The organism is Streptomyces sp. NPDC012827 (assembly GCF_042900905.1).
Lineage (GTDB): Bacteria > Actinomycetota > Actinomycetes > Streptomycetales > Streptomycetaceae > Streptomyces > Streptomyces gulbargensis.
In genome coordinates, this window is the sequence record NZ_JBIBBY010000013.1 from 57141 (window position 1) to 167387 (window position 110247).

The following is a 110247-nucleotide window of genomic DNA, read 5'->3' on the forward strand; positions in this document are numbered from 1 at the left end:
TCGACAGCCCTGCGGCCGCCACCTGTCGCCGCATTCTGGTGGAGATGATCGAGCTTCCCACGGAACAGGCGCTCGCCGAGGCCGATGCCGTACTGCACCGCCTGGCGGAGGCGCGGCTCGCCGTCCCCGTTCTCCTGCACGGCGAGGACGCGTGCGCCTGGCCCGTTCTGGACCACGCCCTCGCCCTCCGCCTGGACACCCGCATCGGACTGGAGGACACGCTCACCGACCCGAACGGCCACACGGCGGAGGACAACGCCGCCCTGGTGCGCCACGCCGTCGCACGCCTCGCCCGGCGGACACGCGCTCTCTGACGCCTCGGCGCCGGGCCGGACCGACCCCCGTCACGCGGCCGGAAGTACGCGGGAACCGCTCGCGGTACGACGCCCCGGCCTCCGGCCGGCTCCGTTCCGGCCATGGCCGCCCGGGCCGCTTGCCCCTCAGGGCAGACGAATGCTGAGGTCGTGCCGAGCACGAAGGGGGAATCATGACAGCGGTGTTCTTTCGGTTACTCGGCGGCATCGAGGTTCTGAGGGACGGCCGGGCGGTCGACGTGGGCCACACGCGGCAACGCTGCGTCCTGGCCGCCCTGCTCGTCGACGCCGGACGCCCCGTGACGGCGGACCAGCTGATCGACCGCGTCTGGGCGGACCACCCGCCCCGACGCGCCAAGGACGCCCTCTACAGCTATCTCTCCCGGCTCCGCCGTGCACTGGACCCCCTGCCGGAGACGGACATGGAGCGGCGCAGCGACGGCTACCTGCTCCGGGCCCGGCCCGGGACGATCGACCTCCACCGCTTCCGCGCCCTGGTGTCCCGCGCCCGGGACGCCATCGACGACGAACAGGCCTTGAGCCTGTACGAGCAGGCCCTCGGCCTGTGGCACGGAGAGCCTTTCGGCAGCGTCGACGGCCCCTGGTTCCACCGACTGCGCGACGCCCTGTGCCAGGAGCGGCTGGCGGCCGAGCTGGACCGCAACGACTGCGCCCTGCGCTGCGGCCGGCACACCGCTCTGACGGCCGAGCTGAGCGCCCGCGTCGAGGAACACCCCTTGGACGAACGGCTCGCCGGCCAGCTGATGCGCGCCCTGCACCACTCCGGCCGGCCCGCCGAGGCACTGGCACAGTACCGCCGCATCCACCGCGCCCTGGCGAAGGAGCTGGGCATCGCTCCCGGCGAACCCCTGCGCGCCTTGCACCAGCGTCTGCTGGCGTCCTCCGCGGAGGCGGACGGAGCCGGGCGCGGCGGCGCGGACGGCGGCGGCCCGCACCCGGCCGTGAGCGGACCCGTGGACGGCCTCTCCCCCGGCCGGCCGCCGAGGCGGGTGCCACGCCAACTGCCGCCCACCGTCCCGCACCTGGTCGGACGTACCGCCGAACTCGCCTTCCTGGACCAGTGGCACGCCGCTCCCGCAGCACCCGGCACCGCACCGCTCGCCACTCTCAGCGGTCCGGCAGGCGTCGGCAAGACCACCCTGGCCCTCCACTGGGCCCATCGGGTCAAGGACAGCTTCCCCGACGGGCAGCTCCACATCGATCTGCGCGGCTTCTCCCCGGACGCCTCGCCCCTGCCTCCCACCGAAGCCGTCCACCGTTTCCTGGAGGCCCTCGGGGCGCGCCCCGGCTCCATCCCGGCCGATCCCACGGCCCGCTCCGCCCTCTTCCGTACCCTCGTCGACGGCAGACGCCTGCTCCTCGTCCTGGACAACGCCCGCGACACCGACCAGGTGCGCCCGCTCCTTCCGGGCACCCCGGGCTGTCCGGTGCTGGTCACCAGCCGGCGTCGGCTCACGGGCCTCGTCGTCCACCACGAGGCGCGCCCTCTCGCGCTGGACGTCCTCAGCCCCCAGGCGGCCGGGGAGCTGCTCACCGCCCGTCTCGGGCCGGACCGCGCCCTCGCCGAGCCACGGGCCCTGGCCGAACTCGCCGAGCACTGCGGCCGCCTGCCGCTCGCGCTCGGCATCGCCGCCGCCCGCACCACCACCAGCGCCGGTCTGCCGCTGGGCGCGCTGGTGGCGGAACTGTCGGACGCGCGCCGCAGGCTGACGGCGCTGTCCACGGGCGACGGCCGGGACACCGATCTGGCGTCGGTGTTCTCGTGGTCCTACCGCGCGCTGACCGCCCCCGCCGCCCGCCTCTTCCGGCTGCTGGCCGATCACCCGGGTCCCGACACCACCGCCGCGGCCGCCGCCGCGTCGGTGGACCTGCCCACCGACCGGACCGACGCCCTGCTGGCCGAGCTCGTCGACGCCCACCTGGTGCAGCGCCGCCCGGCCGGCCGCTTCCAGTTGCACGACCTGGTCCGCGACTACGCGGCCGACCTGCTGGACGCCGACGAACCGGTGCCGGCCCGACGCGCGGCCCGTCGCCGGTTGTTCGACCACTACCTGCACTCGGCGCTCGCCGCCGATCTGCTGCTGGACGAGCACCGCGATCCCGTTCCCGTGGAGGCCCCCGCCGCCGGCGCCCGCCCGTGCGCGTTCACCGGTCCCGAAGACGCCCAGGCGTGGTTCACCGCCGAACGCGCCGTCCTGGTCTCGGCCGTGGCCGCAGCCGGCGACCACGGCCCGCCCGGACACACCTGGCGGCTCGCGTGGGCCCTCGCCCCGCACCTCCAGCGCGCGGGCGCCTGGACGGAATGGGTGGGGGTCCAGCGCACCGCCCTCGCCGCCGCGGCCCGCGCCACGGACGCGGCCGGGCGCGCCCACGCCACCCACGGCCTCGGGCTGGCCTGCGCCTGGGCCGGGCGGCACGACGAGGCCCACGACCACCTCATGGCCGCCCTCACCGCGTACACGGGCCTCGGCGATACGCGCGGTCAGGCCCACACCCACCGCACGCTGGCCTGGCTCGCCCTGCGGCAGGATCAGCCCGAGACCGCCCGCCACCACGCCGTCCGCACCCTGCGCTGCTACACCCGGGCCGGATTCCTCCCCGGTCAGGCCAGCGCGCTCAACGTGATCGGCTGGTGCCAGGCCCTGCTCGGCCGACACCGCCAGGCGCTCTCCGCCTGCGGGCGGGCCCTGCGCCTGTTCGAGCGGGTCGGCAACGCTGTCGGGCAGGCGCACAGCTGGGACAGTCTCGCCCACGCCCAACTGGGCCTCGGCCGGCACCGGGAGGCGATCGGCTGTTACGGCGAGGCGCTGCGTCTCTTCCGCGCGCTGGGGGACCGCTACAACACGGCGGCGTCGCTGACGGGACTCGGGGACGGTCACCAGGCCGTCGGGGACCTGCCCGCGGCGCGGACGGCGTACGGCGAGGCCGTGGAGATCCTCGACGAGCTGGACCACCCGGAGGCGGAGGAGGCGCGCGAGCGGCTCCGCTCGGTGGATTCCAGAAACGCGCAAGGTTCACCGAAGACCGGCCGGTCAGGATGACGGCACCTTCCCACCAGGAAGGCCGGCATTTCACGCACCCCTCCCCGGCGGAAGCAGACCGCCGGGGCACGGACGTACGACCAACGGAGGAACGATGAAGCTTCTGCGCGGCAACACCGGCGCCAAGGCCACCGTCCTGGCGGCCGCCACCCTGTTCTCCGCCTTCGCGGCGGCCGGCACCGCCCAGGCCGAAGCGACCGTGCAGGCGGCAGCCGGCACCTGCTACCACAAGAGCGACGCCTACACCGCGAAGTCCACGACCGTCGACACCATCAGGATCGAACTGCGGTACAGCCCCTCCATCCGCTGTTCGTGGGGCCGTATCACCAACGCCGACCCCGGTGACAAGGTGTGGGTGGACCGCTCGTACGACGGTGGCAGGACCTGGGAGGGCCCGCTGAACGTGACGACCGTCCAGACCGGGTCCGACACGTACACCGACGCCCGCTACAACGGGGGCAATCTGATGCGCGCCTGCGCCAAGAACGACTCCACCGGCAACGTCCGGTGCACCGGCTGGTGGTAGCAGGCCCCTGCTGACGGCCTGGACTCCCGGTGGACAGGGGCGAGCGGGACGGCTCGTGTCCGCCGGGAGTGTCCGTCTCTCTCGGCGGAACAGGCCCTGCGTCCCCCCGAAGCTCACCCCGCTCCGACCGGGGCAGTGGTTCTGTTTGTACGGGCGGCGTCAACCCGAGCGGCGCCGACGGCTCATTCCCCACAGCCCCACGCCGGCGATGACCAGGACGGCGGCAGCGCCGGCTCCGGCGAACATCGGCGCGTTCGAACGTGTGTCGCTCGCTGCGGTGGGGGCCGGCTCCGGCTTCGGGCCGGGCGGCGGGGCGACCTTCGGCGTCCGGGCCGGCGTCGTGGGCGAGGCGGCCCGCCCGTGGTCGACGGGACGTATGAACTTCGGCATCTCGCCGCGGTCCGGTGGCCCCGGGTCGCCCAGACCCCGGTTGATGTGCGCGCCGGGGCGGATCACGCCGTGACCCAGGTAGGTGCTGACCGTGCCGGGCTCCCAGTCGTCGCCGCGGCCCGCCGAGTCGTACATGACGCGCAAGACCTGGGACGCGGTCCAGTCCGGGTGCAGGGAGCGGATGAGGGCGGCGGAGGCCGCGGCGAGGGCGCTGGCGGCGTAGGCGCCGCCACCGGGGCAGTAGCGCCGGAAGGAGGCGTCGCACCAGCGGGGGATGTCCGCCCCCGGTGCGGCGATGTTCACGTCGTCACCGTGCTGGGAGAAGTCGGCGACCACACCGTCCGGGGTGGTCGACGCGACGCTGACGACCTCGTGGAAGCGCGCCGGAGCGAGCGGCTTGTTGCCCTTCTTGGCGTTGTCACCGCTGCCCGCGAAGACGAGCACGTCCTTGGCGAGGGCGTCCCGCAGGGCGTAGCGCTGCCCGGTCATGCCGGCGCCGATGACGTACTCACTGCCGATGGAGATGGTGATGATCTCCGCTTCACGTTCCAGGGCCATCCTGATGGCCTGGTCGAGGTGGTCGTAGATGCTCGGCAGTTCGTCGTGCCTCAGCATCGGCACGCGAATGGGGATGATCTTGGCCCCGGGGGCGAGGCCCTGGAGGCCGCCGCCCTTCCCCGTCCCCGCGATCAGCTCGGCGGTCGTCGTTCCCTGGCCGCTTCGGTCGCTGGTGTCGGGCCCGCCGCCTTCGGGGATGGACGCGTCCCGACCGGGCAGTACCTGGCCCCGGAGGGAGGGCGTCGAGGGGTTCACGCCGGAGTCGATGACGGCGATCCTGACCCCTTCCCCCGTCGTTCTCTTCCAGATCTTGTCGACGTGCATGCGGTCGAGGTACCACTGCCGGTCCCGGACTCCGTCCGCGTGCGCCGGCGAAGCCTGACCGACCAGTCCGATCGCCGCTGTCAGCGCGGCGGCCAGGGCGCGCCCGCACACGCCGTGACGCCGGGCGACGACGGTCGGCCGTCGCCCTCTCGTTCCGCGGCGGGGTTTCAGGATGGATGCCATGCACCCGATTGGATCATGACGGGTTGCGCTCGACGCCGTCGACCGTGACGGGTACTCCGGCACGCGCATCCGGTGCGGCAGGCAGGTGCGGGTGGGCCGCGGGCACGTCCCTCGAACGAAGAACCCGGCGGGCGGCTGTCTGATCTGCTCGGTTCGGGGTACTCGCGGTCAGGCGAGGGGTCCCTGCACGACCCGTCGTCACGGAGCAGTGAGCAGTACGGAGCGGGAGGTGATCATCTTGTCGACCATGCAGCAGCCGCCCCCGATCGGCCCCGGCCGCAGCAGCCCTCACGGTGCCGACGAACCGGTGAGTGAGCTGGTGCAGCGGGCCTCGCATCAGCTCACGGAGCTGGTGCGCGGCGAGCTGAGGCTGGCGCAGGCGGAGATGAAGGAGAAGGGCAAGCGCTACGGCAAGGGCGGTGGACTCTTCGGCGGCGCCGGGGTGGTCGGCTTCCTGATGCTGCAGGCGCTGGTCGCCACCGCCATCGCCGGGCTCGCGGTCGTGCTCCCGGTATGGGCCGCGGCGTTGATCGTCACGGCGGTGCTCGGCGTGATCGCCGCGGTGATGGCCCTGAGCGGCAAGAAGCAGGTCGACCGGGCAGCACCTCCCCGGCCGGAGCAGACCGTCGAAAGCGTGAAGGCCGATGTGGCCGAGATCAAGGAGAGTGCACAGCGATGAGCAAGCCGCCCCACGACAAGCGGACCACGCCCAGCCCGGACGAACTGCGCGAGCAGGTCGAGGGGACCCGTCAGGAGCTCGGCGAGACGGTCGAGGCGCTGGCGGCCAAGGCCGACGTCAAGGCCCGCGCCCAGGAGAAGGCGGCCGAGGTCAAGCAGCAGGCCGCCGAGGTCAGGCAGCAGGCCGCCGACAAGGCCGGTGAGTTCAAGGCCAAGGTCGCCGAGACCGCGGCCCAGGTGCAGGACAAGATCCCCGATCCGGTACTGGAGAAGGCCGCCTCGGCCGCCGAGCAGGCCCGGGCCAAGGCGGGCCAGGCCACTCACCTGATCCAGGAGAAGACACCCGAGCCGGTGCGGGAGAAGGTGGCCCAGGGGACCGAGATGGCACGGAGCAACCGCACCCTGCTGCTGGCGGCGGCCGGGGTCGCCGGCCTGGTGTGGCTGGCGTGCCGCCGTAAGAGGTGAGGGACGTCAGTCCTTCCCGCTCCGCAGGGCAGCCCGGACCGTCACGCGGTGCGCGGCCTGCGGTCACGGTCGCATCCCGCGGCGAGCAGGGCTGACCCCTCGGCCCCCGGGTCGCCCGCGCGCGGAGCAGGCTCGCGCGCTGTTTGAGTCTGCACGGAAGGGAGCCCGCCCCGGTCACCCCGGGGTGGGCTCCCTTGCGTGGCCGACCGTCCGCCGATCCCGTCGGGTGAGGCACCTCTCCGCCGACCGGACGACTCTGCCGTCCGTCCTGGAACGGGAACGCCGAGCACGGTCGCTTCATGACGGGACGGACGCCGATTTTCAGTACCGCGAGGGAGCAGATCTGGGGCGAGCCCGACGGCGCGGCAGCAGGGTCCAAGCAGTTGCGATCGGCCGGCCCGAGACAAGGAAGGGCCCGCTCCGGAACTCCGGAGCGGGCCCTTCCCCGTGCGGTGAGCCGAGCGGCCCCTTCGGCTCAGTCCGTGGACAGTGCTTCGAGGAGGTCGCCGACCTTGGGCTCCGGCAGGGCGCGGGCGACATCGGCCTGGGCGACCATGCCGACGAGCCGGTGGCCGTCGATCACCGGGAGCCGGCGCACCTTGTGCGAGGTCATCGTCCGGAGGATCTCGTCGGCGTCGTCGTCCGCGCCGATGGTCACCGCCTCCCCCTGGGCGAGCTCACCGGCCTTGACCTGCGCCGGGTCCTTGCCCGCACCCAGCACCTTCACGACGATGTCACGGTCGGTGAGCATGCCCTTCAGCTTGTCGTCGGTGCCGCAGATCGGCAGCGCACCGACGCCGAGCTGGGTCATCTTCTTCGCGGCTTCGAGGACCGTCTCCTCGGCGCCGATGCACTCGGCACCCTCGGTCATGATCTCGCGGGCGGTCGTCATCTCGCTGTCTTCCCGTCTGTTGCCGTTGGTTCCGTGTCTTCCGGCGCCCCTCGTGCGCACGAGGGGCGCCAGGGTTCACGCGTGCCCGGTACGACGGTCTTGTAACGTCTTCGCGCCGTCCTCACCCCCGTGCAGTACGGGCCCGGCGCGGGGTGACGTGGCAGGGGGCGCGAGCCCTTCCGCGACTCCCGCGGGTCCGGTCCTCCTGACGGATGATCCGACGGCGCGGCCGTCCCTGCGGTGGGTGGGGCAGCGGCTCGGTGCGGGGACTGGCTGCACGGGGGCCGCCGCGCTCCTGCCACAGGTGGCGGGCGTCAGCGGGCAGTCGCCGCCCCTACGGTCACCCGCTTGATGCCGACCAGGACGCGGTAGCGCTCACGGGCCGCGAAGTCGGCCATGCTCCACACGGCGGGTGTGCCGACCTCGGAGCAGAGGTGCAGCACCTTGTCGTCGTCCGCCCACACGCCGACGTGCGCACCGTACGCGTCGTCGGACGTGCTGAAGAGCAACAGGTCGAGCGGGGCGGGAACCGAGACGCGGACAGTGCTGCCGGTGTCCGCCCACAGGTCGCTGGAACGGAGAGGCGGCGGAACCATTCCGTAATGCCGGAGCACCTCGTAGGCGAAGAGTTGGCAGTTGGCGCCATGGGCGAGGCCTGGTCGGCGAGCCACCGCGGCCGACCCCGGGAATCGGGATCCGTCGTACCGCACGGTCCGGAAGCCGGCGGGCAGCCGGGCGAGGATCGGTTCCATGCGGCCATGATGACCGGTGGGCAGGCGAGGCGGTGAAGTGCCTCCTGGAAGAGGATCGTGGCGCGGGCCCCGACGCCGCCCCGGTGCGCGCAAGATGGTTGAGGCTTGGCCCCTGCACGCCTCCGCCGATTGCCCCCGGCCGCCGGTGGCGCCCCGCACTCCCCCGGCACGGTGCTCACCGGGCAGAGGCTCCTGGTCCGGGCCTCGGCGGGACGGCGGGCGTGGCCGGTAGATTCTCGCACCGTGGTCGACGACTGGCGTACGGATCGGATCGGAAGCGCCCTGCGAGGCGAAAACCCCACGGTCCTGCGACGTTTGAGCGCGGGATTCGCCGTGATCGGCGACGTGCAGTTCCTCCCGGGGTACTCGGTGCTCCTGGTGGATGATCCCGCCGTGGAAAGACTGTCGGACCTGTCCAAGGACAAGCGGCTGGCCTTCCTCTCCGACATGGACCGGCTCGGGGAGGCGGTCGAGCGGGCATGCCGTCGGAGGGATGCGTCCTTCCGGCGGGTGAACCTCGAGATCCTGGGGAACACGGACGGTTTCCTGCACGCGCACGTCTGGCCCCGGTTCGGGTGGGAGCCGGCCGAGTCGGTGCGGAAGCCGGTCTGGCTGTATCCCCGTGACAGGTGGACCGACGGACAGTACGCGCTCGGTCCGCGGCACGACCCCCTGCGCACGGCGATCGGGGAGGAGCTGGACCGGCTGCGCACGGCGGACCGCTGAGACGCCCAGGCGACGCCGGACGGCGGTCCCTCGAGGCAGGGATCCGCCGCCGAATGCCGGACGCCGGTGTCGTCAGCCGTGGTCGGAGGCGCCTTCCACGAGGTGGTCGACGTGGCGCCGGAGGATGCGACGCGCCGCCGCCGGTGCGTGGTGGCCGGCCAGGACGTGGACGGTGAGGCCGTCGGCGAGGGCCAGGAGGCTGTGCGCTTCGGTGTCGGGGTCGAGGCTCCGGGCGAACTCTCCGGACTCCTGGCCGTAGCGTACGAGCCACGTGACGAGGGCGTGCAGTTCGGCATAGGTGTCGTGCAGGACGGCGGCCAGTCGCTCGCCGGCGGGGGCGTGGGCGACGAAGGCCAGCCAGACGTGGGCCTGGTCCCTCGACACCTCGTCCAGCAGGGCGAGTTCGGTCAGGGTGTGGGTGAGCAGGGTCGACGCCGCCTGAGGGGTGGAGGTGGCGGCGATGCGCTCGTCGGCGCGTGCGCGGACCCGCTGGGAGATGTGCTCCAGGGCGAAGAGCAGCATGTCCTCCTTGGTGCGGAAGCACCGTTGGACGGCGCCCATGGACACGCCGGCCTCGGCGGCGACGTCGCGGAGGCTCGCGGCCTCCATGCCCGAGCGCGCGATCAGGGTGCAGACCGCCTCGGCGATCCGTCGGCGTCGGTCCTCGTAGTCGACCTGTTTGGGCACGCCCGCTCCTCCCACTGTTCTGATGCACTTGCATCATATCCTTCTCGGCGGCACGATGTGATGCGACCGCATCGAAACGATGCGTGAATACGGGAAAGGACATCTCCTCATGACGAAGCAACTCAAGAAGCCGCGCGGCGGCTCAGGGCAGGGGCTGCTCTGGCTGTTCGGTGCCCTCCTCGTCGTCCAGGGGTTCGGCTCGGCCGTCACGGAAGCCGGGTGGGACACGAGCTTCGGGATCGCGGGCCTCATGCGCGCGGCCGACATGCCGGTGTGGACGACTCTCCTGGTCGGGCTCGCCGGTGTCGTCCTGCTCGGCGTCGCGGCACGCCGTCACCACGCCAGGAAGCGGTTCGAGCGCCGGCCGTGACATCTCCCTCCCGGCCGATCCGGTGCGGGCCCGGGTACCGGCCGGCGTGGCCGCCTCGTCGCCCTCCGGGCTCACTCCCCCGTGGTACGGGCGGGGAGAAAACGGGTCGCCGACTGCGCCCGGGGGTACCAGCACCGGCATGATCCTGTCGGTGGAGATCCTGCCCGAGTCGACCCTGCGCGAGGTGATCGGCCTGCTGGTCAGGCTGATCGAGTCCGCGGGCGCGCTCATCATCTTCGTCGGCGCCGTTTGGGCGTTCGCGCAGTTCGTCGCGGCCGGTGTGCGCGGGCGCGGCAAGGTGGCGGGGTTCAATCGGATCAGGCTGAGCCTGGGGCGCTTCCTCGTCCTGGGCCTGGAGTTCCAGCTCGCCGGCGACGTGCTGCGCACGGCGGTCGCCCCGAGCTTCGCCGAGATCGGCCAGCTGGCAGCCGTCGCGGCGATCCGGACCGCGCTGAACTACTTCCTCGGCCGGGAGATCGCCCAGGAACGGGCCGAGCTCGAACGGGACGGGACCGCGTCCTCCCCCCCCGCCAAGGGCCTCCCGACGTGAACGCGTGGCTGGAGGCGGCGGCCGTGCTGGTCACCGCGCTCGGCCTCGTCGCCGCGGCCGCGGCCTGGCGCCTCACGCGCACCGTACGAGGCGGACTGGCCGTCCTGCTGGACTTCCTGACCGCCGCCGGTCTGCTCCGCCTGGCCGGCGAACCGTCCTGGGACAGCATCACCCTGGCAGCGGCGGTGATCGCGCTGCGCAAACTCCTCGGCGCCTCCCTCCGCGCGTCGGGACGGCACGGAACGGGCACCGGTCCGGCGGGCTGCCCCGGCGCACCAGTGGTGTGCAACCGGCGGTCCCTCCCGCTGTCGACACGCCGTCGATCGGCCCGAGTGCCCCCGCCCAGCAACCGGCCGGCCCCGTGATGCCCACGCGAGGCACCCGAGCCGGAATCGGCGGAACCTCCGACCCCGGCGACCTCGCCATCGGCATCGGCCTTGCCCTGGCCACCGGTGCCGCTGCTACGAGCTGCTACCTCGTCGGACGGCGGCTGCGCCGTCGGGCCGACTGAAGCACCGGGCCCGGTCCGTCAGCCCCCTTCCGTCGGAGTGAAGTCGTCGCCGGGGCCGGACGGCCCCGGAGGCGGCCGAGCGGCGGCTTCGGGCGCGGGCGATCGGGATGCCACGGCCCTGGGGCGCGCGTTGCGCATGACGCGTGAGGACCTGGCGCACGGTCGGCCGGAGCTGTGTCACAGGCGCGTGACGGCGGTGTCCTGGCAGTGAGACGGCGCGAACCGGCGGGCGGGAGCGGCCGTCTTGTGGAGCGTCGACGCGGCGGCCCCGTACGTGGCAGCCGCGCATCCGTGCCGTGGAAGGGACACTGTCATGAACCGCCGTCTGCGTACCGCGCTCACCGTCACCGCCGCGCTCGGCGTCGGGCTTCTGGCGACAGCGTGCGAAAGCGGTGAGCGGTCGTCCGCCGCTGGGCCCTCCTCGCCGTCGTCCGGGCGGCCCAGCCCGACGGTCAGCAGCGGCGGCGGCGACGCGGGCGCGGAGGCGGACGGGGCACGCGGTGGTCCCGGCTCCACGGCCTCTTCCGGCGTCAGGACGTCGGAGAGCCGACCGTCGAAGTCACCCGGTACGCAGGCCGAGCCCACCCGCGCCGGCACGGAAACCGGCAGCGTCGGAGACAAGAGCGGTTACGGGCAGGTCTGCGGCACCAACGACATCGCGTGGAGCGTGAGCACGGAGTCCCAGGCCGGTGGGTACTTCCTGGTCAAGGCCAAGGCCAAGCCCGGCATCACCTGTGTCCTGCGAGCCGCGCTGCCGGTCGTGGCGTTCGGTTCGGACGGAACGGCCGCCAAGCCCGCGGAGCAGTCCGTGGGCCGGGCGATCACGCTGCGGGACGGGGTGGCGGCGTACGCCGGCGTGAACCCGAAGACGACCGCCGGCGAAGGCGGCAAGGAGCTGGACAGCCTGATCGTCTCGGTCTCCGACAGCGACCCCCATCCGGTGTCTCTGCGGGTCGGCTCGTTCGTCGTCGACAAGCCGGTGGTCACCAACTGGCACACCTCCGCCGCCGACGCCGTTCCGTTGTCGGGCTGAGCTCGCCCCGCCCTGCGGGCGCCGGTGTGCTCGTCCGGCGAGGGGATGCGGGGGAAGTCACGGCATGACGGGCGGGAAGCGACAAAAATTGAGCCCGTCCGGCAGGTGAGGTTCGCGTTTTTCGGGGCAGACGGTGCTCTGCATCGAGGAAACGGCCGCCCCGCGAGCGGTGCCATGACGAGCGTTTGCGCGGGGACGGGCCCCGGGCCGGAACGGAGGGCGCCACGCCCATGATCATCAGCCATCAGCAGCTCGGAACCGTACTGGGACTCACCCTTCCGCACGAGCTGGACATCAGCACGCGCGCGGCGGCCGCGGCCCAGGTCGAGCGCCTTCTGCTCACGTACCGGCCGCACGTCCGGTCCGTCCTGCTGACCCCGCCCGCCACGGCGCACACTCCGGCGACGCTGAGCGTGCTGGCCCGGGTGCGGCACCTGTGCGAGGCCCATGGGCTGCTCCTCACCGTGGCCGAACCGGCGGAGACCACCCCGCAGCCCCTGTCCGTCGCCGCCTGACGGACGCCGGCACCAGGACGACACGGAACAAGAAGACCGTCGGCCGGCCGCCGCGCAGCTCGTCCCCGAACGGGACCGGCGCGCGGCGGCCGGCGTCGGCGTGGCCCGGCGGACCGGGTGGCAGGGCTGCACGCGCTGCCCGGCCCGCTTGCCGTGCGGGTGCCGCCGCAGGGCCGGACGCCGCTGTCCTGCCTGCTCGGCCCCGCGCTCCACGGGGTGTCCCGGACGCCTCAGCCGCTCACTGTTCCGGTCGGTGAAGGGCCGACCGCGCGGCCGCGTGGAACTGCACGTACTCGATGGTCGCGCCGCCAGGGTGCCGCACGGTCATGTTGCGGCCGGTGGGGACCTCGTTCGGCCCGTCGACGATCTTTCCGCCGTGTTCCGCGGTGAGCCGCAGGACCTGGTCGAGGGACTCGACGACTGTCGTGGCGTGGGTCCCGCGATAGGGGGCGAGGGCCTCGTCCGAACCCGCGAGCAGCAGGTATCCGCCGACGCTCGCGAGGTCCAGGTCGCGGTAGGTGAACCGGAGCCGTGGCTGCTCTCCGGTGAGCTCGACGAAGGTGGGCAGTGCCGCGTCCAGATCGTCGACGTAGACGCGGGCGAGAACGGTCAGCACGGGCACGGACATCCCCAACTCATTTCGATTTTGCCGAATTATCGAATCGATCCGCATACTACGAGGTGACACAGGGACGCGGAGAGGAGACAGGAGAGTTGGCCGACGACGCAGATCTCGACCTGGCGGTGGTGCTCCACGCGCTGGGCGATCCGGTCCGGTTGGCGCTGGTCCGCCGGATGGCCGAGGACGGTGAGAGCGCGTGCAGCCCGGACGGTGTGGACGTGCCCCGGTCGACGCTCTCGAACCATTGGCGGATCCTGCGTGAAGCCGGCCTCACCCGAACCCGGCGGGTGGGCAAGGCTCGTTGGATGGCTCTGCGCCGCGCCGAACTCGACGCCCGGTTCCCCGGGCTGCTCGCCGCCGTACTGACGGGACGCGGGTGAGCACCGGAACGGGCTGACGCCCTGCGGGAACCGCGGCCCGCCCCTGCCCGGAAGACCCGCGACCCGGTGGTGTTCCCCCGTGCGGCCGTGGATGCGGTACGAGGCGGGGGGCGCGGCCCCGGTGGGCCGGCGACGCGGGTGCGCCATGCCGTGAGCGGCGGGCTGGAGAGAGGCCGTGGCAAGGTCTCGCCCGGCCCTTCGGCGGCGGGACCCCGCCCGTGGCCGGCCGCGAGGGCGGCGGTGCGCAATGCCTCCGGGCGCGGGCCGGGCGGGGCGGGCCGCGCCGCGTCGAACGACCGCATCTCCTCGGGTGACTCCGCAGCCGGGAGGAACGCCCGGTGCGCCGGGCGACGCGGGTCCTGGGCGGGTGCGGAGCGGCGGCCGCCGCGCGCGTGAGGCTGCTCGCCGGGGTGCGCGCGGCGGCGGTGGTGACGCGTGCGGTCTAGCGGAGGTGCTGCTTGACCGCTTCGTAGACCGCCTGGTCGCTGAGCACGTCGCTGTGGCCGAGGCAGGCGGTGGTGTGGTTGACCGCGCCGGTGACGGCGACGCTGTCCTTGGGGCTGATGATCATGTCGCAGGGTGAGCGCCAGGTGGCGTAGCGGGGCGAACCAGGGGTCTCGTCACCGGCGTTGAGGGCGTTGAGGAAGACGGATCCCGGTCGCATCTCGACGCAGGGGGCGCCGCCGCACCAGCGCGCGGTCTCGGTTCCGTGGTTGGGGCCGGCCAGGGAGACCCAGGCGTCGACCTTGGCGGTGCCGCCGAGCTTCTTGAGGTAGTGGCGGGAGGAGAGGCCGCCCATCGAGTGGGTGACGACGTCGACCTTGGAGGCGCCGGTGGCGGCCAGGACGCGGTCGATCTCGTCGGCGAGCCGCTCGGCGGTCGTGACGTTGGACTGCGTGGCGTCGTACGTCCACTGGTCGAGGTGCCCGGCCGGCCAGCCGTCCGAGCGGAAGCGTCCGGCCATGGTCCGCCAGGTCGAACCGTCGGAGTTCCAGCCGTGGACGAAGACGACGGGGTCGGGGGCGAGGGCCTTGTTCCCGTGGTCCGCCGCGGACGCGGGGGCGACGGGGAGGACGAGGGGGACGAGGGCGAGGAGGAGCGTGGGCATGCTCCGGGAAAGGTTCCTGATCACGATCGGTTTGTAGCGTCCCGGACCCGGGAGCGGCAGGTCCCGACGCGCGGACTCACCCGGCCGGACGCGGTGTTTCACCGCAGAAACGTGACGGCCCGCAGGGCGCGCGCTCCGGGCGGACACATGCGGAGGCGCTCACGCCCGCGCCCGGCGGGCCCGCGCGCTCGTCCCGCGCGCCGGGGCCTCCCCCTCCCGCCGGGGACGCGGCCCATCCGGTACGACTATTGGCGTGCCCCTGACAGGGGAGCTTGCCGGTGCGGCGCCCCGGAGAACTCTGGGACGAGGAGGCCGACTTCCGCACCGGTACGGGCCTTCGCGCTCCACCACCGGTACCGGCACGACCTCCACGCCGCCGCGGCCGCCCCCGTTCCGCCCGGAAGCCACCGGTGGGCACGGCGCCTCTGCCGCACCCGCACCCGCCCCCGGCACGCACGGCCCTCCGCCGGGCGGACGCGGCGGCATGTCACCGCACCGTCGAATCGAGGAGCACGCCATGAGCACACCTCCCTCCGCCCCGCGCCGGGTCGCCCTGGTGAACGGGAGCTTCGAGCAGCCCGCCGTCAACGGCGTCGAGTTCCTGCCGGACGCCTCGCAGACCCAGGCGGCCAAGAAGGTCCCGGGCTGGCTCACCACCGCCTCCGACCACATGATCGAGCTGTGGAGCAACGGAACCCACGGCGTGCCGTCGGCCGAGGGGGCGCAGTTCGCCGAGCTGAACGCCAACGAGGTCTCCACGCTCTACCAGGACCTGCCGACCACGCCCGGCACCAAGCTGTACTGGCGGCTGTACCACCGCGGCCGTCAGGGGCAGGACACCATGGCGCTGGACATCGGCGTGCCGGGCTCCGCGGCCGAACAGCGCACCTTCACCGACGGCAACACCTCCTGGGGTTACTACACCGGCACCTACACCGTCCCCGACGGTCAGACGGTGACCCGGTTCGCCTTCCGCTCCGTGTCCGCGGCCGGCGGCAACCGCAGCGTCGGCAACTTCCTGGACGGCGTCTTCTTCGGCACCGCTCCCCACGTGGAACTCACCAAGACGGCGATCCCCGCGGGGCCGCTGGAGGTCGGTGACGTCGTCACGTACCGCATCACGGCCAGGAACGAGGGCGGCGGCGCGGCCGAGGCCCTGGTGCTGACCGACCGCGTCCCGGAGGGCACGACCTACGTTCCCGGTTCCCTGCGCATCGTGGACGGACCGAACGCCGGGCCGAAGACCGACCGGAAGGGGGACGACCAGGCTTCCTACGACGCCGCGGCCGACCAGGTCGTCTTCCACCTCGGGGACGGTGCGACCGGCTCCCAGCCCGGCAGCCTCCCCAACACCGGTGTCCTGCCGGGCGGTACGACGGTGGAGTACCGGGTCACCATCGACCGGGCCAGCGGCGGCAAGCAGCTCCGCAACACCGCCACCGCCACCTACGAGAACCGGCTCGGCGACACCCCGGAGCCGCTGACGGCGACGTCCGGCGAGGCGGTCACCGAGGTGCGGCCTGCGGCCGATCTGACGGTGACGAAGGCGGCCGACGCCACCACCGTGACCGTCGGTCAGACCGTCACCTACCGCGTCACCGTCCGCAACGCCGGCCCGAACGGGGCCACCGGGGTCACGGTCACCGACCGGCTCCCGGAGGGCCTCGTGTTCCTCTCGGCCACCGGCTCCCCCGGCACGTACGACCCGGCCGGCGGACGCTGGACCCTGGGCGGGCTGGCCGAGGGCGGCTCCGCGACCCTCGTTCTGCGGGCCAAGGCGACCAGGGCCGGATCCTTCACCAACACCGCCACCGTCACCGGCGAGGACACCGACCCCGACCCTCACGACAACAGCGACAGCGTCACCGTCTGCGTCCGGTCGGCGCCCCCCTGCTGCGGCCCCTGCGCATCCGGGGCGTGAGCGGGAACCGTGACGCGCGCGGACGGCCGGGACCGGCGTGGCCCTCCCGGCCGTCCGGGACACCGCCCCGGTGACCTCGGTGCCACCGGGACCGCGCGACACGGGAGGGGAGTCGCGCCGTGCCGTAAGGTCCCCTTGTCCAGGGGGTCTTGCGGTACGGCCGCGCGCCACGGACACCTTCGCATCCGCAGCAGAAAGCCGAGTATGAGACACCTCTCGACACCCCTCAGGGCCCTTGCCGCCTCGGCGTGCGCCCTCGCCCTGCTCGCCCTGCCCGGCCCGGCGGCACAGGCGGCCCCGGAGCCGGCCGTGTACGGCGAACTGGCGCGGAACGGCACGTTCACCGCGAGCAGCGAGCACTGGTGGGCCGGTCCCGGCGCGTCGGTGGGCTCCGTCGGCGGCGCGCTGCGGGCCACGGTCGAACCGGCCCCGGGGGACCAGATCGGGCAGTCCTACCGTACGGTCGTGGGCCAGAGCGGCATCACCCTGCGCCGGGGGGCGCGCTACACGCTCTCCTTCGAGGCCCGCGCGTCCACGCCCGCGCGGATCAGGTCGACGGTCCAGCTGGGCGTCTCCCCGTATCCGGAGACCCTGGGGAACACCCTCGATCTGACCACGGCCCCGCAGCGGTTCAGCTGGACGTTCACCTCCTCGCTCGCCTCGGACGACGGTCACATCGACTTCCAGGTCGGCGGTCAGCCGGTCCGTACCGACATCACCGTCGACAACGTCTCCCTGACGACGTCGACAGCCCGCGAGGGCTTCTTCACCGACCCCCACTCGACCGCGCGCGCCTGGGTGGACGCCCACCCCGCCGACCAGCGCGCCGGCACCATCCGGACGCGGATCGCGGACCGGACGACGGTGAAGTGGTTCGGCGGCTGGAACACCGACGTGCGGGCGGACGTCGACCGGTACGTCGGCGCGGCGGCGGCCGCCGGACAGCTGCCCACCCTGGTCGCGTACAACATTCCCGGGCGGGACTGCGGCGGGGCCTCCGGCGGCGGCGCGGAGGACGCCCGCGCCTACAAGGAGTGGATGGACCGCTTCATCGCGGGCATCGCCCGGCGGCCGGCGATCGTCGTCCTGGAGCCGGACGCGGTGGCGCAGGCCGATGTGGAGCAGAACTGCCTCACGGCGGAACGGCGGGAGGCCCGCTTCGACATGCTGTGGTACGCCAACCAGCACCTCGACGCGCAGGGCCCGCACGTCCGGACGTACCTCGACGCGGGCAACGCGACGTGGACGCTGGGCACGGGGCGGGCCGACGACCCGGCGGACGGCGGCATCGGCCTGAGCGACATGGCCGACATGCTGGGGCGCTCCGGGATCTTCCTGGCCGACGGGGTGGCGGTGAACGTGTCCCACTACCACTCCACGGACGTGTCGAACGACTACGGCCGCCGCCTCGCCGCGCGCGTCAAGGAGCGGCTGGGCACCGACACGACCTGGGTCGTGGACACCTCCCGCAACGGGAACGGCGCCTACACCGTGCCCGGGGACGAGAGCAGCGGTCTCGTCGGGTTCTGCAACCCGCCGCTGCGCCGGCTGGGACCGGCCTCCCAGGTGGGTGAGGGCGGCGCCGCCTACTACCTGTGGATCAAGAACCCGGGCGACTCCGACGGCCGGCACGCGGACGACGCGCGCTGCCCGGCGGACGGTCCGCAGTACGCGGCCGGTTCCTTCTCCCCGGAGTTCGCCCTGCGGCTCGTCGAGGGCGGCTGAGGCGGCGGCTCCCGGGCCGTACCGTGCCGCCGCGCACGGGGCACCGGCCCTGCCCGGGGACGTGTCGGCGTACCGTCCCCGGGTAGGCGGGCGGGAAGGTCCGCCGACGGAGGAGGGCAGGTGTTCGACGGCTTCGAGCTGACGCACTGCGAGGGGGACGGCGCCCGCCTGCGGGTACGGCACGGCGGTACGGGGCCGCCGGTGCTGCTCCTCCACGGGCATCCGCGCACCCACGTCACCTGGCACCGGGTCGCCCCGCTGCTCGTGGCGGCCGGTCACACCGTGGTCTGCCCCGATCTGCGGGGCTACGGCGAGTCGGAGAAGCCTCCGACGGACGAGCGGCACCGGCCGTACTCCAAGCGCGCCATGGCCGCGGACTGCCTGGCGGTCATGCGGCGTCTCGGGCACGAGCGGTTCGCCGTCGTCGGGCACGACCGGGGCGCCTACGTGGCCACCCGTCTCGCCCTGGACCACCCGCGGGCCGTCGTCGCCCTCAGCGTGCTGGACGCCGTGCCCGTCGGGGAGGCCCTGCGGCGCTGCGACGCGGTGTTCGCCGCCCGCTGGTGGCACTGGTTCTTCCTCGGGCAGACCGCCAAGCCCGCCGAGCGCGTGATCAACGCCGATCCGGACGCCTGGTACAAGGGCAGCGCCGAGGAGATGGGCGCGGAGGCGTACGAGGACTACCGGCGGGCGATCCACGACCCGGCGACGGTCCACGCGATGTGCGAGGACTACCGTGCGGGTCTCGGGGTGGACCGGGAGCACGACGACGCCGACCGCGAACGCGGGCGGCGCATCGGCTGCCCGGTGCAGGTGCTGTGGGCCACCCGCGACGACATGACCGACCTCTACGGTGACGTGCCGGCCGTATGGCGGCCGTGGGTGGAGGGCCGGCTCGAGGGCGGGGCCGTCGATTCGGGCCATCACATGGCCGAGGAGGCGCCGGACCAGCTCGCCCGGGCCCTGCTCGCGTTCTGGCGGAAGACGTAGGTCCGGTCCGCGGGTCCGCTCGGGCCCGGCCGCGGACGCAGGCCCGTCCCCGGTCCCGGGAGGGACGGGGACGGGCCGGGTGTCGGCCGGGCCTCGCGGTGGAGACCCGGCCGTACGGAAGGGGCCGGACGGTTCAGGAGCCGTACCAGGCGTTGTGGACGGTCAGCGCCGACCTGTTGCCCTGCCGGTCGGTGACCTGGGCCCGGAGCGAGAGCCCCTTGCCCTTCTCCGGGGTCCGCACCACCACCGTGCCGTGGTCGACCTTGACGGTGCGCCAGGTCCTGCCGTCGTCCTCGCTCACGGAGACGGCGAGCGAGGCCAGGTTCTTCCCGGCCGCCGCTCCCTGGACGGTCACCGGCAGCAGGACCGGCGTCCGTGCCGGGAGGCGGGAGGCGAGGTCGACGGGGGCGGCGAAGCGGACCGTCGACACCGGAAGGGCGGTCGTGGCCGCGACCTGCCCGGACCGGAAGGTGAAGTCGGTCTCGACGCGGGTGGTCGCGGCGGCGACGTCGGCCGGCCGGGTCGCCGTGGTGACCAGCCGGTACTCGGCGTCGGCGGCGTCGACCGCGAAGGGCCGCGTGCCGCTCAGCGGGTCGTCGTTCCGGCCCGCCTCGACCCCGTCGCGGTAGAGCGTCGTCGTGGCCGCGATGCCCGTGGTGAGGCCCGCATGGCCCTGGCCGTCGGCGAACAGCGGCACGGATCCGACGATGTGCTGCTCGCCCGTCACCGGGTCGGGGGCGGTGCGGAAGACGCCCGCCCCGTCGCCCAGGAGCGGCCCGAAGACGCCGGTGTTGAAGGTTTCGCGGTACGTCCGGCCGGCTTCGTACCGCTTCGGGCGGGTCATCTCGTAGCTGCCCTCGAAGGCCGGGTAGCCCCACTCGTCGGGCTGTCCGAGCTGGTTGAACTTGGTCAGCCACGTGACGCCGTCGGCCGTGGAGACGTGGAAGGTGCGGGTGCCGGGGGCCGGTTGCGGCGCCGCGAAGCCGTTGCCCTCCGGCGCGCCCGGCAGGTGCGGGAACGGCGACGCGAGGGCGGTCTTGCCGGGGGCGGAGGCGCCGAGGCCGACGCGGAGGGTGGCCAGTTCGTCCGCCCGTACGTGCCGGGTGTAGCCGGTCGCGACGGTGTTCACCGGGCCGCCGAAGACCACCGCGTACTGGCTGGCGGGGTCCTTGAGGAAGTGCGCGTCCCAGGTCTGCAGGAGGGTGCCGTCGGTGACGGGCGGGCCGGCGTGGGCGGTGCGGAAGCCGGTGAAGCCCCGCAGGACCCAGCCGTTGCCGACGCGGCCGATGTCGGTGGCGCGTTCGTAGTACGTGCCGCCGTAGTCCGCCCGGTCGAGGCCGGGCACGGTGAGGTCGACCGGCCGGGTGGTGCGCGCGTCGGCGGTGACGGTGGTGTCGGCGGAGATGTCCAGCTTCGGCCGGGCGATCCAGTCGGTGCCCCGGGTGTAGTCCGAGGGGTCCTCGTAGACGGCCGTGTTGAGCGTGTACGAGCCCTTGGGCACGCGGATGGTGCGCGTTCCGGGCTCGTTGTCGACGCGGGCCTCGAAGCCGGCGGCGGGACCGGCGACGCCGGTCAGGGTGGTGGAGAAGTTCTCGGCGTCGGCGCCGTCGCGGCCGACGGCCCTGAGCGTGAGGTCGTACGACTCCGCCTCGCGGGTGGCGACCGCGGCCGTGCGGACGGTCACGCCGCCGGGGGCGGTCGCGGTGAGGGCGGCGGAGTAGGTGCCGTCGGTCTCGCCGATCCGGGTGTCGGCGGCGAGGTCGACCGCGGCCGTCCCGCCGGCGGGCACGGTCACCTTCGGGGCGGGCAGGGTGAAGAACCCGGCGGGGGCGGGTTTGCCCGCGGGGTCCAGGGCCGACACCGCGAGGTCGAGGGTGACGTCGGTGGTGCCGAGGTTGCGGTAGGTGACCTTGCGGGTGAGCGGCCGGTCGTCGGTGTGGGGCCAGGGCGCCGTGCCGAAGTTCAGCGAGACCGGTTCGGCGATCACGCTCTGGGCCAGCGCCTTGTCGGCCCTGATGCGGCCGGAGCCCTGCTGGAAGGCGGTGTGGCCGCCGTCCTCGGCGGTCGCGGTCAGGGCGCCCTTCAGTTCGGCCGCCGTCCAGTCCGGGTGCCGCTGCTTCAGGAGCGCGGCAGCGCCCGCGACGTGCGGAGTGGCCATGGAGGTGCCGTCGAGCCGCAGGTATCCGGGGGCGGGGTGGGGGGTGCCGGGGCGGGTGTCGAGAGTGCTGCCGGGGGCGGCGGCCGCGGCGACGGCGACGCCCGGCGCGGTCACGTCCGGCTTGACCGCGCCGTCGCCGACGCGCGGGCCGGTGCTGGAGAAGGGGGCGATGCGGTCCTCGTGGTCGACGGCCCCGACGGTCAGCGCGGCGTCCGCGCTCCCGGGTGAGCCGATGGTCGAGGGGCCGGCCTCACCCTCGTTGCCGGCCGCGACGACGAAGAGGATGCCCTTCTCGGCGGAGAGGCGGTCGACGGTCGCCTCCAGCGGGTCGGTGCCCGGGCTGTCGGGGCCGCCCAGGCTGAGGTTGACCACGTCGGCGCCTTCGGCGGCCGCCCATTCCATGCCGGCGAGGACGGCGGAGTCGTCGCCGTGGCCGTCGTCGTCGAGGACCTTCCCGCTGATCAGCTCGGCACCGGGGGCGACGCCCTTGAACCGGCCGCCGGACTTCGCGCCGGTGCCGGCGGCGATCGACGCGACGTGGGTGCCGTGGCCGACGCGGTCGGCGGTGTCGGGAGAGGCGGAGAAGTTCTTCTCGGCGACGACCCGGGTGCTCAGGTCGTCGTGGGTCCTGTCGACCCCGGTGTCGAGGACGGCGATCCGGACGCCCGTGCCGGTGTACCCGGACTCCCAGGCCCGGTCGGCGCCGATCTGCCGGGTGCCGCGGTCCAGGCTCGCCGTGCGCACGCCGTCGAGCCAGACGGCGGCGATGCCGGGGGCGGCGGCGCGGGCGCCGGTCCGCTCGCGGGCGGTCAGTGCCTCCCAGATACGGGGCTCGTCCCCCGGGGCGGTCTGTACGGCTTCGGCGCCGAGGGTCGGGAAGGTGCGGCGCGTCCGTGTCTCGCCGGCCGCGCGCACCTCGGCGCGCGCGGCGCCCGCGGCCGCCCCTTCGTACCGCACGATGAGTTTGAGGCCGTCGCGGTGGCCGGCCCGCAGCCGCGGGTCGGTGAGCACGGTGAGATCGAAGAGGCGCTGGTCGAGGCGGCCGGTGGCGATCAGGTGCCGCGCGTCGGCGGGGACCACCAGGGTGCGGTCGCCGGTGCGCTGCACCTGGACGGGTATGCGCTCGCGGCCCTCGGCGGGCTCGAAGCGCACCATGCGGCCCCGGGCGTCCACCACCAGGTGGTCGCCCGTGACGAGCGGGATCCGCTGGTGGCCGCCGGCCCGGGTGGTGTCCGGTCGCGCGGCCGCCAGGGGCGCGGTGATCGCCGCCGCGGGGCCGGTCGTGCCTGCCAGCAGGGCCAGGCCGGTGACCGCCGCGACGGCGCAGGCGCGGGTTCTCTTCACATGTGCGCGCAAGTCTCCCCCAGGGAGCTCGGGATGAGGTCGGGTGGTGTGTCCGGCCCGGGGTGCGGGGGCACCCGGCGACCGGTCAGCGCAGTATGCGAGGCGCCCGACGGCCGCCCCGCGCCGACGAGTTGCGGAATGACGCTTTCCGGCCATGCGCGGGGTGGCGTGTGCGAGGGCGCCATGACGGCACTGTGACGAGGCCGTGACCGCGGTGCGATGCTTGCGCGACAGCGGTACGCGGCGGCCTGGCCGGACAGCGTCCCGGGGCGGGCGCGGCGGGCCTGTCGCGGTCCGGTGAGGCTCCGGCCGGGGCGCTCGCCTCCACTTGGCCGTATCCGCACCCCTGGTCGGGGCCGCCGGCCGGTGCGCCGCGCGGGATCTCGGCCGGATGGAGCAGCGGGAGGGCGGGCCCGGCCCGGGCGGCGGATGCTGGGGCGGACCCTCATCCCCGGGTGTGCGTTCCCCCGGTGTCCCGTCGAGAAGGAGTCTTTCGTGCCGGCACGTATCGGAACCCGTCCGCGCTCCCGCGCTCTCGCGCGCCTGACCGGCGCCGCGCTCGCCGCCGCCGCGCTGCTCGGCGGTCTCGTCCCGGCCGCGCGGGCCGGTGGTACGCCTCCGTCGGGAGAGGCCCTGGACAAGCGGCTGGAGGAACTGGTCCGGACGGCGGGCGGACCGCCCGGGGCGATCGCGCTGATGCGCGTGGGGGACCGGACGGTGGTGCACCGGGCGGGCGTCGCCGACATCAGCAGCGGCAGGCCGCCCCGGACGGGGGATCACATGCGGATCGCCAGTGTCGCCAAGGCGTACAGCGGGGCCGTCGCCCTGCGCCTGGTGGACCGGAAGCGGCTGAGCCTGGACGACACGATCGGTGAGCGGCTGCCCGCGCTGCCGGCCGCCTGGCACGCGGTGACGCTGCGCCAGCTCCTCCAGCACACGAGCGGGCTGCCCGACTTCTCGGCCGCGCCCGACTTCGTCGAGATCGTGGTCGCCGACCCCCGGCACCGCTTCGACTCGCGCCGGCTGCTCGACTTCGTCGCCGACCGGGGGCTGGAGTTCCGGCCCGGATCCCGGTACGCGTACTCGAACTCGGACAACATCGCCGTCGCCCTGATGGCGGAGGCGGCGACCGGCGAGCCGTACGAGCGGCTCCTGGAGGAGCTGGTGTACCGGCCTCTCGGTCTGCGGAACACGAGCCTGCCGCGAAGCCCGCGGATGCCGAGGCCGTATCTGCACGGCTACGACGTCACGCCGCCCGCGCCTCCCGAGGACGTCAGCGAGCTCCTGAGCCCCACCGGGGTCTGGGCCTCCGGTGGCATCGTGGCCACGCCGGAGGATCTGAGCACGTTCATCCGGGCGTGGGCGGGCGACCACGGGTACCTGTCGGAGGAGACCCGGCTCCGCCAGCGGCAGTTCCTTCCCGGCGCGGCCTCGGAGCCCGCCGGGCCCGGCGCCAACGCGGGCGGCCTGGCCGTCTTCCGGTACACGACGCGATGCGGCACGGTCTACGGCCACACCGGCAACTTTCCCGGCTACACCCAGCTGGCCGTGGCGACGGCGGACGGCGAACGGTCCCTCACCTTCTCGCTCACCACGCAGATCAACAAGACCGTCGCCCCGGACCTGTTGGCGAAGGTACGGGCCGTGCAGGAGGACTTCGTCTGCGCCCTGCTGCGGAACTGACGCGCCGTCGGACGGCCGGACCGCGTCCGCCGGGCAGGATGCCGGTGTCCGGCCGCCGGCCCCGGGGCTCCCCTGTGCGCCGGGAGACGGCCGAGGGCGCCTTGAGCGCGGCGCCGCCCGGGCGGATCTCCGTCATGCGGGGATCCGCCCGGACGGCCGTGCGGTCAGGCGGCGGTGTCGAAGGTGTAGTGGCGGGTGTGGTCCAGCATGTCGGCCGGGGTCACGTCGTTCCAGGGGCGCATGGTGTCCCGGAGGTCGACGACGTTCGGGGTGCCCGCGGCGGGCAGGTAGGGGGATCCGGGGTGGCGGGCCTGCCAGTCGGCCCACAGCTTGTCGATGAACGCGTGGTGCAGCCAGAACACGGGGTCGTTGGGGGACACGCCGGTGGCCATCTGGCCGCCGACCCACACGTGGACGCGGTTGTGCAGGTTCACGCCGCGCCAGCCTTCGAGGTGGTTGCGGAAGCCGTCCGAGGAGCTGTTCCAGGGGGCCGCGTCGTACGTCTCCATGGCGAGGACCGAGTCGACCTCCGCGCGGGTGGGCAGCTGGCGGCCCCCGGCGCCGAGGTCGCGGCGCAGGTAGTCGCGGCCGTCGACGCGGACGTTGACGGTCCACCGGTTGCCGGACCGGGCGAAGGGCCCGTCGGTGACCTGGCCGTCGCGGGCGCGGCCGGTGCCGCCGAGGAAGTCGGGCGCCCAGAGCGAGGAGCGGGCGGTGCGGTCGGCCGTCCAGTCCCAGTAGGGCAGGGTGACGGTGGCGTCGACGGACTGCAGCGCCCGCTCGAACTCCAGGAGGAAGCGCCGGTGCCAGGGCAGGAACGAGGGCGAGCGGTGGCCGACCCGGTCGCCGTTGTCGGTGTCGCTCATGATGAAGGCGTTGTGGGTGGTCACGAAGGTGTCGTAGCGGCCGGTGCGCTTGAGTTCGAGCAGCGCGTCGACGAAGCGCCGCTTCTCGTCGGCGGTGAGGGTGGCCTGGTTCTTGCGTACGGTCATGGTGTGCGGGCTCCGGATCTGATCAGGCGAGGGTGAGGGGAACGAGCGGGGCGCCCTGGAGTTCGCGGACCGCCGCGCGGGCGACCGCCTTGGGCGTGGCGAGCGGCTCGTAGTGGTTGATCACGCTGATCCAGGTGCCGTCGGCGTTCCGCATGACGTGCAGTTCCTCGCCGTCGATCGTGACGGAGTAGCCCTCGGTGTGATGTCCCCCGTGGTGACCGCCGCCGTGTGTGGCGGCGCCCTTGATGCGTCGCCCGAGGTACACCTCGTCGAAGGCCGCCGGGGCGGGGCCCGCGGCGGCGGAGGCGGCGGCCGGGGCGGGGCGGGATGGCCCGGTGGGCGCGGTGGTGGCGCCGGCGCTGGTGGCGGGCCCGGTGAGGGCGAGGCCCGCGGCGCCGACGGCGGCGCCCAGGGCTGTGCGGCGGGTGATGCTGGACATGGAGAACCCCCTGTTGGTCTGCGCGCCAGGGGATCGGTCATATGCCCCCGGCAGGGCTCATCAGTACCCGGGGGCGTCCGCGTCCGGTTAATCGCGGCGGGCGGGTTGGCCGCGATACGGACAACCTGCCGTGAAAGGTGCAGGATTGAACGAAGTTGATCTTGCTGTCCACGGCGGCATCGGGCCGCCGTGGAGAAGTTTTTGCGGAGAACGTGTTCGATATGTGAACGATCTTTCGCGTACGGGCCTGCGGTGTGGCGGGGTTCACGCCGCCAGACTGTCCGGAACGTGAGGGTGACCGCGTGGGCCGCGGGGCACGGGCCGCAGGTCCGGACCTCTGTTCAGGCGCCGGGAAGGAAGAGGCAGAACAGGTGGCCGTGCGGGTCACGGAGGACTCTCACGTCCTTCTGCGGCTGGTGCTCCTCCACCGTGGCCCCGAGAGCGCACGCCCGCTCGGTCTCGCCTTCCAGGTCGTCGACCTGGATGTCCAGGTGCGCCTGCATCTGCTGGCTGCCGGGCGTCTGCGGCCAGACCGGTGGCACGTGATCGGTCTCCAGCTGGAAGCTGAGGCCGGGGCGTTCGCCGTCCGGTGACCGCAGGCGGACCCACGCCGCCTCCCGCTCGACCTCCTCCCAGCCGAGGAGGGCGCGGTAGAAGTCGGCCAGCGCGGGCGGATCGGGGGTGCCGAGGACAAAGGCGGCGAGCATCGTCGTCATGGGTCGGCGCCTGCCCCTGTCCCGCGCGCCCCACACGTCCCGGCGCCGCGACGCTCCGCCGGCACCCGCCCCGAGCGGCGCGAGGCGGGCCCCTCCGGCCGTTCCGCACGGCCGTCGGGAGGACCGGGACATCGCTCGCCGGGATCGGGGCAGGCGCAGAGGCATGCTGGGATTCGAGACGTTCACCCTTCCCGCCGTGCGCGCGCGGACGCCGGAGCGACGCACCGGCGACCCCCGGCGGGTGGGAGGAAGGCACAGGCGTTCCGGACGGCGCTGGGGGAGGTGGCACCGCCGGATCGTCGCCTACCGGGACGTCCACCTGCTGCCCTCCCCCGCCCCCGGAGGGCACGGCGAGGAGTGCCTGCTGCTGGTCCACGTGCGCCGGGTGGTCGGGCGGGTGACCTATCGGGCGTGTGCGCGGTGCGCCGAGGGGGTGATCACCGAGGTGGTGCTCGACCCGCCGTTCCGCGACTGCGGCCTGGGCACGAGGGCCCTGTCGCACCTGCGCGCCCGCTATCCGGGTGTCACCTGGCGTACCACGATCAACCGGCGCCTCACCCGTGACCTGCTGCGGCGGATGCGGGTTCCGCGGGCCGCCGCGGGAGGGGCCTGCCCCCACCTGCCCGTCGCCGGGGCCGCCCGTGCCGGGGCGTGAGGGCGGCCGGGCGATGACGGTGGGACGACGCCGCGAGGGCGCGCGGACGGGCTCCATGGAGTGGGTCGGAACGGTCGGCACGAGATGCCGGGATGCGGCGCGCGGCCGGCGGGAGGTGCTGCTGCGGGCGGTCCGCCGGCCCGGCCCGGAGCGGGACGCGCTGCTGTTGCAGGCCAAGGGCGCGGCGGCCGCGGCGACGGCCTGGTGGCTGGCGTCCTGGCTGCTGCCGTCCACGGTCACGGCTTTCGCCGCCTTCACGGCCCTGCTGGCGCTCCAGTCCACGGTGTACCGGTCGCTGCTGGACTCGGCGCAGTATCTCGGTGCCATGGCCCTGGGGACGGGGGTGGCGGCCGCGTTCGGCAGCACCGCCGGTGTCCACGCCTGGAGCGTGGCCGTCCTCGCGTTCGTCGCCCTGACGGGGGCACGGCTGAACCTGCTGGGCCGGCAGAGCACCCAGGTCCCCGTGGTGGCGCTGTTCGCGTTCGCGGGCGGCGGTGGCGAGATCGACTACATCGGGCACCTGGTGGCGGCCGCGTCGATCGGGGTCTGCTGCGGCCTGGCGGCCCATGTCGCCATCGCCCCCTCACCCCACACCGACACCGCCGAGGAGATGACGGGCGACCTGGCGGCCCGGGCTCAGGACCTCCTGCGGACCCTGGCGTGCGCGGCGGCGGGCGAAGGTGCCGACGAGGCCTCCCCGAAGGAGGGGGAACGCCGGTGCGAGGAGCTGGCCCGTGAGGCGGTGCGGGTGCGCGCGACCGTGGACAAGGAGCAGGAGAACACCCGGCTCAACCCGCGCCGGCCCTGGAGCAGCGCGGAGGACACCCTGCAGCGGTGCCAGGACACGATCAGCATGATCGAACGGGTCGGCACGCATCTGCGTTCCGTCTCCCGGGCCCTCTCCCACGCCCGGCGCGCCGCGGCGACCGAGGAGGTCCTGGCCTCCTACGCGGAGCTGCTGCGCTGCGCCGCCGCCGGGCTGGGCTGCCTCCGTCTCCCGCGGGGACCGGTGGACACCGGCCGGCTCGACGACTGCCTGGAGCAAGCGGCGCGTCACTACGACGACGTCGCCGCGTCGGTGCGCCAGGGCCGCCTGGACACCCCGGGCGAGTGGCCCGTCTTCGGAACGGCCCTCACCGAGGCCGAACGGATTCTGGACGAGATGCGGCACGTCCGCGCCCGCGCGGACCACGCGTGCCGGCCGGCCTCCTGAGGTACCGCCCCGGCCCCTGCCCGCGGTTCGGCGGCGAGCGCCGGCGGCCGACATTGTCCTGACAGGTGCATGACTTCACCCGGGCTTGGGTCTACCGTCGGAGTTCCCAGGGAGGAGTTCCCAACTACGGCCGTAGGCGGCCCGGTTGGGTTCCCCGCTCCTCCCCGCTCCCCCGGCCCCGACCCCCGGCGCCGGGTCCCCCACGGGTGAAGGGACAACGATGCAGCTCTCCACATGGGTGAAGGCCGGCACCACCGCCGCGGTGACCGTCCTCGCCGCCGCGACCGCCACCACGCCGGCGAGCGCCCTGGCGGACACAGGTCCGTCCGGCGCGAGGTCCTCGGCGGTCGTGACACTTCGTTACGACGACAGCCGGGCCGGCAGCTGGGAGGCGGCGATCGCGGCCGGTGTCGCCTCCTGGAACGCCAACGTCGACAACGTACGACTGGTGGAGGCCGCGCCCGGCACGCGGGCCGAGATCGTCATCGTGGCCACCACCGGCTGGCCGCAGGCCACCCTCGGCCCGGTCCGCCCCGGTGGACAGGTCCGCGTCGAACTCGGCAGCCAGGCGGTCCTCCAGGGGTACGACAAGACCCGCATCGCCGCCCACGAGCTCGGGCACAGCCTGGGTCTGCCCGACACCAAGCCCGGGCCGTGCTCCCAGCTGATGTCGGGCTCGAGCGCCGGCACGAGCTGCCGGAACGCGGTACCCGACGCCACCGAGCAGGCACGGGTGGAGTCCCTCTACGCCTACGGCTCGGCCCGGTTCGTCCCGGCGGACGGGCGGACGCTGGTGGACGCCCCGTAACCGACACCGTCCAGGGCGGGCCCGCCACGTCACGTGGTGGGCCCGCCGCACGGGAGCGTCCGCGCACGGCGCAGGCCGATGCGCCGCGCACTCCGCCGACGGCCCGTCACCGCGTCGTTCGTGAGGACCGGGACGCGTCCGGTCCCGAAGACGGGTGCCGTCAGGTCCCGCGCGCACGTTGCGTCCGCCGATTGCAGGGCAGACGAACGCAGACGAACTCGGACACGACGACGGCCGAAGGAGAGACGATGCCGCAGGACCCCTCGGTGAGAGCTGTCGGATGGGCACGATCACTGCCGATCAGCAGCGGAGTGAAGACGGCACGGGACTGGACGCGCGACCACCTGGCCGCGCTCGGCTGGCAGCGCACGTCACCGGACACGGTCGACGCGGTCGTCCTGGCGGTGTCGGAAATGGTCACCAACGCCCATGTGCACGCCCACAGCAACGCCCAGCTCATCCTCACCTGGGACGAGAAGTGCCTGCACGTGACGGTGCACGACGCCTCGACGCAGCTTCCGCAGCAGCGCAAGGCGAGCGAGGGGGCCCTCGGCGGGCGGGGACTGCTCCTCATCGACGCCCTCGCGGACGAGTGGGAGACCCGGCGCTGCCCGCGCGGCAAGGACGTCACCGCCTGTTTCCAGCCACCGGCGCCCCTGCGGCAGGGCGAGGAGTGAGGCGGACCCCGACGCGTACCCGCCCCCGGCGGCCCCAACCTCAAATCAACCTCTGAACGTCCCCCCGACAAGATTCGAACGTCGCGTGCGGGGCCATCACGTCAGGGACCGAAGGAGGGGACATGGGGGAACTGATGAAGGAAACCGGCGGACGGCCACGGGGGGCGGCGGCCGTGGCGCCGCCCGGGACGGACCGGGGGGAGGCCGCCGCGGAGAGGATTCGCGAGGGGCGGCGGCCCGGCGCCTCGCTCCGGAAGGGCGGGAGCCGGTCCGGGGGAGGTGAGCGCGGATGACCGCGTTCGCCGTACTGGTGACCGTGGCCGTACCGGTCGCGGTGGCCGCGCTCGTCGTCCGGCTCCGCGCGGTCCGCGCCGACCGGGGCGGCGCGGTGCACGACCTGGCCGAGGCCGCGTTCCTCAACGGCGGCCCGCCGCGCGTCGTGGACAGCGTCCTCGCCCAGCTCCACGACGACGGGCGGATCGGCGTCGGCGGCCCCGGCCTGGTCGTCGTGCTCCGCCCGGACCTGGCCCCGCGCGATCCGGTCGAGCGGGCCGTCATGCACCAGCTGGCCGCCGCGCCGAGCGGCGCCCTGCACGACCTGCGGCTGGCCGTGATGCGCGACCCGGCCGTCCAGGAGATCGGCGACGGCCTGGCGGCACGCGGCCTGCTCGTCGACCCGGAGCGGCGGCGGGCGGACGGCCGCCTCTGCGGGGCTCTCGGCCTCGCGCTGCTCGGCCTGTTCGCCCTGTCGGTCATTCTGTCCATGACCGTCGACCCGGGCCGCGGCGAGGCGCCGGTCGCCTTCACGGCGGTGCCCGTGCTGTTCCTGGGGGCGCTCGCCACGCTGGTGTGCGCCGGGTACAACCGGAACCGGGTCACCCGGGGCGGGGTGCGGGCCACCACCGCCTACCACGGCGACCACGTGTACGACCCGGACGCCGGACACCAGGTCGCGCTGCGGGGGCTGCGCGCGCTCCCCAACGACGAACTGCGGACCCAGCTCATCGACGCCGCCCGGGTGTACGGCCCCCGGCGCACACAGCGGCCGTTCCCGGCGGCGTCGCGCACCTCCTCCGGCTCGGACGGGGCGGCTGCGCTGGCGGTGATCCACTGGTGCGCGGGCACGCCGGGGGGCGGCCCGTGCGGCAGCTCCCCCGGTCATTCCGGCGGAGGATCAGGGGGGTCGGACGGGGGCACCGGGTCGGGCTGTTCGGCGAGCGCCTGTTCCTCGGGCGCCGTGAGCTGCGCGAGTTCCTCCGGGGGCGGCTCGTCCGGCTGGAGCGGATCGAGCTGCGGAGGCTCCTCCGCCGGTTCGAGCTGCGGGGGCTCCTCGGGCGGGTCGAGCTGCGGGGGCTCCTCCGGCGGGTCGAGCTGCGGCGGGGGTTCCAGCGGCTGACCCCGAGCCGTGCCCGGCACTGCCGGTCCGTGCCGCCTGCTTCACCCGCGAGCCGCCCGACGTACGGGCGGCTCGCACTTTTGTCCGCCTGCGCCCTGAATGGTGTGACGTGACCCGGGTACTCGTCGGCTGGGCGCGGTCCCCCGCGACCCCCGCGACACCACAGGCACCATCGGCACGGAGGACCGTCCATGAGTGACCCGAACGAGCAGACACCGTCCCAGGCCGAGGGCGAGCGCGAGCCGGAGAACGGAACGGCCGACGGCCCCCCGGGACCGGACGCCTCCGGTACGCCCCGTACGACGCCCTCGCAGGCCGAAGGCGACAGGTCCGAGGGCGACGGCGTCTCCGGCACGGACGCGGCCTGAGGCGGGCCGGGGATGCCCGGAACGAGCAGGGAGCGGACGGGCGGGACGCCCGGGCCCGCGGCGGCCGGCCCCTCCGGCGAGCCCGTGCGCGGGACCGCTTCCGCCCACCCCCACCCCGCCGTGCCGCTCACCGAGGCCGCGGCGACCGCCGCCGTGGCACGGAGAAGACGGTAGCTGCCGGAGGCGGCCGGAACACGGGCCCCGCGCCCGGTGAGCCGCGTCCGGCGGAACAGCGCAGACATCAAGGAAGAAGGCCCATGATGACCAGCGGTACCCACGCCTCACGGAACGCCCGCACCCCCGTCCAGCAGGCCGCTCTGCTGGTCGGAGCCGTATTCCTCCTCGTGGGGGTCCTCGGGTTCATCCCCGGCGTCACCACCGACTACGACACCATGAAGTTCGCCTCGCACGACTCGGAGGCCAAGCTGCTGGGTGTCTTCCAGGTGTCCATCCTGCACAACCTGGTCCATCTGGCCTTCGGCGTCGCCGGTGTGGCCATGGCCCGTACCGCCGCGGCGGCGCGGACCTTCCTCCTCGCGGGAGGCGCCGTCTACCTGGTCCTGTGGCTGTACGGCCTGCTCGTCGACCACCACAGCAGCGCGAACTTCGTGCCGCTGAACTCGGCGGACAACTGGCTCCACTTCGTCCTCGGCCTCGGCATGATCGCGCTCGGCGCCCTCCTCGGCCGGCGGCACACGACGACCACCCCGCGGGTGTGACCGGGATGGCGGGAAAGAAGACGCTGCTCACCGCCGTCGCGGGACTCACCGCCGGAGCCGTCGCCCTGCGGCGCCTGACCGCGCGGAGCCCCGGGCCGGACGGTACGCACCGCTGGCTGGTCGTGACCGTCCAGCGCGCACCGGACGACGTACGGCCGCACGAGATCGAGCCCCTGAAGGAGTTCGGCGACCGGATCGAGACCCGGATCGGTGCCGCGCCCGGCGACCGCGGCACCGAGCTCGCCGCCCGCTTCCGGGATCCGGCGGCGGAGGGCAGCGGCTCCGTGGCCGCCCGCGTCGCGGGGAACGACCCCCGCCAGGACCTGCGCCGCGCCCTCCGGGAGGCCAAGGCCCTCCTGGAGGCGGGCGAGGTCCTCCTGCCCGACGCGCCGCCCACCGGCCACGAAAGTCCCGGCGGGAAACTGATCGGAACGCTGAGCCGCCGCGCCGGCGGGGAGGGAGTGCTGTGAAGGCCCTGTGCTGGGAGGGGGTCGACCGGCTCTCGGTCGAGCAGGTGCCCGACCCGATCCTCCGCAACGACCAGGACATGATCGTCCGGCTCGTCGCCGGCACCACCTGCGGATCCGACCTCCACCTCATCGGCGGCTACATCCCCTTCATGCGGGCCGGAGACGTGATCGGGCACGAGTTCGTGGGCGAGGTCGTCGAGGTCGGCCCCGCGGTGCGACGGCACGCGGTGGGCGACCGGGTGGTCGTCTGCTCGTTCGTCGGTTGCGGACGCTGCTGGTACTGCGCGAACGACCTGTGGTCCCTGTGCGACAACACCAACACCAATCCCGGGATCGGGCAGGCCCTCTTCGGCGCCGACACCGCGGGCATCTTCGGCTACTCCCACGCCATGGGCGGGCTGCGCGGCAGCCACGCCGAATACGTGCGCGTCCCGTTCGCGGACCACGGCGCCTTCACCATTCCCGAGGGTGTCGACGACACCAGCGCCCTGTTCGTGTCCGACTCGGTGCCGACCGGCTGGATGGGCGCGGACCTCGGCGGCGTGGGCCCCGGTGACGTGGTCGCCGTGTGGGGCTGCGGCGCCGTGGGGCAGATGGCGGCGCGGGCGGCGATCCTGCTCGGGGCGGAGCGGGTCATCTCCATCGACCGCGTCCCGGAGCGGCTGCGGATGACCGAACGCCACGTGGGCAGCGAGGTCATCGACTACAGCAGCACCGACGTCGGCGCCGAACTGAGGGAACGGACCGGCGGCCGGGGTCCGGACATCTGCATCGAGGCGGTCGGCATGGAGGCGCACAGCGACGGCCCGATGCACGTGTACGACCAGGTCAAGCAGCAGTTGCGGCTGCAGACCGACCGTCCGACCGCCGTCCGCCAGGCCATCCACGCCTGTCGCAAGGGCGGCACCGTGTTCATCCTGGGCGTGTTCGCCGGCGCCGTCGACAAGTTCCCGCTCGGTGCGGTGATCAACAAGGGGCTGACGGTGCGGGGCGCGCAGATGCACGGCCAGCGCTACATTCCCATGCTGCTGGACCGCATCGCGGCCGGGGAGCTCAGCACCTCCCACATGGCGACGCACACCGTGAGCCTGGACGAGGCGCCGACCGCGTACGACATGTTCAAGCACAAGACCGACGGCTGCGTCCGCGCGGTCATCCGGCCGGGCGGCTGAGCGACGGGATTCCGGCGGTGCGGTCACGGCCGCGCCGGCGGTACGGGAAGGTGGCCGCCCCGGCCTCCTGGAGGCGCCGGTGCCCCGCGAGGACGCGTACGGCGGGCAGGACCCGCCCGGGTGGAGGAAGGAGGCCGTCCGTGGCCCCTGAGGTGACCGGGGAGTCGGGCCGACCCGTACGGCTGCTGCTCGTCTCGGACACGCACGTGCCGCTGCGGGCCAGGAGGCTCCCCGAGGAGGTGCTGCGTGAGGTGGACGCCGCGGATGTGGTGCTCCACGCCGGGGACTGGGTCGACGTGGCCACCCTGGACCTCCTGGAGGAACGCGCGCGGCACCTGGTCGGCGTCCACGGCAACAACGACGGCCCGGAGCTGCGGGCCCGCCTGCCGGAGGTCGCCCGCGTCACGCTGGGCGGCCTCCGGTTCGGTGTCGTCCACGAGACGGGGCCGGCCAAGGGCCGCGAGCAGCGCTGTGCCGCGCTCCACCCGGACCTCGACGTCCTCGTCTTCGGCCACAGCCACATCCCGTGGGACTCCGAGGGGCCCGGGGGCCTGCGCCTGTTGAACCCGGGCTCCCCCACGGACCGCAGGCGGCAGCCCTACTGCACCTACATGACCTGCGCGGTCGCGGACGGCGCGCTCATCGAGGTGGTCCTGCACCGTCTGCCGAGGCGCTGACGCCGCCGGCCCGGGCAGGGTGTTCCTCCAGGCGCTCAGGTCCGTCCGGCGCCGCCCTCGCGGTCGGAGGCGGGCCAGACGTAGGGCAGGTCGTCGGGCACGTCCGGGAAGAGGGGGCGGTAGAGGTCGGGGGCCTTGCGCAGGAGGGCGGAGCGGTGGCTGCGGTGGAAGGCGGGGTCGCCGAGCCAGGGCGGCAGGTCACCGGCCGCCGCGAGCCGCTCCTGGTCCCGTACCTCCGCGCCCGGGTGCCAGGCGAGGTAGTCGGCCATCAGGGTGGTGGCGCAGGTGTCGGCGCGGCCCCCGGCCGTCCAGACGGCGCAGACGTCGAGGCCGTACCGCACCAGGGCCTCCTCGTACCCCACCCACATGCGTACGGCCGGATGGCGGCGCCAGCCGTACGTCGGCACCGTGAGCCCCCGGAAGACCTGAAGGGCCTCCACGCGCTGTTTGCCCAGGCGCCGCGGGTCCAGCACGGCCGCGGAGCGGGAGAAGTCCGCGTACGGGAGGAAGGTCTGCATGCCGGCTCCTGTCGAGCGGTCAGGGACGGCCCGCCGGCCCGCCGTCGCCGTCCGCGCGGGAGAGGTGGTGCGTCTCGATGTGTCCGCCCCGGCCGAGCAGGCCGGTGCTCTCCAGCGGCGCCCGGCCGAGCAGGCGGGGCAGCTCCCGCCGCGACAGCAGGGTCACCACCGTGGGGAAGACCGGACGGAGCGGCTGGGCGAGTCGCAGCCAGGGCGGCGCGTACACGGAGGCGGAACGGCGGTCCACGCCGTGGGCGAGCCACGCCGCCGTCCGGCCGACCGGGTGGATCCGCCGGGCGGGCGGGGGCATGTGGGCGCGCAGTTCGCGCAGGACGGTGTACTGGTCGAGGTCGCGGATCATGCTGGTGTCGGTCCAGTGGACGTAGGCGACGCCGACGGACACGCCGCGGTGGGCGAACTCGGCCCGCAGCGCGTGGGCGAACGATTCCACGCCGGCCTTGGAGGCGCAGTAGGCGCTCATCATCGGGGCGGCGCCGAAGGCGGCCGTGGAGGCGATCTGCAGGAAGTAGCCCCGGGTGGCCAGCAGAGCGGGCAGGAAGACGCGGGCGGTCACGGCGCTGCCGATCAGGTTGACCTCGACGACCCGGCGCCAGGTGGCCGGGTCGGAGCGCTCGAACGGTCCTCCCTCGGCGAGACCGGCGTTGGCGACCACCACCGACGGGGGGCCGCAGTCCTGCCGGACGCTGTGGGCGGTCCGCGCCATGCCCGCGTCGTCCGTGACGTCGACCTCGTAGACGCGTCCTGGCACCGGAAGACCTGCCGCCACGTCCTGGAGGGCGCCGGCGTCCCGTCCGAGCAGCGCGACGCGCATGCCGCGCCCGGCCAGTTCCCGTGCGACGGCCGCGCCGAGGCCGCGTGCGGCACCCGTGACGACCGCGGTGCGCCCTTCGAGGGGGTGGTTCTGCGTCATGGCTGCTCCTTCGCGCGGTGCCGTCCGTCCCGGGGCGGCGGTTCGCTCGCGTCAGGCCGGGTCGGGGCCCGGAGGGCAGAGGGTGTGGTCGGGGTGTCCTCGGGTGCGGCGCCTCTCCTTGAGCCGCGCCTCGAAGAGATGGTCCCGGCCTTCGGCCAGACGGGTCACGGCTTCCTGCTCGAGATCCCTGAAGGGTTCGTAGTACGTACGGTTGTAGGCCTCGACGATCTGGAAGGTCCAGTGCCCGGGGATGACGTTGCGCCCGACGAGCTCGGTCTCGACGCGGTCGGCCCACTCCTCGTGCCCGGCGTCCCGCAGCAGCCGGACGGCCCGGTCCAGCTCGAAGTCGGCCGTGCCGGTCAGCTGGTGGAAGCCGTACAGGTGGCCGCGTGCCCGTTCGATCGTCTCGAGTGCCTTGGAGAGGGACCCGAGGGCCTCCACCGTGGCCTCGCTGACGCCCGGAGGCCGCTGGTGGGCGGTGTCGGGGCCGTCGTGCCGGTGCGACTTCGCCGGCTCCCGGGCGGTCTCCTGCTTCATCGGACGTCCTCTCCGTCGTCTGCCGCGTCCCGCGCTCGCGGGGGTCTCCGCTCCCTCTTCCGGTCCTGGGCGCCGGGCGGACGCAACGGGTTTCCCCGTGTCCGGGCTTCCGCGCGAGTGACCGGATGCGGTGCCTCGCGTCCGCCCTCAGTGTGGAACAAAGGGGTTCCCCGCGCGCACCGGCGTGCGGCGAAAGGAGGCGGTCATGGCGAAGGGCAAGGGGTCCTCGGGGAAGCGGGCGCTGTCGAAGGGCGACAAGGTCTCCTGGCGCAGTCACGGCAGTGAGACCACGGGCACCGTCGAGAAGAAGATCACCGAACGCACCCGGGCGGGCGGGCGCACGGTGGACGCCACCGCGGACGAACCGCAGTACGAGGTGCGCAGCGACCGCTCCGGGCGCACGGCCGTGCACAAGCCCGGGGCGCTGAAGAAGAAGCGGTAGCGCGGCCGGCGCTCCTCACCCCGTGTAGCGGGTGGTCGCACGGGCGGGTGACGGTCAGGGCCGGGTCGCCACGAAGGTGTGCGTGATACCGGTCTGCCAGCCGGGCAGGGGCAGGGTGCGCACACCGGTGAACCCGGCGCGCCGCAGCCGGTGCGCGAACTGGGCGGCCGTGTCGAAGGCGAGGACACTGCGCCACAGATGCCGGTAGAGCGCTTCGTCGCCGTGCCGCCGCCCCCACGGCAGGACCACGGTGGCCATCACCGCCGACCAGAGGGCCCGGTGGACGGCCCGGCCGCCGAGGGCGTACTCGTGGACGGCGAGCCTGCCACCGGGGCGCAGCAGGTCGCGTGCCACGGCGAGACCGGCGTCCGGGTCCGCCAGATTGCGGAAGAGGTACGCGGCGAAGACCGCGTCGTACGGCCCGCCGGCCCCCGCCCCCGCACCCGCACCGGCGTCCGTCGCCGCCTCTGCCGCTCCTGCGCCCGCGCCCGCGCCCGCGCCCGCTGCCAGGTCCTCCACGGAGGCGTGGACGAAGGTCACGCCCGGGGGCCAGGCCTTCCGCCGGGCCTCGGCCAGCATGCCGGCCGAGGCGTCGACGCCGGTGACGGTGGCGCGCGGGGCGGCGCGCAGCAGGGCGGCCGTCGACGCGCCGGTCCCGCACCCGAGGTCGAGCACGGACTGCCCCGCTCCCCCGCCGGGCAGGCCGAGGCGCCGCGCCGAGCGGAGCAGGTGGCGGTGGTGGCCGGGGCTGGCCGAGGTCATCCGGTCGTACGTCGGAGCCGCGTGGTCGAACGCTCCGGCGAGGTCGGCGTCGGTGAGCGGGGACATCGTCGGCTCCTCCACGGGTCTCGGTCCCTTCAGTGTCGGCCCGGCCCCCGCCCGCCGCGCCCCGCCGGGTCCTTCCGGGTGCCGCGTGCGAGGGCGGAAGAGGTGCGCGGCCGAAGGCCGCGTCGTACGGCGACGCCCCGGGCGGGTGCCCGCGTGTGCCTCGGAGGCGGTGGCCGAGGGGGCCGCTCGGCGCAATGCGCGTGCATCCGCGGGCGAGGGCGGTACGGAATGACTCGTGACCCTCACCCGCCATGCCACCGGCCCAGGGAGTTCCGATGCGCGCACAGGACCCGCTCGACCCTCTCGTTCCCTCCGTTCCTCCGGATCCGGCCGCTCCCGGCAGCCCGGTCGATCCGGCCGCCGTCGACAGGGACGTGCCCGCCGCGGTGGAGGCCCGGCTCGGTGAGACGCTGGAGCGGCGCCTCCGGGAGGCCTGCGCCACCGACGCGGTCTTCGGGGCCGACCTCGCGGGCCGCGTGGCGCGTTTCGCGCTCGCGGGCGGGAGCCGCCTGCGGGCGGAGCTCCTCTGGTGGGCGGCCCGGGGCCACGACGACGGCGACGGCGCGTCGGGGGTGGCCGCGCGGGCCCTCGGGGCCGCGGCGGCGATGGAGCTGATCCAGACGTGCGCGCTGATCCACGACGACGTCATGGACGGATCGGCCCTGCGGCGGGGGCGTGCCGCACTGCACGTCGTCCTGGACGAGCAGTACGGGACCGGCGCGCGTGAGCTGCCCTGCGGCACCTTCGGCGGCGCGGCGGCCGTGCTGGCCGGCGACCTGGCCCTGGCGTGGGCCGACGACACGTTCGTGGAGTGCCTGGAGGGGGCGCGGGCGGCCGAAGGCGCGTACGCGATCTGGCGCGCGATGCGCACGGAGATGGTGGCGGGCCAATACCTCGACCTCCGGGCCCAGGCAACCGGCACCGGGTCGGCCGGGCAGGCGGTCCGCACCGCGGCCCTGAAGACGGCCTCGTACACCGTGGAGCATCCGCTGGCGCTGGGAGCGACGCTCGCGGGCGCGCCGCAGCGCACCGTCCGCCGGCTGCGCGAGGCGGGACGGTCGGCGGGGCTCGCCTTCCAGCTCCACGACGACCTGCGGGGGACGTTCGGGGATCCGGCGGTGATCGGGAAGCCGGTCGGCGAGGACCTCCGTGAGGGCAGGGCGACGTACGTCCTGGCCGTCGCGCGCGAGCGGTGCGAACGGGCCGGGGACGCCACGGGCCTGCGGCTCCTGGACAGGGCGGTGGGGCCAGCCGGGGCCGGTGGGCGCGAGGTGGACCGGCTGCTCGACCTGCTGGTGGCGTGCGGGGCGCGCGACGAGGTGGCCCGGCGCGTCGGGGAGCTGTGCCACCGGGGCACCGAGGCGGTCCGGGAGGCCGGGCTCGCACCGGAGGCCGCCGACCGGATCGTGACGCTGCTGCGCGGCGCCTGCGGACCGGACGGCGTCGCGCCCGCCTCCCGCCCGCAGGACACCGCGCGGGAGGCCGGCGGACCGGTGCTGATCGGAGGAGGCCGTTGAGGAGCGTGACCGGTCCGACGGACCACGTCGTGGTGGTGGGCGCCGGTCTCGCGGGGCTGGCGGCCGCGCTGCATCTCACGGGCGCCGGGCGGCGGGTGACCGTCGTGGAGCGCGAGGCGCTTCCCGGCGGGCGGGCCGGGCGCCTGGATCTCGCGGGCTACCGGGTGGACACCGGGCCGACCGTGCTCACCATGCCGGAGATCCTCGACGAGGCGTTCCACGCCGTGGGCGACTCCCTGCGCGAGCGGCTCGATCTGATTCCGCTGCGGCCGGCCTACCGGGCGCTGTTCGCCGACGGTTCCCGGCTCGACGTCCACACGGACGGCGCCGCCATGGAGGAGGAGATCACCGCCTTCGCCGGCGCGCGGGAGGCCCTCGGGTACCGCCGGCTGCGCGGGTGGCTGGAGCGGCTCCACGCCGTGCAGATGCGGCGCTTCATCGACGCCAACTTCGACTCCCCCGCCCAGCTGCTGTGCCCCGAGCTGGCACGGCTGGCCGCGCTCGGCGGGTTCGGCCGCCTCGACCGGGCGATCGGCCGGTTCCTGCGGGACGAGCGGCTCCGCCGGGTCTTCACCTTCCAGTCGCTGTACGCCGGGGTGGCGCCGTCGCGCGCGCTGGCCGCCTACGCCGTGATCGCGTACATGGACACGGTGGCCGGGGTGTACTTCCCCCGGGGCGGAATGCACGCCGTGCCGGAGGCGATGGCGCGGGCGGCGGAGCGGGCGGGGGCGGTGCTCCGGTTCGGGGAGCCGGTCCTGAGGCTGGAGCGGGCGGGGAGCCGGGTGACGGCGGTGGTCACCGACCGGGACCGCATCCCGTGCGACGCGGTGGTCCTCACCCCCGACCTGCCGGTCTCCTACCGGCTGCTGGGCGGCGCGCCCCGGCGGGCCGTACGCCTGCGGCACGCGCCCAGCGCGGTGGTGCTCCATGTGGGGACGGACCGTACGTGGCCGCGACTGGGCCACCACACCCTGTCGTTCGGGGCGGCGTGGGAGGACACCTTCGACGAACTGATCGGCTCCGGGCGGCTGATGAGCGATCCGTCCCTGCTGATCACCAGGCCGACCGCCACCGATCCGTCGCTCGCCCCGCCGGGGCGGCACCTGCACTACGTCCTGGCGCCGTGTCCCAACACCGAGACCGGGCCGGGCGTGGCGCACTGGGGCGAGCTCGGCCCCCGCTACCGCGACGGGCTGGTGCGTGAGCTGGAGCGGCGGGGGCTGGCGGGCCTCGGGGCGTCGATCGAGGCGGAGAGCCTGGTGACACCGGCGCAGTGGTCGGCGCTCGGCCATGCGGCCGGGACGCCGTTCTCGGCGGCGCACACCTTCGCGCAGACCGGCCCGTTCCGTCCGCGGAACCTCGTCCGGGGGACGGAGAACGCCGTCCTCGCGGGCTGCGGCACCACCCCGGGCGTGGGGGTGCCGACGGTGCTGCTCTCGGGGAAGCTCGCGGCCGCCCGGGTCACCGGCGGCGCACGTCCGCGCCGGTCCGTCCGGCCATCCGGGGCCGCCGCGGCGCCGGCCGCCGCACGGGGCGAGGGGCGGACGGCGTGACGGCCCGGGAACTGGACGCCGCCGGCATCACCGACCCGTCGCTGCGCGCGGCGTACGCGGTCTGCCGGCGCCTCAACGCCCGCCACGGGCGCACGTACTTCCTCGCGACCCGGCTGCTGCCCGCCGACCGGCGCGCGGCCGTGCACGCCCTGTACGGCTTCGCGCGGTACGCCGACGACATCGTCGACGACCTGGGCACGGGGGCCACACCCGGCGAGCGCGGCGAGGCGCTGAGCGCCCTCGAGCGGCAGTGGAGGCGGGCCGTGCGGGGCGAGCGGGTTCCGGAGCCGGTGGTGCGGGCGGCGGCGGACACCCGGGCGCGGTACGGCATCGGCGCGCACCACTTCGCCGACTTCCTCGCCTCGATGCGCAGCGACCTGACGGTCGGTGGCTACGCCACGTACGCCGATCTACGGGCCTACATGCACGGTTCGGCCGCCGTCATCGGGCTGCAGATGGTGCCGGTGCTCGGCACGGTGGGGCCGCGGGCGGAGGCGGAGCCGTACGCGGCGGACCTCGGCGTGGCCTTCCAGCTGACGAACTTCCTCAGGGACGTCGGCGAGGACCTCGACCGGGGGCGGGTCTATCTGCCCGCCGATCTGCTGGCGGCCCACGGGGTCGACCGGGACCTGCTGCTGTGGAGCCGGCTGACCGGCTGCCGGGACGCCCGGATCACCTCGGCGCTGCGGGCCGCCGCGGCGCTGACGCGGGAGGTCTACCGGGCGGCGGAACCGGGGATCGCCCGGCTGGACCCGGTCTCGGCGCCCTGTGTGCGTACGGCGTTCGTGCTGTACGGCGACATCCTCGGCGCGATCGAACGGGACGGGTACGCGGTGGTCCACCGGCGGTCCGCCGTGGGCCGCCGGCGCCGGGCGGCGGTGGCCCTGCGGGGCCTGGCCGGCGCCCTCGCGGCGCGGCACGGGCCCCGCCCGGCCGCGCGCGGCGGTCGCCCCCTGCCGGCGGCCCGGCGGACGGACACACGGCCGGGTGAGGGTCCGGCCGCCACGGGAGGAGGCGCCGGCGCGACCGGGCGCCGGGGAGAGGAGACGCGGTGAGCACGCAAGACCGGACGGGCCGGCGGAGGGTGATCCCGCTCCGGCTGCGCCGGAACGCCGTCGCCTGGGAGCGTCAGCGCCCGACCTGGCGGGAGGCGCGGCCGGCGCTGATCGCGGAGGCCCTGGAGCGGGCCCGGGCGCGCCCGACGGGCAACTGGTTCGTCGTCGGGGCGGCGCGGGACCTGACCGCACGGCGGCCGCTGGGGCGCACCGTGGCGGGTACCGAGATCGTGCTGTGGCGCGGCGAGGACGGCCGGCCCCACGCGGGTCCCGGGGCGTGCCCGCACCTGGGGGCGCCGCTCAAGGACGCGGCCGTCCGGTGCGGGCGGCTCATCTGCCACTGGCACGGGCTCGACCTGGACGGCGGCCCGTTCGCGGGCTGGTCGCCGTGGCCGGTGCACGACGACGGGGTGCTGCTGTGGGTGCGGCTGGACCGGGTGGGCGGGGAGCCGCCCACCGCGCGGCCCGCCGTCCCGGCACGACCGGCCCGGGGCGCGTCGCTCGCCGCCGTGTACACGGGGACGGGCGCCTGCGAGCCGGAGGACGTCGTGGCGAACCGCCTCGATCCGTGGCACGGCGCCTGGCTCCACCCGTACTCCTTCGTGGACCTGGCCGTCCGGGACGTACCGGACGGCGCTCCGCCGGACGACGAGAAGGACGTCCTCGTGGTGGACGTGTCGTTCAAGGTGGCCGGGCGGATCGTCGTCCCCGTACGCGCCGCGTTCCACGCGCCCGACGCGCGGACGGTCGTCATGCGGATCGTCGAGGGCGAGGGGACGGGCTCGGTGGTGGAGACCCATGCGACGCCGTTGACGCCGGCGGGTGCCGGGCGCCCGCGTACGGCCGTGGTCGAGGCGGTCGTGGCCGGCTCGGACCGGCGGGGCTTCGCGGTGGCACGCGCGCTCGCTCCCCTGCTGCGTCCCGCCGTGCGGGCCACGGCGGGACGCCTCTGGCGTGACGACCTCGCGTACGCGGAGCGGCGGCACCGGCTGCGGGCGGAGGGGCGGTTCCCGGGCTGACGGACGGTCAGGGGCCGAGGGGCGGCCCCCGGCCGGCGGGACGGTCCCGGGCCGGCGGGGAGCGGCGCCGGCGGCCGGGCCTTCCGCAGGCGGCCGCCGGTCGGACCTGACGTGTCGTCAGGTCACGCCGAAGTGGCGGGCGAGGAGCCGCAGGGGGGCCGAGCGGCCGTGGCGGGGGACGGTCCACAGGGTCTGGCCGCCGAGGCCCCAGCGGCGCAGATGGGCGTTGGCCGCGAGGAAGCCGGTGGTCGCGGCCCGTTCCATGAGGGCCACCGGGAGGCCGGTGCGGACCAGGTCGCCGGCGACGGTGACGGTGGGGTCCGGTGTTTCGACGGTGGGCCGGTCGGTGTGCGTGCCCACGGCGAACAGCGGGCAGTCCCGGCGCCATTCGACCCGCTGGTCGACGATCCGCGCGGTCGCCGTCTCCGGGTGGACGCGGTGCAGCTGGGCGACGAGCTGGCGCGCGAGGGCGTGCGGACGCGCGGCCGGGTCGGCGGCGTAGGCGTGGAGTTCGAGGACGGCGCCTCCGGTCTTGCGGGCCCAGCGGGCGGCCTCGCCCTCGAACACGTTCAGCACCGTGATGTTGTCCAGCGGCCCGTAGCCGCTGGTGCCGAGGAAGCCGGGGCGGTGCGGGGCTACCGGGCGGTCGAGCCAGACCCGGGTCACGAGGAAGGGCGGGGCGACGCGGAGCCTGCCGACCCGGGCCCGCCACGCGGAGTCGCACAGGTTCGGGGAGGCGGCGGTGAGCGCCTGGAGACCCGCCGTGTCGAGGGCGAGCACCACCGCGTCCGTGTGCTCGGTGCCGTCCGCCGTGTGGACGAGGTGGCCGCCGTCCGGACGCGGTTCGAGGCCCTGCACGGGGGTGCCGGTGCGGACGGCGGCGCCGTGGGTGCCGAGGTAGCGGGCGAGCGGGTCCCACAGGGCCTGGGGGTAGGGCTCGTCGGGCACGTCGAAGAGGAGGCCTTCGGAGGAGCCGAGGAAGTAGATGTGGAACATGAGGGCGAGTTCGGCGGCGGACAGCTCGCCCGGGTCGGCGAAGAAGCTGCGGGAGAAGACCTCGAAGGCGAGGTGCCGGGCCGCCTCGGGGAAGCGGACGCGGTCGAGCAGTTCGCGGGCGCTGATGCCGTCGTATCGCCGGTAGACCTCGGGGACGCGGACGTCCAGGAGCGGCAGTGCGGCGCGCGGGTTCATCCGGGCGAGGTCCCGGGCGCCGAAGCTCGGGCTGAGGAGGGCGAACCCGAGGGCGCTCCAGGGCGGTGTCCGGGGGACGCGGGCGAAGCTGTCGTACGTCCCCGAGCCGTGCCGCAGCGGGTAGTCGGGCAGCGGGCGGAGGCGGTCGAGGCCCGGGTCGACGCGCCGGAGCAGTCCCCGCAGGTTGTAGTACTGGCGGAAGAAGGCGTGGAAGCCGCGGCTCATGGTGACGGTCGATCCGTCCGCGAGGTCGGTGGGCCATCCGGCCAGGCGGCCTCCGAGCGCCGGCTCGCGTTCGTAGAGCGTGACGCGGACACCGCGTTCGGCGAGGGCCGTGGCGGCGGCGAGACCGGCGATGCCGCCGCCGACGACCGCGCAGCGGGCGGTCCCGCGCGCGCCCGTGCGGCGGGGCGGCGGCGCGGGCAGGACGACGGCCTTGCGGTCGCGGCCGCGGCGCGCGGCCGGGAGGGGCTCGTGGCGGGTCATCGGGACTCCTCGGTGTCGGTCAGCGGCGGCGGGTGAGCAGGGGCAGCTCGGCGGCGGTGCGCAGCATGGTGAGGACGGGCGTGCGCAGTCCGATGGCGAACTCCTCGGCGGGGCGCGTCGTGCCGTCGAGGAAGCGGAGCAGGCGGGCACTCGGTACGTCGCGGAAGAGGCGGGTGAAGAACGCCGGGCCGTCGATGCGTCCGGTGTCGAGGCCCCTGAGGAGGACGGCGTCCATGGCGAGGGCCCGTGCCGGGTGGGCCGGCGGGGGTACGGGCGGGCCGCCGGTGTGCAGGGCGTGGGCCACGGCTCGGCTCTGGCGCTGGATCGCGGCGAAGGCGTAGCCGGTGGAGGGGCGGACGGCTCCGCCCGCCGCGCCGATCCGGAAGACGTGCCGGCCGGCGCGGCGTTCGTGGCGGCCGTCGGTCATGGGGATGACGCCCTGTTCGGTGGCCGTCACCCGGAAGGCGCCGAGGCCGAGGACGTGGCCGGTGTAGTGGCGGAGGGCGTCGTCGTAGGCCTGGCGGGTGAGGGGGGCGCGGCCGAATTCGGTGTACTCGACGAGGGCCTCGTACCGGCTGGTGGGCAGTACGTACCCGAAGGAGAGTCCGTGCCGTGGCTGGGGGGTGCGGAAGTCCATGAGCTCGACGGTGCCGGGGGTGAGGACCGGGTGCTCGCACCGGACGAACCAGCCGCGGAAGTGCTGGCGCAGCGAGACGCGCGCGGCGGGGGGCGTGGCGGGCGGCCGGGAGTCGTAGACCCAGCGGGCCCGGAGCGTGAAGGTGGCGCCGTCGGCGGTGCGGCAGCTCACCTCGGCGCCGTCCGGACGGTCGGTGACGGCCTCGACGACGGCTTCCACCCGGCGCAGCCCCGTCAGGCGGGGTGCCAGGCCCCGTTCGAAGGCATCGGAGCGGAGCATCTTGTAGGTGAGCCCGCCGAGGTCGTGGGTCCGGCCGTCGCCCCCTGGGGCACGGACCCGCACCCTGCGCCAGCGCGCGGTGAGGAGCGGGTCGTAGTCGCCCGGGCCGGACTCCCAGTAGCACCAGGTGCGTTCGGGTGGACGGAGGCGGCCTGGCGGCGGGGTGACGAGGACGACGTCCGGGGCGCGGACACCGGGCGGCGGAGCGAGCAGCCGCCACGCGAACGAGAGACCGGCGGCTCCGGCGCCGACGATGACGATGTCGCTGGTGTCCCTCATGGTCTGCGGTGCTCTCCTTCGGGCCGGCGACCGGCCGCCGGTTCGGCGGGGCCGCCGCCGCGGGGTGCGGCCTGTGCGTCTCACCTTCTCGCGCGGGCCCGCCTCCGGATGCGGTCCGGGTCCGGCCACGCCGTACGGGTCGCCGGTCAGGGCGAACCTGCCGGACTCGGTCCGGCGCGCCGGGCGGGCGGAAGGGGGGCGACCGTCGGGTTCCGGGCGGGGTTCTGACACCACTCCCCCCGCTCCCCCGCGCGAGGGTGGCGGGCGGCACCTGCTCCGGCCTCCGCCTCGGCCCGCATGCGCCGGCGTGCGCTCCTCATCGTCCTGCTCGCGATGCGGCCGACCCTCACCTTCGACGGTCCTGCGCTCGCCCACCCGCGCACAACGCTTACAGCGAGCGCTCCTCGCGGGGGCACGACCGCTCACGACGGCTGTGGCCACTGGTCCGGTGATGCGCCCGGTGCCAGGATGGCGAGGACACGGGCGAGGGCGGCCGTGAGGGAATCAGCGTGATCCGGCAGCTGGAGAGAGGCCCAGGCGGCGGCCGAAACGAGGAAACCGGACAGATCGCGCTCGACGCCGGCGAGCAGAGGGCGCAGATCCGTGACGGGGAACTCGATCACAGGGCTGTCGCTGCGTTCGGCATCGACGGTGAGCCGAAGGGTGTCCCCGAGGCGCTCCGCCAGCGGGGACACGGGCTCGTGCCCGAAGCCGAGCGCGCCGTCTGCTTCGGCGAGCCGGTACCAGGCGCGCCAGTCCTCAAGCCCGTCACAGCAGCCGGGAAGAAAGGTGACGCCCGTCGTCGTGTCCGTAACGCGCAGGCCTCCGGCTGCGAAGAGAGGGTCACAGGTGAGGAGTCCCCGCAGGAACGACTCCACCGCACCGGCCCGAAGCAGTGGCAGCTCGTCAGGGTCCATGTCGTTGCACGCGGCGATGCGCATGACCGCGGACCCGACCTCGGGCGACGAGAGCGCGCCGCCGAGCGCCAGGAACGTGAACGGTTCCCGGTCGGCGACGGGCCAGAGGTCGAAACCGTCAGGGGTGTACATCTCCAGGACGGGGCGCACCACGATCATCGGCACAGTGTTCCGCACGGTCCATCTGGAGCGCCTCTTCTTATCCCTTGCCGGAGTCACGTACCGGTGAGACCGAGCACCCCGCCCGCACGCACCCCTCGCCGCCCGTGTGGCCCGGCGGCGGGGGTGCGTGGCGGCGGGTCACCACTCCGGCATCAGAGGGGTGCTCGACGCGTGGCGTCGCCAGGCGTCGGTGATGCGGGTGAGGCGGGCGGGGGCGGCGATGCCGCGGACCGTGGCGATCCTGCCGGCCGCGAGGTCGAACGTCACGGTGCCCATGACACGGTCGCCGAGGACGAACAGAAGGGCCGGGCCGCCGTTGACGGTGGCGTAGTGGACGGCGGGGGTGCCGCCGGCGAGTCGGCGCTTGGCGTGGGTGGGCTTGAAGCCGGCCCGCGCGACGGCGGCGATGCGCCGGGCCGTGTCGTACCGCAGCAGCGTCCTGGACAGACCGGCACCGTCGGAGAGCGCCGTCGCGTCGTCGGTGAGCAGGGCGACGAGCCGCTCGGTCCGGCCGGAGGTCGCGGCTTCGAGGAATTCCTCGACGACCCGGCGGGCCGACGCCGGATCGACCTCGCCGCCGGAGCGGCGGGTGGCGGTGACGCGGCGCCGCGCCCGGTGGAGGTGCTGCTGGCTGGCGGACTCGGTGAGGTCGAGGATCTCCGCGATCTCGGCATGGCTGTAGGAGAACGCTTCCCGCAGCACGTAGACGGCCCGTTCGAAGGGTGACAGGCGCTCCATGAGCATCAGAACGGCCAGGGAGACCGACTCCCGCTGCTCGGCGGTGTCGGCCGGGCCGAGCATCGGGTCGCCGTCCAGGAGCGGTTCGGGCAGCCAGGCGCCGGCGGTCCGCTCCCGGCGGGAGCGTGCCGAGCGGAGGCGGTCGAGGCACAGGTTGGTGACGACCTTGGTCAGCCAGGCTTCCGGGACCCTGATCCGCTGCCGGTCGGCGGCCTGCCACTGCAGGAACGCGTCCTGCACGGCGTCCTCGGCATCGGTGGCCGAGCCGAGGAGCCGGTAGGCCAGGGCGGCCAGCCGGTTCCGGTCGGCCTCGAACCGGTCGGTGTCGAAGCGGTCCGCGGTGGTTTCCACGCGCCTCACCCTAGGCGACCGTCGTCCCGGTGCTCAGGCCCCGGGCGACGGTCACCCGGTGCCTGCGCGTGGGCAGACCGAAGGTCGGGTGCGAGGTGGCCCACAGCGACATCGCGAGGATGCCCGCCTTGATCCGCGCGGCCTTCCGCCCGCCCAGGTACGACGGTTCGGCCCGGCCGTCGCGGTCCACCCTCTGGAGGATGCCGTCGCGCCTCCCGAGGCTGATGTGGTTCCCCACGTACTCCAGCCTGGTACGGGCGACCTCACGGCCGGTCAGCTCTCCGACGATCGCGTTCACGGCCTGACGGCCGGTGAAGCCGGCCGTGGCGCAGGACATCGGCAGCGGCAGGCCGTTGTCACCGGTGGCGTGGGCGCTGTCGCCCACCGCGTAGACCTCCGGATGCGACACGGACCGCATGGTGCGGTCGACGAGGATCCTGCCGTCCCGGGTGACGGCCAGCCCGCCGGCGGCGGCGAGGGGCTGGACGGCAAAGCCGGCCGCCCACACGGCGACGTCGGAGGCGAGGGCCGTGCCGTCGGCGCACCGCGCCCCCGTCGCCTCGACCGCCGAGACGGTGGTGTGTTCGAGGACGGTGACGCCCAGGCGGTCGCAGGCCCGGCGCAGGTGGTGGCGGGCTCCTGCGGACAGCCGGGCGCCCAGCTCACCCCGGGCGACGAGGGAGACGGACAGCCCGGGCCGGGATTCGGCGATCTCGGTGGCCGTCTCGATGCCCGTCAGCCCGTCGCCGACGACCAGAACCCTGCCGCCGTCGCCCTGCCCGGTCAGGGTGTCCAGGCGTGCGCGGAGGCGCAGGGCGGAGGGCCGGGCGGCGACGTCGAAGGCGTGCTCGGCGACGCCGGGGACGCCCCCGCCGTCGCCGTGGCTGCCGAGCGCGTGGACCAGCGTGTCGTAGGGGAGCTCGCCGCCGCCGTCCGCGTCGGCCACGGCCACGGCCCGGCGGTCGGGGTCGACGGCGGTGACGCGGCCCAGGCGCAGCCGTATCCCCGTGCCGGCGAAGACCTCGGTGAGCCGGGGGGCGTCGATCGACCGGCCGGCGGCGAGTTGGTGCAGCCGCAGGCGCTGCACGAAGTCGGGCTCGGCGTTGACGACGGTGATCTCGGTGTCCGCCGGGGACAGCCGGCGGGCGAGGTTGCCGGCCACGTGTGCCCCTGCGTAGCCGGCGCCGAGGACGACGATGCGGTGCTTCATGGTTGCTCCTGTCGGTCGGTCGATGTGTCGGTCGGTGGCCCGTCGGTGCGGGTCCCATCGGTTGAGCGGGACAGCGTGCCGATTCCTGACAGAAGGCGCCTGTGATGCGGGTCACAGATGTCCGGACGACGGAGGGGCACGGCCGCGGTGGGTTGTGCCGAAGGTGGGGGCGGGCCGTGGCGGGCGGCCCGGGCCGGGGGCCAGGATGCCCGGTATGAAAACAGCCGCGGCCCTCTCCTCTTCTCCGGCGGCTCGCTCCGCGCCCGTGGTCTTCGGGGCGGGTGCCGCCGTCGGGGTTCTGGGCGGGATGATCGGGCTGGGCGGCGCCGAGTTCCGCCTGCCGCTGCTCATGGGGTTCTTCGGCTTCGCGGCGCTCGCGGCCGTCATCCTGAACAAGGCGATGAGCCTGGTCGTCGTTCTGGTCGCCCTGCCGGCGCGGCTGGTGGCGGTGCCCGCCTCCGAGATCGCCGGTCGCTGGCCCGTCGCGGTCAACCTCTTGGCGGGCAGCCTCCTCGGCGCCTGGGCGGGGGCGGCGTGGGCGGTCCGGATGCGCGGGAGCACGCTCTCCAAGGTGCTGGCCGCCCTGATGGTGCTCATGGGGGCGGCCCTGGTGGCCGGCCACACCGCCACCGTGGGCGCGCTCGCCCTGCCGCTGTGGGCCCAGGTGCCCCTGGGGGTGGTGGCGGGGTTCGGCATCGGGGTCGTCGCCGCGATCATGGGCGTGGCCGGCGGTGAGCTGCTGATCCCGACGATCGTGCTGCTGTTCGGGGACGACATCAAGACGGCCGGGAGCCTGTCGCTGCTGGTGTCGCTGCCCACGATGCTGGTCGCGTTCGCCCGTTACAGCCGCGACGGCAGCTTCGGTGTGCTGCGCGCGCAGGCACGCCTCGCCGCGGTGATGGCGGCGGGCTCGGTGGCGGGGGCGGTGGCCGGCGGGCTGCTGGTCGGCGTGTTCCCCGACGCCGTACTCATCCCCGCGCTGGCGCTGGTCCTGCTCGCCTCCGCGGTGAAACTGGCGCGACACCACTGACCGCGCGGCCGTACGCGGCCACGCGGTCCCTGGGGCCCTGCCTTCCCCGGCGCGACCCGGCGGTCCGGCGTCCCTCGGTGGCGGTGTGCGGCGGCGACGAGCGGACCGCCGTCCTCAAGGCGTACACGCGGTTCCGGCTGCGCCTCACGCCGGGACCCCCTGGTGGGGCAGGTGAGGCCGAGGGGACGGGTGGGGCGTGTGGGGTGGCGGGTTAGCCTCGGAGCATGGCTTCACCGTCCTCCGCACGCGGCGCCGTCCGGCCGCTGCCCCTTCCCGAGATCACCCGCACCGAGTGCCGGAGGTGCGGTGCGCTCATCAAGGGGCTGAACCACCGGTACGCCTGTACGAGCTGCGGGTGGGTCAACCCTTCCGGCGAAGGGAGCAGGCCGCTTCCGGTGGTGGACCCCTGGCCGGTGGACGAGCGGCCCCGCACCCGCTGAGGCCCGCCCGTCGCCCCGACGGCGGGCACCCACATGGCGGGCGCGTCCGGAGACATCCGGCCACGCGCCCCGTGCGCCGGGGTACGTGCGGGCGGCCTGTACTCCCCTGCACGCCTGACACACCACCCCCCGCGCCGGGCGCACCTCTCGGTGGGACCCGGCGGCCGTGCGCTCGTCGGTACAGGTGAATCCGGGCCGGTGGGCGTTGGTATGCCAATGTCATCGGGCACGACTCCCCCCAGCGGTTCTCACCGTTGAGAGGGACACGGATGACGAGTCAGGCCACCGAAGTCGAGCTGGAGGATCTCCTCCACCGAGCGCTGCGCGCAGCGGAGAGCGACGCGCGCTGGGCGGTGCGTTCGGAGGGGATGTGGTGCCACGCCGTGCCCCGGGACGGGGCCCAGCGCGAGCAGGGCTGGAAGTTGCACGTGTCCGCGACGGTCGCCTCGGCGCCCGCGGTCCTCGCGAAGGCACTGGACGTGCTGGTGCGCGGTGACTCCGCCTTCAAGTTCGCCCGGTCGCTGGACCAGGTGCGGGTGCTCAACTCGCGGGGCGCTCCCCGCGGCAGCTCGGGCAAGGTCGTCACCGTCTATCCGTCGTCCGACGAGGAGGCGGTACGGCTCGCCCAGGAGCTGCACCGCGCCACCGAGGGACTCGACGGGCCCCGGATCATGTCCGACCAGCCGTACGCGGCCCACAGCCTGGTGCACTACCGCTACGGCGCCTTCGTCGGCAGGCGGCGGCTGTCCCAGGACGGGCTGCTGATCTGGTACTTCCTCGATCCCGACGGCAATCCCGTGGAGGACCGGCGGACGGGTCAGTACGAGCCGCCGTCCTGGGCCGAGTGTCCGTTCCCCGCCTCCGTGCCCGCGCCGCCGCGCCCGGCGCAGGCGCCCGCGAAACCGGTGGTGATCGGCGGCCGCTTCGCGGTGCGGGAGGCGATCCGGCACACCAACAAGGGCGGGGTGTACCGGGGTACCGACGTCCGTACGGGCGAGCCGGTGGTCATCAAGGAGGCCCGGCCGCATGTGGACACCGACGACACCGGCCGGGACGTCCGCGACTGGCTGCGGGCCGAGGCGCGGACGCTGGAGAAGCTGAAGGGGCTGGGGCTCGCCCCGGAGCCGCTGACGCAGTTCGAGCACGGCGGGCACCTGTTCCTGGCACTGGAGGAGATTCCGGGCGTCGCGCTGCGCAACTGGGTCGCCGAGCACTTCCGGGACGTCGGGAGCGAGCGGTACCGCGCCGAGGCGCTCGCCCTGGCCCGGCGCCTGGTGGACCTGGTGGCGGCGGCCCACGCGCACGGCTGTGTGCTGCGGGACCTGACGCCGGGCAACATCATGGTCCTGCCGGACGGTGAACTGCGCCTGATCGACCTGGAGCTCGCCGTCCTGGCGGACGACGACGCCCTGCCGACCCGGCTGGGCACGCCGGGGTTCAGCGCGCCGGAACGGCTGGCCGACGCCCCCGTCTCCCCCACGGCCGACTACTACAGTCTCGGCGCCACCCTCTGCTTCGTCCTCGCGGGCAAGGTGCCGCAGCTGCTGCCCGAAAAGCCCGCGGGCCGCCCCGACGAGGAGCGTCTCGCCGCGTGGCTGGACGCCTGCGCGGCCCCGCTGGAGCTGCCGCCCGCGCTGGCCGAGGTGATCCTCGGCCTGATGCGGGACGACCCGGCCGAGCGCTGGGACCCGGCGCGGGCGCGCACCGCCCTGCGGGCCGCCTCCCCCGTACGGCCGGTGGGCGACGCGGCCGGTCCCGCACGGGACGGCGAGGACGTCGAGGCGGCGGTGGCGGGGATCGTCGACCACCTGGTCGACTCCATGACCCCGCAGGACGACCAGCGGTTGTGGCCGGTGTCCACGACGGCCGGGGAGGCGGACCCCTGCACCGTGCAGCAGGGCGCGGCCGGCGTGCTGGCCGTCCTCACGCGGTACTTCGCGGTCACCGGCGACCCCCGGCTTCCGGAGCTGATCTCCACCGCGGGCCACTGGATGGTGCGCAGGACCGACACCCGTTCCGCACGTCCCGGTCTGCACTTCGGCGGGCGGGGAACGGCGTGGGCCCTGTACGAGGCGGGGCGGGCGGTCGACGACGCCCGGCTCGTCGAGCACGCCCTCGAACTCGCCCTGGCCCCGCAGCCGGTCACGCCCAGCCATGACATCACCCACGGCACGGCGGGCAGCGGGCTCGCCGCGGTCCACCTGTGGCACCGTACCGGTGACGCGCGCTTCGCCGAGCTGGCCGTCGAGGCGGCCGACCGGCTGGCCGCCGCCGCGCGGCGGGACGCCTCCGGGGTGAGCTGGGCGGTGCCCGCAGAGGCCGCGGCCCAGGAAGCGGGCAAGCGGTACCTGGGCTTCGCCCACGGCGCGGCGGGCATCGGCTGCTTCCTCCTCGCGGCTTCCGCCGTCTCGGGGCGCGAGGACCACCGGGAACTGGCCCTGGCGTCCGGCGAGCTCCTCGCCGCGAACGCCCTCCGGGTCGGCGAGGCCGCGCAGTGGCCCGCGCACTCCTCGGACGCGCCCACGGCGCCGTACTGGTGCCACGGCTCCGCCGGCATCGGCTCGTTCCTCCTCCGGCTGTGGCAGGCCACCGGGGACGACCGGTTCGGGGAACTCGCCCACCGTGCCACGTACGCGGTCACGGAGCAGGCCTCCCGGGCCGGCGGGGCCCAGTGCCACGGCCTGGCGGGCAACGGTGACTTCCTCCTCGACATGGCCGGCGCCACGGGCGAACCCGCCTACCGCGCCCGGGCGGAGGAGCTGGCCCGCCTGATCCTCGCCGAGGGGGCGTGGCGGCACGGCCATGTGGTCTTCCCCAACGAGTACGGGGACGTTTCGACCAGCTGGAGCGACGGATCGGCCGGAATCCTGGCCTTCCTGCTGCGTCTCCGGCACACCGAGCCCCGGCACTGGATGATCCAGTCGCCGGTCTGATCGGCGGGAAGTTCCTGCCGTAGTTTCAACGGAAAGGGAGAACCCCAATGGAGAACCGCGACCTCGAACTGCTGGCTGAGCTGCACGCCCTTCCGGAGACCGACCCGGTCGGCGTCGACGGGGAGCCGTTCGCCGGCACCTGTTCCTGCGTCGGCCTGCTGACGCTCCTGAACACCGTCTGCATCGGCATCACCTGCGCGTAACGCGCGCAGCGCCCCCCGTCCGGTGGCCGTCCCGGGACAGCCGCCGGACGGGGGGTCCGTCGGTTTCCGGCGTGGTCGCTCGCGACCGCGCCGGAAAGGTGCTTCCGGGCCGCCCGGTTCCCGCGCGGGCCCGGCCCGGACGACCGGCTCCACCGCGCACCCGGCCCGTGGACCACGGGGAGGATGCGGTGTCGTTCCGCCCGTGCGCCGGGCGGGGCGCGGGTGGGCACTCGTAGATGAGGAACAGACCCCATGCAGCTCCCCGCCGGTGACGACGACCCCACCCGCGCCGCACTGCTGACCACCGCCGTCATCAGCGCCCACCCCACGCCCCACACCTCCGGGACGGAGTACGCGATCAGCACGCGCGCGCTGGTCAAGAGCTACCCGGGCCCGGACGGGACCGTCGACGCCGTGCGCGAGCTGGACCTGGACGTGTTCCGGGGCGAGACCTTCGCCTTCCTGGGACCCAACGGGGCGGGGAAGTCGACCACCATCTCGCTGCTGTGCGCGCTGGCCCGGCCCACGTCGGGGCAGGCCGTGGTCGCCGGTGTCGACGTGACGGTACGCCCGCAGGAGGTCCGGCGGCGGGTCGGCATGGTGTTCCAGCGCAGCGCGCTGGACCCCGATCTGACGGCGGACCAGAACCTGCTGATCCACGCGCGGTTGTACGGTCTCGGGCGGCGCTGCGCCCGGCGCCGCGCGGGCGAGGTGCTCGACGCGGTGGGGCTGACCGACCGCCGGCGCTCGCCCGTACGCGCGCTGTCCGGCGGGATGCGGCGCCGCCTGGAGATCGCCCGGGGGCTCCTGCACTCCCCGGAGGTGCTGTTCCTCGACGAGCCGACGACCGGACTCGACCCGCACGCGCGCGCCCAGGTCTGGGACCATCTGCGCGCGCTGCGCGACCGGCACGGCAGCACCCTCTTCGTCACCACCCACTACCTGGAGGAGGCGGAGAACTGCGACCGGATCGCGATCATCGACCACGGCCGGCTCGTGGCCCAGGGCACGCCTTTCGCGCTCAAGAGCGCCGTCGGCGACGACAAGGTCCTTCTGCGCACCAGTGACGACACGACGGCCCGGCAGCTCGCGGGCATGATCGCTCCGCCGGACCGGCCCGTCACCGTGGACGCCGACGGTGTCCACCTGCGGCTGCCGGACGGCAGCACCTGGATCCCCCGCCTGTGCGGGGTCCTCGAGGAGCACGGCATCGCCGTGCGCGCCGCCTCCGCGACCCCTCCGACGCTCGACGACGTCTTCTTCCACCACACCGGCCGCAGCCTGCAGGCCACGGGCCAGCAGGGCCACCCACCCGCGGCGCCGCCCCGGCAGGGCACCGCGCCGGACTCCGGAGGCGCCCGATGACCACGGCGACCCTGCCCGTCCCCGGCGCCGCGCGCGGCGGCCGGCCGTCCCGGCCGCGGCACGAACTGCGGGCCGTGCACGCCCTGGTCCACCGGGACCTGCTGCGTCTGGCCGGACAGCCCGTCCACACGGCCCTGACGCTGCTGCACCCGCTGCTGTACCTCTTCGTTCTGGGCGGCGGACTGGCCACGCTGATCCCGCGGGCCTCGCTGGGGGTCGACTACCGGGTCTACCTCTTCCCCGGAATGCTCATGATGACGGTGCAGATGCCGGCCATCACGGTCGGGGTCCGTCTCATCACGGACCGGGAGAGCGGTTATCTGCGGGAGCTGCTGATGGCCCCGGTCCACCGGTCGACGCTGCTCCTCGGGAACTGTCTCGGCGGCACCCTGGTCGCCGCCGTCCAGGGCGCCCTGCTGCTGGGTCTGGCCGGCGCCGTCGGCCTGCCGTACGATCCGCCGCTCCTGCTGCTGCTCCTCGGCGGCATGCTCCTGTCCTCCTTCACCCTCACCGCCCTCGCGCTGGCCCTGGCCGTGACGCTCCGCAGGGCCGAGATGTTCCACATGCTGCTGGGGCTGGTGATGACGCCGCTGCTGTTCCTCTCCGGCGCGTTCTTCCCGCTCGACGCCATGCCGGGGTGGGCCCGGGTCCTCGCCGGCGTCAACCCGCTGGCGCACGGGGTGGACCTGCTGCGCCGCTGCATCGCCCTGCGGGTGCCGGACGGTGCCACGGCCGGCGGCATCGAGTGGTTCGGCCGGCAGCCTCCGCTGCTCCTCGAAGCGGGCCTTCTGTTCGCCGCGGGAGCACTGGCCCTCGGCTGGGCCGCCCACCGCTTCGGCCGCCCCGAGTGACGCGGCGCCGGTCGCCCCGCGGCGCACGGACACGAGCCGGCGGGCACCCGCTTCGCCCCTGAGGTGAGTACGCGTACTCACGCGCGGAGCCCTCGAGTTCCCCATGCTGGTGCGCGACCGCCATTCCGCCCCAGGGGGACATCCATGGACCAGGCCCTTCAGTTGCGTGTCGCGACTCCGCTCGATCTCGACTGGATCGGCGAGTTGCGTCACCGTGTCTACGCGGAGGAGCTCGGCCAGCATCCGGCGCACCCCTCGGGGAGGTTGCACGACGCGTCCCCCGAGGGGTACGGCGGCGGGCCGGACGATCCGGCCGTGCGGCTGGTCGTGGCGCGCGGTGCGACGAGGATCGGCTTCGTGACCGTCACACCGCCGTGGGCGGGCCGCTACGGGCTCGACCGGTACGTGAGCCGGGACGCGCTGCCGCTGCTGTCGGAGGACGGCCTCTTCGAGGTCCGGGTCCTCACGGTGGAGCCGGACCTGCGGTCGACGGTCGCCGCGCCCCTCCTGATGTACGCCGCGCTGCGCTGGATCGCGTCGCGCGGCGGCCGCCGGGTGGTGGCGATGGGCCGGACGGAGCTGCTCGGCATGTACGTCGCGGCCGGCCTGCGGCCGGTCGGCCGCACCATCCGTTGCGGCGACGTCACGTTCGAGGTGCTGACGGGCTCGGTGGCCGAGCTGACGGGGAACGTCCTGCGGCGGTACGGCACGGTCGTGGAGCGGCTGCGGTCGGCGGTGGACTGGCGGCTCGACGCGGACTTCGCGCCCCGGGCGGACGGCTGCGAGCACGGCGGTGCCTCCTTCGGTGCCATCGGGACGGACTTCCGGACGCTGGAGCGGCGCCACGAGGTGGTCGCGGCGGACGTGCTGGACGCCTGGTTCCCGCCGGCCCCCGGGGTGCGGGCGGTGCTCGCCGACGATCCTTCCTGGGCGGCGCGGACCTCTCCCCCGACCGCCGCCGACGGCCTGCTCGCCGAGATCGCCCGGGCCCGGGCGCTCCCGCCGGAGTCGCTGGTGGCGGGGGCCGGGTCCTCCGACCTGATCTTCCGGGCGTTCGGGCGGTGGCTGACGGCGCGGAGCCGGGTGCTGCTGCTCGATCCGAGCTACGGCGAGTACGCCCATGTCACCGAGCGGGTGATCGGCTGCCACGTGGACCGGCTCGCGCTGCGCCGCGAGGACGGCTGGCGGGTCGACCCCGGGCGCCTCGCGGCCGCCGTCCGGACGGGGCGGTACGACCTGGTGGTGGTGGTCAATCCGAACAACCCGACCGGGCGCCACGCGCCGTCGGCGGAGCTGCGGGCGGTGATCGAGGCGTCCCCGGCGGGCACCCGGTGGTGGATCGACGAGGCGTACCTGGGGTACGTGGATCCCGCGGACTCCCTGGCCCCCCTCGCCGCGGCCGACCGGCGGGTGACCGTCTGCACGTCGATGTCGAAGATGTTCGCCCTGTCGGGGGTCCGGGCGGCGTATCTCGTGGCGGAAGCGGAGACCGCGCGGGAGCTGCGCCGCTGGACCCCGCCCTGGGCGGTGAGCCTGCCCGCGCAGCTGGCCGCCGTGGCGGCGCTGCGCGATCCCGCCCACTACGCCGCCTGCTGGGAGCGGACCCATGTGCTGCGGGGGCGGCTGGCCGAGGACCTCCGCGCCCTCGGCGGTTTCACCGAGGTCGCGGAATCGGTGGCGAACTTCGTCACCGTGACGCTGCCGCACGCCGGGCCGAGCGCCGCGCGCCTGGTACGGGAGTGCCGGCGGTACGGCGTCCATCTGCGGGATCTGTCGCCGATGTCACCGGCGTACGAGGGGCGTACGGTCCGGATCGCGGTGCGCGACACGGAGGAGAACGCGCGGATCGTGGCCGCCTGCCGCGGCGCCCTCGACGCGCTGCGGCCGGCGGACGCGGCGCCGGCGGCGGCCGTGCCGGGCGGGCGGTCCGGCCGTTGACCGCCGTCGCGGACCTGGTGCCCTTCCTCGGCGGGGCGCTGGGGGCCGGGGGCGTGGCGGTCGCCGTGTCCCGGCGGCGGGAGCTCGTCCTGCGCTGGTGCGTGTGGGCGGTCGGCGTCCCTCTGCTGACGGGCGCGTTCTGGCTGGGGCCGGGCGGTGTCGCGGCCGTCGCCGTGCTCGTGGGGGTCGTGGCGGTCGTCGAGTACGGCGGTCTGCTCCGGCTGGTGCCGGTGGACCGTGCCGTGCTGGCCGCCTCCGTCGTCGCCCTGATCCTGGCGGTGTGGCTGGTGCCCGGTGAGCTGCCCCGGGTGGCGGGGGTCTGCGCGCTCGCGGTGGTCGGTGTGCCGCTGCTCGCGGGGGACGCCGACCACGGTCTGCGGCGGGCGGGTGCCGGTCTGCTGGGGCTGGTGTGGCTGGGGCTGCTCGCCGCGCTTGTGCCGCTCGGGGCGACGGGCCTCGCGCTGTTCGCGGCCGTGTCCGTCGCCGACATCGTGGCGTACGCGGCCGGTCCGCGCCTCGGTGGGCCACGGCTCTCCGCGTTGTCACCCGCCAAGCGCTGGAGCGGCACGGTCGCGGGGGCGGTCGCCGGGCTCGGGGCCCTGGCCGCCCTGTCGGCCTGGAGCCTTCCCCTGGTGATTGCCGTGGCCGTGGGCGGCCCGCTGGGCGACCTGTTCGAGTCGATGGTCAAGCGGGGTGCCGGCGCGAAGGACGCGGGCCGCTGGCTCGCCGGCTCCGGCGGCCTCCTGGACCGGATCGACTCGCTGCTCCTCGCGCTCGCCGTGCTGCTGGTGCTCCGCTGAGGATCCCCGTGCGGGGGCGGGCCCTGCGGCGGGCCCGCCCCCGGTTCCCGGAATGCTCAAGGGCGGTGGAACCGCACCTCCGGGTGGGCCGGGTCGGGCCCGTCGAGGAGGGGCTGGTCCTCGCCCCGCAGGTGCTCGTCGAAGAAGGCGGCGACGTAGGCGCGCGTGACGGACACCGCGCGGCCGGCCGGGAGGGGCCCGTCAGGGCTGCCGGCGTGGCGGAGGATCAGAGGCGCGTCGGAGAAGTCCAGATGGCCGGCGCCGTCGACGGTCAGCCAGTGCTTCTCACCGCGCACACCCGCCCAGGTGGCATCCCAGGACGTGTCCTCGCCGCCCGGCCGGTGGAACTCGTCGGTGCCGAGGAACAGGAACGGCCGGCCGCCGAGGCCGTCGGCGGGCGGCGCGTCCCAGAACGTGCCGTCCATGTTCACGCCCGCGTCGATCCGCCGGTCGGCGGCCATGGCGGGGACGGCGGCGGCACCGCCGACCGAGTGGCCGGCCATGCCGATGCGCGTCGGGTCGATGGCGGAGGCGTACCGCCAGGCGGGCCGGGGGCCGGTCAGCCGGTCCAGGAGGAACCGGGTGTCGGCGGCGCGGGCGCCGGTGACCAGATGGCCCTTGGTCCAGTCGTTCTCGTCCATGACGGTGCACGCGACGCAGGTCAGGGTGCGCCCGCCGGGAACCGTCGTCCCGGACGACTCGTAGGCGTGGTCGACGGAGGCGACGACGTAGCCGCGGGAGGCGAGGTCGGTGGCGAGAGCGGTCAGGGTGAAGCGCGGCATCCCGAAGCCGGGTGAGAGCACGACCAGCGGGTGCCGGCCGGGGGCGGGGCGCACGTCCGGCACGCTGTGCGTACGGGCCCGCGCCACCTGCCGTGTCACCACCGGGTCCTCGACCGGTACGCCCTTCAGGAGGAGCCGGGCCTCCTCCTGCGTGGCGTACGGGGCGGGCCGGCCGGGGTGGTGGCGGGCGGCGGGGTAGTGCAGGGTGACCATCAGTTCGCGGCCGTCCGCCTCGGGCACCCAGGGGTCGGTGCGGGAGCGGTCCACGAGGTGGAGGACCGAACGTCCCACGCCGTACGGCCCGGTGGGGGCCGGCAGGTTCAGGCGTGCGGCCGGCCGGTCGGGGGTGGTCGTGGCGGCGGGCGGAGGGGCCGGCGCGGCGGTTGCGGTGGTGGCGGCCGGTAACGTGACGGCGCAGGCGAGAAGGGCGGCGGCGGCCGCCCGGGTCAGCTTCCTCATGCCGGGGACGCTACGGGCCGGGCCGGGCGCCCCGCGTCCTCCCACGGTCGCAACCGGCGCCGGGTCCGTACATCCCGGGTCGGACGCGGATCACCGCCGGGTCAGGTCAGGACAGGTCAGGTCAGGTCAGCCGAGGGTGAGTCGCCAGTACGCGGCCTCCCGGTAGCCCCGGTGCGGGGGCCGCACCTCGACGGTGAGCGGGAGGCCCTTCCGGCTCGCGGTCACCCGTACCGGAACCGTACGCTTCTCGTCCTCGGCGAGCGGCCGGTCGAGGAGTCGCTCCGCCTCACGGTGGTCGAGCCAGTCGCTGGTGCCGTCGGCGGCGGTCCACGAGGAGTCGCCCGGCCGTCCGGCGCGGACGTCCAGGGCGTCGTCGTAGCCGCCGGTGTCCGGTTCCAGCGTCTCGTCCGTGCCGTTCTCGTAGTGGATGGTGATGCGGGAGGTCCGGCCGTCGCCCTCGGGGCGGGGCGGGCCGACCGTGACGCGCATGCCGTCCTCGTAGCGTGCGGTGGCCCCGCCGGGCAGCGGCTCCACCACGCTCCCGGCGTGCTCGCGGGGCATGTCCAGCTGTCCGTCCCCGTCCAGGCCCTTCTCGAACTCCCGCAGTCCCCAGGCGCCGAGGACGACGAGGACGAAGGCGGCGACCAGGGCGACGGAGCAGCCCACGTGCCATCGCCGGGTGCTCCCGGTGCCGCCGGTCCCGCCGTGTGCCTCGTTCACGTTCATGGCGATCACCGTAGGCGGGCCGTGGCGCCGACTCCTGAGCATCCGTACTCATGTTCGCCCGGGTACGGGGGCCGGTGCGTCCGGTCGGATGAGCGGCGGGTGAATTCCGGCTCCGCCTGCCCGGCGGGCGGGAAGGGGCGTCGGAGAGTGGGCGCACGCGTGGTGCGCGTGACCGTCGAACGGAAGTCAGGGGAGTCGGATGGGCAGTGGTCCGGTCGTCCGTTGCCGTCGGGCGTTCGTCGCCGTGGTGCTGGCCGCAGTGTCGGTGCTGACCGTCTCCGGAGCGGGCTCGGCGCATCGCGGCGCCGGTGCGGTCCCCGTCGCCGAGGGGGTGGGGCAGAATCCGCCGGCGGCACCGGCGGCGCCCGCCTTCGACGTGGCGCCGGCCCGGGCGAGTCTGACGCGGCTGCTGGGGCAGCGGGCCGCCGCGCAGTTCACCCTGGTGCCGGTCGCGAAAGGGGCCGGCGGTGACCACTTCTCGGTCTCCGGCGCGGCCGGCGCGATCCAGGTGCGGGGCACCACGCCCGCCACGCTGCTCACCGGCGCCGGCTGGTACCTGAAGGAGGTCGCCGGGGTGGACCTCGGGTGGCCGGGCGACAGCCTGGGCCGGCTGCCCCAGATCCTTCCCGCCGTCGCGGGGACGGTGACCCGGTCGGCGGCGGTGCCCCACCGGTACGCGCTGAACGACACGGACGAGGGCTACTCGGGCGCGTACCGCGACTTCGCCACGTACCGGCACGACATCGACCGGATGGCACTGCACGGGGTGAACGAGGTCTTCGTGCCGACGGGCGCCGAGTACCCGTACTACCGGGCGTTCCAGCAGTTCGGCTACGGCGCGGCCGAGCTGCGGGAGTGGATCCCGGGGCCGGCGCACCAGGGCTGGTGGCTGCTGCAGAACATGTCGGGGTTCGCGGGGCCGGTGTCCGAGCAGTTGATCGAGGCGCGGGCGGCGCTGGGCCGGCGCATCGCCGACCACCTGCGGTCCCTGGGGATGACCCCGGTGCTGCCGGGCTACTTCGGTACGGTGCCGCCGGAGTTCGCCGCGCGGAACCCGGGCGCGGTGACGGTGCCGCAGGGCCGGTGGGTGGGGTTCGAGCGGCCGGCGTGGCTGGACCCGACCGGGCCGGTGTTCGAGCGGGTGGCCGAGGCCTACTACCGGATCCAGCGGGAACGCTTCGGTGACACCGACCTGTTCAAGATGGACCTGCTGCACGAGGGCGGCACACCGGGACCGGTCGACGTGGCCGCCGCGTCCGGGGCGGTCCAGCGGGCCCTGGACACCGCCCGGCCCGGCGCGACCTGGGTCATGCTGGGCTGGCAGCGCAACCCGACGGCGGAGCTGCTGAGCGGGGTGGACCGGCGGCGCGTCCTCATCCTGGACGGTCTGTCCGACCGCTACGACGGGCTCGACCGGGAGACGCAGTGGGGCGGTACGCCGTACGCGTTCGGCACGATCCCCAACTTCGGCGGCCACACGACCATCGGCGCCAACAGCGGTGCGTGGACGAGCCGTTTCCACACGTGGCTGACCAAGCAGGGGTCGGCGCTGAGCGGCATCGCCTACCTTCCCGAGGGCACCGGCCAGAACCCCGCCGCCTTCGCCCTCTTCACCGAGCTGGCCTGGCGGCCGGGGGCGGTGGACCAGAAGGCCTGGTTCGCCGGGTACGCGGCACGGCGCTACGGCGGGCCCGATCCGCACGCCGCCGCCGCGTGGGAGGCCCTGCGCCTCGGGCCGTACGGCATGCCCTCGGGCACGTGGAGCGAGCCGCAGGACAGCCTCTTCACCGCGCGGCCCGGCCTGACGGTGACCAGGGCCGCCCGGTGGAGCCCGACCGCCATGCGGTACGACGCCGCGACGGTGGAGCGGGCCCTCGCCGAACTGCTGCGGGTGGCGCCCGCGCTGCGGACGACCGACGCGTACCGCTACGACCTCGTGGACGTCGCGCGGCAGGCCCTCACCAACCGGAGCCGGGTGCTGCTCCCCCGGATCAGGACGGCGTACCAGGGCGGTGACCTGGAGGGCTTCCGGGCCCTGGTGCGGGAGTGGAACGGCCATCTGGACCTGCTCGGGCGGCTGGTCGCCTCCGACCGGCGGTTCCTGCTCGGGCCGTGGCTGGCCGACGCGCGGTCCTGGGGCGCCGACGCGGCCGAACGCGACCGGCTGGAGTACGACGCCCGGTCGATCCTGACCACGTGGGGCGGGCGGGGTCCGAGCGAGGACGGAGGGCTGCGCGACTACGCCAACCGGGAGTGGGCGGGGCTGGTGCACGACGTGTACGCGCCGCGCTGGGCGGCGTACTTCGAGACCCTCGACCGGGCGCTGGTGACCGGCACGCAACCGGAGGTGGTGGACTGGTTCGCCCGGGACGACGCCTGGGCGCGCGGCCACCAGCGGTACGCCACGGCGCCGGCGGGTGATCCGGTCGCCCTCGCCGAGGAGGTGCGAGCGGTGCTGCTCGCGGCCTCACCTGCGGGTCCCGTTCGGTGAGAGAAGCCTTCGGCGGGGCGCTTCGGCGGGTGGTCAGCGGCGGGGGCGCAGCACGCGCAGTTCGCTCACCTCGTACGACATCTCGGTGGCGTCCGGGTCGGGCGCCGGGTGGTAACGCCCGGCGCACACCGAGAGGTTGACGATGAGGTACGCGTGCCAGTGGCGGCCCACGCCGACGCCGTCGGAGAAGACCCGGGCACCGTCGACCCACCACACGACCGAGCGGGCCCCGAACTGGGTGCGCAGCCGCACCTCGCCGCCGGGCCGGACGTCGGGGTGGCGGTGGTAGTGGTATCTGCCACGGACCCGGTTGGACAGTTCGAGGAGGTCGGGGTTGTCGGGGTGGTACTCGAAGACGTCGATCTCCTGGCCGCCGTCGCGCCAGGTCCAGATGGCGGGCCAGGCGCCGATCTCCTCGGGGAGCCGCACCCGCGCCTCCAGGATGTCCCCGGTGCGGACCTCGAACGCCTCGCGGCTGCCCTCGGTCGTGAGGAGTCCCGCGTCCCACAGTCCGTCCTCGCGCCGGGTCGCGCGGAAGACGCCCGAGCGGCTGTACGCGGGATCGGCCACCAGGTGGTCGAGTTTGTTGTCCCCGGGGTTGACGGGGCCGCCGTCGGGATAGGCCCACGAGCGGCCGGCGACCCACTGGGTCTCGGAGGTGAAGTCGGCGACGAAGACCGGTTCGGCGGCCGGGGGTGGTGACTGCATGGGCGCTCCCGCGGTGTCTGGTTCTCCCCCGTTCCCTGCCCCCCGGGACCGCCGCCCATCCGGAAGCGGGCACTCCTTGTCGAGAAGTCGTCACACAGGGTTGACTTCGATGCTGCCGGGCAGGGTACGGGCCGGGTGGACCGCGCGGCCCGGCGGGGAGAGGGTGGGCGGGTACCCGCAAGCCCTCTGGAGGTTCGGCGCCATGCACTCGCCCACGTACCGCCCGTCCGTCCGCCGGCGCCGTCCCGGCGCGCTCGCGCTGCTGTCCGCCCTCTCCCTCACCCCGCTCGCCGCGTGCGGGGACGACGGCACCCCGCGCGCTCCGGCTCCCGCGTCGGCCTCCGCCTCCGCTCCGGACACCGGCGGGCGGCCGGGCCGGCACCTTCCGGACGACCGAGCGGTGCTCGGCGAACTACGGGAGCTGGAGCGGGAGTCCGGGGCACGGATCGGCGTCCACGCCGTGGACACGGGGACCGGCCGGGAGGTGTCCCACCGGGCCGACGAGCGGTTCGCGTACGCCTCGACGTTCAAGGCCCTCGCCGCCGCCGCGGTTGTCGACAGGTACTTCCCGGAGGGCATGGACCGGGTGGTGACCTACGGCGAGGAGGACCTGCTGGCCCACGCACCGGTGACCCGGAAGCACGTGGCGACGGGGATGACCCTGCGCGAACTGTGCGAGGCGGCCGTCCGGTTCAGCGACAACACCGCCGCCAATCTGCTGCTCGACGCCCTCGGCGGGCCGCAGGGCCTCGCGGCCGCGCTCCGGGAGGTCGGCGACACCGTCACCCGGGTCGAACGGCGTGAACCCGCGCTGAACGACTGGGCACCGGGCGCCACGCGGGACACCACCTCGCCGCGCGCCTTCGCCCGCGACCTGCGGGCGTTCGTGCTCGGGGACGCCCTCGGGGAGGACGGGCGGGCCCTGCTGACGGGGTGGCTGCGGACCAACACCACCGGAGGCGCGCTGATCCGGGCGGGGGTGCCCCGCGGCTGGGTGGTCGGTGACAAGACCGGGACGGGCGGCGCGTACGGGATCCGCAACGACATCGCCGTGGTCTGGCCGCCCGGCAGGGCCCCGCTCGTGATGGCGATCATGACGAACCGACCCGAGGCGGACGCCCCCCATGACGACCGGCTGATCGCGCGGGCGGCCGCCCTGGTGGCGGAGTCCCTGGGCGACGGGCGCCCCTGACGGACCGGGGTGCCCCTACGCCTCGCCGGCACGCCACCAGCGCCCCCCGCCGCGCCGGGTCGGCCGGGCGCCGGGGTGGCCGCTCAGCGTCCGGCAGAACGGACAGAGCAGGTCGTCGTGGTCGGCCGGGAACGGCGGATCGGCCGGGGCGGTGCCCAGAAGCTCGGCACGGACTCCGGAGATGTACTCGTCGTGTTCGTGTGGATGCTTCCTCATGTCAGGACAACGGACATCTCCGGCCCGTGGGAACGAAGGGTGCCGGCTCCGTGACCCGACCCTCGCAATCCGCCGTCCCCGCCCTGACATCGTCACGGTTCACCACCGGCGCGTGTCGCCACCGGCGCGGACCGGGGCCGCCGCTCCCTCCGCGACGAGCGGGCCGGCCATGGTGAGGCCGGCCTCGGGGCGGACGCTCCGGGGCGTCGTGCGCATCGCGTGGCGAGGGGCGCCGGGGTCGCTACGATGCGTCCCGTACCAGGGGCGGGAAGCGGCCGGCGACGGGGTGGTCCGGGAGCGGGCGGGGCGCGCGGCCGGTTCGCGGCCCCCGCAGCCGTACCGTCGACCCGAGGGGACCCCACCGTATGGACACACCGCCGTCACCACTCCTGCCCGCACCCCCGGGACCGCGGGCCGTCCCGGTCGGTGCGCTGGTTCCGCTGTCCCGGCCCGGCTGGGTGGAGGCGGGCCGACATCTGCTCGCGGGGCTCGAACTGGCCGTCCGTGAGGTGAACGAGGCCGGGGGGATCGGGGGGCGTCCCCTCGCCCTGGTGGTCCGGGACACGGCCGGCGATCCGGAGCGGGCGGCGAAGGCGGTGGAGGAACTGGCCGGGCTGGGAGTGGCCGCCGTGACCGGGGAGTACCACAGCGTCGTCGCGCGGGCCGCCGCCGCGCGGGCCGACGCGCTCGGTCTGCCGTTCCTGTGCTCGTCGGCGGTCCTGGACGAACTCACCGAGGAGCCGACGGACCGGGTGGCGCGGCTCGCGCCCGCACAGTCGCACGGCTGGCGGCTGTACGCGGACTTCCTGCGCGACGCGGGCCACACCCGTGTCGCCGTGGCGGCGGAGCCCGGCGCGTACTGGGCGTCGGGGGCCCGCGTCCTCCGCGACCGTCTCCTCCCGCACGGTGGCTCCGTGACGACGCTCGACGCGCGGGCCCTCTCCCCCGGAGCGGTCTGCGAGGCACTCGCCGAACACGGGGTCGGCGCGCTCCTGCTGCTGGTCGGCGTCCCGGAGCCCGCGGCGGCGCTCGTCCGGGCCGTCCGCCGCGACCGGCGCCTCGCCGGGGTGCTGCTCGGCGCTCCGGCGGGACAGCCGGAGTTCGCCGGGTGGTCGGACCTGCTCGGGGACGAGGGCGCGGGCGTTCCCTTCCTGCGCTACCTGCCCGAGCGTCTCGGGCCGCGCGGCCTGCGGGTCGAGGCCGCGCTGCGCGAACACCTGGGCACCGCGCCCTCGTTCGTCGCGTTCGAGGGCCATGACACGATCACGGTCCTGGCGGAGGCGCTGCGCTCCCACGGCACGGACCGGGCGCGCCTGGCCACGTCCTGGGCCCGGGTGGCGGTCGACGGCACCCGGGGCCCGATCACGTTCTCGCGCGTGCCCGGCATCGGCGTACGGCAGTGGGCGTGGGCGCCGGTCCAGGTCGTGGACCGCGACCCGGCGCGTCCGGACCGCTTCCGCGTGCTCCGCTCCTTCTGACGCACGCGCCCGGCGCCGCGCCCCAGGGGTGCGGTGCCGGGATCACGGACCGGCCGGTGCCTCGCCTTCCGTGAGAGCGCCGTCGGCCAGGCGGAGGCGGCGGTCGACGCCGATCGCCCGGAGGAACCGTTCGTCATGGCTGACGACGACGAACGCTCCCCGGTAGGCGTCGAGGGCGCTCTCCAACTGGGCGGTGCTGACGAGGTCGAGGTTGTTGGTCGGCTCGTCGAGCAGCAGCAGGTGCGGGGCCGGCTCGGCGTACAGCACGCAGGCGAGGGTGGCCCGCAGCCGTTCGCCGCCCGACAGCGCCCGGACGGGCAGGTGGGCCCGGGGGCCGCGGAAGAGGAACCGGGCGAGCAGGTTCATCCGCTCGGCCTCGGGACGGCGGGGGGCGTAGGTGCCGAAGTTGTCGGCGACCCCACGGTCCGGGTCGAGGAGGTCGAGGCGCTGGGAGAGGTGGGCGATCCGGCCCTCGGCCCGCCTGATCTCGCCGTCGTCCGGGGTGAGATCGCCGGCGAGGAGGCGGAGCAGGGTGCTCTTGCCCGCTCCGTTGGGGCCGGTGAGCGCGATGCGTTCGGGGCCTCGGATGGTGAGATCGGCGCCGGGCTCGGCGAAGACGGGCCGGTCACCGAGGCGGATCCGCAGGCGCTTGCCGTGGAAGAGCGTGCGGCCCGCGGGGACGACGGTCTCCGGGAGGTCGAGGGTGAGGCGCTGCTCGTCCCGCAGGGCGCGTCCGGCCTCGTCGAGACGGGCCTGGGCGTCGCCGACGCGGGTGGCGTGCGTCTGTCCGGCCCGGCCGGCCGCCTCCTGCGCGCCGCGCTTCATGGTGCCGGCGAAGATGCGGGGCAGGCCGGCGTTCTTGAGGTTGCGGGCTGCGTTGCTCTGCCGCCGTTCGGCGCGCTCCCTGGCCTGCTGCATCTCGCGCTTCTCGCGCTTGAGTTCCTGCTCGGCGTTGCGGACGTTCTTCTCGGCGACCTCCCGCTCGGCCTGCACGGCCTCTTCGTAGGCGGTGAAGTTGCCTCCGTAGAGTCGGAGTTCGCCGCGTTCGAGTTCGGCGACGCGCTCCATCCGGTCGAGGAGGGCGCGGTCGTGGCTGACGAGGAGCAGGCAGCCGTTGAAGTCGTCCAGCGCGTCGTAGAGCTTGTGACGGGCGTCCAGGTCGAGGTTGTTGGTGGGCTCGTCGAGCAGCAGGACGTCCGGCCGCTTCAGGAGCTGGGCAGCGAGGCCGAGCGAGACGATCCGACCGCCGCTGAGGGTGCGCAGGACGCGGTCGAGGGCGAGGTCGCCGAGGCCGAGGCGGTCGAGCTGGGCGCGGGTGCGTTCCTCGATGTCCCAGTCGTCGCCGATGGTGGTGAAGTGCTCCTCGGCCACGTCGCCCGCCTCGACGGCGTCGATGGCGCGGATGACGTCGGCGACGCCGAGGACCTGGGCGACGGTGAGGTCCTTGGTGAGGGGAAGGTTCTGCGGCAGGTGGCCGAGGGTGCCCTCGACCGTCACCGAGCCCTGGCGGGGCCGGAGTTCACCGGCGATCAGCCTGAGCAGGGTGGTCTTTCCGGAGCCGTTGGGGGCGACGAGCCCTGTCCTTCCGGGGCCCACGGTGAAGGACAGGTCCTCGAAGACGGGGGTGTCGTCCGGCCAGGAGAAGGACAGGTGGGAGCAGACGACGGCGGGGTGAGACATGGGAACGACCTCGTACGGGACAGCGGGGCAGGACGGTGCACCACCCCGGGAAGACGGGGGAAGAGGGAACGACGAGGCGAACCACTGCGGCTGGGCCCTTACGCTCCTGCCGGTGGTCGCTCACCTTCGGGTATCACCCGGAGATGTCGTCGTCACCCGCCACGGTCCGTCACTCCTCACGACACGGTCGATGTCCCCGCCAGTGTAACAAGCCGGTCCGCCGTACACGGGGATCGCGCCGACGGCCAGATCCCCGCGCAGGCCGGTCCGAGGCGTCGGCGTACGGCGGTCGGCGTCCGCACACTCCGGTGCGGGGGCACCTTCTCCCGCGCCGGCGGGCACAGCGCCCCGCTGCCCCTCGCCGTCCCCCGGCCGTCGGTCGGCTCCAGGACACGGGCGCCCGAGGCGGCGGTCACGGCCTGGGACGCCTTCAGCCCCCGTACAGGCCCCGGCAGAGGTCGGCCGCGCCCATGGGGGCGTCGATCCGCCGGGCCTCCTGGCAGAGGCGGCGCATCTGTGCGCCGTGGTCGGCCCCCGGTCGTTTCCGGGGTGACGGCCGGCCGGGGGTGGGAGCCGGGGGCCGGCGCCGCTCGGGCTGCCGGGGCGCGGTGACGGTCGTCCGGGCGGGTGGCTTCCGGGTCCGGGGGCGGGGCGGAGGCTTCGGGTACGGCTTCGCGCGTGCCGCCGTCCTCCTCTTCTCTTCGGGCTCCGGTTCGGGAGGCTGCGCCTTCGGCCGCCCCGGACGCGGCGCGGCGGGTGAGGGCGGGCCGGGGGCGGCGAGTTCCTCACGGGGCGCGGCCGGGGTGGGGTCCGGCCAGGTGGGGAGCGGGGCCGGGGGGCGGTCGGCGGCCGGGAGCAGGCCGGCCGGGCGCGTGGCGGGCGGGTGGGGCGCGCCACCGTGCGGGACGGAGACGCACCCACCGGACAGCAGCACGGCCAGCAGCAGGAGCACGGCGGGGCGGGGGCGGTTCATGCCCTCACCGTGCCCGAGCCGGGCCCGCCGGTGGGGAGGACGGGACACGGGTCCACTCGGGCGAGTGACGGACCTAGGCCGTGTCTTTCGGATCTTGCCGGGGGCGGGGTGAGGGCGGGTCAGGTCAGGGGTGCGCGGCCGGGGCCGGGCGCGGTGCGGAACGAGATCCAGGCGTCGGGCGGGAGGTCGGGGCGGCCGGGCACCTCCCGTCGCTCCTCGGTCCACGCGTCGCCCGCGACCTCCATGGCGACACGGCGCCAGAAGCGGACGGCGGCGACGTTGGCGTCCTGGAACGCGATGTCCCAGGAGCCCGGGTGGCGGGCGACGATCTCCCGGACGGCGCGCAGGCCGACACCGGACCGGCGGGCCCCGCGCACCACGAAGAAGCTGTTCAGGACGCGGGTGGGTCCCGCCAGGCCCCGGACGAACGCGAAGGCGACCGGCCGGTCGTCGGCCCGCACCAGGTAGGGGATCCAGTCGGGCTCGCCGAAGGCCAGGCGCAACCGGTCCTGGCGGAACGTCCCGTCGGGATGCGGCAGCACTCCCTCGAACTCCGACATGTCATGACGGAACATCAGCCACAGGCGTTCGACGGCGGGACGATCGGCCTCACCGGCACGCCGCAGGGACACCACGGGCTCGGACGGTACGGAGGCGGTCATGGGGCTCCTTCGGTCGGGTGGGCGTTTGCGGGCATGAAAAAAGCCTTCCTGGCGGACGGGGTGTCCGGGCCGGGAAGGCTCACCGATGGCGTGGATGCTAGCAGCCCGCCGCCGGGGGGGGACGGCAGGGACGGAGCCGCACGGGTGGTGTCCGGGGGAAGGGGCCGTTCCGGGCCTTCTGGTCCGGCGGTCCCGTGCCGAAGGACCGGATATGACACGTCTTCCGTCACGAAGGGCGGCGCGGGTGGTCCCGCTCGCCGCGGCCGCCGTTCTCGCCACCGCCCCCACGGGCTTCCCGCCGGGCGCCGCGACCGCCGCCCCGCTCCCCGCCGGGGCCCCCGCCCCGGCCGTCGTCGTCACACGGGCCGCCGTGCACCCCGTGGACGAGGGCGGCACCGCCCGCGTCGACCTGTCGGTCGTCACGCCCGGCGCGGCCGCGCTCGCGGAGCCGGTCACCGTGACGTACTCGACGGAGGGCGGGAGCGCCGAACCGGGGCGGGACTACGCACCGGTGCGCGGCAGCCTCGTCCTCCCCGCCGGTACGCCCTCAGGGGCGGGCCGTTCCGTCCGTGTGACCGCCCTGCGCGACGGGGCCGCCGAGGAGGCCGAGACCGTCGCGCTGAGGCTGACGGTCCGGGGCGCCAGGGGGCCCGCCGAGACGCCGCTCGTCGTGGTGAACGCGCACGGGCTGCCGTACCTAGACACCAGCCTCCCGACGCGGGAGCGGGTGGCGGATCTGCTCGGACGCATGTCCCTGCGGGAGAAGGCCGGGCAGATGACGCAGGCGGAGCGCGGGGCGCTGCGCGCTCCCGGGGACATCGCCGGGTACGGCCTCGGTTCACTGCTGTCGGGCGGCGGGTCGGCGCCCGTGCCCAACACGCCGGCGGACTGGGCGCGGATGACCGACGCGTACCAACTGCGCACGCGGGCGACGCGACTGCAGATTCCGCTGCTGTACGGCGTGGACGCGGTGCACGGGCACAACAACGTGGCGGGGGCGACGATCATGCCGCACAACATCGGCATCGGCGCCGGCCGCGATCCCGGGCTCGCGGCGCGGACCGCCGCCGTCACGGCGAAGGAGGTGCGGGCGACGGGTGTGCCGTGGAGCTTCGCGCCCTGTCTGTGCGTGAGCCGGGACGAACGGTGGGGGCGCGCGTACGAGTCCTTCGGGGAGGATCCCGCTCTCGTCACCGCGATGGCGGCGGTGATCGGGGGCATGCAGGGCGCGCCGGACGGGACGGATCTCGACCGCGGCGACAAGGTGCTGACGAGCGCCAAGCACTTCGTGGGCGACGGGGGCACGGCCTACGGTTCCTCGACCACCGGGTCGTACACCGTCGACCAGGGGATCACCCGGGTCACGCGCGCGGAGCTGGAGGCGGTCCACCTGGCGCCGTTCGCGGAGGCGGTCAGGCGCGGGGCCGGGACGGTCATGCCCTCGTACTCCTCCCTCGACGTCCTCGGGGACGGCCGCGGGCCCGTGAAGATGCACGCGCACGGGGAGATGATCACCGGGGTACTGAAGGGGCGGATGGGCTTCGAGGGGTTCGTCGTCAGCGACTGGCAGGCGATCGACCAGCTTCCCGGCGACTACGCGAGCGACGTGCGCACCTCGGTCACCGCCGGGCTCGACATGGTCATGGTGCCGACGGAGTACCCGGAGTTCGTGCGGGTGCTCGTCGCCGAGGTGGCGGCCGGCCGGGTGCCGGTGGCGCGCGTGGACGACGCGGTGAGCCGGATCCTGACGCAGAAGTTCCGTCTGGGGCTGTTCGAGAAGCCGTACGCGGACACGACGCACCTGGCGGCGGTCGGCTCGGCCGCGCACCGGGCGGTGGCGCGGGAGGCGGTGGCCGGGTCCCAGGTGCTGCTGAGGAACGAGGGCGCCGTACTGCCGCTGAGGCCGGGGCAGCGGGTGTACGTGGCGGGGTCGAACGCGGACGACCTCGGCCGTCAGTCCGGCGGCTGGACCCTCTCGTGGCAGGGGGCGCCGGGCCGGACGACGGCCGGCACGACGATCCTGGAGGCGATGCGCCGGGCCGCCCCGGGGGCGGACATCGCGTATTCGGCGGACGCCTCGGCGCCCATCGGCGGGTACGACGTCGGCGTGGTCGTGATCGGCGAGGCACCCTACGCCGAGGGCATCGGGGACGTCGGCAACGGCCACGTCCTGGAGCCGTCGGCCGCCGACCGCGCGGCGATCGACCGGGTGTGCGGGGCCGTGCCCTGCGCGGTGCTCGTCGTCTCCGGCCGGCCCCAGCTGCTCGGCGACCGGCTCCCGGCGATCGACGCCCTGGTGGCGTCCTGGCTGCCCGGCACCGAGGGCGACGGGGTGGCCGACGTGCTTTACGGTAGACGGCCCTTCACCGGCCGGCTGCCCGTCTCCTGGCCCGCGTCGGAGTCCCAGCTCCCGCTGAACGTGGGTGACGCGCGCTACGCCCCGCTGTTCCCGTACGGCTGGGGGCTGACGACGCTCGCTCCTCCACCGGCCGGGGGCGCGCCCGCCCTGCGGACTGCCGAGCGGACGGTCCGCGCCCTCCGGGCCGCGGGCCGCGCGCACACGCCGGAGACCCTGCGGCTCGTGGAGCGGGCCCGTCTGGTCGTCCAGGACCGGATCGGCCCGCGCGTGGCCGAGCGCTCGGCGAAACCGTTCGCCGAGGCGGACCACCTGCTGATGAGTGGTGACCCCGTCGGAGCCGTGCGGAAGTTGAGGGAGGCGTACGCGGTGGCGTAGGCGTGATCGGGCGGTGACACGGCCCCCGGGTTCCGGCGTGCGCCCGGGGGCCTTGTCCGCGCCCACCCCGAGAGGTACCTTGCATGACATGGTTCCTGGTGACGCAATGAACGAGGCGGGGGGCAGGGTGCCCAGTCAGCTGCGCAAGGGCGTGCTGGAGTACTGCGTTCTCGCGCTGCTCAGGGACGGACCGAAGTACGGCGTCGAGCTTCTGGGCGAACTCGCGGCGGTCAGTGTCATGACGACCAGTCAGGGCACGATCTATCCGCTCCTGTCACGGCTGCGGCGGGAGGGTCTCGTCGACACCCGGCTCCGCGAGTCGCCCAGCGGTCCACCGCGCCGCTACTACACGCTGACGGCCGGCGGCCGGGCCGCCCTGGGCGAGTTCGCCGGGGTGTGGCCCCTGTTCCGGGACGCCGTCGACCACTTCCTCAACGACCCGCAGGGGGATTCCGTATGAACGCCACCGAGCACCCGCTCGCCGCCGCCTACCTCGGCTCCGTCGCCCGTGAGGCGGCCGCGCTGCCCCCGGAGCGCCGGGCGGAACTGCTCGCCGACCTCCGCGAGCACATCGAGGTCAGCGGTGCAGGGAGCGACGAGGAGGTCCGTGCGGTGCTGAACCGGCTGGGTGACGCCCGGACCGTGGCCGCCTCGGCGCTGGCGGAGGAGCCGGCGGCGCGGCGGGTGCCGGACGGCGCGCGGGGGCGGGTCCGGCTGACGCTGGGACTGCTCGCCTCCGCCGGGCTGCTGGTGCTGCTCCACCCGTTTCTGGGCACGATCGCCCTGTTCGCCGGCCTGGCCCTGCTGTGGAACTCACCGCTGTGGAGCACCCGGCAGAAGCTGACGGGCACGGTGACGGCGGCGGCGCCCCCGCTCCTCCTCGTGGTCGGCGGCCTGCTGGGGGCGGCTTCCCGGATCGGACCGCTCGAACTCCTGGTGATCCTCGTGTTCTCGGCCGGTGTCCCGTTCGCCGGCGCGACGGCTCTCCGGCGCGCGACCCGGCCCTGACCGCCGGTCCGTCGACCGGCCGGCCGACCCGGCGGGCCGGGTCAGGCGCCGGGCGGTGCGGGCCGGGTGGCGGACAGGACGCCGATCTTGTCGATGCGGTGCTCGGGGTTGCCCTGGGCGTCGCGCCAGAAGTTGCCTGCGGCGTCGTCCTCGGGCGTGGCGCAGGTGGAGAGGGTGATCATGGCCCGGGTGGCCTTCTCCCCGGGCTCCCCGGGGACGGCCGCCCGCTGTTCGGCGAGGGAGCGTGGGGAGCGGAAGGAGGTCGCACGGGTCTCCACGATCCGGTACTCGTGGACCGTGCCGCCGGCCGTCACGTACACCACGTCCCCGGTCCTCAGCGCGGGCAGGTCGCGCAGCGGGCCGCCCGCGGAGAGCCGGTGGGCGGTGACCAGGTAGTTGCCGACGTCTCCCGGCCCGACGCCCCCGCGGCTCCCGTGGGGGCTGGCGGCGACACCCCGGTCCTGGATCCGGGTACCGGCCGGGTCGTCGGTCGTCCCCTCGTAGGGCAGGACGCGCAGGTCACGGACGCCGATGGACGGGATGTCCAGTTCGGCGACCCGCGGCCGCGCCGTCGGGGACGGTGACGGGGAGGGACCCCGCGGAGCCGGGAGGGCGGCCGGCGGACCCGCGACGGGGGTGTGGAGGGCGGTGACGGCCGTACGGCTCGCGGTGGCGTCGGCCTCGCCGGGGGCCGCCGCACAACTCGCGAGGAGGGTCAGCGCGCAGGCCGCGAGGGCGGCGGCGAGGGGACGGCGGGCGCGCGGCGCGGCGCTGCGGGGCGACGTCATGGGCCACCGGCCCTCTGGACGCCGGCGGCTCCTTCCGTCGGGGTCCGGTCGCGCGGGCCGGGTATCCGGGTGCTCATGGCACGTGGCCGGGTTCCGTCCCGGCCGCCGGGCCCGCGTCGGGCTTCCCGGGCGCCCGGGCGACGAGGAGATGTTCTTCCGGGCGGGGGGCCGCTGCCGTCCGGGCGCCGCGGAAGACGCCGGGGAGCGCGGCGTCCGGGGTGACGCGGAGGCCGGGAATTCCGGCCGGTGCCGGGAGGCCTGGGTCGGTGGCGTGCGCGGTGACGGTGGGTCGGGGCGTCCGCGCGCCGGATCACGGCGGCGTCCCCGGGACGCCGGACGGCGAGAGCGCCGCCCGGGCCGGAGCCCGCGCCCGCGCGGAGCGCCTCGGCCTCCCGGACGGCCATGGCGCCGGGACCCTTCATGGCGCGCGCCCGAAGAGGGCTGCGGTGCCGGTGGCTTCGAGCAGGCGCGCCACCGGCCGGGCGGCGGCGGTGATGGCGAGGGAGCGGTGCTCGCTGCGGGCACTGCGGCGCGCCCGAAGGAGGACGTTGAGGCCGGAACAGTCGCAGAAGGTCACCGAGCCCAGGTCGAGCCCGACCTCGGCACCGGTCTCGCAGCGGGTCACGGCGTGCGCGAGAGCCTGTCGCAGCCGGCCGGCCACGGCCAGGTCGATCTCACCCCGGACCGTGACGGTGACACCCTGGGGGGTGTCGGTGACGGTGACGGCCATCGGGGGATCCTCCGTCCCGTGCGGAGAGGACACGAGCGAGGCAGGCTCGGGAAGCGGATGCATGAGCCCTCCAGAACCGAACGGTTCCACGACAAGATTCTCGGCACTCGGCCCTTATACGTCAATAATTACGAGACTTTCGCCATCTGTGATCATCTAACAGCCCAAATGGCGGAAAAACGGTTCTCCTGGTCCGCCGAAACCGGCGTGGGGCCGGTCACCCGCCGGGGCGGCCGAGCACGCGGTCGAGGTACGGGTTGGAGAACACGCCCGCCGGGTCGAGCGCGTCACGCAGGGCGGTGAAGTCGTCGAAGCGCGGGTAGCGCGGCCGCAGGTCGTCCGCGCCGAGGTCGTGCATCTTGCCCCAGTGCGGGCGCCCGCCGTAGGCACCGAGGATCCGCCCGCAGGCGTCGAAGTACCGCCGGTAGGGCATGCGGTGGTACTGGTGGAAGGCGACGTAGCAGGTCTCGCGGCCGTGGGCGGTGGAGAGCCAGATGTCGTCGGCGGCGGTGAAGCGGACCTCCAGCGGGAAGGACACCTTCTCCCCGTGGGTGTCGATCCAGGATTTCAGCTCGCGCAGCGCCTCGGCGGCGTGCTCGCGGGGAAGGGCGAACTCGCCTTCGTGGAAGCGGACGTTCCGCGCGGAGACGAAGACCCGGTGGGCGTGGTCGGTCCAGGTCCGCGAGGACATGGCGCGGGCCGCGAGGCGGGTGATCGGCGGAACGAGCCCGGGGAAGCGGGTACCGGCGCGGTTGAGTCCCTCGAAACCCGCACCGCTGACCGCCTCGTCGAACCGGCGCGCGAAGGGGCCGATCGGCGCGAGCGGCGCGTCGGCGGGCAGCCGGGAAAAGCGCCGGGTCAGGGCCCTGTCGCTGTGCGGGAACCAGAAGAACTCGAAGTGGTCGTGGGTGTCCGCGAGTTCCTGGACGCGTTCCAGGGTCTCGGCCACGGGCATGGTGGCGTCCCGTGCGTGCAGGGCGAAGAGGGGCACGGTCCGCAGGGTGACGCAGGTGATGACGCCGAGGGCGCCGAGACCGACGCGGGCCGCCGCGAACAGGTCCGGGCGTTCCTCGGGCGAGCAGCGGACGACCGCGCCGTCGGCGAGGACCAGTTCCAGGGCCCTCACCTGGGTGGCGATGCCGCCGAAGCGGACGCCGGAGCCGTGCGTGCCGGTGGAGATCGCGCCCGAGACGGTCTGCCGGTCGATGTCACCCATGTTCTCCAGGGCGAGGCCGTGCGCGGCCAGCAGGGGGTTCAGCTTCCACAGCGGCATGCCGGCGCCGACGGTGACGAGCCCCGTGTCGGTGTCGATGTCCTCGACCCCGTCGAGGAGATCGAGGCGGAGGCGCACGTCCGGGGCGACGGCGATCGGGCTGAACGAATGCCCGGCCCCCACGGCCTTGACGCGCAGCCCGTCCCGTACGGCCTCCGAGACCGCCTCCGCCACCTCTTCCGGGCGCGTGGGTCGCAGGACGCGCCGGGGGCGCGCCTCCTCGTTGCCGGCCCAGTTGCGCCACACGCTGTTCATGCCAGGAGTCCTCTCGACGGGATCGGCGGCGCCGTCGCGCCGGACGCGGCTCGCGCGGGGCTCCCCGCCGCGTGGCGGCCCACGGGAAGACTGGTCGGGACAAGCGTCCCAGTCAAGTGTCCTGTTGGAGCGCCGGTGCCGGCCGCCAGGCGGTCGGCCGGTCGGCGGACGCCCCCGAACAGCGGCCGATCCCGGTGCGTGAACCCCTCTCGGAGACAGCGGACCAGTACCCCTTCCCCGTACCCTCGGCGTGCCGGAGGCGGTGACCCGCCTGTGTGTCGACTCGCGGACGCTCCCGCGGGCGTCCGTCACGTCGAACAGGTGCGGGCGCCCTCCGCGCTCCCCGGCCGGCCGGGGCGTTCGCGCGGGCCCCGGCCCTCACCCGAACGGCTCACCGCGCCGGTTCCGGTCGCGCGGGACGCCGGCCGCGCGGAGTCCCGCCCCCGCTGAGGCCCCGGTGTCCCGAGCGGGCGGTGGCGGGGGCGTCGCAGCGGAGGCGCCCGGAACGGGCGGGCCGCACACTTGCATGGGGTCCGCCCCCGGGCACGACCGCGGACCGGGCTCTGCGAAGGAGGTGGCTGACGGCGTGGAAGATCCGCCTCTGACGCATGGGCCCGTTCACGACGGGCTGCCGTTCACCGACGGCGCGGCGGGGGCCCTCCTCGACTCCGCCGGCCGGATCGTCGGCTGGACTGCGGCGGCCGAGCGCCTGCTCGCCCTCTCCGCGGCCGAGGTGTGGGGCCGGCCCGTACGTGAGCTGCTGGCGGACCCCTCCGCGTGGCCGGCGCTGCGCGCGCGAGGCGCCACCGACGCCTGGTCGGGCGAGACCGCGGTGCGCACCGGCGAAGGCCGTGCGCTGCGGGTCGGCTTCCAGGTCAGCCCCCTGGCGGGACCGGACCCCGGGGCCGCCGGCTTCGAGCGGCACCCCGCGCCGGCCACCTCTTCCGGCGCCGGAACCGGGCCGGGGACCACACCGGGCGCCGCCTCGGGGACCGGGGCCGCGCCGGGCGGCTCCGGGGACGCTCCTCCCGGCGCCGGAAGAGGGCCCGGGCCCCGTCCGCAAGCCGTCGCGGACGGCCCGCCCCGGCCGTCGGTGACGGAGCCCGCCCGGTACTTCGTGCTCGCCGCGCCGGCCACGGCGGTCGACCGGTGGCGCCAGGACCAGGCCTTCACCAGGGAGCTGTTCCTTCAGGACCGGGTGGGCCTGGCCGTGTTCGACGAGGGGCTGCGCCTGGTCAGGACCAACACGCATCTCCTGCCGTACACGGGTCTGCCCGCCGACATGCGCGACCGGCGCCTCGGGGACTTCCTGTGGCCGGAGGACGCCGCGGCGATCGAGCGGCGGCTGCGCGAGGTGCTGCGCACCGGCCGGCCGCTGGTGCGGGCCGAGGAGACGGCCCGGACGCTCGTGGATCCGGGCGCGGGGGCGGTCATGGCGATCACGGCGTTCCGGATGCAGGATCCGTCCGGGCGGGTCCTGGGCGTCACCGCGCTGTTCACGGACGTCACCGAGCTGCGCCGGTCCAGTGGGCGGCTGGCGGTCCTGCACCGCGCGACGGCGGCCGTCGGCGGTTCGCTGTCCGTGGGCGGTACGAGCGAGGAACTCGCCGGCGTACTGGTGCCGGACGTGGCGGACCTGGCCGTCGTGGAGATCGCGGAGGCGGTGTTCGCCGGGGAGGACCCGTCCACGGGGCCCGCGGTGCGGGCGGTGCTGCGGCGCGCCGCCGTCGCGGGCCGGCCGGGGCCGGACCTGCCGGTGCCCGACCTGCCCGTGCCGGATCCGACCGCCGTCGAGGTCGAGACGCCCGGCGGCTCCGGGGACGGCGCGCGGTCCGTCACCGGGACGCGCCCCTCCCCCGCGTACACGATGAGCGCTCCGCTGCGCGCCAGGGGCGTGGTCCTCGGCCGGGTCACCGTCCACCGGCGGTCCGGCGCGCCCCCGTACGAGCCGGCCGATCTGGACCTGCTGCGCGAGATCGCCATCCACGCGGGCCTCGCCCTGGACAACGCCCGGCGCTACACCCGCGAGCACCGGGCCGCCGTGGAGCTCCAGCGCAGTCTCCTGCCGCCCTCGCAGTCCGAGACGGTCGCGGTGAGCACCGCGGGGGTCTATCTGCCGGCCGACACGGGGACGGGTGTCGGCGGTGACTGGTTCGACGTCATCCCGCTCTCCTCGGCGCGGGTCGCGCTGGTCGTCGGGGACGTCGTCGGCCACGGTCTCACCGCGACCGCGACCATGGGTCGGCTGCGGACCGCCGTCCGCACCCTGGCCGATCTGGACCTGGAACCGGACGAACTCCTCGTCCACCTCGACGATCTCGTGTCCCAGCTGCGGGTGGAGACCGCGGCCCCGGACCGCGTGGACCGGTACGACGACGGCGCCGCCGGCGAGGGCGGGCGACCGGACGACGGGCGGTCCGCTCCCGCCGGGGAGTCCGGCGGTGGGAGGGGATCGGGCCGTCCCGGGGATCCCGGGCCGGCCATCGGGGCCGGCCCCGGCCCGCTGGGCGCCACCTGTCTGTACGCCGTGTACGACCCGGTGTCGCGGCGGTGCACGCTGGCGTCGGCGGGGCATCCGCCGCCGGCGGTCAGGGCCCCGGACGGGACGGTGGCGTACGTGCCGCTGGAGCCGGGCCCCTCCCTCGGTACGGGCGGTGTGCCCTTCGAGACGGCCGAGGTGGTGCTGGAGCGCGGGTCCGTGCTCGCGCTGTTCACCGACGGCCTCGTCACGGGCGACGGCGAGGGGCTCGACGCGGGACTGGCGCGGCTCCGGGACCACCTCGCCGACGCGCACGTCACCGACGAGACGCCGCTGCGCGCGCTGGGCCACGCCCTTGTCTCCCGTCGCCCCGGGCAGCCGCTCACGGACGACGTGACGCTGCTCCTCGCCCGTACGCACGCGGTGTCCCCGGAGAACACGGCCACCTGGCCGGTGGAGCCGGACCCGGCCGCCGTCGCGGAGATCCGGGAACGGGCCACCCGGCAGCTGACCGCCTGGGGCCTGGACGAGCTGGCGTTCACCACGGAACTCGTCGTCAGCGAACTCGTCACCAACGCCATCCGGTACACCGGAGGCCCCGTGGAGGTACGGATGATCCGCGCCGGCCGGCTGACGTGCGAAGTCTCCGACCCGAGCGCCACCCATCCCCGGATGCGGCGGGCGCGCCTGACCGACGAGGGCGGCCGGGGGCTCTATCTGGTCGCGCAGTTGAGTGCCCGCTGGGGCAGCCGTTACACGGCCAGCGGCAAGACCATCTGGAGTGAGCAGGACATCCCGGGCGAGCCGGCCGCCCCGGGGCCGGTCCCGTCGGGGGGCAGTTCGGTCATTCCTCCGGCCGCTCTGTGAGCCGGGCCGTTCCGCCGTCCGTGCGGGGCCGCACGGACGCGCGGTAGCGGGAGGGCGGGGTGCCGTACCGCTCGGTGAAGGCCTGCCGCAGGGACTCGGCGGATCCGAAGCCGGAGCGCGCGGCGACGGCCGGCATCGTGAGTGTGGTGGAGGCGAGGAGCTGAGCGGCGGTCTCGGTGCGGACGTCACGGACGTACCGTCCGGGTGAGCGGCCGAGGTGCTCGGTGAACAGGCGCGTGAGGTGTCGGGGGGTCACTCCCGCCAGGGCGGCCAGGGCCGCCGTGCCGAGGTCGTGGTCGGGGTGGGCCGTGATGTGGTCGACGAGGGTGCGGACCAGGCCGTCGCGGGGTGGGGGCGCCGCGGTGAACAGGCTCATCTGCGCCTGGTTGCCCGGCCGTTGGAGGTAGACGACCAGGTGGCGGGCCACCTCGCGGGCCAGGTCGGGGCCGTGGTCCTCCTCGATGAAGGCGAGGGTGAGGTCGAGGGCGCTGGTGATGCCCGCCGCCGTGTACACGTTGCCGTCGCGCGTGTAGATCGGGGCGGGGTCGACGGTGATCTCCGGATGTCGGGCCGCGAGCAGGGGCGCGTACCGCCAGTGGGTGGTGGCCCGGCGTCCGTCGAGGAGCCCGGCGGCGGCGAGCACTCCCGCTCCCGTGCAGACGGAGGCGACGCGCCGGCTCTCCCGGGCGAGGCGGCGGACGTGGGCGACGAGGCGCGAGTCGGCGGCGGCCCTTTCGACGCCGGTGCCGCCGGAGACGACGAGGGTGTCGAGCGGGCCCCTGACCCGTTCGAGGGCTTCGTCGCTGCCGAGACGGAGCCCCGAGTCGCAGCGGATGGCGCCGCCTCCGGGGCCGGCCACGAGGACCCGGTAGGGGACGGCGGGTCCGCCGATCCCGTTGGCCGCCGCGAGGCCCGTGGTGACGCAGGCGATGTCCAGCAGTTCGGCCGCCGCGTACCCGACGACCACGATCAGGCGTTCCCCCATGGGCGGGACCCTACGGCGGAAGGACGTCTACCCCAAGAAGGCGGACACCGTTCGGTGCCGGCCCTCGGCGCGGGACGGGCGGGTGGGGACAGTGAAGGCATGACGATCGACCGACTCGCCCACCGGTGGCCCACGTTCCTGGCTCTCGCCCTGGCCGTCGTGACCTTTGCCGACGGTGTGCCGCCGGCCCGGTTCCTGGCGTCCCTCCTCGTCGCCATGCCCGTCTGCTACCTGGTGTTCGGCGCGCTGCGCGGGCAGTTGCGGCGGCGGCGGACGCTGGGCGTGCAGCTCCTCGGGCTTGTGGGTTTCACGGCCGTGGCGCTGCTCGCGCTGTCGGTCTCCGTGCCGCTCGCGCTGTACGTGGTGGCGGCGGGCTGGCTGGGCCACGCCGTCTGGGACGTCGTCCATCTCCGCTCGGGAGCGGTCGTGCCGCGGGCCTGGGCGGAGTGGTGCGGGGTGGTGGACGCCTCCGGGGCGCTGGCGATCGCGCTCCTGGCGTGACGGCGCCCCGCCCGGGCCCGGCGCTCGCCGGACCCGGGCGGGCCCGGTGTCAGGCGTACGGGTCGAAGGGGATGCCCGCGGGAAGGGCCTTGGCCAGGTGGGCGGCGAAGTTGCCGTCCTTGAGGCCGAAGACGGCGCTGCCGAAGTCGGCCTGGACGAGCTTCTCGCGGACGCCGGGCGGGTAGCCGTTCCAGCCGACGAGGCTCGGGAACTGCCAGGTCCCCCGGTGGTTCTCGGGCGGTTCGTCGTTGCCGCCCGCGAGACGGAAGCAGTGCGTGCTCCAGCCGTCCTTGTGGTAGACGATCTTGGGGTGGGTGCCGTCCCAGCGGACGCGGTCGCTCGGGTGGACGTCGAACCGGCCGTGGGCGGAGGTGGCGACGTACCGGGCGCGGCCCTCGTGGATCCAGACGACCACGTGCTCCCAGTCGTGGCGGTGGCCGCCGAGACCGCTGCCGGCGACGGCCTGGTCCTTCTCGAAGTAGAGGCCGTACAGGACGGCACACCAGCCGTTGTTGCACTTGTGGCGGGCGTATCCGTTGGTGTTGGCGAGGTCCGGGGCGTCGCGGCACTGGCCGTTGAGCGCGCCGGAGGGGTTGAGGCCGCCGTTGACGGTCCCGTCCACTCCGACGGCCGGGGTCGGGTAACAGCCGTCGGTGTCGTAGTCGTAGGCGGGTTGGTACGTCTCTTCCAGCGGGTCCGCCGCGGCGGGGAGCGCCGGGGGCGGGGCGGCGAGGGCGCTGCCCGGCGCGGCGCCGAGCAGGGCGAGGGTCATGGCGAGGACGAGCGTCCCCCTGGCACGGTTCCGCATGGTTTCCCCCACGTCTTCCCGGTCCGGGGTGCGCCGGTGTCGGCGGCACCCGGCGCGGCGGCTGCCGCCGGCACCAGGCACTGACATGCCCACCTCACCCAGGTCCAATCGCGGGACGGCTCCCGCACGGCGGGAGCCCGCGATGGCAGACTCCTCCCGACAGCCTGAACGCGGGACGAGGGGGACGACGATGGCTCGGCACGAGCGGCGGACGGGGCGCGCGGTCGCGGCGGCGGTGCTCGCCGCGGCCCTCACGGCGGGCCTCGCGGCCTGCGGGGCCGACACGAACCCCGGGGGGAATGCGGGCGGAACCGGCGGGGCCGGCTCCGCGGACGGGCTCTCGGCCGCCCTGGACGGCGTCCCCGCGGACGCGGGCGACGAGACGCTGACGTACGTGGACGTGCGCGAGGCCCGGCGACTCCTCGGCGCCGACAGGGAACTGTACGGCGGCCTGGACGGGTTCGGGATCCCGGAGCTGACGCAGGCGCGGTACGACGGCGGCTCGCCGCGCGCGGCCCACGGCTTCGACGCGGCCGACGTGGAGACCTCCGTGCACATCACGCCGGGGGCCGGCCGCCTCACGGGGCGCTTCGACGTGGCCGCCGTCACGGCCGCGCTGACGGAGCGGGGCTGGAAGGAGGAGCGGACCGAGGGCGGGGCCCTGTTGAGCGACGGGCCCGCGCGGACGGCGGTCTCCGAGGGCGTCCGTTCCTTCACGTCGGGACCGGAGAACGCCCTGCCGCCGCTGGCGGCCCCGGAGCGTTCGGTCGCCGACGATCCGGCGTACCGGTCCGTCGTCCGCTGTCTCGGCGAGGACGTGTTCACCGCGACCTTCCACGGCACGCGGCCGGACCGGAACCTGCCGGGTCTCACCCTCTTCGCGATCGGCGCCCGGGCCGGCGCCGACGGCTCGTCGCGGGAACGGCTGTGCGCCCTCACCGCGTCGGCCGAGGGCGCCCGGCGCGTCACCGACACGCTGAAGCCCCGGACCGCCGGGGGCGAGCGGTTCGCCGGGGCCGCCCTCCGCACCGGCGGCGGCCCCGCCCCGATGGTCACCATGGAGTGGGCCAACCGGGCCGCATCGGGCCTGCGGCCCGGCGATCAGAACCGGACGGGCGAGCTGCCCCGGCTGCTCGTGCCGCCGCGCTGACCGCGCCGGGCCACCGCCCCGCGGACCGCCGCCGGCTCAGAGCGCCGGCGCGTCCAGGAGATCGGACGGGTCGGTGTTGGCGCCGCAGAGGACGACGCACACCTTCTCACCGGGGGCGGGCCGGTACCCGCCGGCGTCCGGCCGGGCCGCGTCGCCCTCGGGGGTGAGGGCGGCCAGGGCCGTGGCGGCGGCGTGTTCGACGGCGAGACGGCGGTCGTCCCACAGGGCGCGGCGGGCGCGGACGATCGCGTCGTCGGCGACGAGGGCGGTGCGAGCGCCGTCCTGCCGCGCGGCCCACAGGGCGGCGGCGGAGGCACGGCGGGCGCCGAGGGAGTCGGCGGCCACCGAGTCGACGGACACGTCCACGGGGTGACCGGCCCGCACGGCGGCGTCGAGGGCCCGGCAGTTCTCGGGTTCGACGGCGACGGTGCGGATGCCGTGGTGTCGGGCCGCGGCGGCCACCCCGGCGAAGAGGCCTCCGCCGCCGACCGCGACGACGACGGTGTCGAGTCCGGGGACCTGCCGGTGGATCTCGTCCAGCAGGGTGCCGGCGCCGGCGGCGATCAGCGGGTGGTCGTAGGCGTGAGAGGCGAGCGCCCCGGTCTCGGCCGCGAACGCCTCGCAGGCGGCGAGCGCCTCGGCGTACTCGGTGCCCGTGAGGCGGACGTCGGCTCCGTAACCGCGCAGCCGTTCGACCTTCACCTCGGGGGCGGTGACGGGCAGGAACACGGTGGCGCGGACGCCCTGGCTGCGGGCCGCCCAGGCGCAGGCGAGGCCCGCGTTGCCGCCGGAGGCGATGGTGACGCCGGCGGCGGGCAGGGTGCCCTCCTCCCGGTGGGCGAGGAGGAAGTTCTGCGCCCCGCGCGCCTTGAACGAGCCGGTGTGCTGCATGAGCTCCAGGGCCAGGTGGAGAGTGGCGCCGGCGCGGCCGAGGGGCTCGGCGGGCGTGAGGGTGACCGGGCGGACGTGACCGGCGATCCGGTCACCGGCCGTCTTGACGTCGGCGTACGTGAGGGTGTGCACCTGATGCTCCTCGGGTGACGTGCGCGGGCGGAGGGCCGGGCGGCCACGCGGTGACGGCCCGGGACCCAGGGTGATCCTTTCAATGATCGCCGGGGCGCGGAAGGGGTGGCACGGCACCGGGCGACATCACTAGACGAGACGTTCCGTCTTGTTTACAGTGAGGCGCATGACCACGACTTCCCCCGCCCACATCGCCATGTTCTCCATCGCCGCCCACGGGCACGTGAACCCCAGCCTGGAGGTCATCCGCGAGCTGGTCGCCCGGGGGCACCGGGTCAGCTACGCGATCCCCGCCTCCTTCGCCGAGAAGGTCGCCGCGACCGGCGCCACGCCCGTCGTCTACACCTCCACCCTCCCGACGGACGACGACCCGGACGCCTGGGGCACCGAACTGATCGACAATCTCGAGCCCTTCCTCGCCGACGCGATCCAGTCGCTGCCCCAGCTCGCCCGGGCCTTCGAGGACGACCGGCCGGACCTGGTGCTGCACGACATCACCTCGTACCCGGCACCCGTCCTCGCCCACGGCTGGGACGTGCCCGCCCTGGCGCTGTGGCCCAACCTCGTGCCCTGGGAGGGGTACGAGGAGGAGGTGGCGGAGCCGATGCTCGCCGAACTCAAGGCGTCGCCGCGCGGCAGGGCCTACTACGCGCGCTTCGAGGCGTGGCTCGCCCGGCACGGCGTCGACACCCACCCCGACCGGCTGATCGCCCGGCCGCGCCGCGCGCTGGTGCTCATCCCCCGGGCCCTCCAGCCGCACGCCGACCGGGTGGACCCCTCGGTGTACACCTTCGTCGGCGCCTGCCAGGGCGACCGGTCCGAACAGGGCACGTGGACGCGTCCGGCGGGCGCGGAGAAGGTGCTCCTCGTCTCCCTGGGATCGGCCTTCACCAAGCAGCCCGCCTTCTACCGGGCCTGCGTGGAGGCCTTCGGAACTCTTCCGGGCTGGCACGTCGTCCTGCAGATCGGGAAGTTCGTCACCCCCGAGGAGCTGGGGGACGTCCCGGAGAACGTCGAGGTCCACTCCTGGGTGCCGCAGCTGGCGGTACTGAGGCAGGCGGACGCGTTCGTCACCCACGCCGGGGCCGGGGGCAGCCAGGAGGGACTGGCGACCGCCACGCCGATGGTCGCCGTGCCGCAGGCCACCGACCAGTTCAGCAACGCCGCGATGCTGGAGTCCCTGGGGGTCGCGCGGCAGCTGCCGATGGACGAGGTCACGCCGGACCGCCTGCGCGAGGCCGTGCTCGCCCTCGTCTCCGACCCCGCGGTCGCGCGCCGCGCCGCCGAGATCCGGCGGGAGATGGCGGCGGAGGGCGGTACGCGGCGGGCCGCCGACCTCGTCGAGGCGGAACTCCCGGGCCGGTGACGGAAGGGGGCGGCCCCGGAGGCGCGTACGGCCTCCGGGGCTGCCCCCGTGCGCGTGCCGGTCAGAGTGCCGGCGCGGTGGTTACGGGACGAGCCGCAGCAGGCGGTTCGGGGAGCCGCTGCCGGGGCTGGTCACCTTGTTCGGGGTGGAGCCGTTGACGAGGGCGGAGGCGACCTGGGCCGGAGTGGCGGTGGGGTGGCCGGCCAGGTGGACGGCGGCGGCGCCGGCCACGTGCGGGGTGGCCATCGAGGTACCGGAGATGGTGTTGGTGGCGGTGTCACCGGTGTGCCAGCCCGCCGTGATCGACACGCCGGGGGCGAAGATGTCGAGCACGGACCCGTAGTTGGACCAGCTGGCCTTGGCGTCGGAGCTGTTGGTGGCACCCACGGTGATCGCCTCGGGGACGCGGGCGGGTGAGGTGGAGGAGGCGTTGACGCCGGAGTTGCCGGCGGCGACGGCATAGGTCACGCCGTCCGCGATCGACCTCTTCACCGCGTTGTCGAGGGTGGTGGAGGCGCCGCCGCCGAGGGAGAGGTTGGCGACGGCGGGCGCGCCCGCCGCGTGGTGGGACGTCACCCAGTCGATGCCCGCGATGACACCGGCGGTGGTGCCGGAGCCGTTGTTGTCGAGGACGCGGACGGCGACGATCTTCGCGGCCTTGGCCACGCCGTACGTCTTGCCGGCGATGGTCGTGGCGACGTGCGTGCCGTGCCCGTTGCCGTCCTGGGCGACCGTGTCGCCCTCGACGGCGTCGTAGCCGTTCACGGCCCGGCCGGCGATCTCGCCGTGGCTGATCCGGACGCCGGTGTCGATGACGTACGCGGTGACACCCGCGCCGGCGCTGTCGGGGTACGTGTAGGTGCCGTTCAGCGGCAGGTTCGCCTGGTCGATCCGGTCCAGGCCCCAGGGGGCGTTGGTCTGGGTCGCGTCGGCGCGGACGAGCCGGTTCTGCTCGACGGAGGCGACGGCCGGGTCGGCGGCCAGCCTGCGGGCCTCGGTCGCGTCGAGGGTGGCCGTGTAGCCGTTCAGGGCGGCGCCGAAGGTCTTGCCGACCGTGCCTCCGTAGCGCGTTATCAGCTTGCGCCCCTGGGCGGAGGAGGCCTTGAAGCCCGCGTCCTGCTTCAGGGTGACGATGTAGCTGCCGGGCACGGCGTCGGCGGCACCGGCCGCGAGGACGGTGCCCTCGGCGGGGGCGGGGGCCGCCTGGGCGGGCAGGGCGGCGAAGGTGCCGAGCAGGGCGGCGGCGGTCGCGAGGGACGCCGTGGCGGCGAGGCGGGCCGGGGTGCGCTGAGGGAGTGCCATGACGAGGGTTTCCTCCTCCTGGGCGCCGTGCCCCCGGGGTGGGGCGGCACGGCTGTGGGGGGTGTGCGTGGGGTCACACACACGGCCGGGAGCGGTGGGGCCGCGCTCGGCGTGATCAGCAGCCTGGCCTCATCGGCCGCGCCGATCAAGGGAGTTGAATCCTTGTCATGCATCTGCCACAACTCTGCAATCGAATCCTCGTCGAACGCCCGCACGGTGGCGCGAACGGGCTGCTACGGTGGCCGGGTTTCGCCCCCCTATGCCCCCTGACGGTCCGTGAGCGCGTGGGCCAGCGCGGTGGCGAACCCCTCGGGGTTGTCCAGCATCAGGTTGTGCCCCGCCGCCGGGACCTCGCGTACCGGGACGCCGGCCGCCGCCATCCACTCCGCGTCCGGCTCGGGCAGGCTCCACTCCCCCACCAGGAAGGTCCGGGGGACGCCGAGGCCCACGAGCAGCTCGCCGCCCGACGGCACGGTGCCCTGGACGAGCGCCACCGCGCTGCGGTGCACCGCCAGCGGGTCGGCGAGACGCAGCCGGGCCGTGTAGTCGGGGCGGTCGCCGGTGGCGAGCATGCGGGCGAAGCCCTCCGCGACGAACGCCTTCTCCTCCTGGGCGGCGACGGGACCGCTGAACGCGCCTTCCCCGGCCCGGAGGTTGGGCTCGGCCACGACGAGCCGGGCCACGAGGTCCGGACGCGCCGCGGCCAGCTGGATCGCGACGGCGCCGCCCATCGAGTGCCCGACCACATCCACACCGGCGACTCCGAGGTGGTCGAGAATCGCGGCGACCGCCGCCGCCTGGGACTCCATGCGGTAGTCGAAGCCGGCGGGTCGGTCGCTCAGGCCGTACCCGAGGAGGTCCACCAGCAGCGCTCGGCCGCCTCCGAGGGCCGGGTGCGTCGCGATGTGCGCGAAGTCCGAGGCTCCCGTGCAGCCCAGCCCGTGGACGAAGACACGCACGGGCCCCTCGCCCGGCAGGTCGATCCACCGGATGTGGGCCCGCTCGTCCTCCAGGTACAGCTCCCGCATGCCTGCCCGCTCCCCGTTCCGACGCCGTACGCCCTCGCGCACGGTCGGCACCCACCTTAGAAGGGGGCACCGACAGCGCGTCCGGGGCGGCGCCGGGCGTCAGGCCGGGGAGAGCACCGCCAGCAGGTGGGCGACGGCGGCGGCCACCGCCGTGCGGGCCGGGCCGAGGTAGCGGCGGGGGTCGACCGTCTCCGGGTGCTCCGCGAGGTGCGCCCGTACGGCCCGGGTGAAGGCCTTGTTGAGATGCGTGGAGACGTTCACCTTCGTCATGCCCGCGGCGACCGCGGCGGTGAGGTCGGCGTCCGCGACACCCGAGGAGCCGTGCAGCACCAGCGGGGTGTCGATCGCCGCGCGCAGCCGGGTGATCAGCGTGAAGTCCAGGACCGCGTCACGGGTGAGCATCTGGTGGGAGCTGCCCACCGCCACCGCGAGCGCGTCGACCCCCGTGGCCGAGACGAAGGCGCGGGCCTCGTCGGGATCGGTGCGGACCCCGGGGGTGTGCGCCCCGCCCTTGCCCCCGATCTCGCCGAGTTCGGCCTCCACCCACACGCCGTGCCGGTGACAGAACTCCACGACCTCGCGGGTCGCGGCGACGTTCTCCGCGTACGGGAGCGTGGAGGCGTCGAACATGACGGATCCGAGGCCGAGGGCGACCGCCTCGTGCACCAGCTCGGCGTTCTCCGCGTGGTCGAGGTGGACGGCGACGGGCACCTTCGCCGCCCTGGCCACGGCGAGGGAGGCGAGGGCGACCGGTTCCAGGGCGCCGTGGTAGCGGACCGTGTTCTCGCTGATCTGGAGGACGACCGGCCGGTCGGCGCTCTCCGCCCCGGCCACGATCGCCTGGGCGTGCTCCAGTTGGAGGACGTTGAAGGCGCCGACGCCCCGGCCGGCGGTGCGGGCCCGGCGGACGATCTCGTCGGTGGGCGTCAGCGGCATGGTCCTTCTCCCGTGGGGACGGTGGGTGCGGCGGGGGTGGCGGCCGGCCGGAGGGGCGGTCGGCCGGAGGGGCGGTCAGCCATCGAGGTCCGCCAGGACGACCGAGCGGGTCAGGTTCCGGGGGGTGTCGGGGTCGAGGCCGCGCGCCTCGGCGAACGCGACGGCCAGGCGCTGGGCGCGTACGAGGTCGGCCATGGGGTCGAGGTCGCTCTCCTCCACGGTGCCGCCGACCTTGCGGACCTCGTCCGCGAGCCCGGCGGGCAGGGCGCCGAAGCCCCAGGCCACCCGGCCGGGGCCGGTGATGCTGATGGGCCCGTGGCGGTACTCCATCGCCGGATACGCCTCGGTCCAGGCGCCCGCCGCCTCGCGCATCTTGAGGCCGGCCTCCAGGGCGAGTCCGTAGGTCCAGCCGGTGCCCAGGAAGGTGAGCTGCTCGGCGGAGACGAGCGCCTCGTCCAGGGGGAGGCCGAGGGCCCGTTCGGCGTCGCCCGCCGCCTCCTCCACGGTGGCGACGCCCTCGGGCAGGGCGCCCTCGGACTCCAGGTGGGCACGGAGGAGCGCCAGGGCGGTGGTGGCGAACCGCGTCTGCACGACCGATTCCTCGTCGGCGAAGTCCAGGACGGCGACCGCGTCGGCGAGGTCCATGACGGGGGTGGTGGGGTCGGCCGTCAGGGCTCCGGTCGGCACGTCGCCCCGGAGCCGGGCGAGGACGGCGAGGACCTCGCTCGTCGTGCCGGAGCGGGTGATCGCGAGGACCCGGTCGTAGCGGCGGCCGTACGGGAAGGCGGAGGCGGCGAAGGCGTCGGTCTCCCCGTGGCCGCCGGCCTCGCGCAGCTCCGCGTAGGCCAGGGCCATGAACCAGGAGGTGCCGCAGCCGATGACGGCGACGCGCTCGCCGCGCCGGGGCAGGGCCGTGGTGTGCCGGCCGAGGCTGCGGGCCGCCTGGCGCCAGGTGACGGGCTGGGAGGCGATCTCCGCGGAGGTACGGGAGGTCATGCGGCGCTCCTTGCGACAGAGAGACAGGGAGATGATTGAAGTTGCTCGTATCAAGTCGGATTCAAGCAGATGCACGCAACCACTTTCCAGGTCCCGCGCAGCGCGGCGGTTAGAATCGGACGCGCGGACGAGCGGGAGGAACGGCACACATGGCCAAGCACGAGCGGTGGAACGCGCTCCTCGAACTGCTCGCCGGCTCCGGCAGGGTGGAGGTCGAGGAGGCCGCCGCGGCGCTGGACGTCTCCGCCGCCACGATCCGCCGCGACCTGGACGAACTCGCCGAGCAGCGGCTCCTGGTGCGGACCCGGGGCGGCGCGGTCGCCCACGGCGTCTCGTACGAGCTGCCGCTGCGCTACAAGTCCACGCGGCACGCGCCGGAGAAGCGGCGCATCGCGGCGGCCGTGGCGGATCTGATCGCCCCCGGCGAGGTCGTGGGACTCAACGGGGGTACGACGACGACGGAGGTGGCGCGGGCGCTCGCGGTGCGGTTCGCGGGCGAGCGGGCGGAGACACCGGGTGCCGTCCCCGCCGCACCGGCGCTGACCGTGGTCACCAACGCCCTGAACATCGCCGGCGAGCTGGCCGTGCGGCCGGCGGTCAAGCTGGTCACGACGGGCGGGGTGGCGCGTCCGCAGACGTACGAGCTGGTGGGGCCCCTGACGGCCGGTGTCCTCAGCGAGGTCGTGCTGGACACCGTGGTGCTCGGTGTGGACGGCATCGACGCCGAGCTGGGCGTGATGGCCCATCAGGAGGAGGAGGCGGCCGTCAGCCGCCTGTTCGCCGAGCGCGCGAGCCGGGTCGTGGTCGTGACGGACTCCTCGAAACTGGGCCGGCGGGCGTTCGCCCGCATCTGCGGGATCGACCGTGTCGACCTCCTCGTCACGGACACCGCCGTCCCGGCGGAGGCGGTCACGCGGTTCGGTGAGGCGGGCGTGAAGGTGCTGACCGTCTGACCGGCCGCGCCACCGCCCGCCCTTGGCATCACGGCCGCGAGGACGGGCGGCCGCTCAGTGGCCGGCGCGGGCGGCCCGGCGGGCCGTGGCGTCCAGCAGGGCCAGGGCGTCGGAGGCGGTCCGGCCGGGTGCGCGGTTCCAGGGGCCGATCAGCCCGGTCCAGCCCCGGGCGCGCAGCTCGGTGACGATCCAGGCGGCGGCGTGGTTCATGGTGTCGGCGCTGCCGTAGCCCAGACGGTGGGCGGCGAGCAGGGCGCCGCAGACGCAGCGGGCGCCCCGGGCGTCGCGGAGCCTGTACGGAGCGTTCTGCCAGCCCCATTCCTCCAGAACCTGACGGGCGTAGCCGAGGTGCACCGAGGGGCGCAGATCGCCCTGGCCGATCCGGCGCCACGCGTGCAGGCGGTCCGGGAGCACGGCTCCGACCCGGCCGGGCAGCCGGCGCTCGGCGGGCAGGGCGGGCGGCAGCGCGTCGAGCGCCTCGGCGACGAGCCGGTCCACGGGGACGGACAGGAGGGCACGCCAGTCCCCCGGGCCCGCGTCCTCGCCGGGGGAAGCGGGAGCGGGGCTGTGCCAGTTCTCGACGATCCGCCGCCAGGTCGCGCTCTCGTACAGCGCGGCGGCCTCGCGGTCCAGGGCGTCGGGGCCGAGGAGGGAAGGGGCGGAGGGCATGGGCGGCTCCCGAGGTCGGAGGAGCTCATCCTGCATCCCAAATGTCGACTTCGCGATATTTGCTCCATTCGTGGGCGCGGCATCCTTCCACCCCTTTCGCGCCGTCGCGAGTGGGGGTATTTCGCCCCCTTCTCTTTCGATCGGAATTACAGCGCATATGCGGACATTGCGTTCCGGGTGACGCGTTTCACTTCCCGGCCCGCCCGATCGGGTGCCGGGGACCGCCGGGCCCGGTGCCGCAAGGCCGTTCGGCAGACCGCCGGGAAACAGGATCTTGAATACGGGAATTCCGGGAACTTCTTTTCCGCGCATGCGTGACGCGACGCCTTGTTCCGGGCCCCCTTTCTGGCCTACGGTCACCCCCATTCAGGCGGACCGCCGAATCCTGCCACCGCCTGAAAACCTCCCTTTTCACCCGACGGCAGGAGCGGGGGACCCACGAACACGCCGGTCCGGACTTCCGGAACGGCTCGGGGTGAAGCCGCGTGCGCGCGGCCGGACACCTCCCGTCCGAACCCGACAGCTCACCCCGCAGGCGCCGGAGAGGAACCCGTCATGCCTGCACACGGTAAGCACCGCCGCCCTCGGCGCCGCACCGTCCCCCGTGGTCTCGCCCTCGCCGGTTCGGGCGGCGCGGCGCTGGCCCTGCCGCTGGTCGTGCCCGCCTCGGCCGGCGCCCAGCCGGTCTCCGGGGCCCCACAGACCGCCGCCCACGCGCTCCCTGCCGCGGCCGCCCCCGCCGCGCTTCCCACCGCCCCCGCCGCCCCCGCCGCGACCCGCACCTATACCGTCGTGAAGGGCGACTCCCTTTCCGGCATCGCACGGGAGAAGGGAATTCAAGGCGGCTGGAAGGCTCTTTACCGGGTCAACCGGACCGTGGTGGGTGACAATCCGTCACTCATTCACCCCGGACTCGAACTGACGATTCGTCGGGATTCCGCGAAGGCTCCCGCGGCGAAGTCCCCGGCCGGCGCCACCGAGCGGGCGAGCCGCGGCGAGCGGCGAGCGGCTCCCGGCTCCTCCGGTGCCGCCGCGACTCCGGCCGCCGCTCCCGCGGCCCCTGCCGCCCGGGCCGCCACGACGGCCTACGCCGACAACCTGGACGGCTGGATCCGCGAGTCGCTCGACGTCATGGCCCGGTACGGCATCCCCGGTTCGTACGACGGCATCCTGCGCAATGTGATGCGCGAGTCTTCCGGCAATCCGCGGGCCATCAACCTGTGGGACTCCAACGCCGCGGCCGGCACCCCGTCGAAGGGCCTGCTCCAGGTCATCGAGCCGACCTTCATGGCCTACCACGTGCCGGGCACGTCCATGGACCTCTTCGACCCGGTCGCGAACATCACCGCCGCCTGCAACTACGCGGCGGACCGCTACGGCTCCATCGACAACGTCAACGGCCCGTACTGACCGGAGCGCCCGTCCGGCGTCCGAAGTGCCCGGTGAACCAGGAGGTGGCGAGCTCCGCCACCTCCTCCAGGGCACCCGGCTCCTCGAAGAGGTGGGTGGCGCCGGGCACGACCTCCAGCCGGTTCTCACAGCGCAGCATCGTCCGAGCTGTGCGGTTCAGGTCCAGGACGAGCGTGTCGCGCCCGCCCACCACCAGGAGGGTGGGGGTGTCGACCCGGGCCAGCCGTTCGTGGGCCAGGTCGGGCCGGCCCCCGCGCGAGACGATCGCCACGGGCCGGGCCCCGGCCCCGCCGCCCTCACCGCCCGGCTCGGCCGCCGCCCACAGGGCGGCGGCCGCTCCCGTGCTCGCGCCGAACCAGCCGAGCGGCAGCCCCAGGGCCACCGGCTCCGCCGCGAGCCACTCCGTGGCCCTGGACAGGCGTCCGGCGAGCATCGGGGTGTCGAAGACGAGCCGCCGGTCGGCCGCCTCCTCCTCCGTGAGCAGGTCGAAGAGGAGCGTGCCGAGCCCCGCCCGGTTCAGGGCCCCGGCCACCGCGCGATTGCGGGAGCTGTGCCGGCCGCTGCCGCTGCCGTGGGCGAACACGACGATGCCACGTGCGTCCTCGGGGACGGCCAGCCGCCCGGCGAGGGCGCCCCCGCCCTCCGGCAGGGGGATCCGCACGTCCGTCTCCTGGACGACGGGTCCGTGCACCGCCCGGTTGCGCGCGAGCCGGGCGACGACCTCCTCGTCGGAGGTCGGGGAGAAGTCCTCGTAGAACTGGCCGACGGCGGTGAACCCGTCGGGCGTGTGGACGCAGACGGTCTCGTCCGCCTCCCCGCCGAGGCGGGTGGTCCAGCCGCGCGGGGCGACCGGGACGGCGAACACGATCCGTGCCGCGCCCCGGGCACGGACCACCCGGCAGGCCGCGAGCGCGGTGGCCCCGGTCGCGAGCCCGTCGTCGACCACGAGAACCGTCCTGCCGTCGAGCGGTGCGGGCCGGTGCCCGCCCCGGTAGCGGCGCGCGCGCCGCTCCAGCTCGGCGCGCTCGCGCTCCTCCACCGCCGCGAGGTCGCCCGGTCCCACCCGGGCGTCACGGAGCACCTGGTCGTTCAGGACCCTGATGCCGCCCTCACCGAGGGCGCCCATCGCGACCTCGGGCCGGTACGGCACGCCCAGCTTCCGTACCACGCAGAGGTCGAGCGGTGCGCCGAGGGCGTCGGCGACCTCGGCGGCCACCGGCACCCCGCCCCGGGGCAGCCCGAGGACGGTGACGTCGAGGGCCGCGAGGTGGCCGAGGCGGGCGGCGAGCCGCCGTCCCGCGTCGGTCCGGTCCGTGAAGTACATGCTCGGCCGCCTTCCGCCGTCCGCGTGCGCCGCGGCTGCCGGGCGGGGCCGGGTCGGCCTCCCCGCCCGTTCTCCAGGGTAGGCACGTCCCCACCGGCTTCCGCATCCCCGGTGGGGCGGGAGGCCGGTCAGGCGGCGAGGAAGGCCTCGATGGCCTCGGCGAGGGCTTCCGGAGTCTCCTCGGGCGCGTAGTGGCCCGCGTCCTCGAGGACCTGGAGGCGGGCGTTGGGGTACCAGCGCAGCCAGGTGGCCTCCATCGCGTCCGCGCCGAGGGCGGGGTCGTGAGCGCCCACGACGAGCAGGACGGGCACCGGGTTGTCGCGGACGCGCTCGTGGAAGTCGGCGCGTGCCCAGGAGTCCAGATAGGCACGGAAGGCGGTGGCCGAGGAGCGGTTCAGGGACCGTTCGACGCGCGCGCCGAGCCAGGTGTCGTCGTACCGTCCGCCGGTGGTGCGGTCGATGATGGCGCGCCGGTTCGCGGGTTCGGAGGCGGCACCGGCGAAGAGTTCCCAGGTCTCGGCGTCCAGCGGGAAGCCCGCGGCGGAGACCGGTGAGATGCCCACGAGGGACCGGACGCGACCGGGAGCGTCGAGGAGCATCACCTGGGCGGCCTTCGCGCCCATGGAGTGGCCGATGACGGTGAAGGAGTCCCAGCCCAGGTCGTCGGCGACGGCGAGGGCGTCGGCGGCGATCTCCTCCATCGTGTAGTCGCCGGGGGTGTCGCGGGCCTCGCCGTACCCACGGCAGTCGAGGAAGGCGTACTGTCCGGCGGCCCCGTCGAGGTGGTCGCGGAGCGGGGCGAAGCTGGTGCGGTCGCCGAACCAGTTGTGGAGCACGAGGGCGCGCCCCGGCCCCTCGCCGTGCACCTCGTACGGAAGAACCCTGCCGGTCATCGCGCCCCCTGGTGGCCTGGGAAGGGGCCCGCGTCCTCTCGGCGGCGCCCGACGACCGAGTGTGGCGTCCCGGTCGCGCACAGTCAAAGGGGTGCCGGGGGCGTGCGCGCGGCGTGTCACCCGGTCGGTCGCGTGGCGCTGGTCGCCCCGGCCGGGCGCGGCGAGGCTGGGGGTGGCCTGTCGGTCAGGCCGGAGGAGTCAGGGCGTCAGCCCCGGAGGAGGACACGTGCAGCAGGACAAGCAGCCCGAGTACCGGCCGGTGGTCTTCCGGGACCGCTCGGCGGGGTACGCGTTTCTGACGCGGTCGACGGCGACCAGCGACACCACCATCGAGTGGGACGACGGGAACACGTATCCGGTGATCGACGTGGAGATCTCGTCGGAGAGCCACCCGTTCTACACGGGCAAGGCGCGGACCGTCGACACGGAGGGCCGGATCGCGAAGTTCGAGCGCCGGTACGGCGAGCAGGGCTGAGCCTCCGCGACGGGCCGTGCGGCGGGTCCCGGCCGGGGCGGGTGCGCGTCGCGGACGGCGCGCCCGACCCCGGCCGGCGGGGAGAGGGCTCAGCCCTCGACGACGCCGGACGCGGCGACCTTGACGCTGGCGCTGGTGCGGCCGGACTGGGAGCCGAGGGACTCGATCTTCTTGACCAGGTCCTGGCCCTCGACGACCTCGCCGAAGACGACGTGCTTGCCGTCGAGCCAGCTGGTGACGATCGTGGTGATGAAGAACTGCGAACCGTTGGTGTTGCGGCCCGCGTTCGCCATCGACAGCAGGTACGGGCGGTCGTGCTTCAGCGTGAAGTTCTCGTCGGCGAACTTCTCGCCGTAGATGCTCTTGCCGCCGGTGCCGTTGCCGTTGGTGAAGTCACCGCCCTGCAGCATGAACTCCGGGATGACGCGGTGGAACGGGGACCCCGCGTAGCCGAAGCCGTGCTCACCGGTGGCGAGCTCACGGAAGTTGCGCGCCGTCTTCGGGACGACGTCGTCGAACAGCTTGAAGACGATCCGGCCGGCCGGCTCGTCGTTGATGGTGATGTCGAAGAACACGTTGTTGTTGCTCATGGGGACATCCTGTCATTACCCCCGCGCCGCACGCGCACGGGCTGCCTCCCGCCGTGTCAGGTCGCGGGTGCCCCGCCGCCCGGGGAGGGGCGAGGCACCCGCGACCGAATCCGGCCCTTCGGATCAGAGCAGCCCGCCGCCCCGCTGCTGGTCCAGGGCGCCCTCGGCGGCCTGGCCGGCCTCGTGGACGACGGTCTCGACGGCCTGGTCCTCCTGGAGCAGGCCGGTGACGCCACCGAGGGGTGCTTCGGCGGCGTCGGCCTGCGGGGGCGGGGTGACGAGGGCGGTGACGACGCCTGCGGCGAGGGAGGCGATGGCGAGCATGCTGCGCTTCTTCATGCCCTGGTCAACTGCTGAGCGGCCGGGGGGTTACGGTTCGCCGGCCACGGATCCAGCCGAGGAGCAGCAGCGAGGCGACGGCGGCCAGGGCGCACCAGGTGGAGACGAACGCCGTGCGCCACAGCAGCGCGCAGAGCGCGGCGCCCGCGCCGGTGGCCAGGCCGAGGAGGCGCAGCCCCCGGTCGCGGGCGAGGAGCAGGGCGCCGACGGTCGCGAGGAAGTAGCCGCCGAGCACCACGGGGGCGTACGGCAGGCCGACCGCGTATCCGACGGTGCGTCCGTGGATCTCGGCGGTGACGGGGGCGGTGGCGAGCCGGTGGGCGAGGAACGCGGCGGTCCCGAGTCCTGCGGCGAGCGGCACGTACAGGCGTGGCCGGTCGGCGGGGCGGACGGCCGTGAGGACGCCGAGCGGGAGCCAGAGCGGCAGCAGGGGCAGGGCGATCACCGCCCAGAGCAGGGTGGCCGGTCCGGCTCCCCCGCCGCCGCGCCACACGGCGGCCTCCACGACCTGGTGGGCGCCGAGGAGCAGGGGCAGGGCCGCGAGCGGTGCGTCGCCCGGGCGGCGCACCGAGGCGAGGGCCGCCACCCCCGCCGTTCCGATCCCGAGGCCCGCCCAGAGGTCCGCCGTCGCGCTCCAGCACATGTCCGATGTGTACCGCGTCCGCCCCGGCGGCGCGCCCGCGACACCAGGGGAGGGATGCTGCGGCCCCGGAGGGCCGCGGATCAGGCGCCGGCGGGGCCCGACTCCACGTACACGGTCGTCCCGGTCCTGCGGGCGCGGTCGATCGCGGCGAGGCGGCGGAACGCGCCGGGGTCCATCTCGCGTGCCCACTCCTCCAGGGTCCGCACCCGGTACTCGCTGTGCTCGCCGGGGTCGAGGACGACCCCGGCGATCTGATCGTCAGTCAGCTCGCCGCCGTCGAAGACGAATCCGATGTGGTTCGCCGGCCACGCGGCGCCCCGGTCGGTGGTGAAGTCGGTGCCCAGGAGACGCGGCGGACCGGTGAAGACGATCCCGGTCTCCTCCCGGCACTCGCGCAGCGCGGTCTGCCAGGGCGTCTCCCCCGGGTCCATGTTGCCGCCGGGCCACTGCCAGCGGCCGGACTCGGCTCCGTAGCCGGCGCGCAGCTGGAAGGGGCGCCCCGCCGTGTCGGTGAAGTACAGGCAGGCGTAGGCCGTCGCTCTCGGCAGGGTCTCGACGTACTCGGCGGGCGGCAGCCAGGTGTGCGTCATGGGCGGCTCTCTCTCGACGGGCCGATGGGACTCCTCCATCCAAGCGGTCGGGGGCGGGACGTCCGGCCGCTCCGGAGTGGATCACCGGATCGTGTGAGTCCGCCGGGGCGGTACGGGGCGGGGCCGGTCAGTCCGTGGAGACGAGTCCGGTCTCGTAGGCGAGGATGACGAGGTGCACGCGGTCGCGGGCGCCGAGCTTGGACAGGAGCCGGGTGAGGTAGGTCTTGGCGGTGGCGACGCTGAGGTGGAGCTCCTGGGCGATCTCGGTGTTGGACAGGCCACGGCCGACGAGGGTGAGGACCTCGCGTTCGCGGTCGGTGATGCCGGCGGGTCCCCGGCGGGGCCCGGTGGCGGGCCGGCGGGGGCGGCCGGCGAAGTCCTTGATGAGGCGGCGGGTGACCCCGGGCGCGAGGAGCGCGTCGCCCGAGGCGACGATCCGGACGGCGGCGAGGATGTCGTCGAGGGCCATGTCCTTGACGAGGAAGCCGGAGGCTCCGGCGTGCAGCGCCCCGTAGACGTGCTCGTCGTCGTCGAAGGTGGTCAGGACGACGACCCGGGCACCGCTCGGGCCCGCGGTGACGCGGCGGGTGGCCTCGATGCCGTCGGTGCCGGGCATGCGGAGGTCCATGAGCACGACGTCGGCGCCGGTCTCCTCGGTGAGCCGGACGGCTTCGGCCCCGTCGGCGGCCTCCCCGACCACGAGGAGGTCGGAGGTGTCGGCGATGACCATGCGGAGCGCGGTGCGGACGAGGGGCTGGTCGTCGGCGAGGACGACGCGGATCGGGGACGCGTGCCCGGGGCCGGGCGTGGGGCCTGCGGGTGGTGCGGGGGTGGCGGGGCTCATGGTGTGGTGGCTCCGGGGCGCGGGGTGGCGGGCGGGGGTGAAGGTGAGGTGGAGGGTGAGGGTGAAGCCGGGGTGGAGGGTGAGGGCAGCGGCAGGCGGGCGGTGACGCGGAATCCACCGGCGGGGCGGGGGCCCGCCTCGAACCGTCCGTGCAGCAGGCCGACGCGCTCGCGCATGCCGATCAGGCCGTGGCCGGAGCCTCCGCCGGTGCGGGCGCGCTCGTGGCCGGGGCGCGGCCCGGGGTCCTCGACGGTGACGGTGAGGGACGCGGGGTCCCGGTGGTCGACGGTGACCGTGCAGGAGTCCGCGCCCGAGTGGCGTACGACGTTGGTGACGGACTCCTGGACGATACGGAAGGCCGAGAGGTCGAGGTCGGGGGGCAGGGGGCGGGAGGTGCCGGTGCGGCGGACGGCGACGTGGACGCCCGCGGCGGCGGTGAGCGCGGTGAGCCGGTCGAGCGCCGTCAGCCCGGGCATGTCGGGCAGCCCCGGGTGTCCCGCGCGGTGCGGCTCGCCGGGCGCGGGAGGTTCCGGTCCGGTGTCCGGGGTGCGCAGGGCGCCCACCATCCGGCGCAGACCCGCCAGGGTGTCCCGGCTCGCGGTCTCGATCTCGGCGAGGGCCTGGCGGGCCGCGTCGGGCTGCGTCGTGATGACCCGGCGGGCGGCGCCGGCCTGGAGGGCGACGATGCCGATGCTGTGGGCGACCGTGTCGTGCATCTCGCGGGCGACGCGGAGGCGCTCGGCGGCGACGGCCCGTTCGGCGGCGCGTTCGGCGGCCTGGACGCGGGTCTCCTCCGCGTGCGTACGGCTCTGCCGCTCGAAGCGGCCGAGCAGCCAGGCGACGGCGGCGGTGAGCCCCGCGGCCAGAGCGCCGGTGGTGCCCACGCTCCAACCGGAGAGGAGCCGGACGGCGAGGTACGCCACGAGGACGCCGAGGGCCAGCAGCAGGGCCCGGTTCGCCTCGCGGGCCGGCCGGGAGGCGGCGACGACGTACAGGGCCACGTCGACGGCCAGGTACTGGGCGAGGGGGATGGCGGTGACGGACAGGGGCGTGGTGCCCACGACGGCGGCGGCGAGGAGGTGGCGCAGTGCGGCGGCCGGACGGCGGGCCAGCAGCGCGCCGCCCCGGACGGCGAGGGCGGTGGCGAGGGCCAGCAGGGTGAGGCCGTCCCAGCGGAGGAACGCCACACCGGCCAGGATGTCCGCCCGCTCCTGGCCGGGCAGACGTACGCGGAGGAGGAAGGTGAAGGCCAGCCCGGCGAGCCAGGCCGTCACCGCCCACCCGGCCGGGGTGATCCTCCTGAGGTAAGGGGCCGACGGGATGACAGACATGCCGCGATCGTAGGGGCCCCGGGGCCGGCGGTCGTCGGACCGGGGATGTACGACCGGGGGTGACACGGCGGCCGGCGGATTGTCCGCGCCGGTCCGATGTCCCGCCGGGCCGCGGGCGGCACCGTGGTGGTCATGATCGATGTCAGGGAACTCACCAAGCGGTACGGCGACAGAACCGCCGTACGGACGCTCACGTTCACGGTCCGGCCGGGCCGGGTCACCGGCTTCCTGGGGCCCAACGGGGCGGGCAAGAGCACGACGCTGCGCATGATCCTCGGGCTGCACGCCCCGACGAGCGGCTCCGTCACGGTCGGCGGGCGGCCCTTCGCGGAGCGCTCCCGGGGGCTGCGGCACGTCGGGGCGCTCCTCGACGCCGGGGACGCGCACGGCGGTCTGACCGCACGGGCGCATCTCGCGGTGCTCGCCCGGAGCAACAGGCTGCCGCTCGCCCGGGTCGACGCCGTCCTGGAGGAGGTGGGCCTGGCGGCTGCGGCACGGCGCCGGATCGGCGGCTTCTCGCTGGGCATGCGGCAGCGGCTCGGGATCGCGGGGGCGCTTCTCGGTGATCCGCCGGTGCTGCTGTTCGACGAGCCGCTCAACGGTCTCGACCCGGAGGGCGTGCGGTGGGTGCGGGGGCTGTTCCGGCGGCTGGCGGACGAGGGCCGTGCGGTCTTCGTCTCCAGCCATCTGATGACGGAGATGGAGCACACGGCGGACGAGCTGGTGGTGATCGGGCGGGGGCGGCTGATCGCGGCGGAGAGCCTGGCCGCGTTCGCCGGACGGGCGGGCGGGCCGGACGTGCTGGTCGGGACGTCCGACCCGGCGGCGCTGGCCGGTCCTCTGCTCGCTGCCGGGGCCGTCGTCGTGGAGGAGGCCGGGCGGCTGACGGTCTCCGGACTGCCGGCCGCGCGCATCGGGGAACTGGCGCTGCGTCACCGGGTGCCGCTGCACGAGCTGACGACGCGGACCGCGTCCCTGGAGGAGGCGTTCATGGAACTCACCGCCGGCAGTGTCGAGTACCCGGCGGGAGACCCCCGGTGACCGGGGCCGTCCTGGCCGCGCGGGAGCCGCGGGCCCGGTTCCGTGACCTGTTCGCCGCCGAGTGGCTGAAGCTGTGGTCCCTGCGGTCCACGTTCTGGTCGCTGCCGGCGGCGATGGTGGCCGTGGTGGCGTTCAACGTGGGGACCGCCTGGGACCACTACCGGTACTGGCACGCGTACGGCCCGGCCGGCCGGGCGGATTTCGTGGCCCACGGCATGGCGCTGCGCGACGCGTTCACGGGAAACGCCGCCACCGTGCTGGTGCTGTGCGCGGCGGCCATGGGGGCGGTGGCGGTGACCGGCGAGTACGCCGGCGGGTCGATCCGCACGACCTTCGCCGCGGTGCCTGAGCGGGGGGCGGTGATGTCCGCGAAGGTCCTGGTCGTGGCGGCGGTGCAGACCCTGTTCGGGGCGGCGGTCGCGGGGCTGTCGTTCTGGCTGACGCAGGCGGTGCTGGCGGTACGGGGCGCGGGGGTGTCGCTCGCGCATCCCGGGGCGCTGCGGATCGTCGTGGCGTCGGCGCTGCTGGCACCGGTCTGCGCGGTGACCGGGATGGCGCTCGCGGCCGTGGTGCGACGCGGGTCGCTGTCGGTGGTCGCGGCGGTGGTGCTGCTGCTGTTCCTGCCCATGGCGCTGGGCGAGCGGCGGCATCTCACAGCGGTGCTCGCGCACACGACCCCGCTGCGGGCCTGGGAGCGGCTGGTCGCGACGGGCCCCGCGGAGGCGGTCCCCCACCCGTGGAGCACGGGCGGGGCGTGGCTGGTGTACGGGATCTGGCCGGTGGCCGCGGCGGTCGTGACGGCGCTGGTGGTGCGGCGCCGGGACCAGTGAGCGGGGTGCGACGGGGCCCCTGGCCGCCCGCGCTGTGCGTCAGTTGCCGGGCGGCGGGCCGGGGCGGTCGAGGCGGCGGCGGACGCGGTGCTCGTGGACGAGGCGGCCGGCGAGGGCGCCCCCGTAGACGACGAAGCCGACGCCGACGAGCCAGGACTGGAGGACGAGCACGGTGCCGAACTGGCCGTACGTCACGGCGTTGGAGGCGATGAGCGGGGAGAACACCAGTTGGGAGAAGACGCGCAGGCCGAGCAGGCCGCAGGCGGTGAGGGCGGCGCCGGGGGCAAGGGCCCGCCAGCGGAGGCGGCCGCAGAGGAGGAAGCGCTGGGACCACCAGAAGAACGCGAAGGTGCCGGTGAGGTCACCGAGGGCGACGAGGGCGGTGACGGCGGCGGAGGCGTTCGCGGGGGCGGGGAAGGCGACGAAGAGGAGGAGGGCGGCGACGAGGACGGCGAGCCAGACGACGTGACGCCACATGGTGTGCCAGCGGGCCGTGGGGAGGTCCCAGACCCGCTCGTACCCGGTCTGGACGGCCGAGCCGAGGGTGACGCCGAAGGCGGCGAGCGCGGCGAGGCCGAAGGCGGTGGTGCGCTGGAGGGCCTGACCCGGTCGTCCGAAGAGGCCTTCGACCTCCTCCTGGGACACCTGGGAGACGCCCAGTCCCTGGACGAGCCAGCGGGCGAAGCCCTGGCCGCTGGCGAGGTCGGCGGCGGCGACCACGATGAGCAGGGGGACGAGGGTGAGCAGGCAGAGCGCCGCGAAGCCCATGGCGCGGTGCATGAGTTCCATGGCGCGGCCCCGGTTCCAGGCGAGGGCCGCGGGCGAGTCGAGGACGCGCTCGTGGAGCCGCCGGAACCGGTGGCTCCCGTGGCCGGGTCCGGTGGGGGTCTCGTCGTGCGGTGCGCCGGGGATGGGGGGCATGTCCGGTGGGGTACCCGGCGGGGCGCCGGGACCTCTCCGGGATGCGGCCGATCGGGTGGCGCGGCGCTCCCCCGGGCGGGCTGCCGGAGCGGTCCACGGGACGTCGCCCGGAGGCCGGGAAGGTCAGCGGAGGCCGGGGACCGGAAGGGTGCGGGTGCAGCCGTCCGGGGCGGTGTCCGGGACGCCGTGGGCCTGGAGGGCCGCGCTCACCAGCGTGGCGAGCAGGTCGATGTCGGAGCCCGTGTCCAGACGGACCGTCACCCAGCCGGAGCCCGCGCGCAGACGGACCGCGCTCGATCCGAGGAGGGCCGGGCGGAGTCTGGCGATCATGGCGCGGGTCAGGTGGACGTCGGCCTCGTGCTCGCCGTGGAAGTGCACGATCTCGTGCGTCGGGGTGCGCAGTCCGAGTTCGGCGCCGCACTGGGCGGGGCTCGGGTTCAGCGAGGGCCAGCTCATCAAACGTTCACTGGCGTGCCGGGCCGTGTTCATACCGAGGAGCGTGCCGGGCCCCGGGGTCCGGCACAAGCATCCGGGCGAAAGAATCCGGCCGAGGCGTGAATCCGGTGGTCGCCCGGGGCGAAGTGACGTTCCGTCACGACGGTGGGTGGTGCCGGGGTGGCCGTCGGTCACCTCGCGGAAGGGCGGTCACGCACGGGCCGGCGGGCACGGAACGGTTGTGCGACGACCCTGGTACGACCACGGGACCGCGTTCGGCGAGTTCGCTCAGGGATACGCGCGGGCCGTCGGGCCGCGTCCGGCGGTCCTCGTCCTCGGTGACGCCCGAACCGACGGCGCCGGTCCCGGCGTGGCGGCGCTGCGGCCGGCCCTGGCCGGGGGGCGCCCGCGACGGTCCCGGTGACGGGCCGCGGGGGCGGGAGAACTACGGTGACCCCATGGAACTCATCGGAGAGATAGCGGCCGACCGTCCCCTGCTCGTCCTCGCCGTCAAGGAGGAGGCCCAGCACCTGGACACCGACCTGCCGGTGCTGCTGACCGGCATGGGCAAGGTGAACGCGGCGACCGCGCTGGCGACCGTCCTCGCCCGGGGTCCGCGGCCGTCCGGGGTCGTGAACCTGGGGACGGCCGGTGCGCTGCGGCCGGGCTGGAGCGGGACCCACGTGGTGGGCACCGTGATCCAGCACGACCTGGACGGCGCGACGCTCGCCGCGCTGACCGACGGCGGCACGTACGGTCCTCCGATGACGCTCCCGGACGGGGGTGACGTCGTGCTCGCCACCGGTGACCTGTTCGTCTCGGACGAGGCGGCCCGGGCCCGGCTCGCGGAGCTGGCGCCGCTGGTCGACATGGAGGGGTACGCCCTCGCCGTGGCGGCGGAGCGCGCGGGCGTGCCGCTGCGGATCGTGAAGCACGTCAGCGACGAAGCGGGCGAGGGCGCGGGACGCACCTGGCGCGAATCGGTGGCCGGGTGCGCGCGGGCCCTCGCGGACTGGGCCGAGGCGAACACCCCGTACCGCTCCTGACGCGGACCGGCCCGGTCAGCGTGCGGCCGGGGGTCGGGCGGCCTAGGGCGGGCGGACCACCAGCAGCGCGGCCACGTCGTCGTCGATGCGGTCGGAGCAGTGGGTGACGAGGTCCCGGTGGAGGAGGGTGAGCACCTCGCCGGCCGGTCTGTCCGTCCACGCCCGCAGCCGGACCTCCAGCGGGTAGAACGCGCCGGCCCGGTCGCGGCACTCGCTGACGCCGTCGGTGTAGAGGAGCAGCCGGTCGCCGGGACCGAAGGGAATTTCCTCCACCCGGTGGACGGTGTCGGCCAGGCCGGCCAGGTTGACCGGCAGGGACGGCTCGGCGAAGGGAACCGGGGTGACGGTCGTCCCGTGCTGGAGCAGCGGCGGCGGATGGCCGCGGCTGAGGAGCCGGACGACGTCGCGGCCTTCGGGGAGTTCCAGGAGGAGGACCGTGGCGAAGCGTTCGGTGGCCTCGGAGGCCGGGGCGAGGGCTCCGAAGCGGGCGAGCCCCTCGTCGAGCCGGTCGGCGAGCTCGGGAAGGCCGGGGGCCTCGTCGGCCGCCGCGCGGAAGGCGCCGAGGAGGACGGAGGCGGTCTCGACCGCCCCGAGGCCCTTGCCCTGGACGTCCCCGAGCATGAGGCGCACACCGCCGGGCACCCGTACGGCCTCGTAGAAATCGCCGCCGATCCTGGCCTTGGCGGCGGCCGCCACGTACAGCAGGTGCAGTTCCACGGGCCCGAGCCGGGGCGGCAGCGGGCGCAGGACGACGCGCTGGACGACCTCGGCGACGGCCGTGACCTCGGCCAGGTCCTGCTCGTAGCGGGTGCGGACCCGGCTGACCCACGCCGCGGCGGCGGTCACGCCCGCGAGCGTCGCCTCGGAGACGAGGAACTCGGGGGCGAGGCCCTCGCCGCGCTGGACGCCCAGCAGGGCGCGCAGGGCCATCGACGCGAGGCCGAAGCCGATCGTCCAGGGCACGCTCCAGGTGACGGCGGCGAGCGCGGGCGCGGCGACGAGGAAGCGGTCGAAACGCTCCCGGTCGGGGGTCAGCAGGTCGACGAGGACGGTGAGGAGCAGCACCAGGAGGGGCAGAGCGCGACCGAGGTGGAACTGGGTGCGCGTCGCCGCGCCGTGCGGGCGCCGGTGACGGGCCGTGGACATTCGGTGATCGTACGCAAGGACGCCGGGCGTCCCGGGGCGGCCGCCGGCGCCGGGCGTGTCCCCGCCGGGCGGCCCGCGCGGGGTGGCGCGGGGTCTTCGCCGGGGTGGCGAAGGGTCCCGGCCGGGGTGGCGCGTCGCAGGCCGTGATCGGGTCCGGGCCCCGGTGACCAGGTCGGCTACACTCGGGGTCAGCGAAGGGGAGTAGCCCCGCGAACCGGTCGTCGACACACTGGAGCCCCCGGGTTCCCGGTGACCGGGTCCGCGTACGCCGAGTGCGGCGCGGACGGGCGAGACCTTCGGCCAGGCAACAACCGCGTCCGCGTCCGTGCGGGCGTGGTCCGTCATGCCGGGCCGAGTGGTCCTCCCGCCGCCCACCGAGGCGCCGTGCCGGTCCACGGGCCCGGACCGAGCAGAGAGCCCCGGTATGCACCTCGACCCCTTGGCGATCCTCACCGCCTTCGGGCTGATCTTCCTCGCCGAGCTTCCCGACAAGACGATGTTCGCGTCCCTCGCCATGGGCACGCGGATGCGTCCCCTGTACGTCTGGTTCGGCACGTCGACCGCCTTCCTGGCGCACGTCGCCATCGCCGTCGGCGCCGGCAGTCTGCTGGGACTGCTGCCCGGCTGGACCGTCAAGCTCGTATCGGCGCTGCTGTTCGGCTTCGGCGCGTACGTCCTGCTGCGCGGCGGGGACGACGACGAGGAGGACGACGCGGGCGGCCGTACGGTCACCGGCTTCTGGCCGGTCTTCTCGACCGCCTTCACGGCCGTGTTCATCAGCGAGTGGGGCGACCTGACGCAGATCACCACGGCGAACCTGGCGGCCACCAACGGCACCTGGTCCACGGCGATCGGCTCCTTCGCCGCCCTCACGAGCGTCTCCGCCCTGGCTCTGGTCGCCGGGCGTTTCATCGCCAAGCGCGTCCCGCTCAAGACCGTGCAGCGGATCGGCGGTGTCTGCATGGCAGGCCTGGCGATCTGGTCGCTGACGGAGGTCTTCACCGGCTGACCGGTCCCGCCGGACCGAGCGCGCCGAACGCGGGCGAAGGGCGCCTCCCCACCCCGGGGAGGCGCCCTTCGTCCGTCCCCTTGATGAAGAAGTGAATCACTGCTTCACTCCTTTCATGCCCTACCGACGCACCCCCGCCGTCCAGGCCCGGCTGGACGCCCAGCGCGCCGCCGTCGTCGAGGCGGCGCTCGGGCTGCTGGCCGAGCACGGCTACGCCGGCTGCACGATGGCGGCCGTCGCCGCCCGGGCCGGTATCGCCACCGGCAGCGTGTACCGCCACTTCGACGGCAAGTCCGCACTCGCCGTCGAACTCTTCAGGACCGTCGTACGCCGGGAGGTCGCCGCGGTCTCCACGGCGGCCGCGCACCCCGGACACGCCTCGGCAGCCGAGCGGGTGGTGGCCGTGATCGAGACCTTCGCGCAGCGCGCCCTCAAGTCGCCGCGGCTCGCCTACGCCCTGCTCGCGGAGCCCGTCGACCCGGCCGTGGACGCCGAGCGGCTCGTCTTCCGGCGTGCCTTCCGCGATGTGTTCGCCGCGCACGTGCGGGACGGCGTGCGCGCGGGCGAGCTGCCCCCGCAGGACCCGGCCCTCACGGCCTCGGCGCTCGTCGGCGCCGGTGCCGAGGCGCTCGTCGGGCCGCTGGCGACGGGGTCCGTCGGGCCCGGCACCGTACCCGCACTCGTCACCTTCACCCTGCGAGCACTGGGAGTTCCCGATGCCGACCACGCATGAGGTCACCAACCAGGTACCGCCCCTGACCGGTTACGACGTCTCCGCGGACCCCGCTCTCCTGGAGGCGCTGCGCCGTGAGGGCGCCGGCTGGGCGGAGCCCGAGGTGCGCGAGCTGGGGGTGCGGGCGGGCGGGGCCGAGGCCCAGGAGTGGGGCCGGCTCGCGGAGCGCCACTCCCCCGTGCTGCACACGCACGACCGGTTCGGCCACCGGATCGACGAGGTCGAGTTCCACCCGTACTGGCACGAGCTGATGGGCGTGGCGGTCCGCCACGGGCTGCACGGCGCCCCCTGGCGCGACGAGCGGCCGGGCGCGCACGTGGCGCGTGCCGCGAAGGTGTTCGTGTGGGGGCAGGCCGACGCCGGGCACCTGTGCCCGGTCTCGATGACGTACGCCGCCGTCCCGGCGCTGCGCGTCCAGCCCGAGCTGGCCGAGGTGTACGAGCCGCTGCTCTCCTCCCCCGCGTACGAGTTCGGCCTGCGGGTGCCGGCGGAGAAGCGCGGGATCATCGCCGGGATGTCGATGACCGAGAAGCAGGGCGGTTCGGACGTCCGGGCGAACACCACGCGGGCCGTCCCCACCGGAGAGCCCGGCCTGTACGCGCTGACCGGGCACAAGTGGTTCACCTCCGCGCCCATGTCGGACGTCTTCCTGACCCTCGCGCAGGCACCCGGCGGGCTGTCCTGCTTCCTGGTGCCGCGCGTCCTGCCGGACGGCGCCCGCAACGCGATCCGCCTCCAGCGGCTCAAGGACAAACTGGGCAACCGGTCGAACGCCTCCTCCGAGATCGAGTACGAGGGCGCCCTCGGCCGGCTCGTCGGGGAAGAGGGGCGCGGGGTCGCCACCATCATCCGCATGGTGAACATGACCCGGCTCGACTGCGCCGTCAGCTCCGCCTCCGGGATGCGGTACGGCCTGGTGCAGGCGGCGCACCACACCACGCACCGCCGTGCGTTCGGGGCCCGCCTCGCCGACCAGCCGCTGATGCGGAACGTCCTCGCGGACCTGGCCGTGGAGGCCGAGGCGGCCACCGTCGCCGCGCTGCGGCTGGCCGGGGCGGTGGACCGGGCGGCGCGCGGCGACGCGGAGGAGGAGCAGCTGCGGCGGCTCGGCCTCGCGGTCACCAAGTACTGGGTCTGCAAGCGGGCGCCCGCGCACGCGGCGGAGGCGCTGGAGTGCCTGGGCGGCAACGGCTACGTCGAGGACTCGGGGCTGCCGCGGCTGTACCGGGAGTCGCCCCTGCCGTCCATCTGGGAAGGCTCGGGGAACGTGGCCGCGCTCGACGTGCTGCGGGCGATGGGCCGGCAGCCGCGGGCCGTCGAGGCGTTCTTCGCGGAGATTGAGCGGGCCGCGGGTGCGGACCGGCGCCTGGACGCGGCCGTGGCGGGGCTGCGCAAGGACCTGGCGGGGCTCGGTGACCCGGCTGCGGTGGAGTTCGGCGCGCGGCGGCTCGTGGAGCGGATGGCGCTGGTGTTCCAGGGCTCGCTGCTGGTCCGGCACGGGCATCCGGCGGTGGCGGACGCGTTCTGCGCCTCGCGGCTGGACGGCGACCGGGGGCTGGCCTTCGGCACCCTGCCGGGCGGGGTGGACACGGCGGCGATCCTCGCGCGGAGCGTGCCGGACGCGGAGACCGGTACCGCCGCCTGAGCGGGTGGGCGGGGCGGGTGGCCGCCGCTCTCCCCGGCAGGCGGGGCGCGGAGCCGGCCGCACCCGTGCGCGGGGGGATGCGGCTCCCGCGACCCGGGGCCGGCCGGGGCCTGAGCGGGTGGCCGGCGACGCGGCCGGAGGTACGGAGCGGGCGGCGCACCGGGGGCGGGGCCGTCCCCGGCGCGCCGCCCGTCGCCCCCACGCGCCGAGTTGCGCCGCGCGCGCCGCACGAGAGGCTTGGGGGTAGCCGCCCGGTCACCTCGGAGCGGCGGATGCCGTAGGGAGAGACATGAACCTGGACCTCAGCGCCCTCGCCGACGAGCACCTGGCCGCGGCCCGGACCGCGGAGCACGGCCGCAGCGCCCACCTGGTGGTGCACGACGGCGTGCTCCGGCAGACGGTGATCGCCCTGACCTCGGGCACCGCCCTGGACGAGCACAACGCGCCGCCCGCCGCGAGCCTCCAGGTGCTGCGGGGCCGGGTGCGGCTGACGGCGGCGGAGCGGTCGGCGGACATGTCCGCCGGTGAGCTGCGGATGATCCCCAAGGAGCGGCACGGGCTGACCGCCCTGGAGGACGCGGTGGTCCTCCTGACGGCCGTCAACGACTGACCCTGCCCCCGGTGGCGCGGGACGCCAGGTGACGGGCCGCCACACCGCGCGGGGCGGGTTGTGGCGTCCGGGGCCATGGAGCGGGGCGGGCGCCGGTCGTAGCCTCCCGGCCGACCCTCCGTCAGGAACGAGCCACCGGGAGTCCGCATGCGTCCCTTCTCCTTGCCCCGCCCTCGCCGGCGGCGCCGTCTCGCG

General features: G+C 74.9%; 107 protein-coding genes, 1 pseudogene and 1 riboswitch (2 of these 109 running past the window's edge). Of the genes and pseudogenes, 60 read left to right on the top strand and 48 right to left on the bottom strand.

Annotated features, from left to right (window positions below; translation table 11 throughout):
- From ACFY60_RS26405 to ACFY60_RS26415, 3 genes are all read left to right on the top strand, one after another.
- Positions 1–314 carry the 3' end of a 3-keto-5-aminohexanoate cleavage protein gene (locus ACFY60_RS26405; RefSeq protein ID WP_388613635.1) on the top strand. It extends 430 nt beyond the left edge of the window, so the window shows 314 of its 744 coding nt (coding positions 431–744); its start codon lies off the left edge, out of view; the stop codon is at positions 312–314.
- 182 nt (positions 315–496) lie between these two features.
- A complete protein-coding gene (locus ACFY60_RS26410) occupies positions 497–3376 on the top strand; it encodes a BTAD domain-containing putative transcriptional regulator (protein ID WP_388613638.1) in 2880 nt (959 codons plus the stop codon).
- Between the two features lie 94 nt (positions 3377–3470).
- Positions 3471–3902, top strand: a complete 432-nt coding sequence (locus ACFY60_RS26415) for a DUF2690 domain-containing protein (protein ID WP_388613641.1) — start codon at positions 3471–3473, stop codon at positions 3900–3902.
- Positions 3903–4061: 159 nt separating this feature from the next.
- On the opposite strand, the gene ACFY60_RS26420 is transcribed toward ACFY60_RS26415, so the two are convergent.
- The gene (locus ACFY60_RS26420) at positions 4062–5357 is read right to left on the bottom strand and encodes a S8 family serine peptidase (protein WP_388613643.1); all 1296 of its coding nucleotides are present in this window, start codon (positions 5355–5357) and stop codon (positions 4062–4064) included.
- 247 nt (positions 5358–5604) lie between these two features.
- On the opposite strand from ACFY60_RS26420, the gene ACFY60_RS26425 reads away from it, so the two are divergent.
- Both ACFY60_RS26425 and ACFY60_RS26430 read left to right on the top strand, forming a co-directional pair.
- The gene (locus ACFY60_RS26425; RefSeq protein ID WP_388614146.1) at positions 5605–6036 is read left to right on the top strand and encodes a phage holin family protein; all 432 of its coding nucleotides are present in this window, start codon (positions 5605–5607) and stop codon (positions 6034–6036) included.
- Positions 6033–6500 carry a DUF3618 domain-containing protein gene (locus tag ACFY60_RS26430; protein ID WP_388613646.1) on the top strand — a complete coding sequence of 156 codons (468 nt, stop codon included), beginning with the start codon at positions 6033–6035 and terminating at the stop codon, positions 6498–6500. Before ACFY60_RS26425 ends, ACFY60_RS26430 begins: the two co-directional genes overlap by 4 nt.
- Positions 6501–6975: 475 nt before the next feature.
- On the opposite strand, the gene ACFY60_RS26435 is transcribed toward ACFY60_RS26430, so the two are convergent.
- Positions 6976–7392, bottom strand: coding sequence for a CBS domain-containing protein (locus ACFY60_RS26435; protein ID WP_345282792.1), 417 nt, complete (start codon positions 7390–7392; stop codon positions 6976–6978).
- A 314-nt stretch (positions 7393–7706) separates the two neighbouring features.
- A complete protein-coding gene (locus ACFY60_RS26440) occupies positions 7707–8144 on the bottom strand; it encodes a hydrolase (RefSeq protein WP_388613649.1) in 438 nt (145 codons plus the stop codon).
- A gap of 243 nt (positions 8145–8387) precedes the next feature.
- Here ACFY60_RS26440 and ACFY60_RS26445 point away from each other — a divergent pair, with 243 nt between their 5' ends.
- Positions 8388–8870, top strand: a complete 483-nt coding sequence (locus ACFY60_RS26445) for a diadenosine tetraphosphate hydrolase (RefSeq protein WP_388613652.1) — start codon at positions 8388–8390, stop codon at positions 8868–8870.
- 72 nt (positions 8871–8942) lie between these two features.
- Here ACFY60_RS26445 and ACFY60_RS26450 read toward each other — a convergent pair whose 3' ends face one another.
- Positions 8943–9557: a TetR/AcrR family transcriptional regulator gene (locus ACFY60_RS26450; protein WP_388613654.1), complete on the bottom strand. Its 615-nt coding sequence runs from the start codon at positions 9555–9557 to the stop codon at positions 8943–8945.
- 109 nt (positions 9558–9666) lie between these two features.
- Here ACFY60_RS26450 and ACFY60_RS26455 point away from each other — a divergent pair, with 109 nt between their 5' ends.
- From ACFY60_RS26455 to ACFY60_RS26475, 5 genes are all read left to right on the top strand, one after another.
- Complete coding sequence (locus ACFY60_RS26455; RefSeq protein ID WP_388613657.1) at positions 9667–9927, top strand: hypothetical protein; 261 nt, start codon at positions 9667–9669, stop codon at positions 9925–9927.
- A 139-nt stretch (positions 9928–10066) separates the two neighbouring features.
- Positions 10067–10477 (top strand): DUF1622 domain-containing protein, encoded by a 411-nt coding sequence (locus ACFY60_RS26460; RefSeq protein ID WP_388613660.1) that lies wholly within the window; start codon positions 10067–10069, stop codon positions 10475–10477.
- Positions 10474–10842, top strand: coding sequence for a hypothetical protein (locus tag ACFY60_RS26465; protein WP_388613663.1), 369 nt, complete (start codon positions 10474–10476; stop codon positions 10840–10842). Before ACFY60_RS26460 ends, ACFY60_RS26465 begins: the two co-directional genes overlap by 4 nt.
- Positions 10843–11301: 459 nt before the next feature.
- Positions 11302–12021, top strand: a complete 720-nt coding sequence (locus ACFY60_RS26470) for a DUF4232 domain-containing protein (protein ID WP_388613666.1) — start codon at positions 11302–11304, stop codon at positions 12019–12021.
- Between the two features lie 230 nt (positions 12022–12251).
- A complete protein-coding gene (locus tag ACFY60_RS26475; protein ID WP_388613668.1) occupies positions 12252–12536 on the top strand; it encodes a hypothetical protein in 285 nt (94 codons plus the stop codon).
- Between the two features lie 238 nt (positions 12537–12774).
- Here ACFY60_RS26475 and ACFY60_RS26480 read toward each other — a convergent pair whose 3' ends face one another.
- Positions 12775–13164, bottom strand: coding sequence for a VOC family protein (locus tag ACFY60_RS26480; RefSeq protein ID WP_388613670.1), 390 nt, complete (start codon positions 13162–13164; stop codon positions 12775–12777).
- An 86-nt stretch (positions 13165–13250) separates the two neighbouring features.
- Here ACFY60_RS26480 and ACFY60_RS26485 point away from each other — a divergent pair, with 86 nt between their 5' ends.
- Positions 13251–13538 (top strand): ArsR/SmtB family transcription factor, encoded by a 288-nt coding sequence (locus ACFY60_RS26485; RefSeq protein WP_388613673.1) that lies wholly within the window; start codon positions 13251–13253, stop codon positions 13536–13538.
- Between the two features lie 442 nt (positions 13539–13980).
- Here ACFY60_RS26485 and ACFY60_RS26490 read toward each other — a convergent pair whose 3' ends face one another.
- Positions 13981–14670: an esterase/lipase family protein gene (locus ACFY60_RS26490; protein WP_388613676.1), complete on the bottom strand. Its 690-nt coding sequence runs from the start codon at positions 14668–14670 to the stop codon at positions 13981–13983.
- A 493-nt stretch (positions 14671–15163) separates the two neighbouring features.
- On the opposite strand from ACFY60_RS26490, the gene ACFY60_RS26495 reads away from it, so the two are divergent.
- From ACFY60_RS26495 to ACFY60_RS26505, 3 genes are all read left to right on the top strand, one after another.
- Positions 15164–16567: a CARDB domain-containing protein gene (locus ACFY60_RS26495; protein ID WP_388613679.1), complete on the top strand. Its 1404-nt coding sequence runs from the start codon at positions 15164–15166 to the stop codon at positions 16565–16567.
- A 204-nt stretch (positions 16568–16771) separates the two neighbouring features.
- The gene (locus ACFY60_RS26500) at positions 16772–18292 is read left to right on the top strand and encodes a glycoside hydrolase family 6 protein (protein ID WP_388613682.1); all 1521 of its coding nucleotides are present in this window, start codon (positions 16772–16774) and stop codon (positions 18290–18292) included.
- Between the two features lie 120 nt (positions 18293–18412).
- Positions 18413–19282 (top strand): alpha/beta fold hydrolase, encoded by an 870-nt coding sequence (locus ACFY60_RS26505; RefSeq protein ID WP_388613685.1) that lies wholly within the window; start codon positions 18413–18415, stop codon positions 19280–19282.
- Between the two features lie 133 nt (positions 19283–19415).
- On the opposite strand, the gene ACFY60_RS26510 is transcribed toward ACFY60_RS26505, so the two are convergent.
- Positions 19416–22784, bottom strand: coding sequence for a S8 family serine peptidase (locus ACFY60_RS26510; RefSeq protein WP_388613688.1), 3369 nt, complete (start codon positions 22782–22784; stop codon positions 19416–19418).
- A 495-nt stretch (positions 22785–23279) separates the two neighbouring features.
- Here ACFY60_RS26510 and ACFY60_RS26515 point away from each other — a divergent pair, with 495 nt between their 5' ends.
- Complete coding sequence (locus ACFY60_RS26515) at positions 23280–24467, top strand: serine hydrolase domain-containing protein (protein ID WP_388613691.1); 1188 nt, start codon at positions 23280–23282, stop codon at positions 24465–24467.
- Positions 24468–24631: 164 nt separating this feature from the next.
- On the opposite strand, the gene ACFY60_RS26520 is transcribed toward ACFY60_RS26515, so the two are convergent.
- The 3 genes from ACFY60_RS26520 to ACFY60_RS26530 all read right to left on the bottom strand — a co-directional run bounded on the left by ACFY60_RS26520 (position 24632) and on the right by ACFY60_RS26530 (position 26614).
- On the bottom strand, positions 24632–25459 hold the full coding sequence (locus tag ACFY60_RS26520; protein WP_388613694.1) for a tyrosinase family protein: 828 nt from the start codon (positions 25457–25459) through the stop codon (positions 24632–24634).
- A gap of 22 nt (positions 25460–25481) precedes the next feature.
- Positions 25482–25898 (bottom strand): tyrosinase cofactor, encoded by a 417-nt coding sequence (locus tag ACFY60_RS26525; RefSeq protein WP_388613697.1) that lies wholly within the window; start codon positions 25896–25898, stop codon positions 25482–25484.
- Between the two features lie 341 nt (positions 25899–26239).
- Positions 26240–26614: a VOC family protein gene (locus ACFY60_RS26530; protein WP_388613700.1), complete on the bottom strand. Its 375-nt coding sequence runs from the start codon at positions 26612–26614 to the stop codon at positions 26240–26242.
- Positions 26615–26777: 163 nt separating this feature from the next.
- Between ACFY60_RS26530 and ACFY60_RS26535 the strand changes: the two genes are divergently transcribed.
- The 10 genes from ACFY60_RS26535 (at position 26778) to ACFY60_RS26580 (ending at position 34769) form a co-directional block, all read left to right on the top strand.
- The gene (locus ACFY60_RS26535; protein WP_388613703.1) at positions 26778–27269 is read left to right on the top strand and encodes a hypothetical protein; all 492 of its coding nucleotides are present in this window, start codon (positions 26778–26780) and stop codon (positions 27267–27269) included.
- Positions 27270–27282: 13 nt separating this feature from the next.
- Complete coding sequence (locus ACFY60_RS26540; protein WP_388613706.1) at positions 27283–28482, top strand: aromatic acid exporter family protein; 1200 nt, start codon at positions 27283–27285, stop codon at positions 28480–28482.
- A 220-nt stretch (positions 28483–28702) separates the two neighbouring features.
- A complete protein-coding gene (locus ACFY60_RS26545; RefSeq protein WP_388613709.1) occupies positions 28703–29290 on the top strand; it encodes a snapalysin family zinc-dependent metalloprotease in 588 nt (195 codons plus the stop codon).
- A 248-nt stretch (positions 29291–29538) separates the two neighbouring features.
- On the top strand, positions 29539–29967 hold the full coding sequence (locus ACFY60_RS26550) for an ATP-binding protein (RefSeq protein ID WP_388613711.1): 429 nt from the start codon (positions 29539–29541) through the stop codon (positions 29965–29967).
- Between the two features lie 289 nt (positions 29968–30256).
- On the top strand, positions 30257–31363 hold the full coding sequence (locus ACFY60_RS26555) for a TIGR04222 domain-containing membrane protein (protein ID WP_388613714.1): 1107 nt from the start codon (positions 30257–30259) through the stop codon (positions 31361–31363).
- A gap of 191 nt (positions 31364–31554) precedes the next feature.
- On the top strand, positions 31555–31731 hold the full coding sequence (locus ACFY60_RS26560) for a hypothetical protein (RefSeq protein ID WP_388613716.1): 177 nt from the start codon (positions 31555–31557) through the stop codon (positions 31729–31731).
- A 257-nt stretch (positions 31732–31988) separates the two neighbouring features.
- Positions 31989–32450 (top strand): DUF4383 domain-containing protein, encoded by a 462-nt coding sequence (locus ACFY60_RS26565; protein WP_388613719.1) that lies wholly within the window; start codon positions 31989–31991, stop codon positions 32448–32450.
- A 5-nt stretch (positions 32451–32455) separates the two neighbouring features.
- Positions 32456–32920, top strand: a complete 465-nt coding sequence (locus ACFY60_RS26570) for a hypothetical protein (RefSeq protein WP_388613722.1) — start codon at positions 32456–32458, stop codon at positions 32918–32920.
- Complete coding sequence (locus ACFY60_RS26575) at positions 32917–34092, top strand: zinc-dependent alcohol dehydrogenase (RefSeq protein ID WP_388613723.1); 1176 nt, start codon at positions 32917–32919, stop codon at positions 34090–34092. Before ACFY60_RS26570 ends, ACFY60_RS26575 begins: the two co-directional genes overlap by 4 nt.
- A 140-nt stretch (positions 34093–34232) precedes the next feature.
- Complete coding sequence (locus ACFY60_RS26580; protein ID WP_388613725.1) at positions 34233–34769, top strand: metallophosphoesterase family protein; 537 nt, start codon at positions 34233–34235, stop codon at positions 34767–34769.
- Positions 34770–34804: 35 nt separating this feature from the next.
- On the opposite strand, the gene ACFY60_RS26585 is transcribed toward ACFY60_RS26580, so the two are convergent.
- From ACFY60_RS26585 to ACFY60_RS26595, 3 genes are read right to left on the bottom strand one after another with little or no spacing between them, the layout of a single operon-like run.
- Entirely contained in the window at positions 34805–35287 is a 483-nt protein-coding gene (locus ACFY60_RS26585; RefSeq protein WP_388613727.1) for an MSMEG_6728 family protein, read from the bottom strand.
- 19 nt (positions 35288–35306) lie between these two features.
- Positions 35307–36218, bottom strand: coding sequence for an SDR family oxidoreductase (locus tag ACFY60_RS26590; RefSeq protein WP_388613730.1), 912 nt, complete (start codon positions 36216–36218; stop codon positions 35307–35309).
- A gap of 51 nt (positions 36219–36269) precedes the next feature.
- On the bottom strand, positions 36270–36755 hold the full coding sequence (locus ACFY60_RS26595) for a hypothetical protein (protein ID WP_388613733.1): 486 nt from the start codon (positions 36753–36755) through the stop codon (positions 36270–36272).
- A gap of 205 nt (positions 36756–36960) precedes the next feature.
- Here ACFY60_RS26595 and ACFY60_RS26600 point away from each other — a divergent pair, with 205 nt between their 5' ends.
- Positions 36961–37197, top strand: a complete 237-nt coding sequence (locus ACFY60_RS26600) for a DUF2945 domain-containing protein (RefSeq protein WP_388613736.1) — start codon at positions 36961–36963, stop codon at positions 37195–37197.
- A gap of 54 nt (positions 37198–37251) precedes the next feature.
- Here ACFY60_RS26600 and ACFY60_RS26605 read toward each other — a convergent pair whose 3' ends face one another.
- On the bottom strand, positions 37252–38025 hold the full coding sequence (locus ACFY60_RS26605; protein ID WP_388613739.1) for a methyltransferase domain-containing protein: 774 nt from the start codon (positions 38023–38025) through the stop codon (positions 37252–37254).
- 275 nt (positions 38026–38300) lie between these two features.
- Here ACFY60_RS26605 and ACFY60_RS26610 point away from each other — a divergent pair, with 275 nt between their 5' ends.
- From ACFY60_RS26610 to ACFY60_RS26625, 4 genes are read left to right on the top strand one after another with little or no spacing between them, the layout of a single operon-like run.
- A complete protein-coding gene (locus ACFY60_RS26610) occupies positions 38301–39542 on the top strand; it encodes a polyprenyl synthetase family protein (protein WP_388613742.1) in 1242 nt (413 codons plus the stop codon).
- The gene (crtI, locus tag ACFY60_RS26615; protein ID WP_388613744.1) at positions 39539–41095 is read left to right on the top strand and encodes a phytoene desaturase family protein; all 1557 of its coding nucleotides are present in this window, start codon (positions 39539–39541) and stop codon (positions 41093–41095) included. The genes ACFY60_RS26610 and crtI overlap by 4 nt, the downstream gene beginning before the upstream one ends.
- Entirely contained in the window at positions 41092–42150 is a 1059-nt protein-coding gene (locus ACFY60_RS26620) for a phytoene/squalene synthase family protein (RefSeq protein WP_388613747.1), read from the top strand. Before crtI ends, ACFY60_RS26620 begins: the two co-directional genes overlap by 4 nt.
- On the top strand, positions 42147–43169 hold the full coding sequence (locus ACFY60_RS26625) for a DUF5914 domain-containing protein (protein ID WP_388613748.1): 1023 nt from the start codon (positions 42147–42149) through the stop codon (positions 43167–43169). Before ACFY60_RS26620 ends, ACFY60_RS26625 begins: the two co-directional genes overlap by 4 nt.
- Before the next feature lie 117 nt (positions 43170–43286).
- On the opposite strand, the gene ACFY60_RS26630 is transcribed toward ACFY60_RS26625, so the two are convergent.
- From ACFY60_RS26630 to ACFY60_RS26650, 5 genes are all read right to left on the bottom strand, one after another.
- Complete coding sequence (locus tag ACFY60_RS26630) at positions 43287–44846, bottom strand: FAD-dependent oxidoreductase (RefSeq protein ID WP_388613751.1); 1560 nt, start codon at positions 44844–44846, stop codon at positions 43287–43289.
- A gap of 19 nt (positions 44847–44865) precedes the next feature.
- Positions 44866–46041 (bottom strand): lycopene cyclase family protein, encoded by a 1176-nt coding sequence (locus ACFY60_RS26635; RefSeq protein ID WP_388613753.1) that lies wholly within the window; start codon positions 46039–46041, stop codon positions 44866–44868.
- A gap of 422 nt (positions 46042–46463) precedes the next feature.
- Positions 46464–47117, bottom strand: a complete 654-nt coding sequence (locus tag ACFY60_RS26640; RefSeq protein ID WP_388613756.1) for a hypothetical protein — start codon at positions 47115–47117, stop codon at positions 46464–46466.
- A gap of 141 nt (positions 47118–47258) precedes the next feature.
- Complete coding sequence (locus ACFY60_RS26645; protein ID WP_388613759.1) at positions 47259–48209, bottom strand: sigma-70 family RNA polymerase sigma factor; 951 nt, start codon at positions 48207–48209, stop codon at positions 47259–47261.
- A 10-nt stretch (positions 48210–48219) separates the two neighbouring features.
- Positions 48220–49419 (bottom strand): NAD(P)/FAD-dependent oxidoreductase, encoded by a 1200-nt coding sequence (locus tag ACFY60_RS26650; RefSeq protein ID WP_388613760.1) that lies wholly within the window; start codon positions 49417–49419, stop codon positions 48220–48222.
- A 214-nt stretch (positions 49420–49633) separates the two neighbouring features.
- Between ACFY60_RS26650 and ACFY60_RS26655 the strand changes: the two genes are divergently transcribed.
- The 8 genes from ACFY60_RS26655 to ACFY60_RS26690 all read left to right on the top strand — a co-directional run bounded on the left by ACFY60_RS26655 (position 49634) and on the right by ACFY60_RS26690 (position 58979).
- Positions 49634–50449, top strand: a complete 816-nt coding sequence (locus ACFY60_RS26655; RefSeq protein ID WP_388613763.1) for a TSUP family transporter — start codon at positions 49634–49636, stop codon at positions 50447–50449.
- Between the two features lie 224 nt (positions 50450–50673).
- Positions 50674–50889, top strand: a complete 216-nt coding sequence (locus ACFY60_RS26660) for a hypothetical protein (protein WP_388613766.1) — start codon at positions 50674–50676, stop codon at positions 50887–50889.
- 269 nt (positions 50890–51158) lie between these two features.
- Positions 51159–53822: a class IV lanthionine synthetase LanL gene (gene lanL, locus ACFY60_RS26665; RefSeq protein ID WP_388613768.1), complete on the top strand. Its 2664-nt coding sequence runs from the start codon at positions 51159–51161 to the stop codon at positions 53820–53822.
- A 47-nt stretch (positions 53823–53869) separates the two neighbouring features.
- On the top strand, positions 53870–54025 hold the full coding sequence (locus ACFY60_RS26670; protein ID WP_345277945.1) for a VenA family class IV lanthipeptide: 156 nt from the start codon (positions 53870–53872) through the stop codon (positions 54023–54025).
- Between the two features lie 252 nt (positions 54026–54277).
- Positions 54278–55390 carry an ATP-binding cassette domain-containing protein gene (locus ACFY60_RS26675; RefSeq protein WP_388613771.1) on the top strand — a complete coding sequence of 371 codons (1113 nt, stop codon included), beginning with the start codon at positions 54278–54280 and terminating at the stop codon, positions 55388–55390.
- Entirely contained in the window at positions 55387–56241 is an 855-nt protein-coding gene (locus tag ACFY60_RS26680) for an ABC transporter permease (protein WP_388613774.1), read from the top strand. The genes ACFY60_RS26675 and ACFY60_RS26680 overlap by 4 nt, the downstream gene beginning before the upstream one ends.
- A 144-nt stretch (positions 56242–56385) precedes the next feature.
- On the top strand, positions 56386–58179 hold the full coding sequence (locus tag ACFY60_RS26685) for an aminotransferase class I/II-fold pyridoxal phosphate-dependent enzyme (RefSeq protein WP_388613777.1): 1794 nt from the start codon (positions 56386–56388) through the stop codon (positions 58177–58179).
- Complete coding sequence (locus ACFY60_RS26690) at positions 58176–58979, top strand: phosphatidate cytidylyltransferase (protein ID WP_388613779.1); 804 nt, start codon at positions 58176–58178, stop codon at positions 58977–58979. The genes ACFY60_RS26685 and ACFY60_RS26690 overlap by 4 nt, the downstream gene beginning before the upstream one ends.
- Positions 58980–59035: 56 nt before the next feature.
- Here the strand turns inward: ACFY60_RS26690 and ACFY60_RS26695 are convergent, their stop codons facing one another.
- The gene (locus ACFY60_RS26695) at positions 59036–60220 is read right to left on the bottom strand and encodes an alpha/beta hydrolase family protein (protein WP_388613782.1); all 1185 of its coding nucleotides are present in this window, start codon (positions 60218–60220) and stop codon (positions 59036–59038) included.
- Positions 60221–60346: 126 nt separating this feature from the next.
- Positions 60347–60946 carry a hypothetical protein gene (locus tag ACFY60_RS26700; RefSeq protein ID WP_388613784.1) on the bottom strand — a complete coding sequence of 200 codons (600 nt, stop codon included), beginning with the start codon at positions 60944–60946 and terminating at the stop codon, positions 60347–60349.
- A 199-nt stretch (positions 60947–61145) separates the two neighbouring features.
- Here ACFY60_RS26700 and ACFY60_RS26705 point away from each other — a divergent pair, with 199 nt between their 5' ends.
- On the top strand, positions 61146–63437 hold the full coding sequence (locus tag ACFY60_RS26705) for an alpha-N-acetylglucosaminidase (RefSeq protein WP_388613787.1): 2292 nt from the start codon (positions 61146–61148) through the stop codon (positions 63435–63437).
- Positions 63438–63470: 33 nt separating this feature from the next.
- Here ACFY60_RS26705 and ACFY60_RS26710 read toward each other — a convergent pair whose 3' ends face one another.
- Positions 63471–64145 carry a beta-glucanase gene (locus tag ACFY60_RS26710; protein ID WP_388613789.1) on the bottom strand — a complete coding sequence of 225 codons (675 nt, stop codon included), beginning with the start codon at positions 64143–64145 and terminating at the stop codon, positions 63471–63473.
- 202 nt (positions 64146–64347) lie between these two features.
- On the opposite strand from ACFY60_RS26710, the gene bla reads away from it, so the two are divergent.
- A complete protein-coding gene (bla, locus tag ACFY60_RS26715; RefSeq protein ID WP_388613792.1) occupies positions 64348–65337 on the top strand; it encodes a class A beta-lactamase in 990 nt (329 codons plus the stop codon).
- A gap of 15 nt (positions 65338–65352) precedes the next feature.
- Here bla and ACFY60_RS26720 read toward each other — a convergent pair whose 3' ends face one another.
- Positions 65353–65553 (bottom strand): hypothetical protein, encoded by a 201-nt coding sequence (locus ACFY60_RS26720; RefSeq protein WP_388613794.1) that lies wholly within the window; start codon positions 65551–65553, stop codon positions 65353–65355.
- Between the two features lie 365 nt (positions 65554–65918).
- Here ACFY60_RS26720 and ACFY60_RS26725 point away from each other — a divergent pair, with 365 nt between their 5' ends.
- Entirely contained in the window at positions 65919–67031 is a 1113-nt protein-coding gene (locus ACFY60_RS26725) for an ABC transporter substrate-binding protein (protein ID WP_388613796.1), read from the top strand.
- A gap of 42 nt (positions 67032–67073) precedes the next feature.
- Here the strand turns inward: ACFY60_RS26725 and ACFY60_RS26730 are convergent, their stop codons facing one another.
- From ACFY60_RS26730 to ACFY60_RS26740, 3 genes are all read right to left on the bottom strand, one after another.
- Positions 67074–68711, bottom strand: coding sequence for an ABC-F family ATP-binding cassette domain-containing protein (locus ACFY60_RS26730; RefSeq protein ID WP_388613799.1), 1638 nt, complete (start codon positions 68709–68711; stop codon positions 67074–67076).
- Between the two features lie 430 nt (positions 68712–69141).
- A complete protein-coding gene (locus ACFY60_RS26735) occupies positions 69142–69684 on the bottom strand; it encodes a hypothetical protein (protein WP_388613800.1) in 543 nt (180 codons plus the stop codon).
- A gap of 119 nt (positions 69685–69803) precedes the next feature.
- Complete coding sequence (locus tag ACFY60_RS26740) at positions 69804–70346, bottom strand: GNAT family N-acetyltransferase (RefSeq protein WP_388613803.1); 543 nt, start codon at positions 70344–70346, stop codon at positions 69804–69806.
- Between the two features lie 211 nt (positions 70347–70557).
- Here ACFY60_RS26740 and ACFY60_RS26745 point away from each other — a divergent pair, with 211 nt between their 5' ends.
- From ACFY60_RS26745 to ACFY60_RS26755, 3 genes are all read left to right on the top strand, one after another.
- The gene (locus ACFY60_RS26745; protein WP_388613806.1) at positions 70558–73080 is read left to right on the top strand and encodes a glycoside hydrolase family 3 N-terminal domain-containing protein; all 2523 of its coding nucleotides are present in this window, start codon (positions 70558–70560) and stop codon (positions 73078–73080) included.
- Between the two features lie 88 nt (positions 73081–73168).
- On the top strand, positions 73169–73540 hold the full coding sequence (locus ACFY60_RS26750) for a PadR family transcriptional regulator (protein ID WP_388613808.1): 372 nt from the start codon (positions 73169–73171) through the stop codon (positions 73538–73540).
- Positions 73537–74088, top strand: coding sequence for an HAAS signaling domain-containing protein (locus ACFY60_RS26755; RefSeq protein ID WP_388613811.1), 552 nt, complete (start codon positions 73537–73539; stop codon positions 74086–74088). Before ACFY60_RS26750 ends, ACFY60_RS26755 begins: the two co-directional genes overlap by 4 nt.
- Before the next feature lie 41 nt (positions 74089–74129).
- Here the strand turns inward: ACFY60_RS26755 and ACFY60_RS26760 are convergent, their stop codons facing one another.
- The 3 genes from ACFY60_RS26760 to ACFY60_RS26770 all read right to left on the bottom strand — a co-directional run bounded on the left by ACFY60_RS26760 (position 74130) and on the right by ACFY60_RS26770 (position 77134).
- Complete coding sequence (locus tag ACFY60_RS26760; RefSeq protein ID WP_388613813.1) at positions 74130–74876, bottom strand: class E sortase; 747 nt, start codon at positions 74874–74876, stop codon at positions 74130–74132.
- Positions 74877–75294: 418 nt separating this feature from the next.
- On the bottom strand, positions 75295–75606 hold the full coding sequence (locus tag ACFY60_RS26765) for an STAS domain-containing protein (protein WP_388613816.1): 312 nt from the start codon (positions 75604–75606) through the stop codon (positions 75295–75297).
- Positions 75607–75823: 217 nt separating this feature from the next.
- The gene (locus ACFY60_RS26770; RefSeq protein ID WP_388613819.1) at positions 75824–77134 is read right to left on the bottom strand and encodes a D-arabinono-1,4-lactone oxidase; all 1311 of its coding nucleotides are present in this window, start codon (positions 77132–77134) and stop codon (positions 75824–75826) included.
- A 586-nt stretch (positions 77135–77720) separates the two neighbouring features.
- Between ACFY60_RS26770 and ACFY60_RS26775 the strand changes: the two genes are divergently transcribed.
- Entirely contained in the window at positions 77721–80480 is a 2760-nt protein-coding gene (locus ACFY60_RS26775; RefSeq protein ID WP_388613822.1) for a SpoIIE family protein phosphatase, read from the top strand.
- Here the strand turns inward: ACFY60_RS26775 and ACFY60_RS26780 are convergent.
- On the bottom strand, positions 80458–81465 hold the full coding sequence (locus ACFY60_RS26780) for a GlxA family transcriptional regulator (RefSeq protein ID WP_388613824.1): 1008 nt from the start codon (positions 81463–81465) through the stop codon (positions 80458–80460). The genes ACFY60_RS26775 and ACFY60_RS26780 overlap by 23 nt on opposite strands.
- Before the next feature lie 99 nt (positions 81466–81564).
- Here ACFY60_RS26780 and ACFY60_RS26785 point away from each other — a divergent pair, with 99 nt between their 5' ends.
- Positions 81565–81966 carry a hypothetical protein gene (locus tag ACFY60_RS26785; protein WP_388613827.1) on the top strand — a complete coding sequence of 134 codons (402 nt, stop codon included), beginning with the start codon at positions 81565–81567 and terminating at the stop codon, positions 81964–81966.
- Between the two features lie 49 nt (positions 81967–82015).
- Here the strand turns inward: ACFY60_RS26785 and ACFY60_RS26790 are convergent, their stop codons facing one another.
- Positions 82016–82774 (bottom strand): NPP1 family protein, encoded by a 759-nt coding sequence (locus ACFY60_RS26790; protein ID WP_388613829.1) that lies wholly within the window; start codon positions 82772–82774, stop codon positions 82016–82018.
- A gap of 190 nt (positions 82775–82964) precedes the next feature.
- On the opposite strand from ACFY60_RS26790, the gene ACFY60_RS26795 reads away from it, so the two are divergent.
- Complete coding sequence (locus tag ACFY60_RS26795; RefSeq protein ID WP_388613831.1) at positions 82965–83924, top strand: hypothetical protein; 960 nt, start codon at positions 82965–82967, stop codon at positions 83922–83924.
- A gap of 36 nt (positions 83925–83960) precedes the next feature.
- On the opposite strand, the gene ACFY60_RS26800 is transcribed toward ACFY60_RS26795, so the two are convergent.
- Entirely contained in the window at positions 83961–84947 is a 987-nt protein-coding gene (locus tag ACFY60_RS26800) for a serine/threonine dehydratase (RefSeq protein WP_388613834.1), read from the bottom strand.
- Positions 84948–85052: 105 nt separating this feature from the next.
- Here ACFY60_RS26800 and mgt point away from each other — a divergent pair.
- Positions 85053–86313: pseudogene (gene mgt / locus ACFY60_RS26805) on the top strand (macrolide-inactivating glycosyltransferase).
- 81 nt (positions 86314–86394) lie between these two features.
- Here the strand turns inward: mgt and ACFY60_RS26810 are convergent.
- From ACFY60_RS26810 to ACFY60_RS26825, 4 genes are all read right to left on the bottom strand, one after another.
- Positions 86395–87615: a S8 family peptidase gene (locus ACFY60_RS26810; protein WP_388613836.1), complete on the bottom strand. Its 1221-nt coding sequence runs from the start codon at positions 87613–87615 to the stop codon at positions 86395–86397.
- A gap of 257 nt (positions 87616–87872) precedes the next feature.
- Entirely contained in the window at positions 87873–88643 is a 771-nt protein-coding gene (locus tag ACFY60_RS26815) for an alpha/beta fold hydrolase (protein WP_388613839.1), read from the bottom strand.
- A 99-nt stretch (positions 88644–88742) separates the two neighbouring features.
- On the bottom strand, positions 88743–89579 hold the full coding sequence (locus tag ACFY60_RS26820) for a ketose-bisphosphate aldolase (protein WP_388613841.1): 837 nt from the start codon (positions 89577–89579) through the stop codon (positions 88743–88745).
- 75 nt (positions 89580–89654) lie between these two features.
- Positions 89655–90575 carry an SIS domain-containing protein gene (locus ACFY60_RS26825; protein WP_388613844.1) on the bottom strand — a complete coding sequence of 307 codons (921 nt, stop codon included), beginning with the start codon at positions 90573–90575 and terminating at the stop codon, positions 89655–89657.
- 149 nt (positions 90576–90724) lie between these two features.
- Here ACFY60_RS26825 and ACFY60_RS26830 point away from each other — a divergent pair, with 149 nt between their 5' ends.
- The gene (locus ACFY60_RS26830; RefSeq protein WP_388613846.1) at positions 90725–91528 is read left to right on the top strand and encodes a DeoR/GlpR family DNA-binding transcription regulator; all 804 of its coding nucleotides are present in this window, start codon (positions 90725–90727) and stop codon (positions 91526–91528) included.
- Between the two features lie 54 nt (positions 91529–91582).
- Here the strand turns inward: ACFY60_RS26830 and ACFY60_RS26835 are convergent, their stop codons facing one another.
- Complete coding sequence (locus tag ACFY60_RS26835) at positions 91583–92197, bottom strand: hypothetical protein (protein WP_388613849.1); 615 nt, start codon at positions 92195–92197, stop codon at positions 91583–91585.
- A 366-nt stretch (positions 92198–92563) separates the two neighbouring features.
- Positions 92564–92748: riboswitch (cyclic di-AMP (ydaO/yuaA leader) on the top strand.
- 4 nt (positions 92749–92752) lie between these two features.
- On the opposite strand from ACFY60_RS26835, the gene ACFY60_RS26840 reads away from it, so the two are divergent.
- Positions 92753–93607, top strand: a complete 855-nt coding sequence (locus ACFY60_RS26840) for a transglycosylase SLT domain-containing protein (RefSeq protein ID WP_388613850.1) — start codon at positions 92753–92755, stop codon at positions 93605–93607.
- On the opposite strand, the gene ACFY60_RS26845 is transcribed toward ACFY60_RS26840, so the two are convergent.
- Positions 93591–94931 carry an alpha/beta family hydrolase gene (locus ACFY60_RS26845; protein WP_388613852.1) on the bottom strand — a complete coding sequence of 447 codons (1341 nt, stop codon included), beginning with the start codon at positions 94929–94931 and terminating at the stop codon, positions 93591–93593. The genes ACFY60_RS26840 and ACFY60_RS26845 overlap by 17 nt on opposite strands.
- A 128-nt stretch (positions 94932–95059) precedes the next feature.
- Entirely contained in the window at positions 95060–95824 is a 765-nt protein-coding gene (locus ACFY60_RS26850) for an alpha/beta fold hydrolase (protein ID WP_388613854.1), read from the bottom strand.
- Between the two features lie 226 nt (positions 95825–96050).
- Here ACFY60_RS26850 and ACFY60_RS26855 point away from each other — a divergent pair, with 226 nt between their 5' ends.
- Complete coding sequence (locus ACFY60_RS26855; protein ID WP_309051348.1) at positions 96051–96299, top strand: type B 50S ribosomal protein L31; 249 nt, start codon at positions 96051–96053, stop codon at positions 96297–96299.
- An 89-nt stretch (positions 96300–96388) separates the two neighbouring features.
- Here the strand turns inward: ACFY60_RS26855 and ACFY60_RS26860 are convergent, their stop codons facing one another.
- The 6 genes from ACFY60_RS26860 to ACFY60_RS26885 all read right to left on the bottom strand — a co-directional run bounded on the left by ACFY60_RS26860 (position 96389) and on the right by ACFY60_RS26885 (position 100636).
- Positions 96389–96889: a peptidylprolyl isomerase gene (locus ACFY60_RS26860; RefSeq protein WP_388613856.1), complete on the bottom strand. Its 501-nt coding sequence runs from the start codon at positions 96887–96889 to the stop codon at positions 96389–96391.
- 123 nt (positions 96890–97012) lie between these two features.
- The gene (locus ACFY60_RS26865; RefSeq protein ID WP_388613858.1) at positions 97013–97228 is read right to left on the bottom strand and encodes a hypothetical protein; all 216 of its coding nucleotides are present in this window, start codon (positions 97226–97228) and stop codon (positions 97013–97015) included.
- 7 nt (positions 97229–97235) lie between these two features.
- On the bottom strand, positions 97236–97871 hold the full coding sequence (locus tag ACFY60_RS26870) for a DUF6629 family protein (RefSeq protein WP_388613861.1): 636 nt from the start codon (positions 97869–97871) through the stop codon (positions 97236–97238).
- Between the two features lie 80 nt (positions 97872–97951).
- Positions 97952–98461 carry an NUDIX domain-containing protein gene (locus ACFY60_RS26875; protein ID WP_388613863.1) on the bottom strand — a complete coding sequence of 170 codons (510 nt, stop codon included), beginning with the start codon at positions 98459–98461 and terminating at the stop codon, positions 97952–97954.
- A gap of 127 nt (positions 98462–98588) precedes the next feature.
- Entirely contained in the window at positions 98589–99191 is a 603-nt protein-coding gene (locus tag ACFY60_RS26880; protein ID WP_388614148.1) for a response regulator, read from the bottom strand.
- Positions 99192–99301: 110 nt separating this feature from the next.
- A complete protein-coding gene (locus ACFY60_RS26885) occupies positions 99302–100636 on the bottom strand; it encodes a sensor histidine kinase (RefSeq protein ID WP_388613865.1) in 1335 nt (444 codons plus the stop codon).
- 132 nt (positions 100637–100768) lie between these two features.
- Between ACFY60_RS26885 and ACFY60_RS26890 the strand changes: the two genes are divergently transcribed.
- Both ACFY60_RS26890 and ACFY60_RS26895 read left to right on the top strand, forming a co-directional pair.
- Positions 100769–101677, top strand: coding sequence for an ABC transporter ATP-binding protein (locus tag ACFY60_RS26890; protein WP_388613867.1), 909 nt, complete (start codon positions 100769–100771; stop codon positions 101675–101677).
- Positions 101674–102507 (top strand): ABC transporter permease subunit, encoded by an 834-nt coding sequence (locus ACFY60_RS26895; RefSeq protein ID WP_388613869.1) that lies wholly within the window; start codon positions 101674–101676, stop codon positions 102505–102507. The genes ACFY60_RS26890 and ACFY60_RS26895 overlap by 4 nt, the downstream gene beginning before the upstream one ends.
- 39 nt (positions 102508–102546) lie before the next feature.
- Here ACFY60_RS26895 and ACFY60_RS26900 read toward each other — a convergent pair whose 3' ends face one another.
- Complete coding sequence (locus tag ACFY60_RS26900) at positions 102547–103428, bottom strand: YhjD/YihY/BrkB family envelope integrity protein (RefSeq protein WP_388613872.1); 882 nt, start codon at positions 103426–103428, stop codon at positions 102547–102549.
- 123 nt (positions 103429–103551) lie between these two features.
- The gene (locus ACFY60_RS26905) at positions 103552–103917 is read right to left on the bottom strand and encodes a luciferase family protein (RefSeq protein WP_388613875.1); all 366 of its coding nucleotides are present in this window, start codon (positions 103915–103917) and stop codon (positions 103552–103554) included.
- 404 nt (positions 103918–104321) lie between these two features.
- Between ACFY60_RS26905 and ACFY60_RS26910 the strand changes: the two genes are divergently transcribed.
- Positions 104322–104909, top strand: a complete 588-nt coding sequence (locus tag ACFY60_RS26910; RefSeq protein WP_388613878.1) for a nucleosidase — start codon at positions 104322–104324, stop codon at positions 104907–104909.
- Positions 104910–104951: 42 nt separating this feature from the next.
- Here the strand turns inward: ACFY60_RS26910 and ACFY60_RS26915 are convergent, their stop codons facing one another.
- Positions 104952–106055, bottom strand: a complete 1104-nt coding sequence (locus ACFY60_RS26915; protein ID WP_388613880.1) for a PP2C family protein-serine/threonine phosphatase — start codon at positions 106053–106055, stop codon at positions 104952–104954.
- A 424-nt stretch (positions 106056–106479) separates the two neighbouring features.
- Here ACFY60_RS26915 and ACFY60_RS26920 point away from each other — a divergent pair, with 424 nt between their 5' ends.
- The 5 genes from ACFY60_RS26920 to ACFY60_RS26940 all read left to right on the top strand — a co-directional run.
- On the top strand, positions 106480–107064 hold the full coding sequence (locus ACFY60_RS26920) for a TMEM165/GDT1 family protein (RefSeq protein ID WP_345277844.1): 585 nt from the start codon (positions 106480–106482) through the stop codon (positions 107062–107064).
- 115 nt (positions 107065–107179) lie between these two features.
- The gene (locus ACFY60_RS26925; RefSeq protein ID WP_388613883.1) at positions 107180–107797 is read left to right on the top strand and encodes a TetR family transcriptional regulator; all 618 of its coding nucleotides are present in this window, start codon (positions 107180–107182) and stop codon (positions 107795–107797) included.
- Positions 107781–109442, top strand: coding sequence for an acyl-CoA dehydrogenase family protein (locus tag ACFY60_RS26930; RefSeq protein WP_388613886.1), 1662 nt, complete (start codon positions 107781–107783; stop codon positions 109440–109442). Before ACFY60_RS26925 ends, ACFY60_RS26930 begins: the two co-directional genes overlap by 17 nt.
- 289 nt (positions 109443–109731) lie before the next feature.
- On the top strand, positions 109732–110052 hold the full coding sequence (locus ACFY60_RS26935) for a cupin (protein ID WP_309058172.1): 321 nt from the start codon (positions 109732–109734) through the stop codon (positions 110050–110052).
- 147 nt (positions 110053–110199) lie between these two features.
- On the top strand, positions 110200–110247 hold the 5' end (the start) of the coding sequence (locus ACFY60_RS26940) for a PHB depolymerase family esterase (RefSeq protein WP_388613890.1). 1572 nt of this gene lie beyond the right edge of the window; 48 of the gene's 1620 nt are visible here — the first part of the coding sequence; the start codon lies at positions 110200–110202; its stop codon lies beyond the right edge, outside the window.

Coding starts and splice junctions, on each gene's coding strand:
- ACFY60_RS26415 (WP_388613641.1), top strand. CDS start 3,471: ATGAAGCTTCTGCGCGGCAACACCGGCGCCAAGGCCACCGTCCTGGCG.
- ACFY60_RS26420 (WP_388613643.1), bottom strand. CDS start 5,357: ATGGCATCCATCCTGAAACCCCGCCGCGGAACGAGAGGGCGACGGCCG.
- ACFY60_RS26425 (WP_388614146.1), top strand. CDS start 5,605: ATGCAGCAGCCGCCCCCGATCGGCCCCGGCCGCAGCAGCCCTCACGGT.
- ACFY60_RS26430 (WP_388613646.1), top strand. CDS start 6,033: ATGAGCAAGCCGCCCCACGACAAGCGGACCACGCCCAGCCCGGACGAA.
- ACFY60_RS26435 (WP_345282792.1), bottom strand. CDS start 7,392: ATGACGACCGCCCGCGAGATCATGACCGAGGGTGCCGAGTGCATCGGC.
- ACFY60_RS26440 (WP_388613649.1), bottom strand. CDS start 8,144: ATGGAACCGATCCTCGCCCGGCTGCCCGCCGGCTTCCGGACCGTGCGG.
- ACFY60_RS26455 (WP_388613657.1), top strand. CDS start 9,667: ATGACGAAGCAACTCAAGAAGCCGCGCGGCGGCTCAGGGCAGGGGCTG.
- ACFY60_RS26460 (WP_388613660.1), top strand. CDS start 10,067: ATGATCCTGTCGGTGGAGATCCTGCCCGAGTCGACCCTGCGCGAGGTG.
- ACFY60_RS26470 (WP_388613666.1), top strand. CDS start 11,302: ATGAACCGCCGTCTGCGTACCGCGCTCACCGTCACCGCCGCGCTCGGC.
- ACFY60_RS26475 (WP_388613668.1), top strand. CDS start 12,252: ATGATCATCAGCCATCAGCAGCTCGGAACCGTACTGGGACTCACCCTT.
- ACFY60_RS26480 (WP_388613670.1), bottom strand. CDS start 13,164: ATGTCCGTGCCCGTGCTGACCGTTCTCGCCCGCGTCTACGTCGACGAT.
- ACFY60_RS26495 (WP_388613679.1), top strand. CDS start 15,164: ATGAGCACACCTCCCTCCGCCCCGCGCCGGGTCGCCCTGGTGAACGGG.
- ACFY60_RS26500 (WP_388613682.1), top strand. CDS start 16,772: ATGAGACACCTCTCGACACCCCTCAGGGCCCTTGCCGCCTCGGCGTGC.
- ACFY60_RS26520 (WP_388613694.1), bottom strand. CDS start 25,459: ATGACCGTACGCAAGAACCAGGCCACCCTCACCGCCGACGAGAAGCGG.
- ACFY60_RS26525 (WP_388613697.1), bottom strand. CDS start 25,898: ATGTCCAGCATCACCCGCCGCACAGCCCTGGGCGCCGCCGTCGGCGCC.
- ACFY60_RS26530 (WP_388613700.1), bottom strand. CDS start 26,614: ATGACGACGATGCTCGCCGCCTTTGTCCTCGGCACCCCCGATCCGCCC.
- ACFY60_RS26535 (WP_388613703.1), top strand. CDS start 26,778: ATGCTGGGATTCGAGACGTTCACCCTTCCCGCCGTGCGCGCGCGGACG.
- ACFY60_RS26540 (WP_388613706.1), top strand. CDS start 27,283: ATGACGGTGGGACGACGCCGCGAGGGCGCGCGGACGGGCTCCATGGAG.
- ACFY60_RS26545 (WP_388613709.1), top strand. CDS start 28,703: ATGCAGCTCTCCACATGGGTGAAGGCCGGCACCACCGCCGCGGTGACC.
- ACFY60_RS26550 (WP_388613711.1), top strand. CDS start 29,539: ATGCCGCAGGACCCCTCGGTGAGAGCTGTCGGATGGGCACGATCACTG.
- ACFY60_RS26555 (WP_388613714.1), top strand. CDS start 30,257: ATGACCGCGTTCGCCGTACTGGTGACCGTGGCCGTACCGGTCGCGGTG.
- ACFY60_RS26560 (WP_388613716.1), top strand. CDS start 31,555: ATGAGTGACCCGAACGAGCAGACACCGTCCCAGGCCGAGGGCGAGCGC.
- ACFY60_RS26565 (WP_388613719.1), top strand. CDS start 31,989: ATGATGACCAGCGGTACCCACGCCTCACGGAACGCCCGCACCCCCGTC.
- ACFY60_RS26570 (WP_388613722.1), top strand. CDS start 32,456: ATGGCGGGAAAGAAGACGCTGCTCACCGCCGTCGCGGGACTCACCGCC.
- ACFY60_RS26585 (WP_388613727.1), bottom strand. CDS start 35,287: ATGCAGACCTTCCTCCCGTACGCGGACTTCTCCCGCTCCGCGGCCGTG.
- ACFY60_RS26590 (WP_388613730.1), bottom strand. CDS start 36,218: ATGACGCAGAACCACCCCCTCGAAGGGCGCACCGCGGTCGTCACGGGT.
- ACFY60_RS26595 (WP_388613733.1), bottom strand. CDS start 36,755: ATGAAGCAGGAGACCGCCCGGGAGCCGGCGAAGTCGCACCGGCACGAC.
- ACFY60_RS26600 (WP_388613736.1), top strand. CDS start 36,961: ATGGCGAAGGGCAAGGGGTCCTCGGGGAAGCGGGCGCTGTCGAAGGGC.
- ACFY60_RS26605 (WP_388613739.1), bottom strand. CDS start 38,025: ATGTCCCCGCTCACCGACGCCGACCTCGCCGGAGCGTTCGACCACGCG.
- ACFY60_RS26610 (WP_388613742.1), top strand. CDS start 38,301: ATGCGCGCACAGGACCCGCTCGACCCTCTCGTTCCCTCCGTTCCTCCG.
- ACFY60_RS26630 (WP_388613751.1), bottom strand. CDS start 44,846: ATGACCCGCCACGAGCCCCTCCCGGCCGCGCGCCGCGGCCGCGACCGC.
- ACFY60_RS26635 (WP_388613753.1), bottom strand. CDS start 46,041: ATGAGGGACACCAGCGACATCGTCATCGTCGGCGCCGGAGCCGCCGGT.
- ACFY60_RS26640 (WP_388613756.1), bottom strand. CDS start 47,117: ATGATCGTGGTGCGCCCCGTCCTGGAGATGTACACCCCTGACGGTTTC.
- ACFY60_RS26650 (WP_388613760.1), bottom strand. CDS start 49,419: ATGAAGCACCGCATCGTCGTCCTCGGCGCCGGCTACGCAGGGGCACAC.
- ACFY60_RS26655 (WP_388613763.1), top strand. CDS start 49,634: ATGAAAACAGCCGCGGCCCTCTCCTCTTCTCCGGCGGCTCGCTCCGCG.
- ACFY60_RS26660 (WP_388613766.1), top strand. CDS start 50,674: ATGGCTTCACCGTCCTCCGCACGCGGCGCCGTCCGGCCGCTGCCCCTT.
- lanL (WP_388613768.1), top strand. CDS start 51,159: ATGACGAGTCAGGCCACCGAAGTCGAGCTGGAGGATCTCCTCCACCGA.
- ACFY60_RS26670 (WP_345277945.1), top strand. CDS start 53,870: ATGGAGAACCGCGACCTCGAACTGCTGGCTGAGCTGCACGCCCTTCCG.
- ACFY60_RS26675 (WP_388613771.1), top strand. CDS start 54,278: ATGCAGCTCCCCGCCGGTGACGACGACCCCACCCGCGCCGCACTGCTG.
- ACFY60_RS26680 (WP_388613774.1), top strand. CDS start 55,387: ATGACCACGGCGACCCTGCCCGTCCCCGGCGCCGCGCGCGGCGGCCGG.
- ACFY60_RS26685 (WP_388613777.1), top strand. CDS start 56,386: ATGGACCAGGCCCTTCAGTTGCGTGTCGCGACTCCGCTCGATCTCGAC.
- ACFY60_RS26695 (WP_388613782.1), bottom strand. CDS start 60,220: ATGAGGAAGCTGACCCGGGCGGCCGCCGCCGCCCTTCTCGCCTGCGCC.
- ACFY60_RS26700 (WP_388613784.1), bottom strand. CDS start 60,946: ATGAACGTGAACGAGGCACACGGCGGGACCGGCGGCACCGGGAGCACC.
- ACFY60_RS26705 (WP_388613787.1), top strand. CDS start 61,146: ATGGGCAGTGGTCCGGTCGTCCGTTGCCGTCGGGCGTTCGTCGCCGTG.
- ACFY60_RS26710 (WP_388613789.1), bottom strand. CDS start 64,145: ATGCAGTCACCACCCCCGGCCGCCGAACCGGTCTTCGTCGCCGACTTC.
- bla (WP_388613792.1), top strand. CDS start 64,348: ATGCACTCGCCCACGTACCGCCCGTCCGTCCGCCGGCGCCGTCCCGGC.
- ACFY60_RS26720 (WP_388613794.1), bottom strand. CDS start 65,553: ATGAGGAAGCATCCACACGAACACGACGAGTACATCTCCGGAGTCCGT.
- ACFY60_RS26725 (WP_388613796.1), top strand. CDS start 65,919: ATGGACACACCGCCGTCACCACTCCTGCCCGCACCCCCGGGACCGCGG.
- ACFY60_RS26730 (WP_388613799.1), bottom strand. CDS start 68,711: ATGTCTCACCCCGCCGTCGTCTGCTCCCACCTGTCCTTCTCCTGGCCG.
- ACFY60_RS26735 (WP_388613800.1), bottom strand. CDS start 69,684: ATGAACCGCCCCCGCCCCGCCGTGCTCCTGCTGCTGGCCGTGCTGCTG.
- ACFY60_RS26740 (WP_388613803.1), bottom strand. CDS start 70,346: ATGACCGCCTCCGTACCGTCCGAGCCCGTGGTGTCCCTGCGGCGTGCC.
- ACFY60_RS26745 (WP_388613806.1), top strand. CDS start 70,558: ATGACACGTCTTCCGTCACGAAGGGCGGCGCGGGTGGTCCCGCTCGCC.
- ACFY60_RS26750 (WP_388613808.1), top strand. CDS start 73,169: ATGGTTCCTGGTGACGCAATGAACGAGGCGGGGGGCAGGGTGCCCAGT.
- ACFY60_RS26755 (WP_388613811.1), top strand. CDS start 73,537: ATGAACGCCACCGAGCACCCGCTCGCCGCCGCCTACCTCGGCTCCGTC.
- ACFY60_RS26760 (WP_388613813.1), bottom strand. CDS start 74,876: ATGACGTCGCCCCGCAGCGCCGCGCCGCGCGCCCGCCGTCCCCTCGCC.
- ACFY60_RS26765 (WP_388613816.1), bottom strand. CDS start 75,606: ATGGCCGTCACCGTCACCGACACCCCCCAGGGTGTCACCGTCACGGTC.
- ACFY60_RS26770 (WP_388613819.1), bottom strand. CDS start 77,134: ATGAACAGCGTGTGGCGCAACTGGGCCGGCAACGAGGAGGCGCGCCCC.
- ACFY60_RS26780 (WP_388613824.1), bottom strand. CDS start 81,465: ATGGGGGAACGCCTGATCGTGGTCGTCGGGTACGCGGCGGCCGAACTG.
- ACFY60_RS26785 (WP_388613827.1), top strand. CDS start 81,565: ATGACGATCGACCGACTCGCCCACCGGTGGCCCACGTTCCTGGCTCTC.
- ACFY60_RS26790 (WP_388613829.1), bottom strand. CDS start 82,774: ATGCGGAACCGTGCCAGGGGGACGCTCGTCCTCGCCATGACCCTCGCC.
- ACFY60_RS26795 (WP_388613831.1), top strand. CDS start 82,965: ATGGCTCGGCACGAGCGGCGGACGGGGCGCGCGGTCGCGGCGGCGGTG.
- ACFY60_RS26810 (WP_388613836.1), bottom strand. CDS start 87,615: ATGGCACTCCCTCAGCGCACCCCGGCCCGCCTCGCCGCCACGGCGTCC.
- ACFY60_RS26815 (WP_388613839.1), bottom strand. CDS start 88,643: ATGCGGGAGCTGTACCTGGAGGACGAGCGGGCCCACATCCGGTGGATC.
- ACFY60_RS26820 (WP_388613841.1), bottom strand. CDS start 89,579: ATGCCGCTGACGCCCACCGACGAGATCGTCCGCCGGGCCCGCACCGCC.
- ACFY60_RS26825 (WP_388613844.1), bottom strand. CDS start 90,575: ATGACCTCCCGTACCTCCGCGGAGATCGCCTCCCAGCCCGTCACCTGG.
- ACFY60_RS26830 (WP_388613846.1), top strand. CDS start 90,725: ATGGCCAAGCACGAGCGGTGGAACGCGCTCCTCGAACTGCTCGCCGGC.
- ACFY60_RS26835 (WP_388613849.1), bottom strand. CDS start 92,197: ATGCCCTCCGCCCCTTCCCTCCTCGGCCCCGACGCCCTGGACCGCGAG.
- ACFY60_RS26840 (WP_388613850.1), top strand. CDS start 92,753: ATGCCTGCACACGGTAAGCACCGCCGCCCTCGGCGCCGCACCGTCCCC.
- ACFY60_RS26845 (WP_388613852.1), bottom strand. CDS start 94,931: ATGTACTTCACGGACCGGACCGACGCGGGACGGCGGCTCGCCGCCCGC.
- ACFY60_RS26850 (WP_388613854.1), bottom strand. CDS start 95,824: ATGACCGGCAGGGTTCTTCCGTACGAGGTGCACGGCGAGGGGCCGGGG.
- ACFY60_RS26860 (WP_388613856.1), bottom strand. CDS start 96,889: ATGAGCAACAACAACGTGTTCTTCGACATCACCATCAACGACGAGCCG.
- ACFY60_RS26865 (WP_388613858.1), bottom strand. CDS start 97,228: ATGAAGAAGCGCAGCATGCTCGCCATCGCCTCCCTCGCCGCAGGCGTC.
- ACFY60_RS26870 (WP_388613861.1), bottom strand. CDS start 97,871: ATGTGCTGGAGCGCGACGGCGGACCTCTGGGCGGGCCTCGGGATCGGA.
- ACFY60_RS26875 (WP_388613863.1), bottom strand. CDS start 98,461: ATGACGCACACCTGGCTGCCGCCCGCCGAGTACGTCGAGACCCTGCCG.
- ACFY60_RS26880 (WP_388614148.1), bottom strand. CDS start 99,191: ATGGTCATCGCCGACACCTCCGACCTCCTCGTGGTCGGGGAGGCCGCC.
- ACFY60_RS26885 (WP_388613865.1), bottom strand. CDS start 100,636: ATGTCTGTCATCCCGTCGGCCCCTTACCTCAGGAGGATCACCCCGGCC.
- ACFY60_RS26890 (WP_388613867.1), top strand. CDS start 100,769: ATGATCGATGTCAGGGAACTCACCAAGCGGTACGGCGACAGAACCGCC.
- ACFY60_RS26900 (WP_388613872.1), bottom strand. CDS start 103,428: ATGCCCCCCATCCCCGGCGCACCGCACGACGAGACCCCCACCGGACCC.
- ACFY60_RS26905 (WP_388613875.1), bottom strand. CDS start 103,917: ATGAACACGGCCCGGCACGCCAGTGAACGTTTGATGAGCTGGCCCTCG.
- ACFY60_RS26910 (WP_388613878.1), top strand. CDS start 104,322: ATGGAACTCATCGGAGAGATAGCGGCCGACCGTCCCCTGCTCGTCCTC.
- ACFY60_RS26915 (WP_388613880.1), bottom strand. CDS start 106,055: ATGTCCACGGCCCGTCACCGGCGCCCGCACGGCGCGGCGACGCGCACC.
- ACFY60_RS26920 (WP_345277844.1), top strand. CDS start 106,480: ATGCACCTCGACCCCTTGGCGATCCTCACCGCCTTCGGGCTGATCTTC.
- ACFY60_RS26925 (WP_388613883.1), top strand. CDS start 107,180: ATGCCCTACCGACGCACCCCCGCCGTCCAGGCCCGGCTGGACGCCCAG.
- ACFY60_RS26930 (WP_388613886.1), top strand. CDS start 107,781: ATGCCGACCACGCATGAGGTCACCAACCAGGTACCGCCCCTGACCGGT.
- ACFY60_RS26935 (WP_309058172.1), top strand. CDS start 109,732: ATGAACCTGGACCTCAGCGCCCTCGCCGACGAGCACCTGGCCGCGGCC.